General features: G+C 73.9%; 108 protein-coding genes, 4 tRNA genes and 1 other RNA gene (2 of these 113 running past the window's edge). 74 read left to right on the top strand and 39 right to left on the bottom strand.

The genetic code is table 11. The annotated features are described in order from the left end of the window. The 3 genes in view from LN037_RS08085 to nudC are tightly spaced (at most 26 nt apart) and all read left to right on the top strand, a layout consistent with a single transcriptional unit that may run on beyond the window. Window positions 1–77 carry the 3' end of a M16 family metallopeptidase gene (locus tag LN037_RS08085; protein WP_230751423.1) on the top strand. It extends 1,228 nt beyond the left edge of the window, so the window shows 77 of its 1,305 coding nt (coding positions 1,229–1,305); its start codon lies off the left edge, out of view; it ends in the stop codon at window positions 75–77. Beyond that, window positions 74–1,462, top strand: a complete 1,389-nt coding sequence (locus tag LN037_RS08080; RefSeq protein ID WP_230751422.1) for a M16 family metallopeptidase — start codon at window positions 74–76, stop codon at window positions 1,460–1,462. The genes LN037_RS08085 and LN037_RS08080 overlap by 4 nt, the downstream gene beginning before the upstream one ends. Before the next feature lie 26 nt (window positions 1,463–1,488). After that, window positions 1,489–2,502 (top strand): NAD(+) diphosphatase, encoded by a 1,014-nt coding sequence (gene nudC, locus LN037_RS08075; protein WP_230751610.1) that lies wholly within the window; start codon window positions 1,489–1,491, stop codon window positions 2,500–2,502. A gap of 94 nt (window positions 2,503–2,596) precedes the next feature. Here the strand turns inward: nudC and LN037_RS08070 are convergent, their stop codons facing one another. Together LN037_RS08070 and LN037_RS08065 are read right to left on the bottom strand one after the other, a co-directional pair. Continuing rightward, window positions 2,597–2,848 (bottom strand): mycoredoxin, encoded by a 252-nt coding sequence (locus LN037_RS08070; protein WP_305058223.1) that lies wholly within the window; start codon window positions 2,846–2,848, stop codon window positions 2,597–2,599. A 34-nt stretch (window positions 2,849–2,882) separates the two neighbouring features. Then, window positions 2,883–6,182, bottom strand: a complete 3,300-nt coding sequence (locus tag LN037_RS08065) for a proline dehydrogenase family protein (RefSeq protein WP_230751420.1) — start codon at window positions 6,180–6,182, stop codon at window positions 2,883–2,885. A gap of 78 nt (window positions 6,183–6,260) precedes the next feature. Here LN037_RS08065 and LN037_RS08060 point away from each other — a divergent pair, with 78 nt between their 5' ends. From LN037_RS08060 to LN037_RS08045, 4 genes are all read left to right on the top strand, one after another. Further along, window positions 6,261–6,971 (top strand): helix-turn-helix domain-containing protein, encoded by a 711-nt coding sequence (locus LN037_RS08060; protein ID WP_230751419.1) that lies wholly within the window; start codon window positions 6,261–6,263, stop codon window positions 6,969–6,971. A 95-nt stretch (window positions 6,972–7,066) separates the two neighbouring features. Further along, a complete protein-coding gene (locus LN037_RS08055; protein ID WP_230751418.1) occupies window positions 7,067–9,184 on the top strand; it encodes an ATP-dependent DNA helicase UvrD2 in 2,118 nt (705 codons plus the stop codon). A 116-nt stretch (window positions 9,185–9,300) separates the two neighbouring features. After that, window positions 9,301–9,576 carry a hypothetical protein gene (locus LN037_RS08050; RefSeq protein ID WP_230751417.1) on the top strand — a complete coding sequence of 92 codons (276 nt, stop codon included), beginning with the start codon at window positions 9,301–9,303 and terminating at the stop codon, window positions 9,574–9,576. Window positions 9,577–9,693: 117 nt separating this feature from the next. Then, entirely contained in the window at window positions 9,694–10,011 is a 318-nt protein-coding gene (locus LN037_RS08045; protein WP_230751416.1) for a WhiB family transcriptional regulator, read from the top strand. 84 nt (window positions 10,012–10,095) lie between these two features. Here the strand turns inward: LN037_RS08045 and LN037_RS08040 are convergent, their stop codons facing one another. Continuing rightward, a complete protein-coding gene (locus tag LN037_RS08040; protein WP_230751415.1) occupies window positions 10,096–11,409 on the bottom strand; it encodes an ABC1 kinase family protein in 1,314 nt (437 codons plus the stop codon). After that, window positions 11,399–12,406 (bottom strand): ThiF family adenylyltransferase, encoded by a 1,008-nt coding sequence (locus tag LN037_RS08035; RefSeq protein WP_230751414.1) that lies wholly within the window; start codon window positions 12,404–12,406, stop codon window positions 11,399–11,401. Before LN037_RS08035 ends, LN037_RS08040 begins: the two co-directional genes overlap by 11 nt. Before the next feature lie 56 nt (window positions 12,407–12,462). Here LN037_RS08035 and LN037_RS08030 point away from each other — a divergent pair, with 56 nt between their 5' ends. After that, complete coding sequence (locus LN037_RS08030) at window positions 12,463–13,017, top strand: M48 family metallopeptidase (protein WP_230751413.1); 555 nt, start codon at window positions 12,463–12,465, stop codon at window positions 13,015–13,017. Window positions 13,018–13,021: 4 nt separating this feature from the next. On the opposite strand, the gene LN037_RS08025 is transcribed toward LN037_RS08030, so the two are convergent. Continuing rightward, window positions 13,022–14,533 (bottom strand): zinc-dependent metalloprotease, encoded by a 1,512-nt coding sequence (locus LN037_RS08025; protein WP_230751412.1) that lies wholly within the window; start codon window positions 14,531–14,533, stop codon window positions 13,022–13,024. A gap of 129 nt (window positions 14,534–14,662) precedes the next feature. Here LN037_RS08025 and LN037_RS08020 point away from each other — a divergent pair, with 129 nt between their 5' ends. From LN037_RS08020 to LN037_RS08005, 4 genes are all read left to right on the top strand, one after another. Continuing rightward, window positions 14,663–15,688 (top strand): YlbL family protein, encoded by a 1,026-nt coding sequence (locus LN037_RS08020; RefSeq protein ID WP_230751411.1) that lies wholly within the window; start codon window positions 14,663–14,665, stop codon window positions 15,686–15,688. A gap of 92 nt (window positions 15,689–15,780) precedes the next feature. Beyond that, window positions 15,781–18,753: a UPF0182 family protein gene (locus LN037_RS08015; RefSeq protein WP_230751410.1), complete on the top strand. Its 2,973-nt coding sequence runs from the start codon at window positions 15,781–15,783 to the stop codon at window positions 18,751–18,753. Between the two features lie 38 nt (window positions 18,754–18,791). Continuing rightward, window positions 18,792–18,865: transfer RNA gene (locus LN037_RS08010), tRNA-Met, on the top strand. Window positions 18,866–19,020: 155 nt separating this feature from the next. Next, window positions 19,021–19,097: transfer RNA gene (locus tag LN037_RS08005), tRNA-Met, on the top strand. Window positions 19,098–19,318: 221 nt separating this feature from the next. Here the strand turns inward: LN037_RS08005 and LN037_RS08000 are convergent. Beyond that, complete coding sequence (locus tag LN037_RS08000; protein ID WP_230751409.1) at window positions 19,319–19,675, bottom strand: DUF952 domain-containing protein; 357 nt, start codon at window positions 19,673–19,675, stop codon at window positions 19,319–19,321. A gap of 45 nt (window positions 19,676–19,720) precedes the next feature. Between LN037_RS08000 and LN037_RS07995 the strand changes: the two genes are divergently transcribed. After that, the gene (locus LN037_RS07995) at window positions 19,721–20,017 is read left to right on the top strand and encodes a YggT family protein (RefSeq protein ID WP_230751408.1); all 297 of its coding nucleotides are present in this window, start codon (window positions 19,721–19,723) and stop codon (window positions 20,015–20,017) included. Window positions 20,018–20,069: 52 nt separating this feature from the next. After that, a complete protein-coding gene (locus tag LN037_RS07990; RefSeq protein ID WP_230751407.1) occupies window positions 20,070–20,660 on the top strand; it encodes a class I SAM-dependent methyltransferase in 591 nt (196 codons plus the stop codon). On the opposite strand, the gene LN037_RS07985 is transcribed toward LN037_RS07990, so the two are convergent. Continuing rightward, window positions 20,657–21,580, bottom strand: a complete 924-nt coding sequence (locus LN037_RS07985) for an alpha/beta fold hydrolase (protein ID WP_230751406.1) — start codon at window positions 21,578–21,580, stop codon at window positions 20,657–20,659. The two genes, LN037_RS07990 and LN037_RS07985, sit on opposite strands and share 4 nt — an antisense overlap. Before the next feature lie 78 nt (window positions 21,581–21,658). Between LN037_RS07985 and LN037_RS07980 the strand changes: the two genes are divergently transcribed. The 20 genes from LN037_RS07980 (at window position 21,659) to LN037_RS07885 (ending at window position 42,066) form a co-directional block, all read left to right on the top strand. Then, complete coding sequence (locus LN037_RS07980) at window positions 21,659–22,825, top strand: glycoside hydrolase family 3 N-terminal domain-containing protein (RefSeq protein WP_230751405.1); 1,167 nt, start codon at window positions 21,659–21,661, stop codon at window positions 22,823–22,825. A gap of 64 nt (window positions 22,826–22,889) precedes the next feature. Continuing rightward, window positions 22,890–24,062 carry an acyl-CoA dehydrogenase family protein gene (locus LN037_RS07975; RefSeq protein WP_230751404.1) on the top strand — a complete coding sequence of 391 codons (1,173 nt, stop codon included), beginning with the start codon at window positions 22,890–22,892 and terminating at the stop codon, window positions 24,060–24,062. 11 nt (window positions 24,063–24,073) lie between these two features. Further along, window positions 24,074–25,189 (top strand): acyl-CoA dehydrogenase family protein, encoded by a 1,116-nt coding sequence (locus LN037_RS07970; protein WP_230751403.1) that lies wholly within the window; start codon window positions 24,074–24,076, stop codon window positions 25,187–25,189. Window positions 25,190–25,337: 148 nt separating this feature from the next. Next, entirely contained in the window at window positions 25,338–25,667 is a 330-nt protein-coding gene (locus tag LN037_RS07965; RefSeq protein ID WP_230751402.1) for a putative quinol monooxygenase, read from the top strand. Further along, window positions 25,664–26,794, top strand: a complete 1,131-nt coding sequence (locus LN037_RS07960) for a DUF3500 domain-containing protein (RefSeq protein WP_230751401.1) — start codon at window positions 25,664–25,666, stop codon at window positions 26,792–26,794. The genes LN037_RS07965 and LN037_RS07960 overlap by 4 nt, the downstream gene beginning before the upstream one ends. 39 nt (window positions 26,795–26,833) lie before the next feature. Further along, window positions 26,834–27,949 (top strand): peptide chain release factor 2, encoded by a 1,116-nt coding sequence (prfB, locus tag LN037_RS07955; RefSeq protein ID WP_230751400.1) that lies wholly within the window; start codon window positions 26,834–26,836, stop codon window positions 27,947–27,949. 63 nt (window positions 27,950–28,012) lie between these two features. Beyond that, window positions 28,013–28,702 carry a cell division ATP-binding protein FtsE gene (gene ftsE / locus LN037_RS07950; protein WP_230751399.1) on the top strand — a complete coding sequence of 230 codons (690 nt, stop codon included), beginning with the start codon at window positions 28,013–28,015 and terminating at the stop codon, window positions 28,700–28,702. Next, on the top strand, window positions 28,699–29,604 hold the full coding sequence (gene ftsX / locus LN037_RS07945; RefSeq protein WP_308286123.1) for a permease-like cell division protein FtsX: 906 nt from the start codon (window positions 28,699–28,701) through the stop codon (window positions 29,602–29,604). The genes ftsE and ftsX overlap by 4 nt, the downstream gene beginning before the upstream one ends. Window positions 29,605–29,764: 160 nt before the next feature. After that, entirely contained in the window at window positions 29,765–30,175 is a 411-nt protein-coding gene (smpB, locus tag LN037_RS07940) for an SsrA-binding protein SmpB (protein ID WP_230751608.1), read from the top strand. Then, on the top strand, window positions 30,172–31,107 hold the full coding sequence (locus LN037_RS07935; protein ID WP_230751398.1) for an amidohydrolase family protein: 936 nt from the start codon (window positions 30,172–30,174) through the stop codon (window positions 31,105–31,107). The genes smpB and LN037_RS07935 overlap by 4 nt, the downstream gene beginning before the upstream one ends. 55 nt (window positions 31,108–31,162) lie before the next feature. Continuing rightward, window positions 31,163–31,541, top strand: a transfer-messenger RNA (tmRNA) gene (gene ssrA / locus LN037_RS07930). A 209-nt stretch (window positions 31,542–31,750) separates the two neighbouring features. Next, on the top strand, window positions 31,751–33,403 hold the full coding sequence (locus LN037_RS07925) for a protein kinase family protein (protein WP_230751397.1): 1,653 nt from the start codon (window positions 31,751–31,753) through the stop codon (window positions 33,401–33,403). 106 nt (window positions 33,404–33,509) lie between these two features. Then, window positions 33,510–34,727, top strand: coding sequence for an MFS transporter (locus tag LN037_RS07920; protein WP_230751396.1), 1,218 nt, complete (start codon window positions 33,510–33,512; stop codon window positions 34,725–34,727). Then, window positions 34,724–36,286, top strand: a complete 1,563-nt coding sequence (locus LN037_RS07915) for a cryptochrome/photolyase family protein (RefSeq protein WP_230751395.1) — start codon at window positions 34,724–34,726, stop codon at window positions 36,284–36,286. The genes LN037_RS07920 and LN037_RS07915 overlap by 4 nt, the downstream gene beginning before the upstream one ends. Before the next feature lie 23 nt (window positions 36,287–36,309). Next, window positions 36,310–37,050: a DsbA family protein gene (locus LN037_RS07910; protein WP_230751394.1), complete on the top strand. Its 741-nt coding sequence runs from the start codon at window positions 36,310–36,312 to the stop codon at window positions 37,048–37,050. A gap of 64 nt (window positions 37,051–37,114) precedes the next feature. Beyond that, window positions 37,115–37,187 (top strand) — tRNA-Ala (locus tag LN037_RS07905). 230 nt (window positions 37,188–37,417) lie between these two features. Further along, window positions 37,418–39,175 (top strand): aa3-type cytochrome oxidase subunit I, encoded by a 1,758-nt coding sequence (ctaD, locus tag LN037_RS07900; RefSeq protein WP_230751393.1) that lies wholly within the window; start codon window positions 37,418–37,420, stop codon window positions 39,173–39,175. A gap of 65 nt (window positions 39,176–39,240) precedes the next feature. Next, window positions 39,241–40,458 carry a phosphoserine phosphatase SerB gene (gene serB, locus LN037_RS07895; RefSeq protein WP_230751607.1) on the top strand — a complete coding sequence of 406 codons (1,218 nt, stop codon included), beginning with the start codon at window positions 39,241–39,243 and terminating at the stop codon, window positions 40,456–40,458. Further along, window positions 40,445–41,212 carry a peptidyl-tRNA hydrolase gene (locus LN037_RS07890; RefSeq protein ID WP_230751392.1) on the top strand — a complete coding sequence of 256 codons (768 nt, stop codon included), beginning with the start codon at window positions 40,445–40,447 and terminating at the stop codon, window positions 41,210–41,212. The genes serB and LN037_RS07890 overlap by 14 nt, the downstream gene beginning before the upstream one ends. 5 nt (window positions 41,213–41,217) lie before the next feature. Further along, window positions 41,218–42,066 (top strand): ATP-grasp domain-containing protein, encoded by an 849-nt coding sequence (locus LN037_RS07885; protein WP_230751391.1) that lies wholly within the window; start codon window positions 41,218–41,220, stop codon window positions 42,064–42,066. A 1-nt stretch (window position 42,067) separates the two neighbouring features. On the opposite strand, the gene LN037_RS07880 is transcribed toward LN037_RS07885, so the two are convergent. Further along, the gene (locus LN037_RS07880) at window positions 42,068–44,125 is read right to left on the bottom strand and encodes an ATP-dependent DNA helicase (RefSeq protein WP_305058222.1); all 2,058 of its coding nucleotides are present in this window, start codon (window positions 44,123–44,125) and stop codon (window positions 42,068–42,070) included. Between the two features lie 82 nt (window positions 44,126–44,207). Beyond that, window positions 44,208–45,221, bottom strand: a complete 1,014-nt coding sequence (locus tag LN037_RS07875) for a fatty acid desaturase family protein (RefSeq protein ID WP_230751390.1) — start codon at window positions 45,219–45,221, stop codon at window positions 44,208–44,210. 323 nt (window positions 45,222–45,544) lie between these two features. Between LN037_RS07875 and LN037_RS07870 the strand changes: the two genes are divergently transcribed. Next, window positions 45,545–45,772: a hypothetical protein gene (locus tag LN037_RS07870; protein WP_230751389.1), complete on the top strand. Its 228-nt coding sequence runs from the start codon at window positions 45,545–45,547 to the stop codon at window positions 45,770–45,772. 34 nt (window positions 45,773–45,806) lie between these two features. On the opposite strand, the gene LN037_RS07865 is transcribed toward LN037_RS07870, so the two are convergent. After that, window positions 45,807–46,373, bottom strand: coding sequence for an isochorismatase family protein (locus LN037_RS07865; protein WP_230751388.1), 567 nt, complete (start codon window positions 46,371–46,373; stop codon window positions 45,807–45,809). An 82-nt stretch (window positions 46,374–46,455) separates the two neighbouring features. On the opposite strand from LN037_RS07865, the gene LN037_RS07860 reads away from it, so the two are divergent. After that, window positions 46,456–47,328, top strand: coding sequence for an LLM class flavin-dependent oxidoreductase (locus LN037_RS07860; protein WP_230751387.1), 873 nt, complete (start codon window positions 46,456–46,458; stop codon window positions 47,326–47,328). 5 nt (window positions 47,329–47,333) lie between these two features. Here LN037_RS07860 and LN037_RS07855 read toward each other — a convergent pair whose 3' ends face one another. Next, window positions 47,334–48,617 carry a nicotinate phosphoribosyltransferase gene (locus LN037_RS07855; protein ID WP_230751386.1) on the bottom strand — a complete coding sequence of 428 codons (1,284 nt, stop codon included), beginning with the start codon at window positions 48,615–48,617 and terminating at the stop codon, window positions 47,334–47,336. 86 nt (window positions 48,618–48,703) lie between these two features. Here LN037_RS07855 and clpS point away from each other — a divergent pair, with 86 nt between their 5' ends. From clpS to LN037_RS07820, 7 genes are all read left to right on the top strand, one after another. Then, on the top strand, window positions 48,704–49,048 hold the full coding sequence (gene clpS, locus LN037_RS07850; protein WP_230751385.1) for an ATP-dependent Clp protease adapter ClpS: 345 nt from the start codon (window positions 48,704–48,706) through the stop codon (window positions 49,046–49,048). 35 nt (window positions 49,049–49,083) lie between these two features. After that, the gene (locus LN037_RS07845; protein WP_230751384.1) at window positions 49,084–49,656 is read left to right on the top strand and encodes a DUF2017 domain-containing protein; all 573 of its coding nucleotides are present in this window, start codon (window positions 49,084–49,086) and stop codon (window positions 49,654–49,656) included. A gap of 21 nt (window positions 49,657–49,677) precedes the next feature. Further along, window positions 49,678–50,184: a M67 family metallopeptidase gene (locus LN037_RS07840; protein WP_308286121.1), complete on the top strand. Its 507-nt coding sequence runs from the start codon at window positions 49,678–49,680 to the stop codon at window positions 50,182–50,184. Window positions 50,185–50,255: 71 nt separating this feature from the next. Then, window positions 50,256–50,531 carry a MoaD/ThiS family protein gene (locus tag LN037_RS07835; protein WP_230751382.1) on the top strand — a complete coding sequence of 92 codons (276 nt, stop codon included), beginning with the start codon at window positions 50,256–50,258 and terminating at the stop codon, window positions 50,529–50,531. 55 nt (window positions 50,532–50,586) lie between these two features. Beyond that, window positions 50,587–51,537 carry a PLP-dependent cysteine synthase family protein gene (locus LN037_RS07830; protein ID WP_230751381.1) on the top strand — a complete coding sequence of 317 codons (951 nt, stop codon included), beginning with the start codon at window positions 50,587–50,589 and terminating at the stop codon, window positions 51,535–51,537. A gap of 31 nt (window positions 51,538–51,568) precedes the next feature. After that, the gene (locus tag LN037_RS07825) at window positions 51,569–52,213 is read left to right on the top strand and encodes a rhomboid family intramembrane serine protease (protein ID WP_230751380.1); all 645 of its coding nucleotides are present in this window, start codon (window positions 51,569–51,571) and stop codon (window positions 52,211–52,213) included. 9 nt (window positions 52,214–52,222) lie between these two features. Next, the gene (locus LN037_RS07820) at window positions 52,223–52,981 is read left to right on the top strand and encodes an MBL fold metallo-hydrolase (protein WP_230751379.1); all 759 of its coding nucleotides are present in this window, start codon (window positions 52,223–52,225) and stop codon (window positions 52,979–52,981) included. Between the two features lie 71 nt (window positions 52,982–53,052). Here LN037_RS07820 and LN037_RS07815 read toward each other — a convergent pair whose 3' ends face one another. Continuing rightward, window positions 53,053–54,492: a DHA2 family efflux MFS transporter permease subunit gene (locus LN037_RS07815; protein WP_230751378.1), complete on the bottom strand. Its 1,440-nt coding sequence runs from the start codon at window positions 54,490–54,492 to the stop codon at window positions 53,053–53,055. Window positions 54,493–54,559: 67 nt separating this feature from the next. Between LN037_RS07815 and rph the strand changes: the two genes are divergently transcribed. The 5 genes from rph to LN037_RS07790 all read left to right on the top strand — a co-directional run bounded on the left by rph (window position 54,560) and on the right by LN037_RS07790 (window position 57,576). After that, window positions 54,560–55,303: a ribonuclease PH gene (gene rph / locus LN037_RS07810; protein ID WP_230751377.1), complete on the top strand. Its 744-nt coding sequence runs from the start codon at window positions 54,560–54,562 to the stop codon at window positions 55,301–55,303. Continuing rightward, the gene (gene rdgB / locus LN037_RS07805) at window positions 55,300–55,920 is read left to right on the top strand and encodes an RdgB/HAM1 family non-canonical purine NTP pyrophosphatase (RefSeq protein WP_230751376.1); all 621 of its coding nucleotides are present in this window, start codon (window positions 55,300–55,302) and stop codon (window positions 55,918–55,920) included. Before rph ends, rdgB begins: the two co-directional genes overlap by 4 nt. Continuing rightward, the gene (locus LN037_RS07800) at window positions 55,917–56,528 is read left to right on the top strand and encodes a class I SAM-dependent methyltransferase (protein WP_230751375.1); all 612 of its coding nucleotides are present in this window, start codon (window positions 55,917–55,919) and stop codon (window positions 56,526–56,528) included. The genes rdgB and LN037_RS07800 overlap by 4 nt, the downstream gene beginning before the upstream one ends. Continuing rightward, window positions 56,512–57,324 (top strand): alpha/beta fold hydrolase, encoded by an 813-nt coding sequence (locus tag LN037_RS07795; RefSeq protein ID WP_230751374.1) that lies wholly within the window; start codon window positions 56,512–56,514, stop codon window positions 57,322–57,324. Before LN037_RS07800 ends, LN037_RS07795 begins: the two co-directional genes overlap by 17 nt. Window positions 57,325–57,502: 178 nt before the next feature. Then, window positions 57,503–57,576 (top strand) — tRNA-Leu (locus LN037_RS07790). Window positions 57,577–57,578: 2 nt separating this feature from the next. Here the strand turns inward: LN037_RS07790 and bcp are convergent. Next, window positions 57,579–58,052 (bottom strand): thioredoxin-dependent thiol peroxidase, encoded by a 474-nt coding sequence (gene bcp / locus LN037_RS07785; RefSeq protein ID WP_230751373.1) that lies wholly within the window; start codon window positions 58,050–58,052, stop codon window positions 57,579–57,581. Between the two features lie 177 nt (window positions 58,053–58,229). Here bcp and LN037_RS07780 point away from each other — a divergent pair, with 177 nt between their 5' ends. The 3 genes from LN037_RS07780 to LN037_RS07770 all read left to right on the top strand — a co-directional run bounded on the left by LN037_RS07780 (window position 58,230) and on the right by LN037_RS07770 (window position 60,676). Beyond that, a complete protein-coding gene (locus LN037_RS07780) occupies window positions 58,230–58,451 on the top strand; it encodes a DUF3618 domain-containing protein (protein WP_179796856.1) in 222 nt (73 codons plus the stop codon). 84 nt (window positions 58,452–58,535) lie between these two features. Beyond that, the gene (locus LN037_RS07775) at window positions 58,536–60,266 is read left to right on the top strand and encodes an AMP-binding protein (RefSeq protein WP_308286120.1); all 1,731 of its coding nucleotides are present in this window, start codon (window positions 58,536–58,538) and stop codon (window positions 60,264–60,266) included. After that, window positions 60,263–60,676 (top strand): acyl-CoA thioesterase, encoded by a 414-nt coding sequence (locus LN037_RS07770; protein ID WP_230751372.1) that lies wholly within the window; start codon window positions 60,263–60,265, stop codon window positions 60,674–60,676. Before LN037_RS07775 ends, LN037_RS07770 begins: the two co-directional genes overlap by 4 nt. An 85-nt stretch (window positions 60,677–60,761) precedes the next feature. Here LN037_RS07770 and speD read toward each other — a convergent pair whose 3' ends face one another. After that, window positions 60,762–62,018 (bottom strand): adenosylmethionine decarboxylase, encoded by a 1,257-nt coding sequence (gene speD / locus LN037_RS07765; RefSeq protein ID WP_308286119.1) that lies wholly within the window; start codon window positions 62,016–62,018, stop codon window positions 60,762–60,764. Beyond that, window positions 62,019–63,197, bottom strand: coding sequence for a type III PLP-dependent enzyme (locus LN037_RS07755; RefSeq protein ID WP_255693476.1), 1,179 nt, complete (start codon window positions 63,195–63,197; stop codon window positions 62,019–62,021). A 229-nt stretch (window positions 63,198–63,426) separates the two neighbouring features. On the opposite strand from LN037_RS07755, the gene LN037_RS07750 reads away from it, so the two are divergent. From LN037_RS07750 to LN037_RS07740, 3 genes are read left to right on the top strand one after another with little or no spacing between them, the layout of a single operon-like run. Continuing rightward, window positions 63,427–65,199 carry a hypothetical protein gene (locus LN037_RS07750; RefSeq protein WP_230751370.1) on the top strand — a complete coding sequence of 591 codons (1,773 nt, stop codon included), beginning with the start codon at window positions 63,427–63,429 and terminating at the stop codon, window positions 65,197–65,199. 24 nt (window positions 65,200–65,223) lie between these two features. Further along, window positions 65,224–66,048 carry an SDR family NAD(P)-dependent oxidoreductase gene (locus LN037_RS07745; protein ID WP_230751369.1) on the top strand — a complete coding sequence of 275 codons (825 nt, stop codon included), beginning with the start codon at window positions 65,224–65,226 and terminating at the stop codon, window positions 66,046–66,048. Window positions 66,049–66,055: 7 nt separating this feature from the next. Continuing rightward, entirely contained in the window at window positions 66,056–66,466 is a 411-nt protein-coding gene (locus LN037_RS07740; protein WP_230751368.1) for a pyridoxamine 5'-phosphate oxidase family protein, read from the top strand. A 14-nt stretch (window positions 66,467–66,480) separates the two neighbouring features. Here the strand turns inward: LN037_RS07740 and LN037_RS33465 are convergent, their stop codons facing one another. The 4 genes from LN037_RS33465 to LN037_RS07710 form a co-directional block, all read right to left on the bottom strand. After that, window positions 66,481–67,263 (bottom strand): mannosyltransferase YkcB-related protein, encoded by a 783-nt coding sequence (locus LN037_RS33465; protein ID WP_230751367.1) that lies wholly within the window; start codon window positions 67,261–67,263, stop codon window positions 66,481–66,483. Between the two features lie 39 nt (window positions 67,264–67,302). Then, a complete protein-coding gene (locus tag LN037_RS33460; protein WP_308286118.1) occupies window positions 67,303–68,526 on the bottom strand; it encodes a glycosyltransferase family 39 protein in 1,224 nt (407 codons plus the stop codon). Between the two features lie 65 nt (window positions 68,527–68,591). Next, window positions 68,592–69,494: a TIGR03854 family LLM class F420-dependent oxidoreductase gene (locus LN037_RS07715; protein WP_230751365.1), complete on the bottom strand. Its 903-nt coding sequence runs from the start codon at window positions 69,492–69,494 to the stop codon at window positions 68,592–68,594. Then, entirely contained in the window at window positions 69,491–70,222 is a 732-nt protein-coding gene (locus LN037_RS07710; protein WP_230751364.1) for a type 1 glutamine amidotransferase, read from the bottom strand. Before LN037_RS07710 ends, LN037_RS07715 begins: the two co-directional genes overlap by 4 nt. A gap of 42 nt (window positions 70,223–70,264) precedes the next feature. Between LN037_RS07710 and LN037_RS07705 the strand changes: the two genes are divergently transcribed. Both LN037_RS07705 and LN037_RS07700 read left to right on the top strand, forming a co-directional pair. Further along, window positions 70,265–70,705 (top strand): HIT family protein, encoded by a 441-nt coding sequence (locus tag LN037_RS07705; protein ID WP_230751363.1) that lies wholly within the window; start codon window positions 70,265–70,267, stop codon window positions 70,703–70,705. Between the two features lie 240 nt (window positions 70,706–70,945). Continuing rightward, window positions 70,946–71,227, top strand: coding sequence for a hypothetical protein (locus LN037_RS07700; protein ID WP_230751362.1), 282 nt, complete (start codon window positions 70,946–70,948; stop codon window positions 71,225–71,227). Window positions 71,228–71,375: 148 nt separating this feature from the next. Here the strand turns inward: LN037_RS07700 and LN037_RS07695 are convergent, their stop codons facing one another. Next, complete coding sequence (locus LN037_RS07695) at window positions 71,376–72,398, bottom strand: tryptophan--tRNA ligase (protein ID WP_230751361.1); 1,023 nt, start codon at window positions 72,396–72,398, stop codon at window positions 71,376–71,378. 37 nt (window positions 72,399–72,435) lie between these two features. Between LN037_RS07695 and LN037_RS07690 the strand changes: the two genes are divergently transcribed. Next, complete coding sequence (locus LN037_RS07690) at window positions 72,436–73,083, top strand: Crp/Fnr family transcriptional regulator (protein WP_230751360.1); 648 nt, start codon at window positions 72,436–72,438, stop codon at window positions 73,081–73,083. Window positions 73,084–73,266: 183 nt separating this feature from the next. Then, window positions 73,267–74,094 (top strand): hypothetical protein, encoded by an 828-nt coding sequence (locus tag LN037_RS07685; RefSeq protein ID WP_230751359.1) that lies wholly within the window; start codon window positions 73,267–73,269, stop codon window positions 74,092–74,094. Between the two features lie 15 nt (window positions 74,095–74,109). On the opposite strand, the gene LN037_RS07680 is transcribed toward LN037_RS07685, so the two are convergent. From LN037_RS07680 to LN037_RS07665, 4 genes are all read right to left on the bottom strand, one after another. Further along, a complete protein-coding gene (locus LN037_RS07680) occupies window positions 74,110–74,829 on the bottom strand; it encodes a maleylpyruvate isomerase family mycothiol-dependent enzyme (protein WP_230751358.1) in 720 nt (239 codons plus the stop codon). After that, complete coding sequence (locus tag LN037_RS07675) at window positions 74,823–77,918, bottom strand: adenylate/guanylate cyclase domain-containing protein (RefSeq protein ID WP_230751357.1); 3,096 nt, start codon at window positions 77,916–77,918, stop codon at window positions 74,823–74,825. Before LN037_RS07675 ends, LN037_RS07680 begins: the two co-directional genes overlap by 7 nt. Window positions 77,919–77,973: 55 nt before the next feature. Then, window positions 77,974–78,300, bottom strand: a complete 327-nt coding sequence (locus LN037_RS07670; protein ID WP_230751356.1) for a DUF3817 domain-containing protein — start codon at window positions 78,298–78,300, stop codon at window positions 77,974–77,976. A gap of 106 nt (window positions 78,301–78,406) precedes the next feature. Further along, window positions 78,407–78,622: a hypothetical protein gene (locus LN037_RS07665; protein ID WP_230751355.1), complete on the bottom strand. Its 216-nt coding sequence runs from the start codon at window positions 78,620–78,622 to the stop codon at window positions 78,407–78,409. A gap of 71 nt (window positions 78,623–78,693) precedes the next feature. Here LN037_RS07665 and LN037_RS07660 point away from each other — a divergent pair, with 71 nt between their 5' ends. Further along, window positions 78,694–78,936 (top strand): hypothetical protein, encoded by a 243-nt coding sequence (locus LN037_RS07660; RefSeq protein WP_230751354.1) that lies wholly within the window; start codon window positions 78,694–78,696, stop codon window positions 78,934–78,936. On the opposite strand, the gene LN037_RS07655 is transcribed toward LN037_RS07660, so the two are convergent. Next, complete coding sequence (locus tag LN037_RS07655; RefSeq protein WP_230751353.1) at window positions 78,937–79,506, bottom strand: TetR/AcrR family transcriptional regulator; 570 nt, start codon at window positions 79,504–79,506, stop codon at window positions 78,937–78,939. It lies immediately after the preceding gene. Between the two features lie 81 nt (window positions 79,507–79,587). Here LN037_RS07655 and LN037_RS07650 point away from each other — a divergent pair, with 81 nt between their 5' ends. Beyond that, window positions 79,588–80,475, top strand: a complete 888-nt coding sequence (locus LN037_RS07650; protein WP_230751603.1) for an SDR family oxidoreductase — start codon at window positions 79,588–79,590, stop codon at window positions 80,473–80,475. A 13-nt stretch (window positions 80,476–80,488) separates the two neighbouring features. On the opposite strand, the gene LN037_RS07645 is transcribed toward LN037_RS07650, so the two are convergent. Continuing rightward, on the bottom strand, window positions 80,489–81,364 hold the full coding sequence (locus LN037_RS07645; protein WP_230751352.1) for a LysR family transcriptional regulator: 876 nt from the start codon (window positions 81,362–81,364) through the stop codon (window positions 80,489–80,491). A gap of 71 nt (window positions 81,365–81,435) precedes the next feature. Between LN037_RS07645 and LN037_RS07640 the strand changes: the two genes are divergently transcribed. The 4 genes from LN037_RS07640 to LN037_RS07625 all read left to right on the top strand — a co-directional run bounded on the left by LN037_RS07640 (window position 81,436) and on the right by LN037_RS07625 (window position 89,429). Beyond that, window positions 81,436–82,113, top strand: a complete 678-nt coding sequence (locus LN037_RS07640) for an alpha/beta fold hydrolase (RefSeq protein ID WP_230751351.1) — start codon at window positions 81,436–81,438, stop codon at window positions 82,111–82,113. 6 nt (window positions 82,114–82,119) lie between these two features. After that, window positions 82,120–84,273 carry a prolyl oligopeptidase family serine peptidase gene (locus LN037_RS07635; RefSeq protein ID WP_230751350.1) on the top strand — a complete coding sequence of 718 codons (2,154 nt, stop codon included), beginning with the start codon at window positions 82,120–82,122 and terminating at the stop codon, window positions 84,271–84,273. 181 nt (window positions 84,274–84,454) lie between these two features. Beyond that, window positions 84,455–87,712, top strand: coding sequence for a GH12 family glycosyl hydrolase domain-containing protein (locus tag LN037_RS07630; protein ID WP_230751349.1), 3,258 nt, complete (start codon window positions 84,455–84,457; stop codon window positions 87,710–87,712). A 55-nt stretch (window positions 87,713–87,767) separates the two neighbouring features. Then, complete coding sequence (locus LN037_RS07625) at window positions 87,768–89,429, top strand: acetolactate synthase large subunit (RefSeq protein ID WP_230751348.1); 1,662 nt, start codon at window positions 87,768–87,770, stop codon at window positions 89,427–89,429. A 10-nt stretch (window positions 89,430–89,439) separates the two neighbouring features. On the opposite strand, the gene LN037_RS07620 is transcribed toward LN037_RS07625, so the two are convergent. Both LN037_RS07620 and LN037_RS07615 read right to left on the bottom strand, forming a co-directional pair. Then, window positions 89,440–89,883, bottom strand: coding sequence for a pyridoxamine 5'-phosphate oxidase family protein (locus LN037_RS07620; protein ID WP_230751347.1), 444 nt, complete (start codon window positions 89,881–89,883; stop codon window positions 89,440–89,442). Between the two features lie 152 nt (window positions 89,884–90,035). Beyond that, a complete protein-coding gene (locus LN037_RS07615) occupies window positions 90,036–90,251 on the bottom strand; it encodes a DUF2795 domain-containing protein (RefSeq protein ID WP_230751346.1) in 216 nt (71 codons plus the stop codon). Window positions 90,252–90,327: 76 nt separating this feature from the next. Here LN037_RS07615 and LN037_RS07610 point away from each other — a divergent pair, with 76 nt between their 5' ends. Beyond that, window positions 90,328–91,530: an MFS transporter gene (locus LN037_RS07610; protein WP_230751345.1), complete on the top strand. Its 1,203-nt coding sequence runs from the start codon at window positions 90,328–90,330 to the stop codon at window positions 91,528–91,530. Here LN037_RS07610 and LN037_RS07605 read toward each other — a convergent pair. The 5 genes from LN037_RS07605 to LN037_RS07585 all read right to left on the bottom strand — a co-directional run bounded on the left by LN037_RS07605 (window position 91,524) and on the right by LN037_RS07585 (window position 95,874). Then, the gene (locus LN037_RS07605) at window positions 91,524–92,717 is read right to left on the bottom strand and encodes an acyl-CoA dehydrogenase family protein (RefSeq protein ID WP_230751344.1); all 1,194 of its coding nucleotides are present in this window, start codon (window positions 92,715–92,717) and stop codon (window positions 91,524–91,526) included. The genes LN037_RS07610 and LN037_RS07605 overlap by 7 nt on opposite strands. Window positions 92,718–92,905: 188 nt before the next feature. After that, window positions 92,906–93,541 carry a class F sortase gene (locus LN037_RS07600; RefSeq protein ID WP_230751343.1) on the bottom strand — a complete coding sequence of 212 codons (636 nt, stop codon included), beginning with the start codon at window positions 93,539–93,541 and terminating at the stop codon, window positions 92,906–92,908. Between the two features lie 13 nt (window positions 93,542–93,554). Beyond that, window positions 93,555–94,028, bottom strand: coding sequence for a hypothetical protein (locus LN037_RS07595; RefSeq protein ID WP_230751342.1), 474 nt, complete (start codon window positions 94,026–94,028; stop codon window positions 93,555–93,557). 47 nt (window positions 94,029–94,075) lie between these two features. Then, window positions 94,076–95,107: an HTTM domain-containing protein gene (locus LN037_RS07590; RefSeq protein ID WP_230751341.1), complete on the bottom strand. Its 1,032-nt coding sequence runs from the start codon at window positions 95,105–95,107 to the stop codon at window positions 94,076–94,078. Continuing rightward, window positions 95,104–95,874 (bottom strand): hypothetical protein, encoded by a 771-nt coding sequence (locus LN037_RS07585; RefSeq protein ID WP_230751340.1) that lies wholly within the window; start codon window positions 95,872–95,874, stop codon window positions 95,104–95,106. Before LN037_RS07585 ends, LN037_RS07590 begins: the two co-directional genes overlap by 4 nt. A 51-nt stretch (window positions 95,875–95,925) precedes the next feature. Here LN037_RS07585 and LN037_RS07580 point away from each other — a divergent pair, with 51 nt between their 5' ends. Continuing rightward, on the top strand, window positions 95,926–96,693 hold the full coding sequence (locus tag LN037_RS07580) for a phosphotransferase (protein WP_230751339.1): 768 nt from the start codon (window positions 95,926–95,928) through the stop codon (window positions 96,691–96,693). 45 nt (window positions 96,694–96,738) lie between these two features. After that, entirely contained in the window at window positions 96,739–97,506 is a 768-nt protein-coding gene (locus tag LN037_RS07575; protein WP_230751338.1) for an esterase/lipase family protein, read from the top strand. Window positions 97,507–97,509: 3 nt separating this feature from the next. Here the strand turns inward: LN037_RS07575 and LN037_RS07570 are convergent, their stop codons facing one another. The 3 genes from LN037_RS07570 to LN037_RS07560 all read right to left on the bottom strand — a co-directional run bounded on the left by LN037_RS07570 (window position 97,510) and on the right by LN037_RS07560 (window position 101,742). Next, the gene (locus LN037_RS07570; protein ID WP_230751337.1) at window positions 97,510–99,522 is read right to left on the bottom strand and encodes a S9 family peptidase; all 2,013 of its coding nucleotides are present in this window, start codon (window positions 99,520–99,522) and stop codon (window positions 97,510–97,512) included. 51 nt (window positions 99,523–99,573) lie between these two features. Further along, complete coding sequence (locus LN037_RS07565) at window positions 99,574–99,888, bottom strand: antitoxin (protein WP_230751336.1); 315 nt, start codon at window positions 99,886–99,888, stop codon at window positions 99,574–99,576. A 540-nt stretch (window positions 99,889–100,428) separates the two neighbouring features. Continuing rightward, window positions 100,429–101,742 carry an NAD(P)/FAD-dependent oxidoreductase gene (locus LN037_RS07560; protein WP_230751602.1) on the bottom strand — a complete coding sequence of 438 codons (1,314 nt, stop codon included), beginning with the start codon at window positions 101,740–101,742 and terminating at the stop codon, window positions 100,429–100,431. 199 nt (window positions 101,743–101,941) lie between these two features. On the opposite strand from LN037_RS07560, the gene LN037_RS07555 reads away from it, so the two are divergent. From LN037_RS07555 to LN037_RS33140, 5 genes are all read left to right on the top strand, one after another. Further along, window positions 101,942–102,349, top strand: a complete 408-nt coding sequence (locus tag LN037_RS07555) for a PPOX class F420-dependent oxidoreductase (protein ID WP_230751335.1) — start codon at window positions 101,942–101,944, stop codon at window positions 102,347–102,349. Window positions 102,350–102,374: 25 nt separating this feature from the next. Continuing rightward, window positions 102,375–103,043: a DUF998 domain-containing protein gene (locus LN037_RS07550; RefSeq protein WP_230751334.1), complete on the top strand. Its 669-nt coding sequence runs from the start codon at window positions 102,375–102,377 to the stop codon at window positions 103,041–103,043. 360 nt (window positions 103,044–103,403) lie between these two features. Next, a complete protein-coding gene (locus LN037_RS07545) occupies window positions 103,404–104,108 on the top strand; it encodes a DUF1326 domain-containing protein (RefSeq protein WP_230751333.1) in 705 nt (234 codons plus the stop codon). Then, window positions 104,108–104,902, top strand: a complete 795-nt coding sequence (locus LN037_RS07540; RefSeq protein ID WP_230751332.1) for a DUF2182 domain-containing protein — start codon at window positions 104,108–104,110, stop codon at window positions 104,900–104,902. Before LN037_RS07545 ends, LN037_RS07540 begins: the two co-directional genes overlap by 1 nt. Before the next feature lie 16 nt (window positions 104,903–104,918). Continuing rightward, window positions 104,919–109,472, top strand: coding sequence for a multicopper oxidase domain-containing protein (locus LN037_RS33140; RefSeq protein WP_305058220.1), 4,554 nt, complete (start codon window positions 104,919–104,921; stop codon window positions 109,470–109,472). A 4-nt stretch (window positions 109,473–109,476) separates the two neighbouring features. On the opposite strand, the gene LN037_RS07530 is transcribed toward LN037_RS33140, so the two are convergent. Genes LN037_RS07530 through LN037_RS07520 form a run of 3 tightly spaced genes read right to left on the bottom strand, consistent with a single transcriptional unit; the run spans window position 109,477 to window position 112,835 of the window. Further along, window positions 109,477–109,866 carry a DUF6194 family protein gene (locus LN037_RS07530; RefSeq protein WP_230751331.1) on the bottom strand — a complete coding sequence of 130 codons (390 nt, stop codon included), beginning with the start codon at window positions 109,864–109,866 and terminating at the stop codon, window positions 109,477–109,479. Between the two features lie 9 nt (window positions 109,867–109,875). After that, window positions 109,876–111,063 (bottom strand): cytochrome P450, encoded by a 1,188-nt coding sequence (locus LN037_RS07525; RefSeq protein ID WP_230751330.1) that lies wholly within the window; start codon window positions 111,061–111,063, stop codon window positions 109,876–109,878. A gap of 11 nt (window positions 111,064–111,074) precedes the next feature. Beyond that, window positions 111,075–112,835 carry an MFS transporter gene (locus LN037_RS07520; RefSeq protein WP_230751329.1) on the bottom strand — a complete coding sequence of 587 codons (1,761 nt, stop codon included), beginning with the start codon at window positions 112,833–112,835 and terminating at the stop codon, window positions 111,075–111,077. Between the two features lie 151 nt (window positions 112,836–112,986). On the opposite strand from LN037_RS07520, the gene LN037_RS07515 reads away from it, so the two are divergent. Both LN037_RS07515 and LN037_RS07510 read left to right on the top strand, forming a co-directional pair. After that, window positions 112,987–113,637, top strand: coding sequence for a TetR/AcrR family transcriptional regulator (locus LN037_RS07515; RefSeq protein ID WP_230751328.1), 651 nt, complete (start codon window positions 112,987–112,989; stop codon window positions 113,635–113,637). A 63-nt stretch (window positions 113,638–113,700) separates the two neighbouring features. Further along, on the top strand, window positions 113,701–114,576 hold the 5' portion of the coding sequence (locus tag LN037_RS07510; RefSeq protein ID WP_230751327.1) for an MDR family MFS transporter. It continues 573 nt past the right edge of the window; only the first 876 of its 1,449 coding nucleotides appear in the window; the start codon lies at window positions 113,701–113,703; the stop codon falls past the right edge of the window.

Raw genomic sequence — 114,576 nt, 5'->3', positions numbered from 1 at the left:
CGGTCGCCGCCGCGGCGGCGTCCCTGCGGCCCACCTCGCGAGCCCTGCTCGTCCTCACCCCCGGAGCCGGAGCATGACCGCCCCCACCGCCGCCGAGCGCCGCTCCGCCGCCGAGATCGGCCGCACCCCGGCCGGTCCCCGCGAGCTGCCCCCGCTGCGCCCGCAGCCGCAGGTCCCCGCGCCCGAGGAGGTCGACACCGTCCTGACGACGGGTCTGCGCGTCATCGCGGTGCGCCGGCCCGGCGTCCCGGTGGTGGAGCTCCGGCTGCGCATCCCGTTCTCCGGCGAGGACGCGCAGCGGCCCACGCACGCGGCCGTCGCCGAGGTGCTCGCGTCCACCCTGCTCTCGGGCACCGGCCGACGCAGCCGGATCTCCCTCGACGACGACCTCGCGGGCGTCGGCGGCGAGATCGGCTTCGCGGTCGACCCGGAGCGGCTCGCCGCCGCCGGGCACGCGCTGGCCGAGGGCCTGCCGACGCTGCTCGACGTCGTCGCCGACGTGCTGACCGGGGCCGCCTACCCCGACGAGGAGGTCGCGCGCGAGCGCGAGCGGCTCGCCGAGCGCATCCAGGTGGCGTCCGCCCAGCCCTCGGTGATCGCGCGCCGGGCGCTCCAGCGCCACCGCTACGGCGACCACCCGGTCACCCGCGAGATGCCCGACGTCGCCGACGTCGCGGCGGTGACGACCGACGACCTGACCGCCATGCACCGCCGTCAGGTGGTGCCGCGCGGTTCGGTGCTCGTGCTGGTCGGCGACCTCGACCCGACCGCCGCCGTCGCCGCGACCGAGGCCGCGCTCGCCGCGTGGGACCCGCCCGGCGAGGCGGGGCTGCTGCCGCCGCTGCCCGAGCTGCACGGGTCGGACCTGCTGCTGGTGGACCGGCCGGGCGCCGTGCAGTCCCAGTTGCGGCTCTCCGCCGCGGCCGTCCCGCGCACCGACCCGCGGTATCCGGCCCTGCAGCTGGCGAACCTGGCGTTCGGCGGCTACTTCTCGTCGCGCCTGGTGGAGAACCTGCGCGAGGACAAGGGCTACACCTACCACGCGTCGTCGTCGCTGGAGTTCGACCCGTACGGGGCCGCGCTCCTCGTCGAGACCGACTGCGCCTCGGAGGTCACCGCCCCCGCGCTGCTGGAGATGCGCTACGAGCTGGGGCGCGCCGCCGTCGTGCCGCCGAGCGCAACCGAGCTGGAGTCGGCCCGGCGCTACGCCGTCGGGTCGCTCCTGATCTCGATGAACACGCAGGCCGGGCTCGCGTCCACGCTCGCCGGGCTCGCCGGCGTCGGACTGGACCCGGGGTGGGTGCGCGAGCACCCGCAGCGCCTCGAGGCCGTGACGCTGGAGCAGGTCCACGCCGCGGCGGCGGAGTTCCTCGCGCCCGCGCGCTTCACCGGGGTGGTGGTGGCCGACGCCGCCACGTCGGCGGAGTCGTTGCGGGCGTTGGGTGGTATCAGGACCCCGTGACCACTGCACCCACCGCGGGGCCCGACATGCGGGCGGCGTTCCACCTCGACTCCCTGCCGCGGCTCTCGCGCTCCACCGTCGACCGGCGTGAGCAGGTCCGCGACGACCCGGAGCACGTGGCGTCGACGTGGCCCCTGGCCCGCGTGGTGCGCGTCGACCCGCAGGGCCGCACGCCGGTCGAGGAGCAGCCGGACGGGACGCTGCGCGTCATCGACGTGCCGTCGCGCCAGTTCGGCGCATCCATCCCCGAAGGTGCGGTGCTGCTGGGCGAGGAGGACGGCACGGCGTACTGGGGGGTGCGCGTGCCGGACGCCGACGCGTCGAACGACGCCGGCTCCGGGTTCTCCTCGACCGAGCTGTGGCGCGACCTCCGGGTCTCCGGGGGCGACCTCGACGCCCACTCCGCGGGGCTGCTGACGACGGCGGTCGCCCTGCTGTCCTGGCACGAACGGGCCCGCTTCTGCGCCCGGGACGGCTCGCCGATGCGGTCGATCAAGGCCGGGTGGGCGCAGCTCTGCGAGGCGAGCGACCACGAGGAGTACCCCCGCACCGACCCGTCGATGATCTGCCTGGTCCACGACGGCGCCGACCGCGTGCTGCTGGCGCGCCAGCCGATCTGGCCCGCGGGCCGCTACTCGGTGCTCGCGGGGTTCGTCGAGGCCGGCGAGTCGCTCGAGGCGTGCGTCGCGCGGGAGTGCGCCGAGGAGGTCGGCGTGACCGTCTCGGACATCACCTACCTCGGGTCGCAGCCCTGGCCGTTCCCGCGCTCGCTGATGATCGGGTTCTCCGCGGTCGCCGACCCGCAGCAGACGCTCGCCCTGCAGGAGGGCGAGATCGAGAACGCCCGGTGGGTCACCCGCGACGAGCTGCGGACCGCCCTGGCCGCCGGCGACTGGATGACCCGCGAGGGCGAGGGACCCCGCGGCGCCCACGGGGTGGGCGGCACCGCGTTCGAGGCCGGCGAGGACCGCGAGCTGATCCTGCCCGGCGGCGTGTCGATCGCGCGCGCGATGCTCGAGGCGTGGGCGACGGCGGGCTGACCTGCCACGAGGGGCGCCGGCCCCGGAACGAACGAAGGGCCCCTCCGGTCGAGTAGATCGACCGGAGGGGCCCTTCGTTCAGCACGGGTCGGCGTCACACGCCCGGCGCGGCCTCCGCCTTCGCCAGGGCCGTCTTCACCTCGGCGAAGCTCGGGTTGGTGGCGGACGAGCCGTCGGGGTAGACCACGGTCGGCACGGTGCGGTTGCCGCCGTTGATGCGGGTCACGATCTCCGCGGCGTCGGGCGTGCGCTCGATGTCGACCTCGGAGTAGCCGATCCCCTCGCGGTCCAGCTGGCTCTTCAGCCGCCGGCAGAAGCCGCACCAGCTGGTCGTGTACATCGTCATCTGCGCCATGTGAGGCACAACGCGCCGGGCCGCGTCAGGCTTCCACGTGGCCGAACCGGTGACGGGTCACACTCACCGCCTGCTCGCGCAGCACCGTGAGCAGCTCGCGTCGGCCGTCGGCGAGCACGGGACCCTCCACCAGCGAGGCGCCGACCTCACCCGCCCGCCGCCGCAGCGCCTCGGGCGCCGTCCCGACCACCCGCAGCCGCTCGCCGGGTTCCGGCACGACCTCCGCGGTCACGTCCGCGACCGGCACCCCGGCGCACGCGCCGGCCAGCCGCAGCCGCACCACGTCGCGGTCGGCGGCCCCGTCCGCGACGACGACCCGCAGCGCGGGCAGGGGTCGGTACCGGAACACGTTGGCCTCGGCCGCGATCCCGGTCGGGTCGTGCTCGACCCCGAACTCCTCGCGCCACCAGTACGCGTCCGACCCCGCCGCCGCGCGCAGCCACGCCAGGTCGTCCGCCGGCACCGAGGAGGCCACGGAGGCGAGCAGGTCCGCCGCGGCCCGGCCCAGCGGCGCGGTCGCGGGCGACTCCGTGTCGGCCCAGGTGCCGAACTGCGCCACGTAGTTGGGCCCGCCGGGCTTCGCACCCGGTCCCACCACCGAGCCCTTCCACCCCCCGAAGGACTGACGCTGCACGATCGCGCCGGTGATGTGCCGGTTGACGTAGGCGTTGCCGACCTCGACCCGTTCCATCCAGTGCTCGATCTCGTCCCGGTCGAGCGAGTGCAGGCCCCCGGTGAGGCCGAACGCGGTCGCGTTCTGCAGGGCGAGCGCCTCGTCCAGCGACGCCGCCGTCATCAGGCCGAGCACCGGACCGAAGCACTCGGTGAGGTGGAACCACGACCCGGGCGCCACTCCCTCACGCACCCCCGGAGTCCACTGTCCGTCGCCCGTCCGGTGGGGTTCCACCAGCCACGACTCGCCGGGCTCGAGCGTGGTCAGCGCCCGCTCCAGTTTCGGTGACAGGTCGCCGACGAGCGGGCCCATCGTCGTGGACAGGTCGGTGCCGGGCCCGACCCGCAGCGTGCGCACGGCGTCGACGAGCTGACGGCGGAACCGCCGCCCGACCGCGGTGCGCGGGTCGCCCACCGAGCCGACGAGGACGGCCAGGGAGGCGGCGGAGCACTTCTGCCCGGCGTGCCCGAACGCCGACCGGACGAGATCGGCCACCGCGAGATCCGGGTCGGCCGCGGGGGTGATCACCAGGGCGTTCTTGCCGCTGGTCTCGGCGACCACCGCGAGGTCGGGCCGCCACGACCGGAAGAGCGCCGCGGTCTCGCTCGCGCCGGTGAGCACCACCCGGTCGACCGCCGGGTGCGTCACGAGGCGGCGTCCGGCGTCCGCCTCGTCGGTGTGCACCAGCTGCAGCGCGTCGGCCGGGATCCCGGCGCGGTGCAGCGCCGCGACCCCGACCTCCGCGCACGCCCGGACCTGCGGCGCGGGCTTGATGACGACGGCCCCGCCCGCCGCCAGCGCGGCGAGACAGCCGCCCAGCGGGATCGCCACCGGGAAGTTCCACGGGGGCGTCACGACGACGACCCGGTCGGGTGTGAAGCGTGCGGTGTCGAGCTCCTCGGCGCGGTCGGCGTAGTAGGCCGCGAAGTCGACGGCCTCCGAGATCTCCGGGTCGGCCTCGGCGACCGTCTTGCCGGCCTCGTGGACCATGGTCGTCACGAGCTCCGTGCGCGCCGCGACCAGCGCGCGGGCGGCCTCCCGGAGCAGCCGCGCCCTTTCCGCCGGCGCCAGCCCACGCCACGTCGACGCCGCCGCGCGCTCCACCACCGCGTCGACCGCGGCGGGGTCGGTCAGCTCCGGCGCCCGCACGACGGCGGGTGCCGCGGCGACCGCCCGCCGGGCCCAGTCGCGGTTGGGGCCGAGCGACGGGTCGGTGTCGGGCTCGTTGCGGAAGCGCTCGGGGACGGGGCCGACCACGGGGGCGGTCCGGTCCTGCGTGCGGCGCGGCGTGTCGGCGACGGCGTCCCGGTCGCGGACGGAGGCGCGGAAGCGGTCGACGTAGGACCCCGGGCCCTGTGCCGAGAACATCGCGTACAGGTAGTTCTCCTGCCCGGCGTTCTCCTCCAGCCGCCGGACCAGGTAGCTCACGGCCGCGTCGAAGTCCTCGGCGTGGACCACGGGCGTGTAGAGCACCAGCCCGCTGTCCGGCAGGTCCGCCGCCACCGCCCGGGCCTGCGCGGGGGCCATGCCCTGCAGCATCTCGACGTCCATCTGCGCCCCGACCCCGCGCGCAGCGGCGAGCTCGACCGCCAGCGCGACGTGGTGCAGGTGGTGGCTCGCCACCCCGATCCGCAGCGCGTCGGCCAGCTCGGGGCGCAGCGCCCGGTCGAGGAGCCGGACGTAGTTGGCGTCCACCTCGGCCTTCGTGCCGTAGGGCGCCTGCGGCCAGTCGTGCAGGGCCGCGTCCACCCGTTCCATCGCCAGGCTCGCGCCCTTGACCAGCCGGACCTTGACCGGCGCCCCGCCCGCGTCGACCCGTCGTCGGGCGAAGTCCGCGAGGTGCCCGAGCGCCGCGACCGAGTCCGGCAGGTAGGCCTGCAGCACGATCCCGGCCGAGTACCCGCGCAGCGCGGGCTGCTCGAGCAGGGCGGTGAACAGGGCGACCGTGAGGTCGAGGTCCTTGTACTCCTCCATGTCCAGGTTCACGAACACGCCGTGGTCGCGTGCGGCCTCGAACAGCGGCGTGAGGCGCTCGACGAGCCGGTCCCGGCTGCCCTCGAGGTCCCACGGCACCAGCTGGCTCGCCACCGACGACGCCTTGACCGAGACGTAGTCGACGTCGTCGCGGCGGATCAGCTCGAGCGTGCGGGCGAGGCGACGGTCCGCCTCGTCCTCGCCGAGCACGGCCTCGCCGAGCAGGTTGAGGTTCAGCCGGAACCCGTCGGCCCGCGCTGCCGCCAGCCGACGGCCGAGCACGCGACCGGAGGCGTCGACGACGAGGTGCCCGACGAGCCGGCGGAGCCGCCGCCGTGCGAGCGGGACGACGAGCCGCGGCGCGCGCGGGGCGAGCGCCGCCCCGGTGCGCAGCATCAGCCGGTCCAGCGCCGAGGCGAACCCGGGCAGCGTGGCACCGCGCCCGGCCAGGCGGGCCAGTTCGCGGGCGGCCACGGCGTCGTCCTCCGGGCGCGCGACCCGGTCGACGAAGTGCATCGCGAAGTCGACCCCGGCGGGATCGTGCACGAGCGCGGCGAGCCGGCGGGTCGACGCGTCGTGCCCCGCCTCGTCGCTCGCGCCGGCCCACCGGTCGGCGCGGGCGACCGCGCGCTCGACGAGGGCCTCGTCCAGTCCGACCTGCACCACCTGCTCGCTCATGGCTCCAGCGTGCACCCGGGGTCCGACACTCTTCTTGTCCGAATCCGGCGACCCCGCCGTCGGGACCCGCCAACGAGGATGGGACGCGTGGACCTGCCCGCCGACGCCCTCGTCGCGCTCTTCGCCGAGCTCACCGGCGTGATGTTCTGCGCGAAGGACGCGCAGGGGCGCTACACCGAGGTCAACGACGCCTTCGTGCGGCGCACCAACCAGCGCGACCGGTCCGCCGTCGTGGGACGGCGTGCGGGGGAGCTGTTCGTCCCGGCGCTGGCCGAGCGCTACGAGGAGCAGGACGCGCGCGTGCTCGGCGAGGGCCGCACGCTGCGCCACGAGCTGGAACTGATCCGCCGCGAGGGCGGGGTGCCCGGCTGGTACCTCACGACGAAGGTGCCGGTGCGCGCCGACGGCCGCGTGGTCGGGGTAGTCAGCGTCTCCGAGGACCTGCGCTCGGCGGACGAGAGCGATCCGGCCATGCCCGCGCTCACCCGCGTCGTCGACCTCGTGGCGGACCGGATCGCCGACCCGCCGCGTGTCGAGGAGATGGCGACCACCGCCGGGATGTCGACCTCCGCGCTCGAGCGGCGGATGCGCGCGGTGTTCGGGCTCGCCCCGACCCAGTTCGTGCTCCGCACCCGGATCGACCGCGCCCGCTCCCTGCTCACCACCACCGACCTCCCGCTCGCCGAGGTGGCGCTGGCCTGCGGGTTCTACGACCAGCCCGCCTTCACCCGCCAGTTCGCCCGGCTCGCGGGGGAGACGCCGGGTCAGTTCCGGCGCCGGGCCCGGTGACGGAGCCGCCTTTCCTGGCACTGGGTGCAGGCAGTGACGCATTGCTGGCACCGGAGGTGCCCGTCCTCCCCACACTGTCGGGCCCGTGAGAGACCATGACGGGCGTGGCGGCGGACCGGAGTGCGACGGACGGACTCGACCCCGAGCAGCGGGCGGCGGTCGTCGCCCCGCGCGGTCCGGTCTGCGTGCTCGCGGGCGCCGGCACCGGCAAGACCCGCACGATCACGCGCCGGATCGCCCACCTGGTGCGCACCGACCAGGTCCGGTCCGGCCAGGTCCTCGCGGTCACCTTCACCGCCCGCGCGGCCGGGGAGATGCGGACCCGCCTGCGCGACCTCGGGGTCGGCGGGGTGCAGGCGCGGACCTTCCACGCCGCGGCCCTGCGCCAGCTGCGCTACTTCTGGCCGCGCGCCGTCGGTGGCGAGGCCTGGCCGCTGGTGGAGAACAAGGTCCGCTTCGTCGGGCAGGCCGCGCAGCGCGCCGGGGCGGCGACCAACCGGGAGTCCCTGCGCGACCTCGCGAGCGAGATCGAGTGGTCGAAGGCCTGCCTCGTGGCGCCGGACCGCTACGTCGAGGCGGTGGCCGCGGCGCAGCGCGACACCCCCGCGCCCGCGGACCAGGTCGCCCAGGTCTACGCGGCCTACGAGCAGCTCAAGAACCGGGCCGAGCAGCTCGACTTCGAGGACCTGCTGATCCACACCGCCGGGGCGCTGGAGGAGACCGCCGAGGTGGCGGACGAGTTCCGCGAGCGGTACCGCTGCTTCGTCGTCGACGAGTTCCAGGACGTCACACCGCTGCAGCACCGGCTGCTCGACGCGTGGCTCGGCGGCCGGGACGACCTCACGGTCGTCGGTGACGCCAACCAGACCATCTACTCCTTCGCCGGCGCGAGTCCCTCCTACCTGCTGGACTTCCCCCGTCGGTACCCCGAGGCCGAGATGGTCCGGCTGGTGCGCGACTACCGGTCGACCCCGCAGGTGGTCGCCGCCGCGAACACCGTGATCGGGGCCGCGCGCGGCCGGGCCGCGGGCAGCCGGCTGCGCCTCGAGGGCCAGCGTCCCCCCGGACCGGCCCCCGACTTCGCCGAGCACGACGACGAGCCCGCCGAGGCCGTCGCCGTCGCGGAGCAGATCCGCGGCCTGATCGACGACGGGGTGTCCCCGGCGGAGATCGCCGTGCTGTTCCGGATCAACGCGCAGTCGGAGGTCTACGAGCAGGCGCTCTCGGACCTCGGGATCGCCTACCAGGTCCGCGGCGGCGAGCGGTTCTTCCAGCGCACGGAGGTGAAGAACGCGATCGCGGCCCTCCGCACCCTCGCCGGGCGGCTCGAGGGCGGGCCGGACGCGGTCGTCGGCGCCGACGTCGTCACCACGGTGCGCGCGGCGCTGGGGGAGCAGGGCCTGACCGACACCCCGCCCGCGGGCAGCGCGTCCGACGGCGCGCAGCGTCAGCGCTGGGAGTCGCTGCGGGCGCTCGCGGAACTGGCGACCGACCTCGTCGAGGCGGTGCCGGAGGCGACCTTCGGCGCGTTCCTCGCCGAGCTGACCACCCGCATGCAGGCCCAGCACCCGCCGACCGTGCAGGGCGTGACGCTCGCGTCCCTGCACGCGGCCAAGGGCCTGGAGTGGGACGCGGTGTTCCTCGTCGGGCTCGTCGACGGCACGCTCCCGATCCAGCACGCCGACGGCGACGACGAGGCGGTGGAGGAGGAGCGCCGCCTGCTCTACGTCGGCGTCACCCGCGCCCGCGTGCACCTGCGGATCTCCTGGGCGCTCGCCCGCCAGTCCGGGGGCCGCCGCTCCCGGCGGCGCAGCCGCTTCCTCTACGGGCTCGTGCCCGAGGACCATCCCGCGTCGCGGAAGCCCGGCTCCGGCATCGACGGCGGACCGAAGGCGAAGGTCGCACGGGCGGCCTGCCGGATCTGCGGCAAGGCGCTGGCCGACGCCGGCGCGCAGAAGATCGGACGCTGCACCGAGCACCCGTCCGACGTCGACGTCGAGCTGCTGGACGCCCTGCGCAGCTGGCGCTCGACCGAGGCCAAGCAGCGCTCGGTGCCCGCCTACGTGGTGTTCACCGACGCCACGCTGGTCGCCCTCGCCGAGCAGCGCCCGCAGGACACGAAGGGCCTGGTGACGATCCCGGGGATCGGCGCGTCGAAGCTCGAGCGCTACGGCGAGGACGTGCTGACGATGGTGCGCGAACACGCCCGCTGAACTTCGTCGGCGAATCCCCGGTTAATTCCGTTGCGGCCCGCGCGGGCGGGCCCCTAGGTTCGACAGCACTCCGGCGCACGAGGTGTCCGGGGTCGAGACGAGGGGGGTGTGCACCGGTGAAGACCTTGTTCACGGGCACGCCCGTCTCCGACGCCGTCCGCAGCATCGCTGCGACGGCGGACGTCTGCGCGTGGGACCGCGTGGCCGCCGGTGCGTACCTCACGCGCATCCGCGCCTTCGCGGCCGTGCCGACCATGTCGGTCACCGGGGGAGAGGTGTCCCCGGCGACGGGCCTGGGCGGCTCCCGCCCGGCCGGCTCGTCCGTCCCGCAGCGTCACGTCGATCTCGACCCGCACCGTCCGCGCCCGAGCGGTGGTCCTCCGAAGGACTGACCACCACGCTCTCCCAGGCCGCGGACCACTCCGGTTCGCGGCCTTCGTCGTCCCACCCGACGACGACTCCGCGGCCCGGGTGCCCACCCCCGAACACCCGCCGTTGGAGGTCCGACCATGTTCCCCGTTCCCACCGCCCCCGACATAGCCGTGTCGGCCTCCCTGCCCTGCCGCACGGAGCCCGACGACCTCTGGTTCTCCGACAGCCCGTCCGAGCTCGAGCAGGCGAAGGTGCTCTGCATCGCCTGCCCGATCCGGCGCGCGTGCCTCGCCGGCGCGCTCGAGCGGCGGGAGTTCGCCGGGGTGTGGGGCGGCGAGATCCTCGACCGCGGTGCCGTGATCGCGCGGAAGCGCCCGCGCGGTCGGCCGTCCAAGGCCGACCTGGCGCGGGACGCCGAGATCGCGGCGGCCCGGGCGGCGGCCGGTGTGGCGTGACGCCCCGGCCCCGTCCCGCGTGAGGGGAGCCCTCGAGCGACGAGAGCGCTCGCGGGCTCCCCTCACGCCTGCGGGGCGTCGTCCTCAGACGTCGAAGCCCGGCTGCCACTCCCGGAAGATCGACCGCAGCCCGATCTCGGCGTCGAGCTGGCAGAGCACGGCCACCGAGGCCAGCGTGACCCGGTGGATGAGCAGGTACTGCGGCGGCAGGTTCAGCCCGCGGCCGGTCTCGAACTCGGGCCGGCGCAGGTCTCCGAGCCGCTCGGCCTGCCCGCGGATCCACTCGCGCGTGAAGTGGAACTTCTCGGTGCGCAGCGGGTCCACCAGCGGCCCGAGGTAGGCCATCGCCCGCTCCGGGGTCATGTCGGTGTCGGGGAGCACGAAGTTGAGCTCGCGCATCAGCTCGAGCAGCTCGTCGGCGCGGTCCTCGACCGAGAGCGCGAGCATGTGGCCGAGCTCGTAGGGCAGGCCCTCGGGCAGGCGCGCGACGGCACCGAAGTCGATGACGCACAGCCGCCCGTCGGGCAGGATCTGGAAGTTCCCGGGGTGCGGGTCGGCGTGGAGCATCCCGACGCGGGCCGGCGCGGAGAAGTGGAACGTCGAGAGCAGGTGCCCGACGCGGTCGCGCTCCTCGGGCTCCCCGACCCGGATGACGTGCGACAGCGGCGTGCCGCTGATCCACTCGGACACCATGGCCTTCGGGGCGGACGCGACGACCCGCGGCACCACCACGTGCTCGTCGCCCTCGAACGCGGCGGCGAACGCGCGCTGCGCGTCGGCCTCGTCGCGGTAGTCGAGCTCCTCGGCCATCCGGTCGCGCAGCTCCTGCAGCAGCGGCTTGATCTCCATGCCGGGCACCATCGGCTGGATGAGCCGGGCGAACCGCTGCAGCTGACGCAGGTCGGCCATGACGGCCTCCTCCGCGCCCGGGTACTGCACCTTGACGGCGACCTCGCGGCCGTCGCCCCACACCGCGCGGTGCACCTGGCCGATGCTGGCCGACGCCGCGGGGGTGTCGTCGAACTCGCGGAAGCGCTCGCGCCACCCGCGTCCGAACTGCTCGGCGAGCACCCGGTGGGTGCGGGCGGTCGGCATCGGGGGAGCGGCGGTCTGCAGCCGGGTGAGGGCCTCCCGGTAGGGCTCGGCCAGCTCCGGCGGGACGGCGGCCTCGAACACCGAGAGGGCCTGCCCGAACTTCATCGCGCCGCCCTTGAGCTCGCCCAGCACGGCGAAGAGCTGCTCGGCGCCCTTGCGGGCCACGTCGGCGGAGATCTCGCCGGCGTCGCCGCCCGCGAGGCGGCGACCCCAGCCGGCGGCCGTGCGCGAGGCGAACCCGAGCGGCAGGGACGCCAGGCGCGCGGAGCGTTGGACCGTGCGGCGCGGGATGTCATCGGACACGACCCCGATTCTCCCCCGCCGCGACGCCCGGGGCGCGCGGAGGTGTGCCGCCACACGGGCAGTCGGGATGCACCGGACGCGGACGACGTGCCATCCGCCCGGCGGCCGCGTCGATCTCGTCCGCGGCCCCGAGCAGGGCGGGCCGACCCTGCAGAAAGGCCAGGACGTGCCCGGCGACCAGGCCCGCCACGGTCGTCGCGCCGGGCACCGTGACGACGGCGGCCGGCGCGGGACCGGCGCGGTGGTGCGCGGCGCAGCGCAGGCAGGAGGTCCGCCCGGGCAGCACCAGGGGCCCGACGACGCCGAGCGCGTCCGCGGCCGTCGCCGCCAGGTGCGGCTGGTGCCGGGCGTGCAGCCGCCCGGTCACGGCCGGGTCGCCCGCCGCCGCACCGGTCAGCACGACGAGGTCCGGCCGGCGGCGGGTCGGCTCAGCGACGGCGACGGCGGGATCGGCGCGGGCCACGGCGGCCGCCGCCGCGAGGACGACCGGGTGACCGACGTCACCGGGCTCCAGTCCGGTGCCCAGGTCCTCGGGGACCACCAGCCCGCCCGCCCGGACCGCCACCCGACCGACCCCGGCGCCGGCGAGCACCGTCGCGATCGCCACCCCGAGGCGCCCGGCCCCGTGCACCCGGACGTAGGCGGTCCGGTGCCGCGTCGGGGAGCCCGGGCGGAGCAGTCCGGCCGCGGCGAGGTCGGCCAGCAGCGCGGCCACGTCCTCCGGGCGGGCGCCGCGCGCCACCGCCTCCGCGAGCGGGGACCGGCCCGGCTCCGGCGCGGCGAGCCGGTCGAGCAGGGCCCGCAGGGGCGGCCCGACGTCGTCGAGCTGCCGGACCGGGTCGTCGCCGAAGCGGGCGGTCGTGGCGTCGTGCCAGTGCGGGGCGACGACGAGCCGGGGCGGGTCGGGCAGCGGGTCGGGCAGCGGGTCGGGCAGCGGGTCGGGTGGCGGGTCGGGTGGCGGGTCGGGTGGCGGACCGGGCGGCAGGGAGGGCCTCACATCCGCTCGGACGCACGCCGACGCCGTCCGGATCCGTCTCGCCTACCGTGACCGGTGTGGAGGACCCGAAGGTCGTGGTGCGCCGCAGCGCCCGGCGCACGCGCACGATCAGCGCCCGACGCGAGGGTGACACCCTCGTCGTCTCGATCCCGGCCTCGGCGAGTCGGGCCCAGGAGGAGCGCTACGTGGCCGAGATGGTCGCGAAGCTGCAGCGCTCGGAGGCCCGCCGCCGCCCCGGGCGCCGGGCCGGGGACGACGAGCTCGCCCGCCGCGCCGACGCCCTCGCCTGCGAGCACCTGGACGCGGTCGGGCCCGACGGACGCTGGCCCCGTCCGGTGTGGGTGCGGTGGGTGCCGCCGATGCGGACGCGCTGGGCGTCGTGCACGCCGAGCGAGGGCACGATCCGCGTCAGCGAGCGGCTGCGCGAGGTACCGGGCTGGGTGCTCGACCACGTGCTCGTCCACGAGCTCGCACACCTGCGCGAGGCCGGGCACGGCCCGGCGTTCCGGGCCCTCGAGGCCCGCTACCCGCGCTCGGAGCGCGCGATCGGCTACCTCGAGGGCCTGTCCGACGGCGCCGGACTGGAGATCGGCGCCGAGCCGGACGAGTGACCGGTCAGGCCTTCGGGCCCGACGACCCGTCGTCGGGCCCCTCGGAGGACCCGGGCCCCTCGGAGGACCCGGGCTCCTCGGAGGACGCGGGACCCTCGGAGGACCCGGAGGACCCGGTGCCCTCCCGCTCGGCCTTCATCTCCGCCTCGAGGCGGGCGATCGGGTCGTCGAGGTCGGCGAAGGAGCCCTCCCCGCCGTCGCCGGAGAGCTCCGAGCGGCCCCGGACGAACGCGGCGGGGTCGTCGAGGTCCTCGGCGGTCGGCAGCAGGTCCGGGTGGGCCCACACCGCGTCGCGGCCGTCGACGTCGCGCGCCTCGCCCAGGCGCCGCCACAGCTCGGCGGCGTCGCGCAGCCGGCGCGGGCGCAGCTCCAGGCCGACGAGCGTCGCGAAGGTCTGCTCGGCCGGTCCGCCGGAGGCGCGGCGGCGGCGCATGCTCTCCCGCAGCGCGTCGGCGCCGGGCAGCCGGTCGCCGATCGCGGCGGCGACCACGTGGTCGACCCAGCCCTCGACGAGGGCCAGGAGGGTCTCCAGCCGGGCGAGCGCGGCCCTCTGCGCCTCGGTGGTCTGCGGCTCGAAGAGCCCCGACGACATCGCCTGCTCGATCGCGGCCGGGTTCGACGGGTCGAGGTCGCGGGCGAGCTCCTCGATGCGCGAGGTGTCGATCGAGATGCCGCGGGCGAACTCCTCGACGGTGGCGAGCAGCCGCTGGCGCAGCCACGGCACGTGGCCGAACAGCCGGTGGTGGGCCGCCTCGCGGGCGGCGAGGAAGACGAGGACCTCGCCGGCCGGCCGGTCCAGGCCCTCGGTGAAGCGGGCGATCGCGTCGGGCAGCAGCGCCGCGGTGCCCTCGGGGCCCAGCGGGAGCCCGACGTCGGAGGAGGTGAGCACCTCGCCCGCCAGCTGGCCCAGGGCCGACCCGAGCTGCGAGCCGAACGCCATGCCGCCGACCTGGGAGATCATGCCGAGCATCGGCCCGGCCATCTCGCGCGCCTCGGCGGGCAGCCCCTCGACCCAGGCGCCGGCGACGCGCTGCGCCACCGGGTCGCAGAGCCGCTGCCAGGTGGGGATGGTGGCGTCGACCCAGTCGTCGGCCGACCAGGCGGTGACCGTCGACGCGCCGGAGGGCAGCGTTGTGGCGTCGTCGAGCCAGAGCTCGGCGAGCCGGACCGACTCGACGATCGCGTTCTTCTGCTCCGCGCTCGGCGCGCCCTTGACGGTGATCTGCTGGTGCGCCATCTGGGCCGCGAGCTTGTAGTTGACCGGGCCGTTGCCGCCGCCGGGTCCCCCGGAGGCGGACAGCATCTGCCCGAGCTGGGTGAGCATCTGCCCGAGCTGGTTCATGTCGAACCCGCCGGGGCCGCCCGCACCGCCGGCGCCGCCGAGGGCGCCGAACGGGTTGCCGCCGGCGCCGAACCCGAAGCCCTGCGGGCCGCCGCCGGAGCCGGACCCGGAGTCCCCCCGGCGCCGCTCGTCGTCGGGGTCGGACGGGCCGAAACCGAAGGGCAGGTCGCTCATGGCGACCACGGTACGCGCGCCCACCTGCCCCGGGAGCGGTCGCGGAGACCGCACAGCACGCCCACAGCGAACATTCAGGATCGAGCCCGTATCCCGACCCCACGCGGTCGATCACTACCCTCGCGGCCCGTGACCCGGTTGCGCGCGACGCTGGCCCTGGGCCTCGTGCTCGCCGCGGTGCTGGGGCTGACCGGGGCGACGGTCCGGGTGCCCTTCGTCGCCCTCGGCGACGGACCGACCTTCGACGTCCTCGGCGCCCAGGACGGCCGCACGATCATCGACGTCTCCGGCGCCGTCCCCACCTTCCCGACGACGGGTCAGCTGCGGATGACCACGGTCGCGGTCACCAGCCAGGTGACGCTGTTCGGTGCCGTCGCGATGTGGATCAGCGGGTCGCACGAGGTGGTGCCGCGCGAGCAGGTCTACCCCTCCGGCCAGTCCAGCCAGCAGGTCGACGCCGAGAACACGCGCCAGTTCACACAGTCCGAGGACGACGCCCAGAACGCGGCGCTGCGCTACCTCGGCTACCCCAGTGCGGTCGAGGTCGGCGACGTGACGACCCCCGGCCCGTCGGTGGGGCTGCTGCGGGAGGGCGACCGCATCAGCGCGATCGGCGGGCGGCCGGTGACGACGCCGCAGGACGTGGTCGACGCCGTCGGCGCCGCACGGCCCGGGGCGCCGCTCGTGCTGACCGTGGTGCGGGGCGGGGCCACCAGCGACGTCACCGTCACCACCGCACCGCGACCCGGCGACGCGACGAAGGGCTACCTCGGGATCACCGCGACCGGCGTGGTCGACGCGCCCGCCACCATCCGGATCGGGCTCGCGGACGTGGGCGGGCCGTCCGCCGGGCTGATCTTCGCCACGGCGATCGTCGACAAGCTCACCCCCGGCGACCTCACCGGCGGCCGGGACATCGCCGGGACCGGCACGATCGACGCCGCCGGCCGGGTCGGCCCGATCGGGGGAATCCGCTTCAAGATGGACGCCGCGCGGCACGACGGCGCGACCGCGTTCCTCGTGCCCGCGGGCAACTGTGCGGAGGCGGTGCGCACCGCGCCGGACGGACTGACCCTGGCGCGGGTGTCCGACCTGCGCGAGGGTGTGGCCGCCGTCCAGGCCATCGCGGCCGGTCGGACCCCGCCGACCTGCTGAGAAACGGACGAAGCCGTCCACAGGGAACCCACACGGGCTCAATAGAGTTGAGGCTCTCGAGCCCCCTCGACATCTCTGGAGTGTGACCGCCCGTGGCCAACCGGCCGGCGACCGGGAACCCGCAGCTCTCCCGGCGTACGAAATCGCTGCTCGTCCTGGGCGCGATCGTGCTCGTGGTCCTCGTCGGTCTGGCCCGGCTCGTCGACGTCTACGTCGACTTCGCCTGGTTCGGCGAGGTCGGCTATCGCGACGTCTTCACCACGGTGCTCGCCACCCGCGTGATCCAGAGCGTCGTCGCCGCGGTGTTCATGGGTGGGCTCATCGCGCTCAACCTGTACATCGCCTACCGCACCCGCCCCGTGTTCGTGCCCGTCGCGGGCCCGGAGGACCCGGTCGCGCGCTATCGCACGGTGGTGCTCTCGCACCTGCGGCTCTTCGCGATCGGCATCCCGGTGCTCGTCGCGGTGATCGCCGCCCTGTCGGCGCAGGCCGACTGGCAGACCACCCAGCTCTTCCTGCACCAGACGCCGTTCAACATCGCCGACCCGGTGTTCGGACACGACATCGGCTTCTACGTGTTCGCCCTGCCGTTCTGGCGGGCGGTGCTCTCGTGGCTGTTCGTGGGCATCGGCGTGAGCTTCGTGGCCGCCCTGGTCGCGCACTACATCTTCGGCGGCATCCGCCTCGCGGGCCGCAACGGCTCGCTGGCCACCGCCGCGCGCGCCCACCTCGCGGTCCTCGCCGGCAGCTTCGTGCTGCTCAAGGCGGTCGCGTACTTCCTCGACCGGTACGAGCTGCTGTTCTCCGACCGCAAGGCCTCGATCGGCGGCGCGAACTTCTACGGCGCGAGCTACACCGACCTCAACGCCGCGATGCCGGCCAAGCTGATCCTGCTGCTCATCGCGGTGATCTGCGCGGCCGCCTTCTTCGCGGCGGTGTTCCTGCGCAACCTGCAGATCCCGGCGATCGCCCTCGCCCTGCTGGTGCTCTCCAGCGTGCTCGTCGGTGCCGCCTGGCCCGCCGTGCTCGAGCAGTTCTCGGTGCGCCCGAACGCCAACCAGCGTGAGGCGCTCTCGATCGAACGCAACATCCAGGCGACCAGACAGGCGTTCGGCATCACCGACCAGACCGTCAACCGGGAGCCGTACGCGGGCACCACCGACCAGAGCGCCACGGCGGTGCAGCAGGCGATCGCCACCGACACCGCGACGGTGCCGAACATCCGCCTGCTCGACCCGAACCGGCTCTCCCGCACGTTCACCCAGCTCGAGCAGCGACGGAACTTCTACGGCTTCCCCGCCACGCTCGACGTCGACCGCTACACGGTGGGCAACCAGACGCAGGACTTCGTGGTCGCGGCCCGCGAGATCGACCCCGACAACCTCGTCGGGAACCAGCAGGACTGGATCAACCGCCACCTCGTCTACACCCACGGCAACGGCTTCGTCGCCGCGCCGGCGAACACCGTCAACGCGCCGCTGGACTCCAACGGCGGCCAGGGCGGCTACCCGCAGTTCCAGGTGTCGGACGTCGACACCCCGGGACCGTTCGGCCTGCAGCAGCCCCGGATCTACTTCGGCGAGCTCGTCAACGGCCCGGACGACTACGCGATCGTCGGTGCCGACGCCGGCACCCCGCCGCGGGAGTACGACACGGACTCGCGGCAGTACACCTACACCGGGCCCGGCGGCGTGTCGCTGGGGAACCCGGTCACGCGGCTCGCGTTCTTCGCCTACTACGGCTTCGAGCGCAACATCCTGTTCAACTCCTCCATCGGCGACAACTCGCGGATCATGTACAACCGCGACCCGCTGACCCGGGTGCAGAAGGTCGCGCCGTGGCTGGAGCTGGACAACGACGTGTACCCGGCCGTCGTCGACGGGTCGATCAAGTACATCGTCGACGGCTACACGACGCTGCCGCGCTACCCGTACTCCCAGCAGGTGCCGCTCGGCGACGCCACGCGGGACTCGGTCAACAACGCGACGCTCTCGCCCGAGGTCGCCGGCTACATGCGGAACTCGGTGAAGGCGACCGTGGACGCCTACACCGGCCAGGTCGACCTCTACGAGAACGACCCGAACGACCCGGTGCTCCAGACGTGGGAGAAGGCGTTCCCCGGCGTCATCAAGCCGGCCTCCGAGGTGCCGCCGGCGCTCCGGGCGCACTACCGCTACCCGGAGGGCATCTTCAAGGTCCAGCGCGACCTGCTGACCCGCTACCACGTGTCCGACCCCGGCGAGTTCTACTCCACGGTGTCGTTCTGGGACGTACCGTCCGACCCGACGAGCGACGCCGCGGCCGCGGCGGGCGACCCGCAGCCGCCGTACTACCTGCTCGCCGACGACCCGCGGCGCGGCACGGCCAACGTCCCGCAGTTCCAGTTGACGACCGCGCTGGTCAGCCTGCGCCGTGAGTTCCTCTCGGCGTACCTGTCGGTGAGCTCGGACCCGGGCACGTACGGGCAGATGACGCTGCTGCAACTGCCGGCGGACACCCAGACCCGGGGCCCGCAGCAGGTGCAGACGCAGTTCCTGTCGTCGCCGCAGGTCTCCAGCGAGCTCAACCTGCTGCGCCAGCAGGGCACCCAGGTGCTCTACGGCAACCTGCTGACGCTGCCGGTGGCGGGCGGCCTGCTCTACGTGGAGCCGGTCTACATCGAGCGCTCCAACCAGGAGTCCTCGTTCCCGCAGCTCTCCCGGGTGCTGGTCAGCTTCGGCGGCCGGATCGGCTACGCGCCGACCCTGCCCGAGGCGCTGACCCAGGTGTTCGGCTCGTCGGGCACGGCGACGTCGACGCCGGGCCAGGCGCAGACGCCGAGCGCCGGCCAGGCGCCCGCGCAGGCGCAGACCCCGGCGGCGGGCCAGGCCCCGGCCGCCGGGGCCGCACCGGCCGCGGGCAGCTCGGCCGCGGTCACGTCCGCGGTGAACTCGATGAACTCGGCGCTGGACCGGCTGCGCACCGCGCAGCAGCAGGGGGACTTCGCCGGGATCGGTCAGGCCCAGCAGGACCTGGCGAACGCCATCAACGCCTACCGGGCCGCGACCGGGGGGACCCCCGGCTGATCCACTCCACCCCGCGTCGCGTATCGTTGGTGACACGACGCGGGGTGGAGCAGCTCGGTAGCTCGCTGGGCTCATAACCCAGAGGTCACAGGTTCGAATCCTGTCCCCGCTACTCGCGAAGGGCCCCTCACCGTGGTGAGGGGCCCTTCGTCGTTCCCGGGTCCTTCCCGACGGCGGGTGGGCCCGGCGGCTCGCCGCCACCCCCCTGCGAGGCCCCGGTTCACCGCCCGGTAGTGTTCTGGGCATCGCCGGAACGCACGGCGACGGCGCGGGGTGGAGCAGCTCGGTAGCTCGCTGGGCTCATAACCCAGAGGTCACAGGTTCGAATCCTGTCCCCGCTACCACCCGGAGGGCCCCTCACCACGGTGAGGGGCCCTCCGTCGTTCCTGCCCCGCCCATGTCGCGGGCTCTGCCCGTCCGCCGCTCACCCTGTCGTGGTGAGACACCGCGACGAGGCGGGCGGGGTGGCGCGGCAGCCCGCGACGAGGCGGGCGGGGTGGCGCGGCAGCCCGCGACGAGGCGGGCGGGGTGGCGCGGCAGCCCGCGATGAGGCGGGGACGACTCCTCAGCGCTCCGCGAGCGACGACGGCAGGCGGAAGGACCCGTCCGGCTCCGGCGGGAACGGGTGCACCCCCACGACGGCGGCGACCGGCAGCGGGCCGTACACGTGCGGGAACCAGGGCCCGGAGGTCTCCACCTGTCCGTCGCGCACGCCCGGCTCCCACCGCACGGGCGCCCCGCAGCGGGTGGGGTCGACCTCGAGCAGCAGCAGGTCCTCCCGGCCCTGGTACAGGCGCGTGGCGGGCAAGGCGACCGTCCCCGGGTCGGAGCAGTGCACGAAGCCCTCGCTCGCGAGCGAGGGCGGCTCGAGCGCCGTGCCGGCGGCCTCCCAGTCGGGGCGCGGACAGATGTGGAGGATCATGACCCGGGATCCTGGTCCTCACGCCGAACAGGGGACACTGGGGGCATGGCGAGCCCCACGGACACGATCCTCCTGGTCGTCTACTACGTCCTGTTCGTGTTCTACCTGTTCATCATCGGCCGCCTCGTCGTCGAGGTGGTCCGGGGCTTCGCGCGCGAGTGGCGGCCGGCCGGGGGCACCGCCGTCAGCCTCGAGCTGATGTACCGCGTGACCGACCCGCCCGTGAACCTGCTCAAGCGGCTCATCCCCGCCGTGCGGATCGGGAACATCAGCCTGGACCTCTCGATGATGATCCTGCTGCTGCTCGTCTACATCGTGATGCGCGTCGTCGACCCGCGGTGACCCCGGCGGCTTCCGGTGGTCGCCCGGCGGACGACCTGCCACGCTGCCTGGCGTGACGGCTGCTCGTGACCTGCTGACGTTCGTCTCCTCCGCCGTGCGGAGCCCGGGAGTGATCGGTGCGGTCGCCCCGAGCGGACGGGCGCTGTCCGACCTGCTCGCGTCCGTGGCGCCGGCGGACCGGGCGTCGACGGTCGTCGAGCTGGGTCCGGGCACCGGGGTCGTCTCGCAGGCCCTGCGCCGGCGGCTCCCGCCGGAGGCCCGGCACGTCGCCGTCGAGCTCGACCGCAGCATGGTGTCCCTGCTCCGGCGCAACCTGCCGTGGCTCGAGGTGCTCGAGGGCGACGCGAAGGACCTGCAGAAGCTGCTCGCCGACGTCGGCATCACCGGCGTCGACGCGATCGTCAGCGGCCTGCCGTGGACGCTGTTCAGCCGCGAGGCCCAGCGCGGGATCATGGAGCAGGTCAACCGCGTCCTGGTGCCCGGCGGGGTGTTCACCACCTTCGCCTACGCGCACGTGATGAACCTCCCCACGCAGCGGCGCTTCCGCGACCTGCTCCAGGAGAGCTTCGACGAGGTCGCCGTCACGCCGATCGTGTGGCGCAACGTCCCGCCGGCACTGGCCTACCAGTGCCGGAACCGCTAACCGACGAGCTTCGCCCCGATCGCCGCGGCGGACATCTCGCCCGGCGCGGTCGACGCGCAGAACCCGGTGAGCAGCTCGACGAAGCGGGCCGGCTCGTCGCAGTGCGGGAAGTGCCCGGAGCCGTCGAAGATCTCGAGGCGCGAGCCGGGCATCAGCGCCGCCGCCCGGTAGGCGTGGCCCACCGGGATGATCGGGTCGCGCCGGCCCCAGACGACCATCGTCGGCAGCCCCTCGGTGAGGTAGAGCCGGTCGGTGCCGCTCACGCGCTGGCCGTACGGGCCGATCACGCCGCGGATCGTGTCGACGAAGGCGTCCGCGTGCGCGCGCTCGGTGAGCGAGCCGACGTGGCGGGAGTACTCGACCAGCGACACCTTCTCCGCCGCGGGCAGCGGGAGGGCGGCCGCGGCGCGCAGCGCGTTCACCCCCAGCCCGAGCAGGCCGGTGCGGGCCAGCAGCGGCAGCACGATCCCGGCGCCGGGCAGCGCCGCGAGCCGCAGCGTCGGGCTCACCCCGCGACCGAGGCCCCCGGACGACACGAGCACCAGCCGCGTGCACATCTCCGGGAACTGGTAGGCGAACTGCATCGCGACGCCGCCACCGAGCGAGTGCCCGACCACCGTCACGCGCCGGTGCCCGAGCGCCGCGAGCAGGTCGCGCAGCCCGTTCGCGTAGGCACCCATCGAGAAGTCGCCGCTCGGGCCCGCGGACTCCCCGTGGCCCAGCAGGTCGGGGACGATCACGAGGTGGCGGCAGCCCTCGTCCTCCAGACGCTCGAGCACGGGCTCCCAGGTGGACGAGCTGCCGGCGACGCCGTGGAGCAGCACCAGCACCTCGGGATCGTCGGTGGACGCCGCCGGGCACGCCTCCAGGTACGCCATCCGGTGCCCGTGGAGCGTGACCGCCCGCCGCGTGGTGCTCATGGGTCGCATCGTGTCGCATCGCGCGTGCCGGTGCCCACCCTCGGTCGGTGACGACGGGTCCTCCTACCCTGGCCCGCGATGTCGCGTTCCGGTCTCGTCGCCTCGCTCTCCGCCCTGGCCCTGCTCACGGGCTGCAGCGCCGCGCAGGCCCCCGCGGCCCCGCCGCTGGCCACCGGCTCGAGCGCCGCGGCCGCGCCGACGAGCCCCGCCGCGCCGGTCTCCTGCGCCACGGCCACCTACGACCGGCTGACCGATCGGCAGCGCTGGGCCCAGCTCGTCGTCGTCGGCGTCCCGGCGGGCGGGGTGAGCTCGGCCGCGCGGCAGGCGCTGGCGCTCGAGCCCGGCGGGATCATCCTCACCGACGGCGAGTCCGCGAGCGCCGACACCGTGACGAAGGTCGTCACCAGCGCCCAGGCGACCGGCGGCGCCGAGGTCCCGCTGCTCGTCGCGGCCGACCAGGAGGGCGGCCAGGTCCAGGAGCTCGAGGGCCCGGGCTTCCCGACGATGCCGTCGGCGCTGGCGCAGGGCCGTGACCCGGGCGGGCTGCAGGCCGACGCGAGGGGCTGGGGCCGGGCCCTGCGCGACGTCGGCGTGACGGTGAACCTCGCGCCGGTGGCCGACGTCGTCGACCCGTCGCTGGGCACGGCGAACGCACCGGTCGGGCGCTTCGACCGGCAGTACGGCGACGATGCCGCGACCGCGTCCGCGGGCGTGCGGGCCTTCGTCGCGGGGATGCGCGACGCCGACGTCGCGTCCACCCTCAAGCACTTCCCGGGCCTCGGCGAGGTGCGGCAGAACACCGACTTCGCCGGCGGCGTCGTGGACTCGACCACCGGCCCCGACTCACCGACGCTGGAGTCGTTCGCCACGGGCATCCGCGCCGGTGCGCCGTTCGTGATGATGTCCTCGGCCCGGTACACCCGCATCGACCCCGACGAGCAGGCGCTGTTCTCCTCGCGCGTGATGAACGACCTGCTCCGCGGGCAGCTGGGGTTCCAGGGCGTGATCATGACCGACGACGTCGGCGCCGCGGCCGCGCTGGCCGACACCCCCGTCGGGGCCCGGGCCACGAGGTTCGTCGCGGCGGGCGGCGACCTGGTGCTGACCATCCGCCCGGGGGATCTCGCCCCGATGCTCGACGCGATCACCGCGGCGGCCCGGGAACCGGCGTTCGCACAGCGGGCGCAGGACGCGGTCCGGCGGGTGCTCGCCCTGAAGGAGCAGCAGGGCGTCCTGCGCTGCTGAACCGAGCGAGCGGTACTACCGGGCGGTAGTGCGGGGCCGTCCGGGACCTGCGAGAGTGCGGGCCGTGGACCTGACCTACACGGCGGAGGAGGAGCAGTTCCGGCAGGAGCTGCGCACCTGGCTCGCCGAGAACATCCCCACCGAGTGGACCGTCCCGGGCTACTGGGCGACCTTGTCGGACGAGGAGTCGTTCGAGAAGCGCCGCGAGTGGGAGGCCCGCAAGACTGCGGCGGGCTTCTCGGGCATCCAGTGGCCCGTGGAGTACGGCGGCCGCGGCGGCACCCCCGGCATGAAGGCCATCTACGACGAGGAGACGGTGCGGGCGCACGCCCCGCAGACCGTGAACGTCCTGGGCCTCACCTTCCTGGCCCCGACGATCATGGCGATCGGCACCGAGGAGCAGAAGGCCGAGATCATCGGCCCGATGCTGCGCAACGAGGTCATCTGGTGCCAGGGCTTCTCCGAGCCCGGCGCCGGCTCCGACCTCGCCGCCGTGGCCACGCGCGGCGTGCTCGACGGCGACGAGTACGTCGTCAACGGGCAGAAGATCTGGACCACCAACGCCATGCACGGCGACAAGATCTTCACCATCGTGCGGACCGAGGCGGGCTCGGAGAAGCACAAGGGCCTGTCGATGCTGCTGATCGACATGAACCAGCCCGGCGTCGAGGCCCGCCCGCTCAAGCAGATGAGCGGCGCCAGCGAGTTCGGCGAGGTGTTCCTCACCGACGCCCGCGTGCCCGCCAAGGACTGCCTGGGCGAGATCGGCCAGGGCTGGCGCACCGCGATGCTGCTGCTCTCCTTCGAGCGCGGCGCCTCGGGCGTGGGCCAGTACACCGAGTTCCGCCGCCAGTACGACGAGATCGTCGCCGAGGCCAAGCGGTTCGGCCGCGCCGACGACCCCGTGGCCCGCCAGGAGCTCGCGCGGTGCCTCGTCGAGCTGGAGTGCCTGCGCTACCACGCGATGCACATCCTCACGCAGGTCGAGCAGGGCAAGGACCTCGGTTCGGAGTCCTCGATGACCAAGCTGCAGTGGTCCGAGGCGTTCCAGGACCTCTGGGAGGCCTTCGAGCACGTCCTCGGCCCGGAGGCGACGCTGTCGGCCCCGCGGCCCGACGTCGACCTGTCGCCGTTCCACGCGCAGGACCACTGGTCCCGGTCGGTCACGATCTGGGGCGGCTCGTCGCAGGTCCAGCGCAACATCGTCGCCGAGCGCGTGCTCGGCCTGCCGCGGTAGAGGAGAGACACGTGTTCTTCGCACTGACCGACGAGCAGCAGGCCTTCGCCTCGACGGTGACCGAGTTCCTGGCCGAGCGCTTCGATCTCGAGGCCGTGCGCGGCGTCGTCGAGGACCCGGCCGGCGACGGCCACCCGCTCACGCTGTGGAAGGGCCTCGCGGACCAGGGGGCGCTCGCCGTCCTCGTGCCCGAGGAGCACGACGGGCTCGGCCTCGGGCTCGTCGACGCCCAGGTGGTCGCCCGCGCGCTCGGCGCCGGCGTGGCGCCCGGCCCGTGGCTCGCCACCGTGCTCGCCGCGGAGGCCGTCCGGATCGCCGGCTCGGCCGAGCAGCAGTCGCGGTGGCTCCCGGCCCTCGCGGCGGGGGAGACCGTCGGCACCGTCGCGCTGCGCGGCGAGGGCGGCGCCTGGGACGGCTCCGGGATCACCGTCGACGCCACCAGCGCGGAAGGAGAGAGCACGAGCCGGCTCAACGGATCGGCCTCTCCGGTCGACTACCCGGCCGTCGCGGGGCTGATCGTGGTCGCGGCCACCGACGCCTCCGGCACCCCGGGCCTGTACCTGGTCGAGGCGGGGGCCTCCGGGCTGACCGTCCGCGACCAGCACACCTACGACGGGACCGCCCGGGTCGGCGCGGTCGAGTTCGCCGACACCCCCGCCGAGGCCCTGCCGAACGGCGACGCCGCCGCGGTGCGGGCGCTGCTCGCGCGCGGTGCGGTGCTCAACGCGGCGGACCTCGTGGGCGTGGCCCGCGAGGCCCTCACCCGCACCGTGGCCTACGACCGTGACCGCAACCAGTTCGGCGTACCGGTCGGCTCCTTCCAGGCGCTCAAGCACGCCCTGGCCGACCTGCACGTCGCGGTCACGATGGCCGAGCACGCCGTGCTGTTCGCCGCGCACGCGCTGGACACCGACGACCCCGGCGTGGAGATCGCGGTCGCGGTGGCGGGCTCGAAGGCCTCCGACGCGGCCTGGAACGCCACCGGAGCGATGATCCAGTTCTTCGGCGGGATCGGGTTCACCTGGGAGCACGAGGCGCACTTCTTCTACAAGCGCGCCCGTCGTCGGGCCCCGCTGTTCGGCTCCGCCGCGGAGCACCGCGAGGCGCTGGCGGCGCTGACGATGTGACTGCGTCAGGTGAGCACTAACGGTCGCTATAGCGACCTTTAGTGCTCACCTGGGCGGAGCCCACCCCTTCGGATAGGTCGGGTCGCGGGCGGGGTACGGGGGTGATGGCATGACCGGCGTCACCCCCTCACCGACGAAGGAGAACCCCGTGGCCAGCACTCCGACCCAGGACGACCGCAGCCTGCTGACGGTCGTCGCCCGCATGACGGCGAAGCCGGGCAAGGAGGACGAGCTCCGCCAGGGGCTCGAGGCGCTGATCCCGACCACGCTCGCCGAGGACGGCTGCGTGAACTACGACCTGCACGTGGCCGAGGACGACCCGGCGACCTTCTTCTTCTACGAGAACTGGACCTCGGGCGAGAAGCTCGACGCCCACCTCGCCGCGCCGCACCTGGTCGACTTCGCCGGCAAGCTCGACGACCTGCTCGTCAACGGTTCCGAGGGCCTGATCATCCAGCGCCTCAAGCGGATCGCGTGACAGCGACCCCCGCGTCCGTCGCCTCGGCCATGGCCGAGGCGGCGGCGGCCTGGGCGGAGACCCTCGACGACGAGCAGTCGGCGCAGGGCGTCTGGGACTGGCCCGGCTCCAAGGCCGCCGAGGCCGAGCGCCTGAAGTGGTACTACACCCCCACGGACCACGGCGGGCTGACGATCCACGAGCAGCTGCCCCACCAGCAGCGGGCCGCGATGAGGCTGCTCGCCACCGGGCTCTCCGAGCCGGCCTACGTCAGCGCGTCGACGATCATGGGCCTGGAGAACGTCCTCGACCGCACCGAGGGGTTCACCACCGGGTTCGGCCGGGACCGCGGCCGCGACCCGGGGATGTACTACCTGCGGGTGTTCGGCGACCCCACCGGCGACGGGCCGTGGGGCTGGCGCTTCGGCGGGCACCACGTCTCGGTCAACCACCTGGTGGTCGACGGCGAGGCGGTCGCGGGCTCCCCGTGCTTCCTCGGGGCCGACCCGATGGTCTCGCCGCTGCTCGGCGGCCGGGAGCTGCGGCCGCTCGGCGGGATCGAGGACGCGGGGCGGGAGCTGCTGCACGCCCTCGACCCGAACCAGCGCGAGCGCGCGATCCTCACCCCCACGGCACCGGCCGACATCATCGGCGCCAACCGGGTCGAGGTGTCCCCGGGCGACCGGTTGATCCCGCTGCCCGACCTCTGGCGCGGTCACTTCGACGACCAGGCGCTCGAGGACCGGCTCTGGTCCATGCACGACGGGCTGGAGGCCCAGCTCGGCGTCACCGAGGACGACCGGGCCGCCACCGAGTTCTCGGCGCGGCCCAAGGGCATCGCGGCCACCGACCTGTCGAGCTCGCAGCGCGAGGTGCTCCGCGCGGTCGTCGCGGTCTACCTCGACCGCATGCCGGCGGGACTGGTCGAGCGCGAGTACGAGCGGCTCGACCTCGGCGCCGTGCACTTCGCGTGGGCCGGGGGGATCGAGCGCGGCGACCCGCACTACTACCGCCTCGAGGGGCCGGGCCTGCTCGCCGAGTGGGACAACACCCAGCGCGGCGTGAACCACGCGCACAGCGTGTGGCGCGTGCCCGGGCACGAGTTCGGCCGGGACGTGCTGGCCGAGCACCTGCGCGCGCACCACTGAGGTGTCGGGCGCCCACGGCCCCGGGATTACCCTGGGGTCGTGGACGACTCGACCGCGACCCAGCTCAAGGACCTCGCCGCCAGCCTCGACTCGGTGGAGGCGGCGATGGACCTCGACGGTCTGCGGCGGCAGGTCGCCGAGCTCGAGACGCAGGTCGCCGCCCCGGACCTCTGGGACGACGTCGAGACCGCGCAGAAGCTGACCAGCGAGTTCACCCACAAGCAGGCCGACCTGCGCAGGGCCGAGTCGTTGCGCTCGCGCCTCGACGACCTCTCCACGCTCTACGAGATGGCCGACGAGGAGTCCGGCGCCGACGCCGCCGAGCTCGCCGCCGAGGCCGACACCGAGCGGGCCTCCCTGCAGACCGACATCTCGGCCTTCGAGGTGCGCACGCTGCTGAGCGGCGAGTACGACGAGCGCGACGCGCTGGTCACCGTCCGCGCCGAGGCGGGCGGCGTGGACGCCGCGGACTTCGCCGAGATGCTCATGCGGATGTACCTGCGCTGGGCGGAGCGCCACGGCTACCCCACCGAGGTCTACGACACCTCCTACTCGGAGGAGGCGGGGATCAAGTCCGCCACCTTCAAGGTCACCGCGCCCTACGCCTACGGCACGCTCTCCGTGGAGCAGGGCACGCACCGCCTCGTGCGCATCTCGCCGTTCGACAACCAGGGCCGGCGCCAGACGAGCTTCGCGGGCGTCGAGGTCGCCCCGGTCGTCGAGTCCACCGACCACGTCGAGATCGACGAGAAGGACCTGCGGGTCGACGTCTACCGCTCGTCGGGTCCCGGCGGGCAGGGCGTCAACACCACCGACTCCGCGGTCCGCCTGACCCACATGCCCACCGGCATCGTCGTGAGCTGCCAGAACGAGCGCTCGCAGCTGCAGAACAAGGCGACGGCGATGACGGTGCTCGCGGCCAAGCTGCTCGAGCGTCGGCGCGCCGAGGAGCGGGCGCTGCTCGACTCGCTCAAGGACTCCGGCTCGTCGTGGGGCAACCAGATGCGCTCCTACGTGCTGCACCCGTACCAGATGGTCAAGGACCTGCGGACCAACCAGGAGACCTCGCAGACCTCGCAGGTGCTCGACGGGTTCATCGACGACTTCCTCGACGCCGGGATCCGCTGGCGCAAGCAGACCGAGGCCGCTGCGTAGCGCTCCGGCGCGGGCGTTCGCCCGTCCGGGAAGATCGACACCGCCCGCGTAGCATCGCGCCCCGTGCTCCGGCTCGAGAACGTCTCGAAGATCTACCCGACGTCCGCGCGGCCGGCGCTCGACGACGTGTCCGTGGACGTCGAGGCGGGGGAGTTCGTCTTCCTGATCGGGCCGTCGGGCTCCGGGAAGTCGACGCTGCTGCGCCTGCTGCTGCGCGAGGAGACCCCCACCCGGGGCAGCGTCTACGTCGCGAACTGGAACGTCGCGCGGCTGCCGAACCGCAAGGTGCCCAAGCTGCGCCAGCGGATGGGCTGTGTGTTCCAGGACTTCCGGCTGCTGCCCACCCGCAGCGTCGCCGACAACGTCGCGTTCGCGCTCGAGGTGACCGGCAAGTCCGAGCACACCATCCGCACCGTGGTGCCGGAGATGCTCGAGCTGGTGAACCTCACCGGCAAGGCCGACCGGATGCCCGCCGAGCTCTCCGGCGGCGAGGCGCAGCGCGTCGCGATCGCGCGGGCCCTGGCCAACCGGCCGCTCGTGCTGCTCGCCGATGAGCCCACCGGCAACCTCGACCCCGAGACCAGCGACGACATCATGCTGCTGCTCGACCGGATCAATCGCGCCGGGACGACGGTCGTGATGGCGACCCACGACCGGCAGATCGTCGACGCGATGCGCCGCCGGGTGGTGGAGCTGCACCTCGGCCGGCTGGCCCGCGACGACGCGCGCGGGGTGTACGGGGCGCGCCGGTGAACGGGCTGGGTTTCGTCTGGCGGGAGGCGGTCGCCGGGCTCCGGCGCAACGTGACGATGAGCGTCGCGATGATGCTCACGACGGCCATCTCGCTGGGCATGCTCGGCGCGGGCCTGCTCGCGGTGCGCACCATCGACCGCACCCAGGACCTCTACTACTCCCAGCTCGCCGTCCAGGTCGCGCTCGACGAGCCCACGAGCGCCGGCGACCCCGACTGCGGCAGCCCGGTCTGCCGCGGGCTGCGCGACCAGCTGCAGGCCGACCCGCTGGTCGCGGGGGTCACCTACGAGTCCCGCGACGCCGCGTTCCAGCGCTTCCTGCGCATCTACGCGGGCCAGTCGATCCTGCAGCTCGTGCGGCCGCAGTCGCTGCCGGCGACCCTGCGTGTGACGTTGAAGGACCCGACCCGCGGCGACGCGATCGTGCAGGAGTTCTCGACCCGACCCGGCGTCCGGAACGTGGTGGACCAGCGTCGCCTCGTCGAGGACCTGTTCACGTTCCTCGGAAGCGTCCGCAACGCCGCCTTCGGCCTCGCGTCGGTCCAGGCGCTCGCGGCCCTGCTGCTGATCTCCAACACCATCCAGGTCTCCGCGTTCACCCGCCGCACGGAGGTGGGGATCATGCGGCTGGTCGGCGCCACCCGGTGGTACACGCAGGTGCCGTTCCTCATCGAGGCGGTGATCACCGGCGTGGTCGGGGCGATCCTCGCGACCGGCGGGCTCGTGCTCGGCAAGCTCTTCTTCATCGACCGGCTGCTGTCCGGGCGGCTCATCTCGAACGCGATCCCCGCCGTCGGAATGAGCGACGTGCTGCTCTTCGTTGCACCCTTGCTGATCGTGATCGGCGCCGTCATCGCGGCGGCGACCGGGTATGTCACGCTGCGGCTGTACGTCCGCAGCTAGACCCTGCTCGATACTGGGAGGCACCCTCGTGGCCAAGACGGCCGTCCCCACGGACTCGGGCCGCTCCAAGGAGAAGGCGCAGAAGAAGGCCAGCTCCAACCGGCCCGAGGAGCGACGCAAGGTCGTCGCCACCAACCGCAAGGCCCGGCACGACTACTCGGTGATCGACGTCTACGAGGCCGGCATCGCCCTGCAGGGCACCGAGGTGAAGAGCCTGCGCGCCGGGCGGGTCTCGCTCGCCGACGCCTTCGCCACCGTCACCGACGGCGAGGTGTGGCTGCGCGGGCTGCACATCCAGGAGTACGACTACGGCTCCTGGACCAACCACGAGCCGCGCCGGCACCGCAAGCTGCTGCTGCACCGCGGCGAGATCGAGCGCCTGATCGGGAAGACCCGCGAGGGCGGCATGACCCTCGTGCCGCTGTCGGTCTACTTCTCCGGCGGGCTGTGCAAGGTCGAGCTCGCGCTGGTCAAGGGCAAGGCGGCGCACGACAAGCGCCAGGCGATGGCCGAGCGCGACGCCAAGCGCGAGGCGGAGCGGATCGTCGGTCGTCGGATCAAGGGGTGGTGACCCCGGCGCTCGAGGCGCCGCTGGCCTCGGACGAGGACGTCGCCGGCTGGGTCCGGTCCCTCGGGCTCGGTCCCGACGGCCGGTCGGGGCTGGTCGACGTGCACGTCCACTTCCTGCCCGACCGGATGCTGCAGAAGGTCTGGGCCTACTTCGACGACGCCGTGGCGCACTACGGCTACGACTGGCCGATCCACTACCGCCTGCCCGAGGACGAGCGCCTGGCCCGGCTGCGCTCGTTCGGCGTCGAGGCGTTCGCCCCGCTGGCCTACCCGCACAAGCCCGACATGGCGGCGTGGCTGTGCGGCTGGGCGCTCGAGTGGGCGGCCGAGGTCCCCGAGGCGGTGCCGACGGCCACCCTGTTCCCCGAGGAGTCGGTGACGACCTACCTCGGTGACGCGGTCGAGCGCGGGGCCCGGCTGGTGAAGGCACACGTGCAGGTCGGCGGCTACGACCCGCGCGACGACCTGCTCGACCCGGCCTGGGGCCTGCTCGCGGAGGCGGGCATCCCGGTGATCGCGCACTGCGGCGACGGGCCCATCCCGGGCCGGCACACCGGCATCGAGATCATCGGCGAGGTGATGGACCGGCACCCGCGCCTGCCGCTGGTGCTCGCCCACGCGGGCCTGCCCGACTACGAGGCCGCGCTCGCCCTCGTCGAGCGCCACCCGGCGGTCCGGCTGGACACCACGATGGTCGGCACGCCGTTCACCGAGGCCTTCGCGCCGCTGCCGCGGGACTGGGCCGCGCGGCTCGCCGACCTCTCCGGGGCGGGACGCGTGGTGCTCGGCACCGACTTCCCGAACATCCCGTACGGCTACTGGCGCCAGCTGGAGGCGATCCGCGGCTGGGCCGCCGCCGACGACCGGCTCGGCGAGGGCTTCCTCCGGAGCGTGCTGTACGACGCACCGGCCGCGTTGCTGCGCCACGGATGATCGCGGGCCCGGCGGGCGTTATGATGGGCAGTCCCTCCGGGAACCGGGGGGAGAAGGGGGTGACTGGTTTCGACTCCGAGCGGTTGATCAGGGGAAGCGTGCCGAGGAAGGCGACGATGATCTCGATAACCACCCGTCGCAAAGAAATAAGCGCCGAGAACAGTACTCAGCGCGAGTTCCAGCTCGCTGCCTAAGTAGCGAGGTTGGACTCTGTCGGCCCGGGTTCGTTCCCGACCCGGTCGCCGGCATCAGCTAGGGGACTCCACCTCCGGGCCCGGTCGCGGGGCCCGGTGGGACATCGAACAGCGACTGGGGTCGTCACACCGGTGTGTCTGCGCATCCGGTGGACCCGAGCAGAGACGTAGCAGACTGCGCACGGAGAAGTCCTGACAGGTGTTCGGAGGACCCGGGTTCGATTCCCGGCACCTCCACCCCCACGACGAGGCCGGAGAGCGGATCGCTCTCCGGCCTTCGTCATGCGGTGGGCGCGACGTCCCGCCGCGTCCGGTCCGACACCGAGATCCATGTCGCGTGCCGGAGTCGGTGAACGGTGTCGACCACCACCCGCCCGGGGAGATACGGTCACCCGGCCGAGGTAGCTGGTTGGCACCAGTGCTGCACGCCGTGAGGCAGGGGGAGCGTCGTGACCGCCGACGACACGGTCGAGACGACCGGTTCGACCCGAGACGGTGACCGCGACCCCCATGTCGACACGGAGGGTGTCCGTCCCGACACCGAGGGCGCCGACGGCACCGACACCCCCACCGAGGTCCTCGTCGGTGGCGCCGCCGACGCGGCGGTGCGCGGGGTCGACGAGGTCCTCGGCCGCGAGGTCCGGCTCGTCACCCTGCCGCCCGCCACGGGCGACGCCCTGTCCGACCGCATCGAGCAGGTCCGCCACCTCGCCCGCCTCCACCACCCGCACCTGCTCGAGGTCTACGACGTCGACGGCCTCGCCCCGGACACCGAGAGCACCCTGGTGCTGGAGAGCGTCGCCGGCGAGCCGCTGCCGGTGGTGCTGCGCGAGGGCCCGCTGCCGGCCGCCGACCTGGCCCGCATGGGCGCTCAGCTCGCGTCCGCCCTCGCCCACGCGCACGCCCACCACGTGGAGCACGGCGCGATCGGTCCGGCCAGCATCCTGGTGAACCGGGCGGGCGCGGAGGCCTGGCTCGTCGGGCTCACCGCCTCCCTGTCCGGACCGCTGCCGGTCGTGTCCGAGACGTCCGACGCGCCCGCGCGGCGCGCCGCGGACGTCCGGGCCCTGGCGCGGACCCTCGCCGACGTCGTGGGCCTCGCCCCGGACGGCGACGGCGACGCCGAGCGCCTGCTCGCCCTCCTGCGCGACGCCGACACCGACCTGCCGCCGTCGGCCGCGGCCCTCTCCGAACGGCTCGTCCGGCTCGGCCGGGACGACACCCCCGTCACCGACGAGACCGCCGCCGCCCGCCTCGTGCCGGTGGTCGCCTCGTGGTCGGAGAGCCCGGTGACGCCGGGTGACACCGGACCGACCGTCGGCGCCGCCGTCGCCGTGGGACCGGCCGTGCGGGCCCACGGCCTGTCGGGCGTGACCCCGTTCGCCGTCGTGCCCGGCCCCGGCCGCCGCGCCCGGCGCGCCGGTGTCCTCGCCGCCGCCACCGCGACCCTGGCGCTCGCGTCGGGTCTGGTGATCTGGGCGGGGGAGTCGCAGGTGGTGCGCCAGATCCCGCAGGCCGAGGTCGGTCCGAGCCTCGCGATCCCCGCGGCGGTGCCCGGCTTCCCGGCGTTCGGCCCCGCACTCCCGGCCTCCGACGACGGCGGGTCGGGGTCGTCGGAGGCCTCGGACGACGACGCGGGGCCGTGGACCCGCGCCGCCGAGACCTCCACGCGCACGCCCGACGAGGCGCCCGCCCCGGAGGAGACGACGACGCCCGGGACGACGACACCGGCCGAACCCGTGCCGTCGAGCGACCCGACCCGTCCGACCGACCCGACCGACCCGACCGACCCGGACGGGCCGCCGAGCACCACGCCGAGCACCACGCCGCCGACGCGGCCCACGACGACGACGCCCACGGTGCCGCCGACCTCCTCGACGACCGTGCCGGGCACGACGATGCCCGGTACGCCGAGCACGGGGCCCGGGAGCACCACCACGGCGCCCGGCTCCACCACGTCGGCGCCGGGCACGCCGACGGGCCCGGGCACCGGTCCCACGCCGCCCGTCGGCGGGACCCCGCCGGTCGCCCCGACGACCACGACGACGGTCACCCCGGTGCCCGCGCAGGCGAACGCGCTGCTGGCCTTCGGCACGTTCTGACCCGCGCCCTCGTCCCGGGACCGGCCCGACCCGCCGTCGGGAACGGCCCGGCGTAGCGTCGGCGGGCGTCGATCGGAGGGGCGGACCACCGCCGGAGAGGACGTCGATGTCCGTCGCGGCCGAGCGGCGAGCCGCGCTGCCCTGGGAGGTCTGGGCGCTGCTGGCGGGCAGCTTCCTCGTGGCGGCCGGGTACGGCATCGTGGCGCCGGCCCTGCCGGTGTTCGCGCAGAGCTTCGGGGTCGGGGTGACCGCCGCGGCGGCGGTGGTCAGTGCCCTGCCCGTCCTGCGGCTGCTGTTCGCCCCCGTCTCGGGGCGGCTCGTGGCCCGGGTCGGCGAGCGTGCGATGTACCTGACCGGCCTGCTCGTCGTCGCCGCCTCGACCGGCGCGTGCGCGCTCGCCACCAGCTACGTGCAGCTGCTCGTCTACCGCGGCCTCGGGGGCATCGGGTCGACGATGTTCACCGTCTCGGCCTTCTCGTTGATCTTCCGGCTCGCCCCCGAGGGTCGGCGAGGCCAGGTCAGCGGGCTGTTCACCGGCTCGTTCCTGCTCGGCGGCATCAGCGGGCCCGTGCTCGGCGGCGGTCTCGTCGCGGTCGACATCCGGGCCCCGTTCCTCGTCTACGCGGGAGCGCTGGTGGTGGCCACGGTCGTCGTCGGGGGTCTGCTCGCCCGGTCCAGCGGGTTGCGGCGGCGCCCGGAGGACCCGTCGGTGCCGCCGCTGACCCTGGTCGGCGCGCTGCGGTCCCCGACCTACCGGGCGGCCCTCGCCTCCGGGCTCGCCACCGGGTGGGCCGTGCAGGGCGTCCGGGTGGGGCTCGTGCCGCTGTTCGTCGCCGTCGCGCTCGTGCGGGAGCCGGTGTGGGCCGGGGTCGCGCTGACGGTCTTCGCCGTCGGGGACGGCGCCATGCTCCTGGCGACGAGCGGGCTTTCCGACCGCCGGGGACGGCGACCCGTGGTGATCGCGGGGCTCGCGCTGGTCGCGCTGGGCACGGCGGCGCTCGGGATCCTGCCCGACCTCGGGGTGCTGCTCGTCGCCTCGCTCGTGGCGGGCGCGGGTGCGGGGCTCCTCCAGCCCGCGCAGGGCGCGGCCGTGGCCGACCTGGTCGGTTCCCGGCGCTCCGGAGGACCGGCCCTGTCCGGGTTCCAGATGGCCACCGACATCGGCACGATCGTCGGGCCGATCGCCGCCGGCGCCCTCGCCGAGCGGTTCGGGTTCGGCGTCGCGTTCGGCGTCTCCGGCGCGGTGGCCGTCCTCGCCCTGGTCGTGTGGCTGCCGACCCGCACCGGTTCGTCGGTGGAGGAGGAGGGCACCCGCCCGGCGTGAGCATCGGACCGAAGAGCGTGCCGGACGGGGTCGTCGGGATCTACGGCGAGACGATCGACGCGGCCCTCGACGGCGTGCCCGACGACGCGCCGCTGTGGTGCTTCGGCGACCAGCTCGGCCCGGCGGTGTACGGGCTGCCGCAGCACGCGCAGCGCGAGGTCGTGCTCGTGGAGTCCGAGGCGGTGCTGCGTCGCCGCCGCTACCACCGCCAGAAGCTGCACCTGCTGCTCTCCGGGATGCGCCACCTCGACGACCACCTCGGCGACCGCTCCACCTACCACCGGACCCGGACCTACCGGGAGGCGCTCGAGCAGGTCGACCGACCCGTCGTCGTGCACGAGCCGACGTCCTGGGCGGCCGCGGAGTTCGTGGACGCCCTGCACGCCGAGGGCCTCGTCGCGGCGGTGCTGCCGACCACGACGTTCGCGCGCTCGAGGGCGGAGTTCGCCGCGTGGGCCGGCGAGGACCGCTCCTTCACGATGGAGAACTTTTACCGCAACCAGCGGCGACGCTTCGACGTGCTCATGGAGGGCGCGGACGCGCCGGTCGGCGGGAAGTGGAACCTCGACCACGAGAACCGGGAGGAGCCCCCGAAGGGCACGACGCTCGGCGTCAAGGAGCCGTGGTGGCCCACCGAGGACGACATCGACGAGCGCGTGCGCCACGACCTCGACGACCTCGACCTGCCGACGGTCGGCGCCGACGGCCCGCGCCTGTTCGCGGTCACCCCGACCGAGGCCCGGCACGCCCTGAAGCGCTTCGTCGACCACCGGCTCGACCCGTTCGGCCCGTACGAGGACGCCGTGATGGCCGGCGACTGGACCATGGCGCACTCGCTGCTCTCGGTCCCGCTCAACCTCGGGGTGCTGCACCCCCTCGACGCCGTCCACGCGGCCGAGGAGGCCTACCAGTCCGGCGACGCCCGGCTGAACTCCGTCGAGGGCTTCGTCCGGCAGATCCTCGGCTGGCGCGAGTACATCTGGCACCTGTTCTGGCACTTCGGCCGGGACTACCACCGCAGCAACGAGCTGGGGGCCCGGGCGGAGCTCCCGGACTGGTGGACCGGGCTGGACGGCGACGCGGTGACCGCCGCCTGCCTCGGGCACACGCTCGACGAGGTGCGCGACCGGGGCTGGACCCACCACATCCCGCGCCTGATGATCCTCGGCAACTTCGCCCTGCAGCGGGGCTACCGGCCGAGCGACCTGGCCGAGTGGTTCACCACCTCGTTCGTCGACGGCTTCGCCTGGGTGATGCCGCCCAACGTCGTGGGGATGAGCCAGCACGCCGACGGCGGGCGGCTCGCGACGAAGCCGTACGCCTCCGGCGGGGCCTACCTCAACCGGATGACCGACCACTGCGGCGGCTGCGCCTTCGACCCGAAGGTGCGGGTCGGCGAGAAGGCGTGTCCCTTCACGGCGGGCTACTGGCAGTTCGTGCACCGGCACCAGGACCTGCTGCGCGCCAACCAGCGCACCGCGCGGGCCGTCGCGACGATGGACCGGCTCAAGGACCTGGACGCGCTGCTGGAGCAGGAGAAGGGCCGTACGGCGTTCTGATCGACGCTGGCTACGGTTGACCCATGGCCAAGCAGCGCGCACGGGGGCGCGGAAGTGCCCCGACGGTCGGTCGGTCCCGGACCCCCACGATCATCGCCGTCGTCACCCTCCTGGTCCTGGTCGGGGTGATCGCCGTCGCGGTGATCTCCGCGCAGGCCAACCGGGACGCCGCCCTCCCGGTGAACCAGCCGGTGACGCCGGTGAACGCGAGCTACCGGACGACCGTGCAGGACGGGGTGATCGTCGCCGGGACCGGGCGCACGACGATCGACGTCTACGAGGACGCGCTCTGCCCGGCGTGCAAGCAGTTCGAGTCGGTGTACGGCGAGCGGATCACGGACGCGCTGAACACCGGGCGCATCACCGTGCGCTACCACATGGTCAACCTGCTCGAGCAGAGCTCGAACCCGCCCGGCTACTCCACGCTCGGCGGCAACGCGCTGATCTGCGCCGCGCAGAACGGGGCCTTCCCGACGCTGCACAAGACCCTCTACGACCGCCAGCCCTCCGAGGGCGGTGCCGGGTACACCGTGGACGACCTCGTCACCCTCGGGAGGAACTCCGGGGCCGGCGGCGACTACGAGTCCTGCGTCCGCAACGGCACCTACAGCGCGGCGGTGGCGCAGAACTACCAGCAGGCCTCGACGAACCCCGCGCTGCAGCAGACCTCCGGCGGCAGCACCGGCTTCGGCACGCCGACCGTGGTGGTCGACGGCCGGCTCGTGCAGCCGAACGACCCGCAGTTCGCCGCGGCCCTGGGCTGATCCGGCTGATCACCCACCCCCCTGACGGCGGGCGTTCACCCGCCGTGTAGCGTTCCGTCGCGTTGGGGCTGTGGCGCAGCTGGTAGCGCATCACACTGGCAGTGTGAGGGTCAGGGGTTCGAGTCCCCTCAGCTCCACCCACGGACACGAAGGCCCGTCGACCACCTGGTCGGCGGGCCTTCGTCGTGTCCCGGGGCGCCCTCGCGGTGTCCCCGGACACCGTCGCCCCGGTGTCGTACGACAGGGCGTCGGAGATACTGTCTCCCGGTGAGCCACCGGGCTCCCCGGCGGTTACGATCGCCGGGTCGAGGACGACGCACCCGAGCGCCGTCGATCAGGAGGCAGTTGCCGTGGGTAGGAGGCAGACGTGACGGCCGTCGCACCCAAGCCGATCGCGACCACGCCGTACCCGGCGCGGGAGACCAAGCGCGGTTCGTTCATCGGCCGGATGCTCAAGACGACGGATCCCAAGGACATCGGGATCCTCTACATGATCACGTCCTTCGCGTTCTTCCTCATCGGCGGGCTGATGGCCCTGCTGATGCGGGCCGAGCTCGCGCAGCCGGGTCTGCAGATCCTGTCGGTCGAGCAGTACAACCAGCTGTTCACCATGCACGGCACGATCATGCTGCTGCTGTACGCGACGCCGATCCTCTTCGGCTTCGCCAACTACATCGTGCCGCTGCAGATCGGTGCGCCCGACGTGGCGTTCCCGCGGCTCAACTCGTTCTCGTACTGGCTGTTCCTCTTCGGCGGCACGATGGTCGTCTCCGGGTTCTTCACCCCCGGCGGCGCCGCCAGCTTCGGCTGGTTCGCGTACTCGCCGCTGTCGGACTCGCTGTACACCCCGGGCTACGGCGCCGACCTGTGGATCGTCGGCCTCGCCGTCTCCGGTCTGGGCACCATCCTCGGTGGCGTCAACTTCGTGACGACGATCGTCTGCATGCGCGCCCCGGGCATGACCATGTTCCGGATGCCGATCTTCACGTGGAACATCCTCGTGACGGTCGTGCTCGTGCTGCTGGCCTTCCCGATCCTCACCGCGGCGCTGTTCGGCCTGCTGGCGGACCGGCACCTCGGCGCCCACCTCTTCGACCCGGCCAACGGCGGGGTCATCCTGTGGCAGCACCTCTTCTGGTTCTTCGGGCACCCCGAGGTCTACATCGTCGCGCTGCCCTTCTTCGGCATCGTCTCGGAGATCTTCCCGGTCTTCAGCCGCAAGCCGATCTTCGGCTACAAGACGCTGATCTACGCGACGCTGTCGATCGCGGCCCTGTCGGTCGCGGTGTGGGCGCACCACATGTACGCGACCGGTGCCGTGCTGCTGCCGTTCTTCTCCTTCACCACGTTCCTGATCGCCGTGCCGACCGGCATCAAGTTCTTCAACTGGATCGGCACGATGTGGAAGGGGCAGCTCACCTTCGAGACGCCGATGCTGTTCTCCATCGGCTTCCTGGTGACCTTCCTCTTCGGCGGTCTCACCGGCGTCCTGCTCGCGTCGCCGCCGCTGGACTTCCACGTCTCGGACTCGTACTTCGTCGTGGCGCACTTCCACTATGTGCTGTTCGGCACGATCGTGTTCGCCACCTACGCCGGCATCTACTTCTGGTTCCCGAAGATGACCGGCCGGATGATGAACGAGCGCCTGGGCAAGTTCCACTTCTGGGCCACGTTCATCGGCTTCCACACGACGTTCCTCGTGCAGCACTGGCTGGGCAACGAGGGCATGCCGCGGCGCTACGCGGACTACCTGCCCTCGGACGGCTTCACCACGCTGAACACGATCTCGACCGTGGGCGCGTTCATCCTCGGTGCCTCGACGCTGCCGTTCATCTGGAACGTCTTCGCGAGCTACCGCTACGGCCGCCCGGTCGACGTCGACGACCCCTGGGGTCACGGCAACTCGCTCGAGTGGGCCACCTCGTGCCCGCCGCCGCGGCACAACTTCACCGAGCTGCCCCGCATCCGGTCGGAGCGCCCGGCGTTCGAGCTGCACTACCCGCACCTCACGGAGCGGATCCGGCTCGAGGCGCACATCGGTGGCGGTCACGCCAGCATCGGTGAGGCGGCCACGGGCAAGGTCGGTCAGGAGAACCTCCCCGGCAGCGACCCCCGGAACAAGTGAGCCGTCCGTCGGGGGACGGTCACGCGTACGACACCGCCGGGGCGGACCACGAGTCCGCCCCGGCGGTGGCGCGTACGACGCTGCTCGTCACGGTCACCGGACCGGACTTCCCCGGTGTGTCCGCGACCCTCTTCACCGTCCTCGCCGAGCACGGCGCCGAGATGCTCGACGTCCAGCAGGCGACGATCCACGGCCACCTGACCCTGTCGGTGCTCGTCGGCGTCGCCGGTGACCCGAACCGGCTGGCCCGCAGCCTCGACCTCGCGATCCCGGCGCTCGGGCTCGCGGTGACGGTGGAGACGGGCGGGGACGCCTCCTCGGTCCACCCGTACTCGACGCACGTGGTGTCGGTGCTCGGCCGGCCCATCGCGGCGGCGGACTTCGCCGAGGTGGCCCGGACGCTCGCCTCGCTGCGGGTCAACATCGACCGGGTGCGCCGCGTCGCCGACTACCCGGTGACCGGTCTCGAGCTGCGCATCTCCGTGCCCGGGGTGTCGCCGCCCACGGACACCGCCCTGCGTCAGGCGCTCGTCGGCGCCTCCCAGCGGGCGGGCGTGGACGTCGCGGTCCAGCGGGTCGGCATCGCCCAGCGCGCGAAGCGGCTCATCGTCTTCGACGTGGACTCCACCCTGGTCCAGGGCGAGGTCATCGAGATGCTCGCCGCCCACGCCGGGCGCGAGGACGAGGTCCGGGCGGTCACCGAGGCCGCAATGCGCGGGGAGATCGACTTCGCGGAGTCGCTGCACCGGCGGGTCGCGACCCTGGCGGGCCTGCCCGCCTCGTGCCTGGACGACGTGGCCGCGCAGATCCAGCTGACTCCCGGCGCCCGCACCACGGTGCGGACGCTCAAGCGGCTCGGGTACCGCTGCGGGGTGGTCTCCGGCGGGTTCACGCACGTCATCGACTACCTCGTGGAGGACCTCGGACTCGACTACGCGGCCGCCAACGAGCTCGAGATCGTGGACGGCCTGCTGACCGGCCGGGTCGTCGGCGAGGTGGTGGACCGGGCCGGGAAGGCGCGGTCGCTGCTGGACTTCGCGGCCCGCTTCGACGTGCCGATCGAGCAGACGGTGGCCGTCGGCGACGGCGCCAACGACCTCGACATGCTCGCCGCGGCCGGCCTGGGGATCGCGTTCAACGCCAAGCCCGTGGTCGCGGCAGCGGCCGACACGGCGCTCTCGTACCCGTTCCTCGACGCCGTTCTGTTCGTGCTCGGCGTGACCCGCGACGAGATCGAGGTCGCGGACGCCGCGGAGGGTCTCCTGCGCCGTGTCCCGCTCTGACCTGACCGCCCTCGCGCCCCTGGCGGCGCGGGTGTGCCCGTGGGCGACCGACCTCCCGGCCCCCGAGGTCGACGAGGACCCGGACGGCCCGGTGCGGGCGATGCCGGTCGTCCTGCGCATCGAGCGGCAGGACCCGCCGTCGCCCACCGCGCTGCTCGAGGCCGCCGCGGCGGCCGCCCTCGCGCTGTGTCTCGACGAGCGCTCGGCGCCCGAGGGGGAGTGGTTCGACGCGGTCGCGGCCTGGTGCGGGGCGGGTCGGATCCGCAAGCTGGCCCGGCGGGCGCGGACCTCGCACTGGCGGGCGGTGCAGGACGTGCCGGGCGTGACGGAGTCGGACCTGGTCCGTGCGCTCGTCCCGGGCCCGGTGGACGACGTCCCGCACGAGGTGCGGCGCCTGCAGATCGGCGGGACGGACCTTCCTGACGACCGCCCCGGTCCCGTCGAGCCCGGGCGGCCGGTGATCTGGCTGAACCCGCGCGTCGAGCAGTCGACCGGCAAGGCGGGCGCCCAGGTCGGGCACGCGAGCATGATCCTCGCGACGGTCGTGGCGTGGACCGGCGGCGACCCGGCCACGGTGGCCACGCCCGCCGTCCGGACGGCCTCGACGGCGGACTGGGACGTCTGGTGCGCGGCGCTCGACGACCCTCGGGCCGCCTGGGAGCGCCACGGCGTCGCCCCGGTGCGCGATGCGGGCTTCACCGAGGTGGCGCCGGGCACGGTCACCTGCATCGGGCAGGTGGCTGCGGGAGGCTGATCACCATGCCGACCGGACCGACCGTGATCGTCGCCAGCACGCGCGTGCGCTCCGAACGCATCGACGCGGAGAACCAGCCGTTGGTCGCGGCCCTGGTGGAGCGCGGCGCGGACGCGCGGGTGGAGCCGTGGGACAGCCCGGACGACGTGGCCGGCTGGTCGGCGGCGGACCTGGTGGCGGTGCGGACGACGTGGGACTACACCGGGCGCCGCGACGAGTTCCTGGCGTGGGCGCGCGCGGTGGCCGCGCGGACGGCGCTGCAGAACCCGCTCGAGGTGCTCGAGTGGAACTCGCACAAGCGCTACCTGGTCGAGCTCTCCGCGGCCGGGGTGCCGGTGGTCCCGACCCGCCTCGTGCCCGCGGGGTCGACGCCGGAGCCGCTGGGGCCGGCGCGGGTCGTGGTGAAGCCGGCGGTGTCGGCGGGCGGCCGGGAGACGTTCCTGGGGACCGGACCGGAGCTCTCGGAGACCCTCGCCGGCCTCGCGGCCACCGTCGACGTCCTGGTGCAGCCGGCGGTCGAGTCGATCGGGAGCGAGGGCGAGGTGTCGCTGATCCGGCTCGGCGACCGCTGGTCCCACGCGGTGCGGAAGTTCCCGGCGGCCGACGGGTTCCTGGTGCACGAGCGGCACGGCGGGCGGCTGGAGGACCACGAGCCGACGCCGCGCGAGCTCGACGTCGCCGAGCAGGCGCTCGCGCACGCGCCGGCGCCGGTGCACGCGGCGCGCGTGGACCTCGTGCGCATCGACGGGGAGCCGGTGGTGATGGAGCTCGAGCTCATCGAGCCCGAGCTGTTCCTGCGTCGCGCCCCCGAGGCCGCCGGGCGGCTCGCGGACGCGCTGCTCGCGTCGCTGTAGGTCAGTCGCCCCGGAGGCGTTCCAGGGCGCCGCGGACGACGGCGGGGTCGTTCGTCGTCCAGAACGGCGGCAACGAGCCCCGCAGGAAACCGCCGTACTGCTTCGTCGCGACCCGGGAGTCGAGGATCGCGACGACGCCGCGGTCACCGGTGCCGCGCAGGAGGCGCCCCGCGCCCTGGGCGAGCAGCAGCGCGGCGTGCGTGGCCGAGACGGTGAGGAAGCCGTTCCCGCCGCGGGCGTCGACCGCGCGCTGCCGGGCGGCGACAAGCGGGTCGTCGGGCCGGGGGAACGGGATGCGGTCGATCATGACGAGCTGCAGCGACTCGCCGGGCACGTCGACGCCCTGCCAGAGCGAGATGGTGCCGAACAGGACGCTGCCGGTCTCCGCGGCGAACTTCTGCACGAGGGTGTTCGTCGAGTCCTCGCCCTGGCAGAGCACGGTGCCGTCCCAGCGCCCGCGCAGGTCCTCGGTGGCCTGCTTGGCGGCGCGCATCGAGGAGAACAGGCCGAGGGCGCGCCCGCCGGCGGCGCGCACGAGCCCGTCGATCTCGTCTAGCATCGCGGGGGAGAGGCCGTCGCGGCCCGGCGGCGGGAGGTGGCGGGCGACGTACAGGATGCCGGCCTTGGCGTGCGCGAAGGGCGACCCGACGTCGAGCCCGTGCCACACGAGGTTGGTGGCGGGGTCGTTGCCGTGCCCGGACCCGTCGTCGGGGAGCTCGCTGCGCTGCGCGACCGGCAGCCCCCACTGCCGGGCGAGGGCGTCGAACGAGCCGCCGAGGACGAGCGTGGCGCTGGTGAGGACGACGGTCGACTGCCCGAACAGCCGGTGGGCGAGCAGGCCCGCGACCGACAGGGGCGCGACGTGCAGGGCCCGGACGGTGCTCGACCCGAGCTCGCGCTCGGAGAGCCAGACGACGTCCGGGCGGGTCGCGGGGTCCTCCCGGTCGAACGCGGTGAGCAGGCGACCCGCGACGTCGTGGACCTCCTCGACCATCGCGGCCGCGAACCGGCGGTTGGCGGCGTCGGCCTCGTTCTCCTTGGCGCCCTTCTCCCGCTCCGGGCCGAGCGCCTGCTTGCACGCCCACGCGGCGTTGCGGACGGCGGAGAGCATCCGGCCCACCGGCTCGGGGAGGTGCTCCCAGCGGCCGACGGGCGCGTCCAGCAGGACCGCGTCGAGCCCCTCGCCGGCGTCGACGAGCTGGTCGGCGAGGGCCTGGTCGACGAGCTTGGCGCAGCGGCGGGCGGCCGCGGTGGCGGTGGCGCCGGTGAGCTCGCCGGTGGCGACGGAGGTGACGCGGTCGACGAGGTTGTGGGCCTCGTCGACGACCACCACGTCGTGCTCGGGCAGCACCGCGCGGCCCTCGATGGCGTCGATCGCGAGGAGGGCGTGGTTGGTGACGACGACGTCGGCGGCGCCGGCCTTGTGCCGCGCGAGTTCGGAGAAGCAGTCCTCGGCGACGGGGCAGCGGGACGCGCCGAGGCACTCGCGGGCGGTGACGCTGACCTGACGCCAGGCGCGGTCGGGCACCCCGGGGACGAGCTCGTCGCGGTCGCCGGTGGACGTCTGCTCCGCCCACTCGTGCAACCGGGTGACCTGGCGGCCGAGGGCGGAGACCTGGAACGGGTCGAAGAGCTGCTCGTCGCCCGGGTCCTCGGCCTGGGCCCCGGACTCGATCTTGTGACGGCACAGGTAGTTGCCGCGGCCCTTGAGGATCGCGAACGTCGGCCTCCGGCCGAGGACGGGCTCGAGGGCCTTCGTCAGGCGCGGGAGGTCACGGTCGACGAGCTGGGCCTGCAGCGCGATCGTGGCGGTGGAGACGACGACGGCCTGGTCGGCCTCCAGCGCGTGCCGGATCGACGGGACCAGGTAGGCCAGCGACTTCCCGGTGCCGGTGCCGGCCTGCACCGCGAGGTGCTCCCCGGTCCGCAGGGCACGCTCGACGGCGGCCGCCATCTCCTGCTGGCCCGTCCGCTCCGTGCCGCCCAGCGCCTCGACGGCGGCGGCGAGCAGGTCGGCCACCGGGGCGGTGTCCGTGACCGACTCCGTCAGCTGTGCCATGCCCGCACCCCCTTCGGGGGCTCAGACTACGGAGGCGGCCGTCCGGTTCCCGGCACCGCCACGATTGCTCCGGCCGGACCAGTCAGCCGCGCAGTGGCGCGGACACCTCGTGGAGGTGGCGCAGCACCTGGCGGTAGGAGTCCAGGGGGCCGGACCGGGTGTACGGCAGCCCGTGCTCGCGGCAGAACGCCTCGACGAGCACCCGCGCCCGCGGCAGGTTCGGGCGCGGCATGCGCGGGAAGAGGTGGTGCGGCACCTGGTGCTCGAGGCCACCCAGCAGGTAGCCCAGGACGCGGCCGCCGCGCACGTCGCGCGAGGTGAGGACCTGCTTGTGCAGGTGGTCGAGCCGCGTACCCGGTGCGACCACCGGCATCCCCTTGTGGTTCGGGGCGAAGGCCAGGCCCATCGACAGACCCCACACACCCTGGTGGACGAGCACGAACACGACGGCCTGCCACGGCGTAAGGACCAGGAGCAGGGCTGCGGCGTAGCCGACGACGTGCACGGCGAGCAGCGTGATCTCGAGCGTCGGGCGCGCCACCTCCCGGCGCAGCGCCGCCTGCAACGCCACGAGGTGCAGGTTCCACCCCTCCAGCAGCAGGAGCGGCAGGAACAGCACCGCCTGGTGCGCGACGGCCCAGCGCGCGAAGCCACGCCGCGTGGCCGCCTGCTCCACGCTGAACGCGAGCACCGGGATGTCGATGTCCGGGTCGGCGTCGGCGTGGTTGGGCGAGGCGTGGTGGCTGTTGTGCTTGGCCACCCACTGGCCGAAGCTCATGCCGACGAGGCAGCCGTGGAGGTGGCCGACCACGTCGTTGGCCCGGCGTCCCGCGAAGATCTGGCGGTGCCCGGCGTCGTGACCGACGAACGCGAGCTGGGTCGTCGTGAGGCCGAGGACCACGGCGGTGGCGACCTGCCACCACGACGGACCGAGCAGGACGAAGGCGGTGACCGTTCCCGCCAGCAGCAGCAGGTTGCTCGTGAACACCGTCGCGTAGACCCCGGGCCGGCGCCGCAGCAGGTCGGCCGCCTTGATGCGGGTCGTGAGCTCGGTGAACGTCGGTTCGGTGCGGGCGGTGCCGCCGTGGACGGTCATGGTTCCTCGTTCCGGTGGACCGCGCGCTCCACCGCGGCACGGTCGTTCCTGGTCGTCGAGGAGGCCGTCGACCTCGTACGCGGGACCCGACGAGGTGGCGTACACCGATGGTGCCCCGTCGGGCGCCGTCGCACCCGGCGAGACGGAGATCACCCGGAGACGGCCGAGGACGGGTACCGTGTCGGGATCGGGGTCTCCAGCCCGGCACTCCTGCCGGCCGTCCCCGACGATCTGCCAGACCGGCCGCCGGGCGGCCTGGACGGGGCGCCGACGATGTCGGGACCAGCACGTGCGACCTCCCCCGTCCCGACGGCGGGTGTCCGGTGACCGCGCGCCCGCGCTCGACCGCGCCCGAGCTCCGGCTCGCGGAGACGCAGGCGGAGCAGGCGGAGGCCTCCGAAGCGGCCCGCGTGCGCGCCGCGCGGGTCGTGGCCGCCCGCAGCAGCGGCGTCGAGGACTGCCGAGAGCTGCTCGGCATGCTCGGCCTGCACGACGCGGCCGGTCTGCCCGGCCCGGCCCCGGCCCCGTACGTCGGGCCCGGGAGCGGCTGACCGACCCGGAGCGCGGGGGACCTCGACGGAGGTGTCAGGACGCACGGGCGAGCACGACGCCCGCCTCGCGCATCGTGCTGCACGCGGATTCCGTCGTCCCCGGCGCGACGCCGGCGGTCAGGTCGAGCAGCACCGTCGTCGAGAAGCCCTCGGCCGCGGCGTCGACCGCGGTGGCGCGCACGCAGTGGTCCGTGGCGATCCCGACCACCTCGACCAGGTCGACGCCGCGGTTGCGCAGCCAGTCGACGAGGCGCTCGCCGGACTCGGACGTGCCCTCGAACGCCGAGTAGGCGGCCGTGTGTCGGCCCTTCGAGAAGACCTCCTCGATCCGCGACACGTCGAGCTCAGGGTGGAATGCCGCCCCGGGCTCGCCGACCCGACAGTGCACGGGCCAGCTGTCCACGAAGTCGGGCTGCTCGGCGAAGTGCGCGCCCGGGTCCTCGTGGTAATCGCGGCTGGCGACGACGTGGGCGTAGCGACCGTGCTCCGCCGCGAGGTGGCGGGTGATCGCCGCGGCCGTCGCCGCCCCACCGGCGACGCCCATGGAGCCGCCCTCGCAGAAGTCGAGCTGGACGTCCACCACGATCAGCGCGCGGGTCATGTCGTCAGCCTATCGAGGGCCGGGTCCGCGGTTTGCCCCTCGCGCGGCCCCGTGATCTGCTCGCCCGGTGTCGAGTCTCGCCGTGAGCGCCTGGCTGGCCCCCACCTGGTCGGCCCCGGACCTCGTCGCCGTCGCGCGGGAGGTGGAGTCCGCCGGCTACGACGGGATCTGGGCGGCCGACCACTTCATGGGCAACACCGGGACCGAGGAGCGGTCCGACGTCGCGCTCCGGGACTGCTTCTCGGTGCTGGCGGGGCTCGCCACCGCGGTCCCCCGGGTGCGGCTCGGCAGCCTGGTCGCGGGCATCACCTACCGGCACCCGGCGGTCCTCGCGAACATCGCCGCGACGACCTCGGACCTGTCCGGTGGGCGTCTCGTCCTCGGGGTGGGGGCGGGCTGGCAGCTCAACGAGCACGCCGCCTACGGGATCCCGCTGGGCCCGGTCCGGGAACGGATCGACCGGTTCGAGGAGGCCCTCGCCGTGCTCGACGGCCTCCTGCGCCGGGACCGGACCACCGTGACCGGCGACCACTACACCGTCACGGACGCCCCGCAGGTGCCCGCGGCGGACCGGATACCGCTGCTGATCGGGGCATCCGGCGAGCAGCGGATGCTCGGCGTGGTCGCCCGGTGGGCCGACGAGTGGAACACCTGGTCCACCCCCGAGGTGTTCGCCCACAAGTCGGCCGTCCTCGACGAGCACTGCGAGCGGATCGGCCGGGACCCGCGGGAGATCCGGCGGTCCACCCAGGCCGTGTTCCTGATCGACGGGACGGCGCCCGGGTCCCGCTCCCCGGTCGTCGCGGGATCGGTGGCGCAGATCGTCGACACCATCGGGCGGTGGCGTGAGGCGGGCCTCGACGAACTGATCGTCCCGGCCATCCGGGACGACGTCGGGCCGGGCCGGGAGCTGCTCGGCCGGTTCGCGACGGAGATCCGCCCGCAGCTGGACTGACCGGGTCAGGGCACGAACGTCGTCGGGATCGCCGGCTCGCCCCGCGAGAGCTTGAGACCCTCCCACGGGATCGCGACGAGGTTGCGACGCAGGTGCTCGCGGGCCTCGGTCAACGACGGCAGCCCGGCCACCTGCTCGCCGGCCTTCACCAGGTCGATCGGCACCACGCGGTCGTGCTCGCCGATCGACACGGAGTGGTCGCGCCGGTGCACGACCTCCTCCACGGCCGTGCCGGTCGGGCGGTGGCGGCGCACGGCGGACTTCGCGCCGCCCCGCGACTCCTTCGACGACGACCGCTTGGCCACCGGCCGCCCGTCGACCTCGACGAGCTTGTAGACCATCCCCGCGGTGGGGGCGCCGGAGCCGGTGACGACCGACGTACCCACCCCGTACGCGTCGACCGGCTCGGCCCGCAGGCCGGCGATCGCGTGCTCGTCGAGGTCCCCGGAGAGCACCACGCGCGTCCGCGTGGCCCCGAGCGAGTCGAGCTGCTGGCGGGCGCGCTGCGCCATGACGCCGAGGTCACCGGAGTCGATGCGGACCGCGCCGAGCTCCGGGCCGGCCACGCGGACCGCCGTGTCGATGCCCTCGGTGATGTCGTAGGTGTCGACGAGCAGCGTGGTCCCGACCCCGAGCGCGGCCACCTGCGCGCGGAACGCCTCCTCCTCCGTGTCGTGCAGCAGGGTGAAGGCGTGGGCCGAGGTCCCCGTCGTCGGGACCCCGTAGCGGGCGGCGGCCTCGAGGTTCGAGGTCGCGTCGAAGCCCGCGAGGTAGGCGGCGCGGGCGCTCGCGACCGCGGCCTCCTCGTGGGTGCGCCGTGATCCCATCTCGATGAGCCGGCGACCCGCCGCCGCCGTCGTCATCCGCGCCGCGGCGGAGGCGATCGCGCAGTCGTGGTTGAGGATCGAGAGCACGAGCGTCTCGAGCAGCACGCACTCGGCGAAGGAGCCGGAGACCGACAGCACGGGGGAGCCCGGGAAGTACAGCTCGCCCTCGGGGTAGCCGACGACGTCGCCGCGGAAGCGGAAGCCCGCGAGGTGGTCGAGCACCCGCTCGGAGAGCGCGCCCGTCGCGCGCAGCGCCGCGAGCTCGTCGTCGCCGAAGGCGAACCGCGCGAGCGAGTCGAGGACCCGCGCGGTGCCCGCGACCACGCCGTAGCGCCGGCCGTGCGGCAGCGAGCGGGCGAACACCTCGAACGTGGCCCGCCGATCGGCGGTGCCGTCGGCCAGGGCCGCGTCGAGCATCGTCAGCTCGTACTGGTCGGTCATGAGCGCGGTGCCGCCCGTCATCTGGTCAGCTTAGGACGCGCAGCGCAGCGGAGCCGGACCCGTCGGGCTGGATGCAGCACCCGCCGGTCGACTGAGACGATGGGGACATGCGCCGTGCCACCGGGTCGAGCTCCGCTGCGCTGCGTCTCCCTGCCCTCTCGGCGCCGGTGGAGCCGGCGCCCACGGTCGAGGAGTTGCCCGACGAGCTCGTCGGCGCCGACACCCCGTGGCAGACGATCGTGTGGAACGACCCGGTCAACCTGATGTCCTACGTCACCTACGTGTTCCAGAAAATCTTCGGCTACGACAAGCAGAAGGCCACCGCGCTGATGATGGACGTGCATCAGAAGGGTCGGGCGACGGTGTCGTCGGGCAGCCGGGAGAAGGTCGAGGGCGACGTCGCGAAGCTCCACGCGGCGGGCCTGTGGGCGACGATGCAGCGGTCGTCGTGATCGGGGCGAGCGCAGCGACGGGGTGTGGGTAGGTCGTGCGCGCCTGGAAACGGCACGGGCGGGGCGAGCGCGCCCGCTACGTCGCGGTCCTCGACCCCGCCGAGGCCTCGGTGCTGCGCGGGCTCGTCGGGCAGGTCGACGACATGCTCTCCGGCCGCGCCGACGAGGTGCCGCAGGACGAGCTCGCCGAGCTCACCGGCATCCGCACCGGCCCGTCGACCGCGCCGGACGACCCGGTGCTCTCCCGGCTGCTGCCGGACTTCCACCGTCCCGACGCCGAGGGCGGCGCCGGTGCGGACGGGGCGGCGCTGTCGGCGGCGATGCGGTCGGTGCACGAGCCCGAACTGATCGCCGCCAAGCGCGACGCCGTCGCGACGGTGCTCGGCTCCTGCCCGGGCGGCGGTGGCCGCGTGGAGCTGACGGTGCCGCAGGCCGAGGCGTGGCTGTCCGCGGTCAACGACGTCCGGCTGGCGCTCGGCACCGCGCTCGAGGTGACCGAGGACATGCCCGACCAGCTGCCGCCGGACGACCCCCGGACCGACCACCTGCCCGTCTACCACTGGTTGACCTGGCTGCAGGACTCGTTGCTCACGGTGCTCCTGCCGTAGCCGCCCCGTAAGGTGGACGCCGTGCTCGTCATCCGCCGTGATCTCGTCGAGGAGTTGGTCGCGCACGCCCGCGCCGACCACCCGCGCGAGGCGTGCGGCCAGCTGCTGGGCCCGGAGGAGTCCGACCGGCCCGAGCGCTACGTGCCGATGACGAACGCCGACGACCCGGACGCACAGGGCAGCGACTACCGCTTCGACTCCCGCGAGCAGTTCGCCGTGTACAAGGAGGCGACGGAGCGCGACGAGGAGACCGTGGTGGTCTTCCACTCGCACACCCGCGTGCCGCGCCGCCCGCTGACCGACTCCGGCCTGCCCGAGGCGTACCCCTCGGTCAAGGACATCGAGTACATGGGCCTGCAGCCCGGCGTCCACTTCGTGATCGTGGCCATCACCGGCCCGGACTCCGACTACGACCTGCGGTCGTTCCTGCTCGACGACGCGGGTGAGGTCGTCGAGGACGACGTGCAGGTCGTGGAGAACTACATGTTCTCCCACACCGGCGCGGGTGACGTGCCGGACCGTTCCTGACGCACCCGGAACAACCCGGCGTCGTGCGACGCTGTCGTAGAGCAATCGATCCCGTCTCCTGGAGGAAAGCCGTGTCCGCCACCGTCTCGATCCCGACGATCCTGCGCACCCACACCGGTGGGGAGAAGCAGGTCAAGGCCGAGGGGTCGACGCTGCAGGAGGTCATCGCCGACCTCGAGGCCAACCACCCCGGTATCAAGGACCGGCTGGTGACCGACGGCGCGCTGCACCGCTTCGTCAACGTCTACGTCAACGACGAGGACGTCCGCTTCGCGGGCGGCCTCGACGCGCAGGTCCCGGACAACGGCACCGTGACGATCCTGCCCGCCGTCGCCGGCGGACGCTGAGCCCCGTTCCCCGGGCCGATGCGGCCCGGGGGCCGTCTCTTCTCTGGAGCACCCGATGGCGCGGTACGACTCGCTGATCCACGCCCTGGGCGACACCCCCGTCGTGGGGCTGCCGTCGTTCTCGCCGGCCCCGCACGTCCGGCTCTGGGCCAAGCTCGAGGACCGCAACCCGACCGGCTCGATCAAGGACCGCCCGGCCCTGCGGATGATCACCAAGGCCGAGGAGGACGGGCTGCTGACGCCCGGGTGCACGATCCTCGAGCCGACCTCCGGCAACACCGGCATCTCGCTGGCGATGGCGGCGAAGCTCAAGGGCTACTCGCTCGTGTGCGTCATGCCGGAGAACACGTCGGCCGAGCGGCGCCAGCTGCTCGAGATGTACGGCGCGCGGATCATCTTCTCGCCCGCGGCGGGCGGCTCGAACCAGGCCGTGGCCACCGCGAAGGAGATCGCGGCGCAGAACCCGGACTGGGTCATGCTCTACCAGTACGGCAACCCGGCGAACCCGCTCTCGCACTACGAGGGCACGGGGCCGGAGATCCTCCGCGACGTCCCGACGATCACGCACTTCGTGGCCGGTCTGGGCACCACCGGCACCCTGGTCGGCACCGGCCGTTACCTGCGCGAGCACAAGCCGGACTGCCAGATCATCGCCGCCGAGCCCCGCTACGGCGAGCTCGTGTACGGGCTGCGGAACATGGACGAGGGCTTCGTCCCGGAGCTCTACGACCCGGACATCCTCACCGGCCGCTACTCGGTCGGCGCCCAGGACGCCCTGCGGCGCACCCGCCAGCTCGTCGAGCAGGAGGGCATCTTCGCCGGCATCTCGACCGGCGGCATCCTGCACGCCGCGCTCGCCCAGGCCGAGAAGGCCGCGGGCAGCGACGACGAGGCGGACATCGTCATGATCGTGTGCGACGGCGGGTGGAAGTACCTGTCGACCGGCGCCTACTCCGGCACCCTGGAGGAGGCCGCGGAGGGGCTCGAGGGCCAGCTCTGGGCCTGATTTCTCAGGTTCCGTCGCTACTGTCGGAGTGGTGAGCACGCCGACGGTCCCCGCGAAGCCCCGCATCATCCCGGCGCGCCCGGCCCGCGCCGCCGTCGGGATGGTGCTCTTCCTCGCCCTGCTGTGGGTCATCGAGGCGGTCGACCAGTTCGTCCTCCGGGGCGCCCTGGACTACGACGGCATCGTCCCGCGCCAGGTCGACGGCCTGTCCGGGATCCTCTGGGCGCCCCTGCTGCACGCCGGCTGGGCCCACCTGATCGCGAACTCCCTGCCGTTCCTGGTGCTCGGGTTCCTCGTGCTGGCGGGCGGGCTCGGCCAGTTCATCGCCGTCACCGCCCTGGTCTGGCTGCTCGGCGGGTTCCTCACGTGGCTGACCGGCTTCGGCATCACCGTCGGGGCGTCCGGCGTGATCTTCGGGTGGCTGGCGTTCCTGCTGTTCCGCGGCTTCTTCGCCCGGTCCGGCCGCCAGATCGTCCTCGCCGTCGTGCTCTTCCTGGTCTACGGCGGGGTGCTCTGGGGCGTGCTGCCCGGTACGCCCGGCGTCTCCTGGCAGGCCCACCTCTTCGGCGCCCTCGCCGGGATCCTGGCCGCCCGCCTGGTCGCCGGCGCCGATCGGCGGGGTTCCCGGGGAACCCGGCCGTCCGACGGAGTGTCGCCCTCTCCGATCGGCCCGTAGGGTGCCCGCGTGGAACTGATCGTCCTGGGGTGTTCCGGCAGCGGGGCCGGACCCACCTCGCCCGCGTCCGGGTACCTCGTGCGCACCCGCTCCACGACGCTCGCGCTCGACCTGGGCAACGGCACCTTCGGCACGATGCAGCGCCACATGGACCCGTTCGACCTCGACGCGGTGGTCCTCTCGCACCTGCATCCCGACCACTGCGCGGACGTCTCGGGCCTGATCGTCCACCGCCGCTACCACCCCGACGGCCCCGGCAAGGTGCTCCCGCTGCACGGGCCGAGCGAGTCCGAGGTGCGCCTCGCCGTCGCCTACGCCCCGTCCTCCGACGAGCGCGTGGCCACCGACCTCACCGACGTCTTCGACTACCACGTCTTCGCCGACGGCCCGGCCGGCGTCGGGGACATCGCGCTGTCGAGCGCCCCGGTCGACCACCCCTGCGAGGCCTACGGCGTGCGGCTCGAGCACGACGGACGGGTGCTCGTGTACTCCGGTGACACCGGGCCGTGCGACTCGCTCGTCGAGCTCGCCCGCGGCGCCGACGTGCTGCTCTGCGAGGCCACCTGGACGGACTCGCCCGACCGTCCGCCGGGCGTGCACCTCTCCGGCAAGCAGGCCGGTGCGGTCGCCCGCGAGGCCGGCGTCAAGCGGCTGCTGATCACGCACGTCCCGGCCTGGTACGACGGGGCGGAGCTGCTCGCCGAGGCGCGCACGGAGTACTCCGGCCCGGCCGAGCTGGTGCGCCCCGACGGGCACTACACGATCTGAGAGCGCGTCCCTGCTCCGACCGGCACCCCGGGCACGGCGCCGACACCGGACGCCCGCAGGCCGGCGGCGCCTCAGCGCGCGGGCGCGCCGTCCGGGGTGTCGACGAGCCCGGCGGGGGAGTCGTCCGTGGTGCGGGGCGCCCGGGGGAGCAGCAGCGCGACGAGCCCGGCGACCGCGACGACCACGGCCGCCACCGCGAACGCCCGGGTGGTGCCCGCCGTCGACGCCGCGGCCGGGGAGGCGCCCACCGCGAGGAGGCCGTCGGCGCGGGACGTGGCGAGCGTGGACAGCACGGCCAGCCCGATCGCGCCGCCGACCTGACGGGAGGTGTTCAGCAGCCCGGACGCGAGCCCCGCCTGCGTGCGGTCGACGCCGGAGGTGGCCGCCCCGGCCAACGGGGTGAGCGCGATCCCCATGCCGAGCCCCACCGCGACGCCGGGACCCAGCACACCGCCGACCCACGTCGACTCCGGCGTCAGCAGCGCGAACCACGCGAAGCCGGCCGCCGTCAGGAAGGCCCCGCCGACGAGGAGGGGACGGGTCCCGACGCGGCCCAGCAGCCGGGACGAGAGCTGGGAGCCGAGCACGATCGAGCCGGACTGGGGCAGGAACGCCAGCCCGGCCGTGAGGGCGTCGAAGCCGAGGACGCCCTGCATGTGGATCGAGACGAAGTACCACATGGCGAACATGGCCGAGGCGATCAGCGCCATCGTCGCGTTGGCCACGCTGACCGGCCGGATGCGGAAGATGCCGAGCGGCACCAGCGGCGAGGCGATCCGGGTCTCGAGGAACACGAAGCCCGTGAGCAGCACCGCGGCGACGACGAAGCTCCCCCACGTCAGCGGCGCCGCCCAGCCGGCGGTCTCGCTGGTGACCACCCCGTGCACGAACGCGACGAGGCCGCCGGTGACGAGCAGGGCGCCGCCCGTGTCGAGCCGCGGTCGGTCGTCCGCGCGGGTCTCGGACACCGCGATCCGGGCCAGGACCGCCGTCAGGATCACGACCGGCACGTTGACCAGGAAGATCCAGCGCCAGCTGAGGAAGTTCACGAGCACCCCGCCCGCGATGCCGCCCACGGCGCCGCCGACCCCGCCGACCGCGGCCCAGGCCCCGAGCGCCCGGGAGCGGGCGGCGCCCTCGGTGAACGTGGTGGTGAGGATCGTCAGGGTGGCGGGGGAGAGCACCGCGCCGCCGAGGCCCTGCGCGGCGCGGGCGGCGAGGACGAGCCCCTGCGAGTCGGCCAGCCCGCCGACCAGCGACGCGACCCCGAACAGCACGAGCCCGGCCAGGAACATCCGCCGGCGCCCGAAGAGGTCCGCCGCGCGGCCGCCGAGCAGCAGGACCCCGGCGAACGCCAGCGTGTAGGCGCTGACCACCCACTGCAGCCCGACCGCCGAGAACCCCAGCGCCTCGCGCATCGCCGGCAGCGCGACGTTCACGATCGACACGTCGAGCACGACCATGAACTGCGCGAGGCAGGCGACGAGGAGGACGAGACGATCCCGGGGCACGTCCTGCACGCTAACCGGGGGGTCCGACGACGTCGCCCCGGAACGACGCCTCCTAGGGTGGGCGACCGTGGCACGCAGTGACGGCAGGTCCGACGACGAACTCCGCCCCATCGAGATCCGCCGGGGGTTCCAGCAGCACCCCGCCGGGTCCGTGCTGGTGTCCTTCGGCAACACCCGCGTGCTCTGCGCGGCGAGCGTCACCGAGGGCGTGCCGCGCTGGCGGCGCGACTCCGGGCTCGGCTGGCTGACCGCCGAGTACGCGATGCTGCCCTCGGCGACCCACACCCGCTCCGACCGCGAGTCGGTGAAGGGCCGGGTCGGCGGGCGCACGCACGAGATCAGCCGCCTCGTCGGCCGCTCGCTGCGCGCGGCGATCGACCTCAAGGCGCTCGGCGAGAACACGATCCAGCTGGACTGCGACGTGCTCCAGGCCGACGGCGGCACCCGCACCGCGGCCATCACGGGCGCGTACGTGGCGCTCGCCGACGCCGTCACGTGGCTCGGTGCGAAGAAGAAGCTGGCCGACCCCAACCCGCTCTCGTGCTCGATCGCCGCGGTGTCGGTGGGCGTGGTGGACGGTCGGGTGCGCCTCGACCTGCCCTACGAGGAGGACAGCCGCGCCGAGGTCGACATGAACGTCGTCGCCACCGACGCCGGCACGCTCGTGGAGGTCCAGGGCACGGGCGAGGGCGCGACGTACACCCGCGCCACCCTCGACGCCATGCTCGACTCCGCCCTCGCCGGCATCGCGAAGCTCACCGAGGCCCAGGCCGCCGCGCTGGCCGAGCCGTACCCGGGGGAGCTGCCGTGAAGGTCCTCCTGGCCACTCGCAACGACGCCAAGCTCGCCGAGCTGCGCGACATCGTCTCCGGGCTCGGTGTCGAGGTGATCGGGCTGAACGAGGTCCCGGAGTTCCCGGAGGCGCCCGAGACCGGCGCGACGTTCGCCGAGAACTCGCTGGCCAAGGCCCGCGACGCGTGCGCCGCGACGGGCATGCTCGCCGTCGCCGACGACTCCGGGCTCGCCGTGGACGCGCTCAACGGGATGCCGGGCGTGCTGTCCGCGCGCTGGTCGGGCTCGACCGGCGACCGCCGGGAGAAGGACGCGAAGAACCTCGCTCTGGTGCTCGACCAGATGGCCGACGTCCCCGAGGAGCGTCGCGGCGCAGCGTTCGTCTGCGCGGCGGCGGCCGTACACCCGGACGGGCGGGAGGTCGTCGTCACCGAGCGCTGGCCCGGGCGGCTCATCCGCTCCTCGCGCGGCGTCAACGGCTTCGGCTACGACCCGGCCTTCGTTCCCGACGGCGGGTCGCTGACCTCCGCGGAGATGTCGCCGGAGGAGAAGAACGCGGTGTCCCACCGTGCGCGGGCGTTCCGGGCGCTGGCGCCGGAGCTGCGGAAGCTCGTCGGGGACGCCCCGTCGTCGTGAACCAGCAGTACTTCGCCGAGGAGCCGACCACGCCGTCGGCGCCCGAGCCCGCGCGGCTGGACGTGCGGGGCCTGTCGTTGTCGGTCACGACCGACTCCGGGGTGTTCGCCCGCGGGCGGCTCGACAAGGGGACGCGCGTCCTGCTCGAGCACGCCCCGGAGCCCGAGCGGGGCGGCGACCTGCTCGACCTCGGCTGCGGGTGGGGCCCGATCTCGCTGTGGCTGGCGACGATCCGGCGGCGCTCGACCGTGTGGGCGGTGGACGTGAACACCCGGGCGCTCTCGCTCACCGAGCAGAACGCCCGGGCCGCCGGACTGGGCAACGTGCGGGCCTGCCGTCCGGACGAGGTCCCCGACGACGTCCGCTTCGCCGGCATGTGGTCCAACCCGCCGATCCGCGGCGGCAAGACCGCGTTGCACGACCTGCTCCTGCAGTGGCTCCCGCGGGTCGACGGACCCAGCCACCTCGTCGTCGCGAAGAACCTCGGATCCGACTCGCTCGCGCGGTGGCTGGGCGATCAGGGGTACAGGGTGTCGAGACTGTCGTCGAACGCGGGGTTCCGCGTGCTGGAGGTCGTTCTCGATGCTGGCGGTGGAACGGAGCGGTAGCGGTGCCCCGGTGCTCTGCCTGCACGGATGGCCGGGCGGGGTGTCGGACTACCGGCTCCTGACGCCGTTGCTGGTGGACGTCGCGGAGGTGGTCGTCCCGCACCTGCCGGGGTTCGGGCGCTCCTTCACCCCCGGTGACGAGCTGCGGCCGCCGTCGGACTTCGACCGCGCGCACCTGGTGGCGGCGCTCGGGGAGCTGGACCTGGCCCCGGCCGTCGTCGTGGGCTACGACGTCGGGATCACGACGGCGGTCGCCTACGCGCGCGAGTACCCCGACCGCGTCCGGGCCCTCGTCCTCGGCAACACCCTGGCGCCGTCGGTGACGGTGGAGGCGGTGCTGTCCGACTCCTACCGGCCCGAGTTCTGGTACCAGGACTTCCACCAGCTCGAGCTGGCCCGTCGGCTGATCGACTCGAACCCGGCCGCCGTCCGCACGTACCTGGAGCACTTCTGGTCGCACTGGGGTGCGCGGCCGGAGGCGGTCGTCGACGAGCAGCTCGTCGAGGACTACTCGCGGCCGGGGGCGTTCACGGCGTCGATGAACTGGTACCGCTCCGGCTCGTCGTCGCTGTACACGGCGCTCGGGCTGCGGGGCGTGACGGACTTCCCGCCGCCGGTCGACGTGCCGGCCACGGTCATCTGGGGCGCGCAGGACCCGATCTTCCCGGCCGCGTTCGCCTCGGCGGTGCCGGACCTGCTGCCGCGCGCGGAGGTGCGGGTGCTCGACGACGTCGGGCACTTCACGCCGATCGAGGCGGCGCCGGAGATGGCGGAGGCGATCCGGTCGTACCTCTGAGGGGCTTCCCGACGAGGGTGCGGTGCCTTGTCGCGGTCTCCTCCCCGGCCCGCGTCGCCTTGTCGTTGTGAATCACAACGACAAGGTGGGGCGGCCGAGGTGGTAACCCGCGACAGGAGCGAGACCGCCTAGAGTGACCGCACCCGCCGTCGGGAACCACCACTAACCCGAACGGTGCACCGGCGTAGCCCAATGGCAGGAGGCAGCGGCTTTAGGTGCCGCACAGTGTGGGTTCGAATCCCATCGCCGGTACGTCAGAGCTTCAGATCGCGCAGCAACCGGCCCACGTGGCCGGTGGCCTTGACCCCGTACTGGGCGACCTCGATCTTCCCCTCCGCGTCGACCACGAAGGTCGAGCGGATGACGCCCACCGAGGTGCGGCCGTACATCGTCTTCTCGCCCCACGCGCCCCAGGCGGGCATGACCGTCTTGTCGACGTCCGAGAGCAGCGGGAACGTCAGGCCCTGGTCGGCGCGGAATTTCGCGAGCTTCTCCGGCTTGTCCGGGGAGATGCCGACGACGTCGATGCCGGCGTCGTTCAGCGTCGCCAGGTTCTCGGTGAAGTCGCAGGCCTGCTTGGTGCAGCCCGGCGTGTTCGCGGCGGGGTAGAAGTAGACGACCACCCGTCGTCCGCGGTAGTCCGCCAGGGAGACCGTCTCGCCCGTGTCGGAGGTCAGCGAGAAGTCCGGGGCGACGTCACCCGGGGTCAGGCGGTTATCGGCAGCCACGGGCGGGCACGATAGCCGGGCGAGCGGAGCGACGGGGAATCGATACCGCTCACATGTCGTCGGCCACCGTGCGGCGCGTCGTCCCCGGGGTCGACGCGCGAGGGCGACACGATGCCGCCACCATGGCGGCACCCGAGGTGCCGAAGAGCACGTACCGAGAAGGACGAGGGAGGCTCCGTGGCACGCGACCCGGACACCATCGAGCGAGAGATCGAGCAGGCTCGCGAGGCGCTCGCCGGGGCGCTGGACGAGCTCTCCGAGCGGGCCAACCCGCAGCGTCTCGCCGATCAGGGCAAGGAGATGGCCGCCGAGAAGTGGGCGGACCCGAAGATCAAGTACGCCGTGATCGCGGCGGGCACGTTGATCGGGCTGCTGGTGCTGCGGAAGCTGTTCAAGTAGCCGGTCGTACGGCTGTGGGCGGGTACCGCGAGGTGATAGGAACCTCGCAGTGCCCGCCCGCTGTCGTTTCCGGAGGTTCCCGCCGTGTCGACGTCGTCGTCGCAACTGACTCCCGCCGCGCAGGCGTTCCGCGCCGCGCGTGACCTGCTCGTCGAGCGACAGACCGACTACGACGCCGCCCGCCGCGACTTCGCGTGGCCGCAGATGGACGAGTTCAACTGGGCGCTGGAGCACTTCGACGCGATCGGGCGTGACCCGGCGTCGGCGGACCGCGCCGCGCTGTGGATCGTCGAGCAGGACGGCTCCGAGGCGAAGTACTCCTTCGCCGACATGACCGCGCGGTCCAACCGCGCCGCGAACTGGCTGCGCTCGCTCGGCGTGCGCCGCGGCGACCGGATCATCCTGATGCTCGCCAACCAGGTCGAGCTCTGGGACACGATCCTCGCGGCGATGAAGCTCGGTGCGGTGCTGATCCCGTCGACGCCGATGCTCGGCGCGGCCGACCTGCGCGACCGCATCGACCGCGGTGCGGCCGCCCACGTCGTGGTCCGCGACGCCGACGTCGACAAGTTCGCCGACGTGCCGGGCGACTACACGAGGGTGGCGGTCGGGTCCTCCGTCCCCGAGGGCTGGCAGGACTTCGCGTCGGCGTCCGCCGAGTCGGCCGAGTTCGAGCCCGACGGTCCCACGCGGGCCGACGACACGCTGCTCCTGTACTTCACCTCGGGCACCACGTCGAAGCCGAAGCTGGTGCAGCACACGCACGTCTCATACCCCGTCGGGCACCTCTCGACGATGTACTGGATCGGGCTGCAGCCCGGCGACGTGCACTGCAACGTGGCCTCCCCGGGCTGGGCGAAGCACGCCTGGTCGAACGTGTTCGCGCCGTGGTGCGCCGAGGCGACGATCTTCATCTACAACTACTCCCGCTTCGACGCGGACGCGATGCTGCGCACGCTGGTCGACCACGGCGTCACCACGTTCTGCGCGCCGCCGACGGTGTGGCGGATGCTCATCCAGGCCGACCTCAAGGCCTGGAAGGTGCCGATGCGCGAGCTCGTCGGCGCCGGCGAGCCGCTCAACGCCGAGGTCATCGAGCAGGTCCGCGAGGCCTGGGGGCTCACGATCCGCGACGGCTTCGGCCAGACCGAGTCGTCGCTGCAGATCGCGAACACCCCGGGGCAGCCGGTCAAGGACGGCTCCATGGGCCGCCCGCTGCCGGGCTTCGAGATCGCGCTGGTCGACCCCGTGTCGGGGGCGGTCGGCGAGGAGGGCGAGATCTGCGTCGACCTCTCGGAGCGGCCGGTCGGGCTGATGGTCGGGTACGCCGACGACGAGGAGCGCAACGCCGAGGTCATGCGCGGCGGCTACTACCACACCGGCGACGTGGGAGCCCGGGACGCGGACGGCTACATCACCTACGTCGGCCGCTCCGACGACGTGTTCAAGGCGTCGGACTACCGCATCTCGCCGTTCGAGCTCGAGAGCGTGCTCATCGAGCACGACGCGGTCGCCGAGGCCGCCGTCGTGCCCTCGCCCGACCCGCTCCGGCTCGCCGTCCCGAAGGCCTACGTGGTCCTCGCGCGCGGCTTCTCCCCGGACGAGTCGACGGCCCGCTCGATCCTCGAGTACTGCCGCGAGCACCTGCCCGCCTACAAGCGCGTGCGCCGCCTGGAGTTCGCGGAGCTGCCCAAGACGATCTCCGGGAAGATCCGTCGCGTCGAGCTGCGCGGGCGCGAGAACGAGCTGCGTCCGAACGGGGAGGGCACGCCCGACGGCGAGTTCTCCGACGAGTCGCTCGGCCTGCGGTCGTGAGCTTCGCGTTCCCGGTCGTCCCGCGGTACGCCGAGGTCGACCAGCAGGGTGTGGTGTTCTTCGGCCACTACCTGACCTGGTGCGACGAGGCGATGACGGGCTTCCTGGCCTCGGTCGGCTACGCGTACCCCGAGATGATCGCGGACGGCGTGGACATCCAGGTCGTGCACGCGTCGCTGGACTACGCCACGTCCGTGCGCTGGGGCGACGACGTCTCGCTGGTCGTGACCAACGAGAAGGTCGGGACGACGTCGCTGTCGTCCCGGGTGACCGTCCGGCGCCGCGGCGACGACGGCTGGGAGGACGCCGTGACGGTGTCGCTGGTGCACGTGTGCGTCGACGCGTCGGCGTTCACGAAGGTGCCGGTGCCGCCGCGGCTGGCCGAGGGGCTCGCGGGCGCACGGGACTGAGCCCGTTCCCGACGGCGGGTCGGGCGCCGGCCGTGCCGGCGGTGGGACCGTGTCCGACGGACACGGTCCCACGGGCCGGAGCGGGTCAGTGCCGGACGGCGAAGGGCAGGATCGACCCGCGCAGGAGCGCCTCGGCGTCCACCGACGTGAGCGTCGGGAAGCGGGAGAGCCGCGAGGCCGCCAGCGCCACCGGGTCCTCGACGACGTCGAGGCGGCCGGTGAGGTAGGCCCACTCGTGCTCGTCCGAGCAGTACGGCAGCACGGTCGGGAACACCGACGAGAACCGGGCCGACATCCGCTTCAGCGTGTCGTTGCGCCACACCGTCGGACACCCGGCCTGGGTGTTCACCACGCCGCCCGGGGCGAGCACCGCCGCGCACCGCTCCAGGAACGGCGTCCCGTAGAGCCGCGCGTGCTGGGCGGGGTCGTCGACCTCGACCGGCTCGTCGGGCAGGTCGACGATGACCACGTCGTACCGGTCGCCGCGCTCGGCGGCCGCGGCGAGGAACTCCCAGCCGTCGGCGTAGTGCACCCGCACCGGGCCCTCGTGCGCCTCGGCGGCGGCGAGCTCGGTCGGGGAGTAGCCGTAGGGCAGCAGCTCCGCGCAGCGGCGGACGCACTCGGTGTCGATGTCCACGTGGTCGACGACGGACGCGCCGGCGGTCACCGCCAGCTGCGACACCACGCCCTCGGACGAGCCCACGACCAGCACCCGGTCGAGGCGGTCCGCGAGCAGCAGCGGCGGGACGGCCAGGGCCTCGTGGTAGACGAGCTGCGTCTGCTCGGTGGACTGCCGCTCGCCATCGCAGAACAGCGAGATCCCCTGCGCGGTCCGCGCGACGATCATGTCCTGCCACTCGGTGCGACCCCGGAACAGGACCTCGTCGATCCGCCAGCGGCGGCGCATCCCCTCCGCGAGCGGCTCGTCGACCTCGCGCTGCCCGACGGCGTCCGGTGCCAGTCCGGCCCCGCGCGCCACGATCTGTGCCCGCACCTCGACGGCGCCGACCTCCCGGCCGAGCACCTCGACGATCCGCTCCGGATCGGCGTGCTCGCCGCACGTGAAGACGTCGACGAACGCAGCACCCGCCTCGGGATAGGCGTGGACCGAGGCATGGGACTCGGCGAGCAGCGCCAGCACCGTCGTGCCCTGCGGTTCGAAGCGGTGGGCCACGACGTCGAGGACGGTGGCCCCGCCGGCGTCGAGAGCGGTCCGCAGGGCCCGGGTGACGGCGGCGTCGTCACCGAGCAGTGCGGCGGAGACCCCGCGCAGCTCGGCGAGCACGTGGCGTCCTGCGAAGGAGGGGGCGGGGACGGCCGGGGTCACGGCGGAGGTCGTCAATCAGGGGTCCTCTCGGGGGTCGGAGGTCGGCAGGATCACGGTCGGCAGCGGGGGTAGCCCGTTGAAACCGACCGACGCGTAACTGGACGTGTAGGCGCCGGCGCCGAGGAACTCGACGACGTCGCCGGGGGCGAGATCGAGCGGCAGGCGGACGTCCGCGTGCCGGTACAGCACGTCGTCGCCGTCGCAGGTGGGTCCGGCGAGCACGACCGGACCCCGGGGCGCGGACCCGGCGTGGCCGGGGCAGCGGAGCCGGTAGACGATCATCTCGCCCTCGGTCTCGGCGAGCCCCTGGTAGCGGCCGACGTCGAGGTAGACCCAGCGGCGTCCGGCGCGCTCGGTCACGAGGACGACCTCGGCGACGAGGACGCCCGCGTCCGCCACCAGCGCCCGGCCCGGCTCGGCGACGAGGTGGGGCCGCCAGTCACCGAGCTCGGCGTCGACCGCCGCGGCGATGTCCCGCAGCGCGGGTACCGGACCCGCGGCGTGCCTCGTCGGGAAGCCCCCGCCGAGGTTGAGCTCGCCGACCGGGAGGCCGGCGAGGTCGGCGGCGCGGCGCGCGGAGGCGATCCCCCGCCGCCACGACGACGGGTCGGTCTGCTGCGAGCCGGGGTGGAAGCCCAGGCCGTGCGCGCGCAGGCCGGCCGCGTCGGCGCGGCGCAGCAGGGCCGCGGCCTCCTCCGGGGGCACGCCGAACTTGCCGGCGAAGGGCGTGGCGGAGCCGTCGTCGTCGACCGCCAGCCGCACCGTCACCGCCGCGCCGGGGGCCTCCCGGGCGAGGAGGTCGACGTCGGCGGCGGAGTCGGTGGTGAACCGCGTGACGCCCGCGGCGACGGCCGCCCGGACGTCGGAGGCCTTCTTGACGGGGTTGCCCCACGTCATCCGCCGCGGCTCGATCCCCGCGAGCAGACAGGCGTCGAGCTCGCCGACGCTCGCGAGGTCGGCGCTCACCCCGAGGCCTGCGAGCAGCGCGAGCACCTCGGGATGCGGGTTCGCCTTGACGGCGTAGGCGGGCTCGACGCTCGGGAACGCGTCACGGAAGGTGGCGAACGCGTCCCGCACGGTCGGCAGGTCCAGCTCCAACCGGGGGCTGGCCTTCACCTGGTCGGGCGAGGGGTGCGCCGGGACCGACGCACGTCCGTGCGCCGGCACCGTTCGCTGTGCACCCACACCCTCCATCGTGCCCGTAACCAGGGGCCCGCGATGCACGAAACGGCTGACGTGAGACCTATCGGACGCGTACTGTCCGGGATCTTCCGATCTGGCGGGGTCGGGAGAGGCGGGTCGGGGAGAAAGCAGGAGACGTATGCCTTCGGGCTCCCAGGGAGGATGGGAGACGGGTCGGCGGCGGCAGCGGAGGTGGCCGCGCTGGTCGGCCCGCAGTACGGCCGTCACGGGTCTGTTCGCGGTGGCGGTCGCGGCGGCGGCCCTCGGGGTCGGGCGCAGCGTGGTCGCGCCACCCGGGCCGAGTGAGCAGGCCGCGGGGACGGCGGGCACCTCGCGCACGCTCGTGCCCGAGAGCAGCGGCTCCGTGCCCGCCGACGACGGGCACGGCGGCACCGGTTCCCCGGCCCGGTCGGAGGTCGCACGCGACCCGGCACCGGGGCTCGGTGTGCCCGGGGCGTCCGAGCCCGCCGACCCCGACGACTCCCTCGCGCCGCCGCTCACGCCGATCCCGCTGCCGGGCGCGCGCCCGCAGGGCAGTGCCCCGGCGCCCGCCACGAGCACCCCGGCCGGCTGGGACCCGCCGCTCGCGCCCATCGTGCCGGGCGGTGCCTCCTCGCCCACCCCGTCCCGTTCGACGCAGGCCACCCCCGCCGCGCCCGCGGCGCCGCTCGTGCCCGCCCCGGGTCCGGCGTCGCCCGCGTCGCCGACCGCCCCCGCGTCGCCCGCCGCTCCGGCAGCCCCCGCGTCGCCCGCCGCCCCGGCAGCCCCGGCCGGTCCGCCTGCTCCGGCGGCGCCCGAGCGCACCGGGCTGCTCGACCTCCCCGGTCGCGTGCTCGGCGGGGCGCCGGAGCAGACCCGGGAGCGGGACGAGACCCGCGCCCGGGCGCCGCAGGGCGGTGGCGACCCGGGCCCCGGGAACGCCGACCGCCCGAAGGCGGACACGAGCGCGGACAAGGGTGCGGACAAGAGCGGTGACGGGCGCGCCGACCGGCGCGTGGGCACCCCCGCCGCCCCGGCCGCCGACGCCCCGCGGACCGCGGCGCTGCCCGCCGTCGCACCGGCGGGCTGGCCGATCCCGATGCTGGGGCCGAGCAGTTCGGACGCCCCGTCGTCGTCGGCGACCACGTCGGCCGACCTCCCGGGCGAGGCGACCTCCACCGGCACCGGGTCCACGCTGGCCCCCACCCGGACCTCGACGGGCGGCGCCGCGACCGGCGCGCTGCCCGAGGGCTGGCCGATCCCGTCCCTCGGCTCGGCGGCCACCGACGCCCCGCCCGGCTCGTCGGACGCGATCACCACGACGTCCGGTCCGGCCGCCCGCACGGGCACCGCCGGGACGTCGGGCGCCGACCCGACCGGCACGGCCACCACGACGGCGGCGCCGTCCGCGGCCGACGATCCCGGGTCCACGGCCACCGACCCGACCACGGGCGTGACCACCACCCGCAGCCGCAGCGTCGACCCGAGCAGCGGCGCGGTCACGACCCGCGCGACCCGGACCGACCCGGCGGATCGCTCGCGCACCGTGCAGACCACCACGCGCTCGGCCGACTCCTCCACCGTCGAGGTCACCACCACGCGCGAGTCGACCGACGAGGCGGACCCGACGACCACGCGGGCGCCCTCGTCCTCCCGGTCGGAGGGCACGGCGTCGAGCCGGACCTCATCGAGCGAGCGGCCCTCGAGCCCGGAGTCCTCGAGCGAGAAGTCGTCGAGCGAGAAGTCGTCGAGCCAGCGGTCCTCGAGCGAGAAGCCGACGTCGCGGTCGTCGAGCTCGTCGGTCCGGTCGAGCACGTCGAAGGACGCGGACGGTTCGACGGTGAAGGAGACGACCACCTCCGACGGCGAGGGCAACAGCGTCACCCGGCGCAGCGTCACCTCCTCCGACGGCGAGGAGAAGACGGTGTACTCCGCGCAGTCCTCGGACGGGCAGAGCTTCGAGTACGAGACGTCGAGCGCCGTCACCGACACCTCGGGCACCGAGAGCTGGTGGTCACGCCTCTGGTCGTGGTGAGCGACGATCGGGTACAGGGCCGGGATGCCGCTGCCGCCTCCCGGACCCGACGCCCACGTCCTCGTCACCGGTGCCTCCTCCGGGATCGGCGCCGAGACGGCCCGCGCCCTCGCGACCCGCGGCTATCCCACGCTGCTGGTCGCCCGGCGTGAGGACGCCCTGACCGAGCTCGCCGACGAGCTGCGCGACCGCAGCGGGCTGCCCAGCGAGGTCCACGCCGCCGACCTCGGCGACGACGACGCCCGCGCGGGCGTCCGCGACCTCCTCCGGCGCGACGACCGCATCGTCGGGCTCGTCAACGCCGCCGGCTTCGGGGCGACCGGCCGCGTCGTCGACCAGGACCCCGCCGAGCTCGACGGCCTGGTCCGCGTCAACGTGCTGGCCCTGCACGACCTCACCGTCGCCGCCGTGCAGGCCTTCGTCCCGCGGGCGCGGGCGACCGGCCGGTCCGCCGCGATCCTCAACGTCTCGTCGATCACCGCGTTCCAGCCCCTGCCGGGCGTCGCGAGCTACGCGGCGAGCAAGGCGTTCGTGCAGTCGTTCTCCGAGGCGGTGCACACCGAACTGGCGGGCACCGCGGTCACGCTGACTACGCTCAGCCCCGGCCTGACCCGCACCGGCTTCGCCGACGCCGCCGGCACCGAGGCGTTCGACCGCGCACCCGGCTTCACCGTCGGCGAGGCCGCGGACGTCGCCGAGGCGGGCGTGGCGGCCATGGCCGCCGGGCACCGCAGCGTCGTCCCCGGGCTGGTCAACCAGCTGAGCGCCCTGTCCGGGCGGCTGACGCCGCGCACCGTCCTCCTGCCCGTCGTGCACCAGGCGATGGACTGGTTCGGCGGCCGGGGATGATCTCCCCATGAGCGTCACCCCGGCCGACCTGCACGCCCGCGGCGAGGAGTTCGCCGAGTTCTGGCGTGAGTACCACCTCTGCACGCTGACCACGTTGCGCCGCGACGGCAGCCCGCACGTGGTCCCGGTCGGCTGCACGCTCGACCTCGACACCGCGACCGCCCGCATCATCACCTCCGGGCCCAGCCGCAAGGCCGCGCACGTCCGCCTCGGCGGCGACGGCGGCGCGCGGGTGGCGGTCAGCCAGGTCGACCGCGGCCGGTGGTCGACCCTGGAGGGCCTCGCGGTGGTCCGCGACGACCCGGCGTCGGTCGCCGACGCCGAGGCCCGCTACGCCGCGCGCTACCGCACGCCCCGCGAGAACCCACGCCGCGTGGTCCTGGAGATCACGCTGACGCGGGTCATGGGGTCGCGCTGACCCGGGGCCGGCGTTCATGACGTCGGGTGGGTCAGGTCGTACACGACGGTGCCGCCCAGGGTGGTCGGCGTGTAGTGCGCCGTCACCCACGCCGTGATCTGCACGGTGGCGTCGGAGCCGCCCGTGTCGGGGACCGACGTGAGGCCCTCGCCCAGGAAGTAGTGCACCTGCCCGGTGGCCACGAGCTGCTGGAAGGCGGCGAGCGTGGGGGAGGGGTCGGTGCCGTTGAAGCCGCCGAGCGGCATCACGGGCGACCCGCTCGCGAGCTGGTAGCCGGCGGCGGGCATCGACCCGACCGTCGCCGCCACCCACGTGTACCCCGTCGATCCGGCCTGCAGGAACGCGGTCAGCTCCGCCGACGGGTCCGAGGCCCGCAGCAGTTGCATGGCGCCGCCGGGCCCGCCGCGCCCGGGCCCGCCACCGCCCCCGCCCGGCAGCGATGACGCGGTACTGCCACCGGGAGGGGCACCCGGCGGACGCCCCGGACCGCCCTGCCCCGGACCGCCCCGACCCGGACCGCCCTGCCCCGGCCCGCCGAAGCCGGAGGAGGGACCCGCCGTCGGGATGATCTCGGTGTGCGCGGTGGCCGCCGTGACCCCGGCGTACGCGGCCGGGCCGCCGAGCCCCGCCACGAGAGCCGCGGTGAGGACACCGAGGGTCACCGAGCGCCGCCCGACCCGCCCGGCGAGCAGGATCCCGACGACCGCGAGCGCGCCCGCCACGAGCACGACGACCCGCAGCCAGGGCACGAAGGTCGGCGTGGCGCGGAGCAGGGCCCACGACCACACCGCGGTCACCGCGACGGCCGTGGCGAGCGTCCGACGGGCCCGCCGCCGTCACGCCTCGACCACCCCGACCGCCGCCAGCGCCGCGATCCACGGGGCGAGCGCCACCGCGTAGTAGGGGTGGATGATGCCTGCGGCCAGGCTGAACACCGTGCCCGTGACCAGCAGCGACCCGCCCCAGAGCAGCACCGCGGCGCGACGGCGGTCGGTGCGTGCCGCACGCCCGACCCACACCAGCAGCGCCACCCCGAGGACCAGCGCGAGCGGCAGGAGCCACGACACCTGGTCCGCCATCGACCCGGTGAACAGGGCCGACCACGAGTCGGTGGAGGTCGCGCCCCCGCCACCGCCCCCGCCCCCGCCCCCGCCACCGCCGCCGCCGCCCAGCTGCCCGGTCTCGTCCCCGGTGAGCCGGCCGAGGCCGTTGTAGCCGAAGGCCAGCGACAGCACGCTGTCGTCCTGCGACCCGCCCACGTAGGGCCGGGCGGAGGCGGGCCACAGCTCGACCACCGCGACCCACCACCCGGCCGAGACGAGCAGCGCGGCGGTCGCGGGCAGCAGGGCGAGCAGCCGACGCCGCAGCGTCCCCGGCCCCGCCACCAGGTGCACGGTGACCAGGGCGGGCAGGACGAGGAAGGCCTGCAACGACTTCGTCAGGAAGCCGGTCCCGACGCAGGCGGCCGCCAGCACCAGCCACCAGGTGGACCCCCGGAGCGTGGCCGCGTCCACCGACCGCACCGTGGCCCAGGCGGCGGCGACGAGCAGCAGGCAGAGCAGGGCGTCGGGGTTGTCGAACCGGAACATCAGCACCGCGACCGGCGTGAGCGCGAACGCCGACCCCGCGAGGAGTCCGGCGACCGGGCCCGACCAGCGGCGCACGGCCGCCGTCAGCAGGCCCACCGCGGCGACGCCCAGGAGCGCCTGCGGCACCAGCAGCGACCACGACGACAGCCCGAACAGCCGGACCGAGAGCCCCATGACCCAGAGCGAGGCCGGCGGCTTGTCCACCATGATCGACGCCGGGGCGTCCGAGGCGCCGAAGAACCAGGCCGTCCAGCTCTGCCCGCCGGCCTGCGCGGCTGCGGCGTAGAAGGCGTTGCCCCATCCGCTCGCCGACAGCCCCACCAGGTACAGCACGGCCGTGCCGACCAGCAGCGCCGTCAGGAGCAGCGGGTACCACCGTGCGCTCCGGCCCTCGTCCCGGCGACGGGTGCTCTCACTCGTCCTCCGCGCGCGGGAGTGCCGTTCGTGCGGATCGGTGGCGAGCAGGCTCATGGCGACGAGCCTGCGTCCGCGGGGTGTTCAGGACGTATGTCCGACCTGGGTCCGCGCTGTGCGGCTCAGGTCTGCAGGGGAGCGAGTTCGGCGGCGAACCCGTCGAGGAACCCGTCCCACGACCGCGGGGCCACGGCCGGGCGCACCACGAACTTGGTGATGCCGTGCTCGACGAACTCGCCGACCAGCCGCTGCGCCTCGGTCCAGTCGGCGGCGACCAGCTTGCCGGGGTCCTCCGTGTCGAGCCGACGGCGGGCGGTGACGGCACGGGCGTGGGCGAGCTCGTCCTCGGTGGCCCCGTCGGGGAGGACGAGCAGGTTCGTGCCGTAGTGGTCGTCCTCCACCGCGCGCCCGGCCGCGTCGGCGGCCTCGGCGATGACCCGGCGGGCGGCGCCGGCCTCGGCGGGCGTCACGAACGACGCGAGCCAGCCGTCGGCGAGCCGCCCGACCCGCCGCAGCGCGTCGGGGACGAGGCCGCCGAGCCACAGGTCGAGCGGCTTGACGGGGTGCGGCTCGACCACGGCCTCGTCGAGGTGGAAGAAGTCGCCGTGGTGGGTGACGACGGGCTCGGTGAGGAGCCGGCGCACCACGGTCAGCGCTTCCTCGAACACCGCGGCGCGCTTCCCGTCGACGGGGTACATCGTCCGCTCGGCTGGCGTCGCGGGCTGCAGTCCGAACACCGGCAGGATCCGCCGCGGGGCGAGGGCGGCCAGTGAGGCGAGCTGGTGGGCGACGACGGCGGGGTTGCGGCCCGGCAGCACGACGACCCCGGTGCCGAGCTTCAGGTGCTCGGTCCGCCCCGCGGCCCAGGCGAGCGCCATGAGGGGCTCGATCGCGGGGGCCGCGACGCGGTCGGGGAACCACACCGAGTCGATCCCGCGGCGCTCGCACCCGTCGACGAGGTCGCGGGTGGCGACCGCCGGCTCGTCGTCGGTGACGGCCGCTCCGATGCCGAGCCGGACGCTCATGCGTGAACCTCCTGGTCCGTGGGGACGAGTCCCGCCCGCACCCCGAAGTCGTCGAACAACCGCCACGATCGCACCCGCGAGGACTCCGCGCGGTCCGCGACCTCGGCACGCAGACCCGCCGTGGAGATGCCGAGCTCGTCGAAGCGGTCCTCGAGCGGGGTGCCGGTCCAGCGGCCGGCCCAGATCTCGAACTCCTCGGGCGTGATCTCCGGGTGGAACTGCACGCCGAGGTGGGCGCCGAGGCGGAAGGCCTGGTCGCAGCGCTCGGACCGGGCGAGGACCTCGGCGGTCGGCGGGGCGGTGAAGGAGTCGAAGTGGAACTCCATCCACGGCCCGTCGTCGATGGCGTCGCAGAACGTCGTGATGGTGCGGAACCCGTTCTCGTGGCGGCCGTCGGCCGGGTTCGCGCTGCCCCCGAGCACGCGGGCGAGGAGCTGGCCGCCGAAGCAGATGCCCAGGATCGGCACGTCCGCGGCGAGCACGCGGTGCAGGTAGTCGATCTCGGACGCGAGCCACGGGACCGCGTCGTCCCACGCGCCCTGCACCGACCCGAGCACGGCGACCGCGTCGACCTCGGACGGGTCGGGCAGCTCCGACCCCGCCACGGCCGGGATCACCGTGACGCCCCGCTCGCGCGCCCAGCTCCCGAGGGTGCCGGACTGCACCAGCACGGTCTCGGGGGACGCGTCGTGACCGATGACGAGCAGGGTCGGGGGAGTGGCAGGCATACCGGGTGCAACGCGCCCGGCGGCCGTGACCATCCTGGACGGGTGCCGAAACCGTGTGCCTTCTGCGCGATCGTGGCCGGCGACGCCCCCGCCCACGAGGTCCACCGCGACGAGGACACCGTCGCCTTCCTCGACGTGAAGCCGGTCTTCCCCGGCCACGTCCTCCTGGTGCCGCGTCGGCACGTGACGACCCTCGCCGAGCTCCCCGCCGACGAGGTCCCGGGCTTCTTCGCCCTCGCCCAGCGCCTCGAGCGGGCGGTGGAGACGACGATGGACGCGCCCGGTTCGCTCGTGCTGGTCAACAACGTGATCAGCCAGTCCGTCCCGCACCTGCACCTGCACGTCATCCCGCGCCGCCCGAAGGACGGGCTGCGGTTCTTCCTCGGCCCCCGTCACCCCTACCCGGACACGGACGAGGCCGAGGCGGTCGCGGAGCGCATCGGCGCCTCCCTGCGCGATCTCCCACCGAGTGAGACCGGATGAGGCCGATTGATCCGTTCGTCGGTCGACACCGGGCGCCGACCGGCGTCCCGTGTGGGTCTGAACGGAGCCGAGCGGTCGGTGCGACGCGCCCGACGGTCTCAGGTTGTGCGTCCGATCGAGTGGTTTGAGCCCCTCATCACCGGTTGTGCTGCGATAGTCACGGTGCGCGGACGGGAACGGTCGACCTACCGGTCGGTCACCCTCCGCGACGGACTGCCCGGCGACGCACGGAGGTGGGAGATGACGGTCCTGAGCTGGGTCGCCGTTCTCGTCGGAGTGTGGTGCGCCGTCTCGGTCCTGGCCGCCCTCGGCCTGGGGGCGTTGCTGCGCCGCGGTGCCGCCGTCGACGGCGACCTCGCCGAGCAGGGCCGCGACCGGGACCTGCGGGGACCGCTGGCGATGTGGCTCGCCGAGATCCCGCACGTGCCGGACACGCCGGCCTCCCTGATCGACGACGTGCCCGCCCCGCGCCGGCCGCGGGACGTCGACTCGGGCATGAACGAGGTCCCGTCGGTCCGCTGAGCACCTCCGGGGGCCTCGGGTCACCATCGGCGATCGAGACGCACACGGCCCGTCGCGGGCCGTCGCAGGACACGTCGGGGAACCGATACCGGCGGCACCGGTACCGCGTCCCACGCGAGTCGGGCGACGACCCGCCGTCGCGAACCCGCTAGCTGATCCCGACGGCGTGGCGCACCGAGCGCAGCACGCGAGCCGCCCGCTCGCGGGCGATCGCACCACCTTGGGCGAGGGCGTCGTCGAGCTCGCTGCCCGGCTCCATCAGCGCCTCGTAGCGCTCGCGCATGGGCGCGAGGCGCTCCTCGAGCACGTCGGCGAGCTGGTTCTTCAGCTCGCCCCAGCCGACGCCGCCGGCCTCGAGCCGGGCGCGGGTGTCGGCGACCACGTCGTCCGGCGCGAACTGCGCGAGGATCTGGAAGACGGCCGACGAGTCCGGGTCCTTGGGGTCCTCGACCGGCGTCGAGTCGGTCGGGATCCGCCGCACCAGCTTGCGCAGCTTCGGCGCCGCCAGGAACAGCGGGATGTAGTTGTCGTAGGACTTCGACATCTTGCGGCCGTCGAGCCCCGGCAGCGTGTGGCCGGTCGTCTCGGGCGGGATCACGGCCTCGGGCACCGGGAAGCGGTAGCCGCGGTCGCCGTAGAGGTGGTTGTAGCTGCCGGCGATGTCGGCGGCGATCTCCACGTGCTGCTGCTGGTCGCGCCCGACCGGCACCAGGTGCGCCTCCATGATCAGGATGTCGACGGCCATGAGGATCGGGTAGTTGTAGAGGCCCATGTTGACCCCCGCGTCGGGGTCGTCGCCCGCCGCGACGTTCGCGTCCCGCGCCGCCTTGTAGGCGTGCGCCCGGTTCATCAGTCCCTTGCCGGTGATGCAGGAGAAGACCCAGCTCAGCTCGAAGGTCTCCGGGACGTCGGACTGCCGGTAGAACACCGTGCGCTGCGGGTCGAGGCCCGCGGCGAGCCACGTGGCGGCCACCGACCGCGTCCAGTGCGCGAGCTGCTCGGGGTCCCGGGCCGTGGTGAGCGCGTGGTAGTCGGCGATGAAGTAGAGCGACTCGTAGTCGCCCGCCGCCATCTCGATGGCCGGCTCGATGGCCCCGATCAGGTTGCCCAGGTGGGGCTCGCCGGTCGGCTTGATGCCGGTCAGGGAGGTCTTCCGCGCGGTCACGATCACCGACCCTATCCCTGGGGGCCCACTAGGGTTCCGCGGCGTGGAGCTGCTCGCGGACATGTCGGCCGAGGACCGTCGTCAGGTGCTCGCCAGCGGGCGGCGACGGCGTTTCTCCCCGCGTGAGGTCGTCTTCCACGAGGGCGATCCGGCCGACACGTTCCTGCTCATCGACTCCGGTCGCGTCGCCGTGCGGGCCGCGACCCCGATGGGCGACACGGTGACGTTCGCCGTCGTCGGGCCGGGGGAGACGGTGGGGGAGCTGGCCCTGATCGACTCGGGTGCGCGCCGGTCCGCGTCGGTCCTGGCGCTGGAGGCGACCGAGGCGTGGTCGTTCGGCGCGGACACCTTCCACCGGCTGCGGAGGACGAACGCCGGCGCCGACGCCTTCGTGCTGCAGACGTTGGCCGGGCAGGTGCGCCGCCTGTCGGGCCTGCTCGTCGAGGCGCTGCACCTGCCGGTCGAGACCCGCGTGCTGCGCCGGCTCACCGACCTCGAGCGGCAGTACCGCGGGGAGTCCACGCCCACCCTCATCCCGCTCACCCAGGAGGAACTGGCGTCGCTGGCGGGCGCCAGCCGCGCGACGGTGAACAAGGTGCTGCGCACGGTCGCGGCCGAGGGGCTGCTGGAGCTGCGCCGCGGGCGTGTGGCGGTGCTGGACCCGGCGGGGCTGGAGCGGGCGGGTTCCTGACGGCGGGTGCACCTCCCGGTGCGAGCAATGCGTCACTGCTTGCACCCAGTGCCAGGAAAGGCGGCACCGTCGGCGCTGTGTCGGATCCCTGACACAACGATCGTCACCGGGTGGACGGACGGATCACCGCGCGGCGGGCAGGGTCCTCCTCAGCGCGACCGACCACCCCAGGAGGCCCCGGCGATGCCCGTCACCACGGACCCGATCTACTCGGCCACCGGCCTCATGACGACGCCCCGCCGGACGCGCACCGCCCCCCGCGCCCCGCAGGAGCAGCCGATGGACGCGCACGCCCTGGCCGAGGCGGTGTTCTCCCGGCGGCTCTCCGCGGACGAGCGGGCCGAGCTCGACCGCTTCTGGCGCACCGACTGGTCCTCCCACCGGCTCTCGCTCGGCGACACCGCCGACCGGTCGCTCGCCGCCACCGCCGTCGCCTTCGGCACGCCCGTCTTCCACGGCTCCGGGGCCGGCTACGCGCTGAGCTTCCACCCCGACGCCGAGGTGGTCGCCGCCGTGCGCCGGGGCCTCGGCCGCCCCGCGTCCTGGCGGCCGGCGCTGCTCACGACACGGGCCCGGCTGATGGAGCTCGTCGACGCCGAGGCGCTGCACCCGTCGCCGGAGGAGTTCCTCGCGTCCCTCGACGAGCGCCTCGCGCACGGACCGGTCGCGCTGACCGTCCCCGCGTCGCCGGCCGTCGCCCCGCACCTCACCACCCGGTGCGACGGGATCGCGACGATCGAGGTCGTCGTCCCCGGCGCCTCCTGCCCGTCCGCCGCCTTCCTCGAGGCCGCGCTCGTCCGCGCCGGGGTCACCCACCTCGCCACGACGCGGCCCTACGCGACCACCGCGTCCGGCCGCGGTCCGGTCCTCGACCGCATCGCCGCGATCCAGCGCGAGTTCGGCCGCATGCGTCCCGGCGCGGTCATGCTCGCCCACCGCAGCGAGTGGCGGGCCCGGAGGTGGCTGCGCCCCGTGAGCACGCTCCCGGGTCAGGACTCCGACCGGTACTGACGGCGCAACGCACCTCTAGGGCCCCGGGAACCACGCCTTGAACGCCCGCGCCCCCTCGTCGACGGTCAGCGCCGGGTCGTCCGCGCCCGTCCGGCCCAGCGTGAACCGGAGCACCGCCGTGTCCGACGAGCCCCGCACCGACGCCGTCGGTGTGCCGTCCACCGCCTGCCACACCCCGTCGACCACGCCGAACCGCAGGTCGACGGTCGGCCCGGTCAGCCCCACCACGGTCCCGGCGGCGGGCACCTCAACGGCGAGCGCCGGGAGCACGGCCGCGAGCACGACCGAGGTCGCCGTGACGACGTCCGCGCCGAGCGGCTCGTCCCGCCCGACCGCGGTGAGCGCGTCGTCCGCGTGCACGCCGGCCTCCATCGTGAACACCTGCAGTGCGAACGGCGCCGGGATCGCGCCGAAGGGAATCTCGACGGTGGCGCCGAGCTCCGCCGCGCGGTCGAGCTCCGCCACGAGCGCGGCCACCGACGACCGCAGCGCCGCCAGCACCTCCGGCCCGTCCCCGGCCGGCTCCGACCCCTCCCCGCTGCCCGCCTCGCCGAGCCGGGAGCGCCGCAGCGCGTCCGCCTCCATCGACGTGCCCCACGCGCCGTGGCGCGCCAGGTCGAGCAGCGACCACCCGGCGCACCGCGTCGGCCGGTCCCACCCGGCGTCGGGAAGGGCCTCCAGCACGGCGCCCCAGCAGCGGGCGACCGCCTCGCGGGCCTGCACGTCGGTCAGCATGCGGTGCGTCCTTCCTGACGGAGCTCGGCGCGGGTCGCGTCGGCGGCGCGAGTCGCGCCGGTCGTCTCGTTGAGGGCGAGCGCGGCCCGCAGCAGCGGCCCGGGGTCCCGTCCGGCGGCGCGCGCGGCGAGGCCGCGGAAGTGGTCGACCGCGCCGAGGCACAGCGCCCCGGACCCGACGACCACGACCAGTCCGGCCCACGGCGCGAGGAGCTCACCCAGGCGGGCCCCGGCGCCGGCGTCCCCGACGAGCGCGGCGGTCTCCGCGCACTCCGCGAGGACGAAGGCCCGGGCGGCGTCGTCGCCGAGCACCGCGAAGTCGTCGGCGGAACACCACCGCAGCAGCGCCGCGGCCTCGTCGAGCCGGCCCGCGCGGGCCGCCGCCACCGCGACGTGCACCCAGGTGCGCCCGCCCACGGTCTCCGCGACCCGGCGCAGCGTCGGGAGCGCCAGCTCGGGCGTGCCGCGGGCGGTGTGCAGCGTGAGGAGCTGGACCGAGTGGACCTGGCCGGCGTCGCCGTAGTGCCAGCGCTCGCCCTCGACGCGGAAGTGCTCGACGGCCTCGGCGGCGGCGTCGAGCGGGCCGTGGTGGAGCAGCATCGTCGCCCGCCACATGGCCGGGTACCAGAGGTGCAGCGGCCGGCCGAGCCGGACCGCGAGCGCGGAGGCCTCCTCGACCAGCGCGGCCGCCTCCGTCGTCGCGCCGAGCTCGAGCAGGTCGACCATCCGCAGGCGCAGCGCCTCGAACTCCCGCTCGCCGTCGCCGGCGGCGCGGGCGGCTGCGAGCAGTTCCGAGTCCGACGCCAGCCGGGCCTGCAGCGCGACCGGCGCCGCGAGGGTCGGACGGCGGGCCAGCAGGGCGTAGGCGAGCGCGCCCGGGTCGTCGGCCTGCCGGGCGAGCGCGACCGCCTCGTCGCCGAGCGCACCCGCCGTCGGGACGTCGCCGCCGTACCCGTGGGCGCGGGCCGCGGCCGCCAGCAGGCGGGCCCGCAGCCCGGGCTCGCCGTCCGGGGTGAGCGCGAGGGCCTCGTCGAGCAGGGCGAACGCGCGGGTGCCCCACTCCGCGCGCGGGAGCCGGCTGTCGAACAGGGCGTCCTCGTAGCCGAGCGCGGCCGCGGCCCGGGTGGCGTACCGACCGGGGGCGTCGGCGTCGGTCACGGCTGCGAACGCCGTCATGGCCGCGGGCAGGCGGCCCGCCCGACGCAGCGCCTCGGCGCGACGCAGGCATCGTCGGGCCTGGTCCTCGGGGCGTGCACCCGCGGCGACCCCGAGGTCGGACGCGCGGGCGAACAGCTCGGCCGCGTGCAACGGCTCGGTCTCCAGCGCGGCCTCGCCCGCGGCGCTCAGCGCGTCCGCGGCGCGCCCGGCCAGCGCGCCCCGGTCGAGCCGGCCGCCGAGGGCGGGGGCCTCGGCGTAGGCGTCGGCGAGGTGGCGTCCGACGAGCTCGACCCGCCCGCCGCGCCGGTCCAGCCACGCCGCGAACCGCTCGTGCAGCTCCGCGCGACGCGCGCGGGGGAGGGTCGCGTAGGCGGTGTCCCGGAGCAGCCGGTGCCGGTAGGTGTACGACGACGGGTCCATGACGCCCGCGTGCGGGCCGGTCAGCAGGCCGGTGCCGGTGAGCTCGGCGAGGGGGACGGCGGGCTCGGTGACGCCGAGGTCGGGCAGGGCGGACGCGGGCAGCGTGCGTCCGGCGACCGACCCCTGCCCGAGCAGCGTCCGCGACGGCTGCGGCAGCGCGTCGAGCTGGCCGAGGTAGATCGCCCGGACGGTGCTCGGCACCACCGGGTCGCCCGCGCGGCCCGCCTGCTCCCACGCCCGCAGCAGCTCCACGACGAACAGCGGGTTCCCGCCCGCGGCGCGGCGCACCTGCTCGACGACGGGTGCGGCGAGGTCGGGCGCGCGGTCGGTGACCAGCGCCGTGATCTCCTCGTCGGACAGGGGGTCCAGGACGAGCACCGCGCCGGCGGGTGCCGTGGCGCCGGGCCGGGCGGTGGTGACGACGAGGCGGGTCGCGCGGTGCGGCGCGGCCGTGGCGTGGTCGAGGAAGGCGAGCAGGTCGGGGCCGGCCAGGTGCACGTCGTCGAGCACCCACACCGGGGTCGGGCCGCCCGGGTCGCCCTCCGCGTCGAGCACCGCGGTCCACGACGCCCACAGCTCCTGCGGGTCACCGGAGAGCGGCTCCCCGCGCAGCAGCGCGCCCGTGTGCCGCGCGGAGACCTCGGCCCGGGTCCCGGTGTGGCCGTGGCGGGCGAGACGGGCGGCGACCCCCTCGGGCGTCACGCCCGCCGCGGTGAGCAGGGCGGCGACCGGCGCGTAGACGGGCTCCTCGCGCCGGACCCGCGCGAGCAGGACCGGGCCGGGGGTCCGGGCCCGGAACTCCTCGACGAGCCGCGTCCGGCCGACCCCGGGCGGGGCGAGCACGGTCAGGCGTTCCGCGCCGCGCGCCGCCCGGTGGGCGGACCGCAGGCGGGCGAGGTCGGCGTCGCGGCCACGGAGGCGGTCCCGGTCGGGATCGGCCGCGACCCGCCGTCCGAGGACCCGGTACGCGGCCACCCGCTCCGCCTTGCCCTTGAGCGCGACCTCGCCCAGCGCCTCCAGCGCGACGACCGTCCCGACCGCGAGGGCGGTCTCCGGCCCGACGACCACGGTGCCCGGCTCCGCGGCCGCCTGCAGCCGCGCGGCGGTGTTCACGACGTCGCCGGAGAGCCGCCAGGACCCGTCCGCGCCCCAGGTGACCACCACCTCGCCGGTGTGCACCCCGACCCGCGCGGCCAGCGTGCCGGACGGCAGGCCGAGCCCGGACTCGACGCCGGCCAGGGAGTCGATGATCGCGAGCCCCGCGCGGACCGCGCCGACGGCGTCGTCGGGACCGAGGACCGGCAGGCCGAACGTGGCCAGCACCGCGTCCCCGATGTACTTCTCGACCTGTCCGCCCGCGGCGGCCACCAGACCCGCGACCTGCGCGAAGTAGTGGTCCTGCAGCACCGCGACGTCCTCGGCGTCCAGCTCCTCCACCAGGCTCGTGAACCCGACGAGGTCGACGAAGAGGACGTGGACGAGGCGCCGTTCCGGGAGGCGCGCGGTCGTCACGCTCCACATTCAACACGGCGGGATCTCGCCGCGCATCGTCCCTCGGTCGGACCACTCACGCCGCGGCGAGCAGGCCGCGCCGGTACACGGAGCGTTCGAACCACAGCGTGGTCAGCGGCGGGATGCTCGCCGCGAGGCCGAGGACCGTCGTGCTCCACCGCCACCGGAAGGTCCGGGCCGCGAGCAGCGTGACGACCACGTAGGCGACGAACAGCGCCCCGTGGATCGGTCCGAAGATCGTCACGCCGAGGTCGTCGAACACGACGAGGTACTTGAACACCATCCCGATCAGCAGGCCCGTCCACGAGCAGGCCTCGGCGATCGCGACGGCGCGGAAGAGCGTGGCCAGGAACGGACGGGTCGACGTGGTCGTACGGGTCACGGGGCCGCATCCTTCCCGACGTCGGGTCGGTGCCGGTGTGAAGGCGACCGTGATGTCAGCGGTGGCACACGGCTGACGTCGAGCGCCCGTGGTGGGCCACCGCTGATCAGCCGCCCTGGTCGTCGGCGCTGTCGACGATCCGGCGGACGCTGTTGCGGTGGTAGCCGGTGAGCTCGGCGACCTCGGTGACGGTGACGCCGGCGTCGAGGGCCTGGCGCATCGCGTCGCGGAACTCGGCCTCCGCGGCGTCGGCGGCCTTGCGGGCGGCGTCGCGTTCCCGGAGGGCGGCGTCGAGACGCGCGCGCACTTCCCTCGGGTCCACCACACGACGGTGACGTGCACTGCAGATGGTGCATGACGCCGGAGGGCTCGTGCACCAGGTATGGTGCACTCATGAGCCCGCGCTGGCACCTGCACGCCCGACTGTTCCGGGGCACGCTCGACGCGCCGGTGCGCAACGAGCTCCGGACGGCCGAGGGCGACGACCGGGAGGCGCTCGAGCTGCTGGCCGACGACCTGCGGGAGCGCGGCTGGCGCGTGTGGCTCTACGAGCGGCACCCGGCCCGGCCCGGGAGCCTCGACGTGGCGGGCCGGCAGGAACGGTCGTGCGTCGTGCGGGAGTGGCGCCCGGTCTGATCAGCGCAGGGCCGTGGCGGCCGCGTGCAGGGTGCGCAGCTCCTCCCGGGCGAGGTCGCCGTAGGACGGTCCCTCGCCGTCGGACCAGCGGTCGAAGCCGCGGTGGAAGGCCTCGACGCCGAGGTCGGCGGCGATCGCCGCGGTCGCCTCGCCGGCCCCGCGGTCGCGCAGCACCGCCGCGAGGGTCCCGGTGAGGTGGGCGCGCTTGAAGGCGGCGCGTTCCCGGAGCTCGTCGTGGGTGCCGACCACGGCACGCAGGCGCGGACCCCAGTCCCGCTGCTCCGCCGTGAAGGCTGCCGTCGCGTGGTCGAGGGCGGCGGTCACGACCTCGAGCGGCGACGCGTCGTCGGGGGCCAGCGCGGCGCCGTCGGCGAGCAGGGCGGCGTGCTCCTCCTGGCCCGCGAACAGCGGCTCCCGCTTGTCGGGGAAGTGCCGGAAGAACGTCGCCTTCGTGAGTCCGGCGCGCTCGGCGACCTGGGCGACCGTCGTCGACTCGTAGCCCTGCTCGGCGTACAGGTCGATGGCCGCCCGCACGAGGCGCAGGCGGGCGTCCGGTTCCCAGCGGGCCACGGGCCGAGCGTAGCGATGAGACGAAGTCTCGTCACGGTGCTACGGTGATGAGACACGGTCTCATCGATGGAGGAGTTCGACATGCAGGTGTTCGTCACCGGCGGTACCGGGACCATCGGGTCGGCGGTCGTCGCCGAGCTGCTCGACGCCGGGCACGGCGTCCTCGGGCTCGCCCGCACCGAGCGGTCGGTGCAGGCCCTCACGGCGGCGGGCGCTGCGGTGGTCCGTGGCGGGATCGCCGACCTGGACGTGCTCCGGACGGCCGCGGCGGAGGCCGACGGCGTCGTCGACCTGGCCTTCGACCACGGCGGCGAGACCACCGACGCGGCGGCGCTGGACCGGTCGATCGCCGAGGAGGCGGCCGCGATGGACGCGCTCGGCCGGGCCCTCGTGGGCAGTGGTCGCCCCATCGTCACGGTGTCCGGCACGCCCTGGGTCCCGGGCCGCGCGTCGACCGAGGACGACCCGCTGCCGACCGGGGGGCCGGTGGCCGGGCGGGCCCGGTCGGTCACCGCCCTGCTCGCGCTCGCCGCGCGGGACGTGCGCTCGTCCGCGGTCCGCATCCCGCGCACCGCCCACGCCGACGGGAAGGGCGGCTTCGCCGGCCTGCTGACCGACCACGCCCGCCGCACCGGCGTGGCCGGCTACCCCGGCGACGGCGCCCAGCGCTGGCCCGCGGTGCACGCGCGGGACGCCGCGGTGCTGTTCCGGCTGGCCCTCGAGAAGGCCCCGGCGGGCACGGCCTGGCACGCGGTGGGCGACGAGGGCGACGCCGTCCGCGACATCGCCGCGGTGATCGGCCGGCGGCTCGGTCTGCCGGTCGCACCCGTGCCGGAGAGCGACTTCGGCCCGTTCGGTCCGATCTTCGCCATGGACCAGCCGTCCTCGAGCGCCCGGACGCGGGCGGAGCTGGGCTGGGAGCCGACGCACCCGTCGCTGCTCGAGGACCTGGAGCTGCTCGAGCCCTGAGCTCCTCCCCGGTTCAGCGCGCGGCCAGCAGCGCGCGGGTCACCGCGGCCGCCGCGGGGCTCACCGCCCCGCGGGGTCGCGCGAGCACCAGGCGCGCGCGGACGTCGGGGGCGTCGAGCGGCACCGCCACGAGCTCCTCGGAGCGCAGGGCGCCGAGGGACGCGGGCAGGACCGCCACCCCGAGGCCGCGGGCCGCGAGGCGGGCGAGGACCGTCGGGTCGCTCGCCTCGCAGGTCACCCGGACCGCGACGGACGCGCACGCCAGGTCGAACGCCTCGCGCAGCGCGTTGCCCTCCGCCGGGGCGACCACGTCCCGTCCGGCGAGATCGCCCGGCGTGACGGCGGACGCGGTCGCCAGCGGGTCGCTCGGGGGCACCGCGACGACGAGCGTCTCCTCGGTCACGACGTCGGTGACGAGGTCGTCGGCGACCCCGCCCGCCGCGCCGACCAGCGCCACGTCGAGCCGACCCTCGCGCAGCAGGGACCGCAGCCGTCCCGACCCGGCCTCGACCAGCGAGCAGGCGACCTGCGGGTGTGCGGCCGCGAAGTCGGCCAGCGCGCCGGGGACGTCGAGGAACGGTCCGCTCGTCACCATCCCGACCCGCGCCTCGCCGCGCAGCAACCCGTCGAGGTCCTCGACCACGCGCCGGACCCCGGCGACGGCGGCCAGGGCGGTGCGCGCGGCGGCCACCACCTCCACGCCGACCGCGGTCGGGCGGACCCGGTGTCCGGACCGGTCCAGCAGCTCGTGGCCGAGCTCCCGCTCCAGCTTCCGCACCTGCGCGCTCACGCCGGGCTGGGCGATCCGCAGCCGGTCGGCGGCACGGGTGAAGCCGCCGTCGTCGACGACCGCGACCAGGTACTCGAGCTGGTGGAGCTGCACGGTCATCACTGTTGCTTCTGGCGAGGGGCAGTAGCAAGTCTTGGACTTCTGATCGCGACCGGACCAGCCTCGTCGTCATGCACACCGTCCTGGTCCCCGGCGCCTGCCACGGCGCCTGGTGGTACGCCCCCGTCGTCGACGCCCTGGCCGCCCGCGGACGCACCGCCACCGCCCTGACCCTGCCCGGGCTCTGCGAGCGCGCGGACGAGCCGGGCGCCACGCTCGCCTCCCACGTCGCGGACGTGACGGCGACGGTCGCCGCGCTCGAGGGACCCGTCGTCCTCGTCGGCCACAGCTACGGCGGCATGGTGGTCGCGGGCGTGGCCGACGCGCTGCCGGAGAAGGTCGTCGGCCTGCTCTCGGTGGACGGGTTCGCGCCGGTCGACGGGGACTCGTGCTGGTCGAGCGTCGACGACGCGATGCGCGGCTGGTACATCGAGGCCTCCGGACGGACCGGCACGGGCGTCGACCCCATGCCGTGGTTCGACCCGCGGACCACGCCGCACCCGCTGGCGTCGCTGGTGCAGCGGATCGAGCTGACCGGCGCCTACCGCGGCATCCGGCACTACGCCCTCGCCGCCGACCCGACCTGGACGCCGCACTCGCCGTTCCCGGCGCTCGCCGCGCGCCTGCGCACCGACCCCGCCTGGACCGTCACCGACCTCCCGACCACGCACAACGTGCTGCGGGAGGGCCCGGACGTGCTCGTCGCCGCGATCGAGGCGCTCCTCGCGGAGGTCGACCGGGCAGGATGACCGGCCGTGGCAGCACCCGACTCCTCTCGACGCGACCAGGACCCGACCCGGCTCTCCGACCGCGAGGGCGGCGCCGAGGGCTCGTTCCCCCGCCGTCAGGCCGCGACCCGGCGCTTCACCCTCGGCGCGCCGCGGGGGGTGACGGTCGCCCCGGACGGGTCGCGCGTGGTCTTCCTGCGCAGCCGCGCCGGCGACGACCCCGTCACCTGCCTGTGGGTGCTCGACGTCGCGACCGCCGAGGAGCACCTCCTCGTCGACCCGCTGACCCTCGACGTGCCTGGCGAGGAGGACCTGCCGCCGGAGGAGAAGGCCCGCCGCGAGCGGGTCCGCGAGCAGTCCGGCGGGGTCGTGGACTACGCGACCGACCGCGCCGTCGACACCGCCGCGTTCGTGCTCTCGGGCCGGGCCTTCACCGTGTCCCTGCACCTGGGTGCGGCGCCGCAGCCGCTGCCCGTGGAGGGCCCGGTCGTCGACCCGCGGCTCTCGCCGGCCGGCGACGCCGTCGCCTTCGTGCGCGGCGGGGCGCTGCACGTGCTGGTCGACGGGCAGGAACGGGTCCTCGCGACGCCCGAGGCCGAGCACGTCACCTACGGCCTGGCCGACTTCGTCGCCGCCGAGGAGATGAACCGCTACCGCGGGTTCTGGTGGGCGCCCGACGGCGGGTCGCTCGCGGCGGCGCGCGTGGACGACGCCGCCGTCACCCGCTGGCACATCGCCGACCCGGCCAACCCCGACCGCGAGCCGACCGTCGTCGCCTACCCCGCCTCGGGCACCACGAACGCGACCGTGACGCTGCACCTGCTCGGCCTCGACGGGTCGCGCGTCGACGTCGAGCAGCCCGACGAGTACCTCGCCGACGTCCACTGGGACGCCCACGACCTGCTGCTCACCACCTCCACCCGCGACCAGGAGGCGATCAGCCTCCGCCGCGTGGACCCGTCGTCGGGAAGGGCGTCGGTGGTGCGCACCGACACCGACGACGCCTGGGTCGACCTGGTGCCCGGCGTCCCGGCGCATCTCGACGACGGGTCGCTCGTCTGGTGCGCCGACGCGGACGACGCGCGGCGGCTGGTCGTGGACGGCGAGGTCGTGACGGGGCCGGAGTGGCAGGTCCGCGGGGTCGCGGCGGTCGACGGCGCAACGGTGCTGCTGACGGCGTCGCGGACCGGGACGCCGACGTCGACGGTCCTCGCGGTGTGGTCGCGCGAGGCGGGCGTGTCGGTGGTGAGCGCCGAGCGTGGCATCGCCTCGGGCCGGCTCGCCGGCGGGACGCTCGTGGTCTCCCAGGCCTCGCTGGAGCACGACGGGTCGGTGACGACGGTGCGGGGACCCGGCGGGTCGACGGTGATCCGGTCGTTCGCGGAGTCGCCGGGCCTCGAGCCGCGGGTGCACCTGTTCCCGGCGGGGGAGCGGGGGCTCGCGACCGCGGTGCTGCTGCCCCGCCACCACATCCCGGGCTCCGAGCGGCTCCCGGTGCTGCTCGACCCCTACGGCGGCCCGCACTCCCAGCGCGTCCTCGACGCCCGCGGCGCCTTCCTGACGAGCCAGTGGTTCGCCGACCAGGGCTTCGCGGTGGTGGTGGTCGACGGTCGCGGGACGCCGGGACGGGGGCCGGCCTTCGAGCGGGCCGTCGACGGCGACGTGGCGGGCCCGGTGCTCGACGACCAGCTCGCGGCGCTCGAGGCGGCGGCGCACGAGGTGGAGGACCTCGACCTCTCGCGGGTCGCGATCCGCGGCTGGTCGTTCGGGGGCTATCTCGCGGCGCTGGCGGTGCTGCGGCGTCCGGACGCGGTCCACGCGGCGATCGCGGGCGCCCCGGTGACCGACTGGGCGCTCTACGACACCCACTACACCGAGCGCTATCTCGGCACCCCGCAGGACCGCCCGGACGCCTACGAGCGCTCCTCGATCATCGCCGACGCGGGCCGTCCCGCGACCGACGCGGCGCCGAATCGTCCGCTGCTGCTCATTCACGGGCTCGCGGACGACAACGTCGTGGCCGCCCACACGCTGCGCATCTCCTCGGCGCTGCTGGCCGCGGGGCGCCCGCACCAGGTGCTGCCGCTGTCGGGGGTCACGCACATGACACCGCAGGAGGTCGTGGCGGAGAACCTGCTGCGCCTGCAGGTCGCGTTCCTGAAGGAGTCGCTGGGGATGTAGGTCGGGCCCTCCCCGGGTGGCAGGAAAGCGTCGTTGCTGTCATCCAGTGGCAGGGAAACCACATCGTCGATCGGCCCCGGGAAATCCGGGCCCCGAGTTTCTCCAAACCGCACCCACGCGGAGTCCCGACCGCCGACCCTGAGTCCCGGATCGGGGGCACGGCGGACGGTGGAGGAGTCGGGTGGGCGCGGCGGACGTGCGGCTGGAGGTGGTGCGCGGCCCCGGCGGGGTCGTGGTGCTCGCCGACGGGCGGCCCCTGCCCGTGCCACCGGGCGGCGACCCCCGCGCGGTGGCCCTCGCGGCCGCCCGGCGGCACGCCGCGCGGCGCGGCGGGGTCCTGCGGGTCGAACTCGTCGACGGCGGGGTCACCCGGCTCGCGGTCGGCCCCGCCGGTCCGGTCGAGGCCTTCCCGACGACGGGCCCGGTCGCGCCGGCGCCGGTCCCTCCGGCCGCCGTGGAGGAGTCGCCGCCGGGGTCGCCCTCGCCGTGGCGACGCCCGACACCCGTCGTGTCCCGGGACCGACGCCCGGTCGGTTCCCTCGTCGCCGCGGCCCTGGTGGCGGTCGCGGTCCTGGTCGGTGCGGTCGGCACCGGCGTCGCGACGCTGGCGTCCTCACAGGCGCTGCCCGACTCCTGCCGCCCGGTCACGCTCTATGCCGTCGGCGGGGCGGGCGGCGCGTCGGACGTGCTCACCGCCGTCACCGACCCCCTGGCCCAGCAGTTCGGGGAGAAGGTCTCCGTGGTCACCGTGCCGCCACCCGCGGCCGGGGGTTCCTACGCGGCGAGCGAGTCGGCCGCCGTGGGCGCGCTCTCCGACGCGGTGGGCGACCACGTCGAGGGCTGCCCCACCGGCTCGATCATGCTCTTCGGCTACTCCGCCGGCGCGCAGGTCGCCGGGGATCTGGCCTCGCGCATCGGCACCGGTCTCGAGCCCCGCATCCCCGCCGACCTGGTCCGGGCGGTCGGTCTGTTCGGCGACCCGGCCCGCAGCCCGGCCACCCGGGCGGTCCCGGAAGGCACCACCGGCCAGGGCGTGCTCCCGCCGCGCGCGGTCGGCTTCGGCACCCTCGACGCCCGCACCATCGAGATCTGCGCCCCCGGCGACCCGGTCTGCGACAGCCCGCCGACCGCCGGCGACGCCTCCCTCGAGACGGCCCTGACCTCGCCCGTGCACGGCACCTACTCCGAGCTCCCGATCGCCCAGGGCACCACCGCGCCGCAGTGGGCGGTCGCCTCGCTCGGCAAGGTCGTCGCGGCGGTGCCCACCGACGCCGGTCCGGCGCCGAGCACCACCACCGCCCCGCCGACCACGACCGCCGGCTCGTCCGCGACCCCGCCTTCCTCCGGAGAGTCCGGGTACGAGGAGGAACCGGGCGCCGCGACCACGCAGGTACCGGGATCGACCGCCGGGACGACGACGGGTGCCCCCGGCTCGGGTGGGGCGACGGTCACCCGTGCGCCCGGTTCCGCGGACGACGGTTCGGACGGCGTCACGGTCACTCCGGAACCCGGCGCGGAGGGCGCCGGGTCGCCCAGGGCCACGCGCGCGCCGGGCGCAGCGGAGAGCGGCTCCGGAGGGGTCACGGCGACCCGCACGCCCGAGGGCGGGGCCACGGCGACACGCGTCCCTGAGTCCGGGGCGGAGGACGAACCGACCTCGACCCGCGCACCGTCCGGGAGCCGGGGCGACAGCGGCGACATCGACGACATCGACGACATCGACGACATCGACGACACCGGCGACACCGGCGACACCGGCGACACCGACGTCACGGGGACGCGGGCACCGCGGTCGTCCGGCTCCGCCACGGTCACCCGTGCCCCGGGCGGGGACGCCGACGAGACCACCACGACGGACCCGCCGAGTACGGGAGAACGGCAGGACCCGTCGTCGGGAACGGAGGACGACGGCGGGCAGGGACGCGAGACGAAGGCGACCTTCGCGCTGACCGACGGCCTCGAGGGCTTCAAGTCCACGCCGTGGAACAACCAGAACGCCACCGATCCCTCGGGCGCCGAATCGCCGAACGTGCCCGGCCGGGAGGCGGTCAAGTTCGAGATGCCGGGCGGCGGCAAGCGCACCGAGGCCGAACCCGACATCCCGGAGTTCCAGGACGGCGAGACGACGTTCGTCGGCTACTCCGGGTTCTTCGAGCAGGGCTTCCCCACCGACACCGGCACGTGGCAGCTGATCATGCAGTTCAAGCAGCCGGGGACGGGGAGCCCGCCGCTGGCGGTGGAGGTCGGGAACGGGCAGCTGCGGCTGGCGAACAACGGCGGGAACCAGAAGGACTTCTGCCCCGTCGGCCCGGGCGCGTTCTCCTTCCAGCTCGGCATCACGTTCGGCGGGGCGATCGACGCCTACTGCAACGGCGAGCAGACGCTCTCGGGCTACCGCACCCCGGAGTCGAACGTGAAGGGCAGCGCCTACCTCAAGACCGGCATCTACCGCGACGAGTCCATCGGCCAGGACAGCACGCTCTTCCTCAACGACCTCAAGATCGGCGACGACCTGGAGTCGGTCTCGGGCCTGGCGGGAGCGGGGTCCGGCGCCGGCGCGGGCTCCGACGTCGGCACGGGTTCCGACGCCGGCACGGGCTCCGGCGCCGCCGTGGACGACGACGGTGAGCGTGCCGCCACGCCGACGAGGAGCCGTGCGTCTGCTGCGGCCGCGCCGCCGACGACGCGCAGCACCGCGAGCGCCCGACCCGCGGCGGCTCCGGCCGCGTCGTCGGAACGGTCGGCGGAGACGGCGGACGTGCGCGGCCGGCAGGTGTGCGACAAGTTCGGGTCGACCGAGATCGCGGGCGGCGCGTTCCTGGTCCAGAACAACGAGTGGGGTGCGGCCGACGGGCAGTGCATCACCGCCACCACGCAGGGCTTCACGGTCGACTCCGGGGAGCACAGCAAGGACGACGCGCCGGCCTCCTACCCGTCGATCATGTCCGGCTGCTGGATGGGCACCTGTACCGAGGGCACCACCCTGCCGCGTCGCATCAGCGAGCTCGGCCCGATCAGCTCGAGCATCGCGGGCGAGATTCCGGCCGGTACGACGTCCAACCTCGCCTACGACCTCTGGGCCGACAGCACGCCGAGGAAGGACGGCCACAACGACGCCGTGGAGTTGATGATCTGGTTGACGGAGACCGGGGGGATCAAGCCGATCGGGCAGCCGGCGGGGACGGCGACCATCGGCGGCGCCGGCTGGGACGTCTGGAAGGGCGAGAACGGCGGGGTCGCCGTCATCTCCTACGTGCGCCAGGGCTACGTCGACGAGGCCGACGACCTGCCGCTCACGGACTTCGTGAACGACGCCGTCGCGCAGGGCTCGGTGCAGGCCTCCGCCTTCCTGACGAACATCCAGGCGGGCTTCGAGCCGTGGACCGGTGGACCCGGGATGGCCCTGACGCGGTTCGACGTGATCTACGGGGGTGGGTGAGCCGACCCCGACACCGGGTACTGCTCCGGGCGTCGACGACCGAGGGAGTGTGGCCGTGAGGGCGAGCGATCTGTTCGTGCGGTGTCTGGAGGCCGAGGGCGTGGAGTACGTCTTCGGGGTACCCGGCGAGGAGAACGCCGACGTGCTCATGTCCATGCGCGACTCGGCGATCCGCTTCGTCCCGACCCATCACGAGTCCGGGGCCGCCTTCATGGCCGACGTCTACGGTCGGCTCTCCGGTCGCCCCGGGGTGTGTCTGTCGACCCTCGGGCCGGGCGCGTCGAACCTGGTCACGGGCGTCGCGAACGCCAACATGGACAACTCGCCGGTCGTCGCGCTGACCGGGCAGGGCGCCACGACGCGCCTGCACAAGGAGTCCCACCAGGCGATGAACGTCGTGGAGATGTTCACGCCGATCACGAAGTGGACCACCTCCCTGCGGGACGAGACGACGATCCCCGAGGTGATCCGCAAGGCGTTCAAGCTCGCCGTCGCGGAGAAGCCGGGCGCCACCCACGTGGAGCTGCCCGAGGACATCGCGAAGCACGAGGTGGAGAGCGCGCCGATCGTGCCGCCGGAGAAGGTGCGGCGCCCGGTGCCCGACGAGAAGTCGGTGCAGGCCGCGCTCGACCTGATCGCCCGGGCCGAGCGGCCGGTGCTGCTGGTCGGGCAGGGCTGCGTCCGGACCCGGGTGAGCCGCCAGCTGCAGCGGTTCGTCGAGGAGACCGGCATCTACGCCGGCATGACGTTCATGGGCAAGGGTGCGCTGTCCGACCGCCACGAGCGCAGCCTCTACGCCGTCGGCCTCGGGTCGCGTGACTACGTGACCGAGGTGTTCGAGGCCGCCGACCTCGTGATCGCGGTCGGCTACGACATGGTCGAGTGGCCGCCCTCGCGGTGGAACATCGGGCGCACGAAGCGGCTCCTGCACATCGACTTCGACCCCGCCGAGGTCGACGGCGCCTACCGCCCCACCGTGGAGATCGTCGGCGACATCGCCGCCGCCCTGTGGGCGATCAACGAGGGGCTCGGCGAGCGGCACCGGTTCCCGGACATCGACGCCCACGCCCGGGCCCGGGCGAACCTGACCGAGGAGATCACCGAGGGCGGGGCGTCGTCGGAGGCCGAGACCGGCGACTTCCCGATGAAGCCGCAGCGCATCCTGGCCGACCTGCGCGCCGAGATGGACGACGACGACATCCTGATCTCGGACGTCGGCGCCCACAAGATGTGGGTCGCGCGGCACTACCCGACCTACACCCCGAACAGCTGCATCATCTCCAACGGCTTCTGCTCGATGGGGATCGCCGTCCCGGGTGGGGTCTCCGCGTCGCTCGTGCACCCGGACCTGCGGGTCGTGGCGATCTCCGGGGACGGCGGGTTCCTCATGAACGGCGCGGAGCTCGCGACGGCGGTCCGCCTCGGGGTCGCCCCGGTCAACCTCGTCTGGGAGGACAACGGCTACGGCCTGATCTCCTGGAAGCAGGAGGTCGAGTTCGGCCGCCACTTCGGTACCGACTTCCCCTCACCGGACCTCGTCAAGGTCTCCGAGGGCCTCGGCTGCCACGCCCGTCGGCTCGAGAGCGCCGACGAGCTGCGCCCGGCCCTCAAGGAGGCGTTCGACCGCCGCGACCGGCCGTCGGTCATCGTGATCCCGGTCGACTACCGGGAGAACGTGAAGCTGACGAAGCGGCTCGGGCAGCTCATCGCGCGCTGAGGACGCCCGGTCAGGTCCGCTCCACCCGGCGGACCTGACCACCCGGGCGCCACGACTCGATGACCAGCCGGTCGCCCGTAGCGTTGATGCGGGTCAGCACCACCTCGGTGACGTCGAGCGCGAACGCCGCACCCTCCTCCGCCGGCGGCCCCGGGACGGCCCGCCCGGACACCTTGGCCTCGCCCGGCCACGCTGAGGGGTCCTCCGGCGGGTCGACCGACGGCGAGTGCAGCGCCACCCGGGGGTCGCGCCGCACGTCGGCCAGTTTCAGCGATCCCGGCATCATGCCGAAGGTCAGCTCCCCGTCGGCGAACTCGTTCTCGATCCCGCTGATGCGCGGCGACCCGTCGGCCCGCAGCGTCGCCATCGTCTTGTGCTTGCCGCGCTCGAAACACGCCCGCACCGCGGCGGCCAGCTCGGGCGCCGCCGTCTCGACCTCGCTCCACGTCGTCACGCGGCAGGTCTAGCAGCGACCCCCGACAGCGTCACCGACGACGCGGATTCCCTGCCACTGGATGACAGCAACGACGCTTTCCTGCCACCGGGGGAGCCTGCCACCGGGGGAGCTTGCCACCGGGGAGCCCGCCACGGGGGAGGGAACCGGGCTCAGCGGTCCGCCACGGACCCCGGCCGGTGCGGCACCGCGTCGACGACCTCGTCGACCGAGCCGTACGTGCCCGCGGGCAGGGCGGCGAGTGCCGTCAGCGTCTTCTCGTCGACCTCACCCCGGTCGGTCGCGTAGGCGACGAGGTCGTTGCGCTCCGACGGGAAGTTCGCGCCCTGGAGCGCCTTGCGGACGCGGGTGTCGTCTCGATCGGTCATCCCTGCAGCTGCCCGACCCGCGTCCTTCTTCACACCCGATGTCCTTTCGCGAGCGAAGCATCCAGACTGGCTCCACGTGACCACCGCCGAGCAGCGCCGCGCCGCCACCAGCACCCTCGGCACCCCGCTCCTCGTCGCCGCGATCGTGCTCGTGGCGCTCAACCTGCGCGGGCCGATCGTCGCCGTGAGCCCGGTGGTCGACGCGATCCGTGCCGACCTCGGGGTCTCCGCCGCGGTCGCCGGGCTGCTGACGAGCCTGCCGGTCCTCGCCTTCGCGCTCGCGTCGCCGCCGACGTCGTGGATGATCGGCCGCATCGGGCCGGAGCGTGCGATGCTCGTCGGGCTCGGGGTGCTGTCGGTGGGCACCGTCCTGCGCTCGACCGACGGGGTCGTCGGGGCACTCGCGGGAACTGCGCTGATCGGGGCCGGCATCACCGTGGGCAACATCGTCGTGCCCGTGGTGGTCGGCCGGGACTTCCCGCACCGCTCCGGCACGGTGTTCGGCGTCTACACCGCGACGATGAACATCGGTTCGATGCTCACGCTGTCGCTCACGGTGCCGATCGCCGACGGCGTGGGCTGGCGGCTCGCGCTCTGCACGTACCTGCTGCTCGCGCTCGCCGCCGCGGTGGTGTGGACCCTCGCGACCCGTCGTCGGGACGGAGCACCGCGGGTCCGGGCGGAGGAGGAGGGCGAGCCCGCCCGCGCGCCGTCGTCACAGCCGGTCGGCTGGCTGCTGCTGCTCGCCTTCGGGGCGCAGTCGTTCTCGTACTACGGCCTCACCGCATGGCTCCCGGAGGTCCTGCGCGACCTGCGCGGGCTGGACGCGGCGACTGCCGGCGTCGCGTCGTCCCTCTTCCAGATCCTCGCGGTCGTCGGGGCGCTGGTGACGCCGCTGGTCGCGCGACGGGCGAGCCTGCGGGTGGCGTTCATCCCGGTCGCGGCCGCCTTCCTGGCGCTGCCCGGCGGGCTGCTGCTCGCACCCGCGCTCTGGCCGCTGTGGTGCTCACTCGCGGGCGCCGCCCAGGGCGGCGGTTTCACCGTCATCTTCTCCGCGGTGCTGGCCGCCAGCCGCACGTCGACCGAGAACCGGCGACTCGCCGCGTTCGTCCAGGGCGGCGGCTACCTGCTGGGTGCGCTGGGGCCGTGGCTCGTCGGGGCGGTGCACGAGGCCGGGGATCCGCCGTCGTGGGACGTGGCGCTCGCCGTCGTGCTCGGGGCGCTCGCGGTCCTCGCGACGGCGGGCTGGTCGGCGCTGACCCGGCTGCGGGCTCAGTAGCTGCGCGGCATGCCCAGCACGTGCTGGCCGACGTAGGCGAGCACGAGGTTGTTGTTCACCGGTGCCACCTGGTAGAGCCGGGTCTCGCGGAACTTGCGCTCGACGTCCCAGGTGTCGACGAAGCCGTAGCCGCCGTGGGTGTCCAGGCACGCGTTGCCGGCCTGCCAGCTCGCCTCGCTGGCCAGGAACTTCGCGAGGTTGGCCTGCTCGCCGCACTTCTCCCCGGCGTCGAACAGGGCCGCGGCGCGGTAGCGCATGAGGTCGGCCGCCCCGACCTGCGCGTAGGCCCGGGCGAGCGGGAACTGCACGCCCTGGTTGGCGCCGATCGGACGCCCGAAGACCTCCCGCTGGTTGGCGTAGGCGGTCGCGCGGTCGATGAACCAGTAGCCGTCGCCGACCGCCTCGGCGGCGAGCAGGATGCGCTCGGCGTTCCAGCCGTCGATGACGTAGCGGAACCCCTGCCCCTCCTCGCCGATCAGGGCGCTCGCGGGCACACGCATGTCGTCGTAGTGCACCTCGTTGGTGGCGTAGTTGAACATCGTGCGCACCGGGGTGACCTTCAGCGTGTCCGGCGCGTCGGACCGCACGGCGCGCAGGTCGACGAGGAAGAGGCTGATCCCCTTCGTGCGGTCCTTCGGGTCCTCGGCGCGCGGCGAGGTGCGGGCCAGGACGAGCGCGAGGTCGGACTGCTCCAGTCGGCTCGTCCAGTTCTTGTGCCCGGAGATGACGTAGTCGTCGCCGTCGCGGACCGCCGTCGTGCGGATGTCGGTGGTGTTCGACCCGGCCTCGGGCTCGGTGATCGAGAAGGCCTGGAGTCGGATCGACCCGTCCGCGATCCCGGGGAGGTAGGTCTTCTTCTGCTGCTCCGACCCGTGCTTGAGCAGCGCGCCCATCGTGTACATCTGCGCGTGGCAGCCGGCCGAGTGCCCGCCTGAGCGGTTGATCTCCTCGAGCACGATCGAGCCCTCGGTGATCCCGAGCCCGCTGCCGCCGTACTCGGTCGGGATCAGCACCGCGAGGTAGCCGGACTCGGTCAGCGCGTCGACGAAGGCGTCGGGGTACTCGCGGTTGCGGTCGCGCTCGCGCCAGTACTCGTCGGGGAACCGTGCGCACAGCTCCCGCACCCGCCCGCGCAGCTGCTCCTGCGCCTCGGTCGTGACGCCGACGGGAGTCGGGGTGCTGGGCATCGGTGCGCTCCTCGGGGTGGTCTCTCCGGCTCGAAGACCATCTTCCCTTCCCGACGGCGGGTGCGCTCAGCTCCGTGCGGCGGCCGCCGGTGCGCGTGGTCACGGGAACAGGTCGTCGACACACGCGACGCCGGAACGACGAACGGCCGCCACCCGGAGCGGGTGACGGCCGTTCGGTGGGACCGGGATCAGGCGGGGCGAACGTCCGTGAGGTTCGCGTAGACGATCACGTTGGCCTCATAGCTGCGGGCGGCCGGATCGAAGATGCCGCCGCAGGTGACGAGGCGGAGCTGGGCGTCCGGGGTGTCCCCGTAGACCATCTCCGACGGGAACGCGGCCTTCGGCACGGTGTCCACGTTCGACACGGTGAAGACCGCCGTCTGACCGTCCTCGCGCTTCACGAGAATCTGGTCGCCCGCCTTGGTGTCGGCGAGCTTGTAGAAGATGCCGGGCTTACCGCTGCCGTTGACGTGGCCGAGGATCACCGACGGGCCGAGCGAGCCCGGGGTGGGGCTCTGGTCGTACCAGCTCGCCTGCATCGGCGTCTGCAGCGACGGCACCTCGAGCGATCCGTCGGCCTTCAGACCGGTCTCGATCAGCGAGGACTCGGCGCCGATCGAGGGGACCGACACCGAGGTGGGCTTGGACGCTGACAGCGTCTCCACACCGGAGCCGCCGCTGCCGCCGCGAGATCCGCCGGAGGTCCCCACGGCGACGAGCGCGATGAGCGCGAGCAGGACGACGATGCCGATACCGATCTTGCCGGTGATCGAGTCGGTCTTCGACGGCCCCCGGGTCGGAGGAGTCTCGGTCGTCTCACTCACGCGTCAACCTCGATCACTGGAAGGAGCCGTCCCCGGTGTCGACGCCGCCCTTGGGCACGCTGGAGACCTGGGTCGCGTTGACGACCTGGGGCACGTAGGTCGGCGCGGCGTAGCGGTCGCAGCCGCAGCCGTGGTCCCAGTACTTGCCGTAGTAGCGCTTTCCGTAGTCACCGAAGACCGGGACGGGGTAGGGGCTGTACTGGATGACCGTGTTGTTGCCACTCGGCCCGGTCGGCGTGGTCGGCGAGTCCGTCCCGCCGTCGGGGATGAGGTCCGTGACGGCGTCGACCACCGTGTCGATGAGACCACCGTCAGCGGTGGCGTCCTCCAGCGGCGTGTCAGTGGTGGCGTCCTCGAGGGGCGTGTCGGTCGTAATCCCGTCGAGAAGGTCGTCAACGACGGGGATGCCGCCATCGTCGCCGGCGGTGCCGTCCTGCGCGAAGGCCGGCGCGGTCGCCATGAGACTGGCGAGGAGCACCCCCAGCATCAGCACGAGGAGCCGCCCAAGGGTTCCAGCCCTCGTCTTCCGTGTCTTCACGTGAGTCCCTTCTGCATGCCCATCGCGCCCTCTGACGTCACCGGCGGCTGCTGGTCTGTCGCCGGACGTGAGCCACCTGTTACGTCGACAACGCTCGGCGGCCGCCGACGTTTCGTCACGATCTCGTAACGACGCCGCAGCTTGGCCACGAACCGGTCGGCCCAGGCAGGAGAAAGGAAGCTGAGGTACGTCGTGACCATGAGCGTCGAGAAGAAGCCGACCACCATGGAGATCTCGATGGACAGGTGGAGGAGTACGCCCAGACCGAGCACCCAGGGTCGAGCCCACCGGTTCCAGACCAGCACCCCGATGGCGAACTCGGTTCCGAGTGCGCCGAAAGTCATGATGTTGCTCGCGACTGCGGAGTCCGTCAGGAAGGCCGGGGTGGCAATCCGCTGGACGTCGCCGATCCGGAGAGCGAAGCTCGTCGCCAGCCCGTCGCCCCAGAGGCGCCCCTGCAGCTTCGCCCAGACCGTTGACAGGTAGATGACGCTGACGTGGATCTGGATGAGACGCATCGCCCAGGGCGCGTGCAGTGGGCTTTGCCAGAACCTGTCCGGCGAGCTGCGCCACCTGTCCCAGGAGAGCGCCGCACCGGCGGGTGCCAGGACGAGCAGGAAGGCGAGCACCCGTAGCAGACCGTCACCGCCATTGAAGATCATGTTGTTGCGTCGTTCGAAGGAGACGACAGCGACGAACACGAGAAGCGTCGCCAGGCGGGTCTGGAAGCCGAGCACCGTTGCGACGGACGCGACGACGGCGATCGCCCACAGCGCGAGAATGGCGGCGCTGGAGTCCAGCAGGAAGAGCAGCGTCCACGCTCCCGGTCCCAGGGGTGGGGGGGACGGCATGAGCCCGCTCGGCCCGAAGAAGGTGAGGAGGTCTGGAGCGAGAGACAGCAACCAGACGAAGACGACCAGGCCGAACACGATCCGCAGCAGAGCGAGAGGTGTGGTCGACGTGGGTGCGAACCAGAAGCTGTTCCAGGCCTGTACCGGGTGAAGCCGGGCTCCATCGTTGGGACTCATGAGTCGCCGCTCATCACACGGCCGAGGAACTCGTCCTTCCAGGGGCCGTAGTCGGGTCCGGGGCCGGGAGGAAGTGACGTCCGTGTGCGTTTGATGATCTGGACCTCGCGCACCGGGCGGCCCTCCGCACGGTCGGACGCCGTCAGCCACCTGGCATACGGGAGCCAGGCCGCGCGGGCCTGGCGACCGGCCCAGAGCTGCTCCTCGTACTTGCGCCATCGATAGTCACGAAGGGCCTCGGCCCCGCGGTCGACGTCGAACCCGCGGTCACGGATGGTCCCGTCCAGGTACACGACTCGGGCGATGACGAAGGACGTGTCGGCGCGCGGATCCGGTGAGAAGACGCCCCACGTCTGGTTGAGCCCCAACGTGGCGAGCGCCGGATAGGTCCACGGCGCAACGAGGGACTTCAGCGCTGACGTCGGCATGTTGATGGACAGCACGGCTGCCAGCAAGACGATGAGGAACGCGCTGATCGCCCACCGTCCGCGCCTCGTCGAGACCCATCCCGACACGACCTCGCGGCCACTGTCCCCATGACTGGTGACGGAAGAGTCCTGATCCGGTTGGACGTGGCCGGCTTCTCGCGAGCCGGTGACCACCCCGACTCCCTGATGCTGTGTCCCGTCGGTCGTGTCTACGGCGCCGTTGCCGGCGCCGGCGCTGGGCGGGCCTTCGTTCTCGCGGCTTGAATTCACGGAGCTCACTGCGTCGGCCGGGGTCTGGGCGCTCGAGGTCTCGGACCCGTCGCCGACGGACGTGCTCACGAGCAGCACGGAGGTGGTGGGCGCCACAGCACGGCAGGCACGCTAGCCCACGTGACTACCCGCCAGTACCTCGGCTCCGGTTGGGACAGCGACGCGTGGCTCGTCGACGGCACGTGGGTGGAGCGCACCGCCAAGCGGCCCGACGTCGAGCCGTGGCTGCGCACCGAGACGACGTTGCTGCCCTGGCTCGCGCCGCAGCTGCCGCTCGAGGTGCCCCGACCCGTCGTCGGGAAGGAGGACCCGCTGACGGTGCGTCACCGGCTCGTCCCCGGCCGGCCGGTTGATCCGGACGACGCTCCACACCTCGGGACCGCTGTCGGGGAGTTCTTGGTGGCGCTGCACGGCGTCGACCTCGGGGAGGCGGTCGCCCGGGGGCTCCCGCTGCCGGAGCGCACGGCGGCGCTGCGGGACGCGCACTTCGACCGGTTCGCGGCCGAGGTCGTGCCGCGCCTGCCGGCGGGGACGGGCGCGTGGCTGCGTGAGCGCCTCGCCCTGCTGCGGGACGCGCCGGCCTCCGTCGTCGTCCACGGCGACCTGTCGGCGGACCACGTGCTCGTGCACGACGGCCGGGTCTCCGGGGTGATCGACTGGGGCGACGCGCGGGCGGGTGATCCGGCCAAGGACCTGGTCTGGCCGCTGCACCAGGCGGGGCCGGACGTCGCCCGGGAGGCCGCGGCGGCCTACGGCGTCACCGACGAGCTCGCCGCCCGGGCGCGGGCCTGGCTCGACGTCGGGCCCTGCTATGCGGTCACCCACGGTGACGACGTCGGCGATCGGGGACTGGTCGCCGAGGCGTTGACCTGGTTTCCTGCGCTCTGACGCACGGGTAACTCAGCACTGATCGTCGGGGATCGGAGGAGTGCCATGCGGTGGAGTCCGCCCGGATGGGACGTGATGGTGGGCTTCGGGCTCACCACCGTGGGACGTGCGGCCATCGGCGTCACCGGCCTGCGGCACCGGTCCGTCAGCCCGACCGAGCAGGTCACGCACCCCGGTCGGGGCCCCGTGGTGCTGCTCGGTGGCCTCTGCGAGACCGGGCCGTGCCTCGATCCGATGGCCCGGTGGCTGACCCGGCTGGGTTACGACGTGCATCCCTTCACCCTCGGCTCGGGCATGGGCTGCGCCCAGCGCACGGTCGACTCGCTGGCTCGCCGGGTCCGGGCGATCGCCGACGAGGCCGGCGAGCCGGTCCGGATCGTCGGGCACAGCCGCGGAGGGCAGTTCGCGCGGGCGGTCGGTGCCGCGACGCCCGAGTCGGTGTCGCAGCTGATCACCATCGGTACGCCCTTCGACCGCTGGGGCGGCCTGACCCCGCAGATGGCCGCCGTCGCCTGGGGCATGGCCGCGATCGGCAGCGCCGGGATGCCGGGTCTGTTCGGCCTGGGCTGCATGATCGGGCGCTGCTGCGCGGACTTCCGCGACACGCTGCGCGCCCCGTGGCCCGCCGAGGTGCCGTTCACCAGCATCTACAGCCGCACGGACGGAGCGGTGCCGTGGCGCTCCAGCCACGACCCGTACGCCCGCAACGTCGTCGTCCCAGGCGGCCACATCGCCCAGCTGACCTCGGCGGCCATCCAACGTGCCGTCGCCGTCGAGCTGGCCTCCGTGGGTCAGGTGGCTGCCGCCGCGTGAGTACTAATCCGTGCCAGGGGACGGATGAGTGCTCACAGGGCGGAGCCACCTCGCGAAGAAGTCGAGGATGATCTCGGCCCGCTGCACCCGGCGTCGGGGTGATCCGCTGCGCGACAGCTCATGGCCCTCGTCGGGGAAGCGCCAGTACTCGACCTCGCGCCCGAGCAGCCGCAGCGACACGTAGAGCTGGTCGGCCTGCTCGGGTGGGCAACGCAGGTCGTGGTCGGCGTGCAGGATCAGCAGCGGCGTGCGGATGTGCTCGACGTACGACGTCGGGGACATGCGGCGGTACACGTCCGGGCGGGCCAGGTGGTCGACGCCCATCTCGAACCGGAAGTAGCCCGCCGCGTCCGACCCGCCCCACTCCAGCGACAACAGGTTGTTCGCGGCGCGCTCCGAGCAGGCCGCGGCGAAGCGGTCGGTGTGCCCGACCAGCCACGTCGTCATGAACCCGCCGTAGGAGCCGCCGATGAGCCCGACCCGCGCCGGGTCGAGCGTGCCCTCGTGCGCGAGCGCGGCGTCGAGGACGGCGAGGACGTCGTCGGCGTCGACCCCGCCCCATCCGGTGCCCGGGACCTCGGCGGACTCGGGCGACCGGATCGAGCGCAGCGCGGCCTCGGTGTCGCCGGTCGAGCCGTGCGGGTTGCACCAGAGCACCGCGTACCCGGCGCCCGACCACATCGCGAACTCGTCGAACCACGCCGCCGGGTACTGCGTCATCGGCCCGCCGTGCACCGACACCAGCAGCGGGAGCCGTCCGTCGGTGCCGGCCAGCGCCGCGGTGCGGGGCCGGAGCAGCCACGCGTCGATCTCCCCGCCGCCCGACGACGGCACGCGCAGGTGCTCGGGGGCGTCGAGCGGCAGGTCACGGTGGAACGCGGTGGAGAACGACGACAGCGTCATCTCCCGGCCGTCGCGCACGACGGCGAGCTCGGGACGCGAGGTCGGACCCGTCGTCAGGACGGCGAGCGTGTCTCCGGCGGCGTCGTACCCGACGATCGCGCGGGTCCCGCCGAGCAGCTCCGTCGGCGTCCCCGACCCGTCCGCCGGCACGGCGTACAGCGGCTGCGTGCCGTGGTCCTCGACGGCGAACACCAGGCTCCCGTCGCGCCACAGCGGCGCGCGGCCGCCCACGAACGGGGCCGCCTGCCGATCCAGCCCGGCGGTGAGCACCGTCGGCTCCCCACCCGCCGTCGGGACGAGGGCGACCCGGCCGAACGACGGGACCAGGACGACGTCCTCGACGAGCACGGCGATCGAGGCGCCGTCGGGCGACCAGGACGGGCGGGACACCGAGATCGACGGCGAGGAGGTGAGCGGGCGGATCTCGCCGGTGTCGACGGCGACGAGGTGGAGCGCCTCGACCATCGTCAGGTCGGCGTCCGGCTCGTCGCGGACCGTCGTGACGGCGAGCTCGCGACCGTCCGGGGACCAGGCCGGGCCGCTGATGTCGTAGCGGTGGTGGGCGAGGACGCGCGGCGCGGCGGGGGTGTCGGCGGGGACGACGAACACCGCCCGCGGGCGGTCGACGATCCATCCCTCGCCGTCGAGCTTGGGGAACAACCGGTCGATGCGGCGGGGCAGCGCTGCGCGGTCGGGGGTGCCGACGACGGTGAACGGGGGCGCGTCGGGTCGGGTCTCCCGGGAGGTGAAGGCGAGGGCGGTGCCGTCCGGGGACCACGTGGGCTCGGAGATCGACGTGTCGCGCTCGACGAGCGTCACCGGCTCCCCGGGGCCGTCGACCGGCAGCACGACGAGACGGTGCTTCCCGTCGACGGTGCGGGTGAGGGCGAGCCGGGTGCCGTCGGGGGACCAGCGCGGGTTCGCGTCGCCGTCACCGGAGGTCAGCGGCCTCGGTGGACCGTCGGCGGGGTCGGCCGGCGCGAGCCAGATCGCGGAGCGGTAGCGGTCGGCCTCGAGGTCGACCCGCGTCACGACGAGCGCCACGCGGCGCCCGTCGGGGGAGACCCGCGGGTCCCCGGGGCTGACGAGTCGGGCGATGTCGGCCGGCTGCATGGTCGCCGACGCTAACCGGCGCCCGGCCGACCCGCCCGGACCTCCCGCCGATCAGCGGTCGGTGCGCTCGCTCGGGTACCGCTGCGTGCTGCCCTGGTCGCGGTAGGGGTCGTGGCGGGTCTGCTGCGGCCCGTACTGCCCGGCCTGACTCGGCCCGGGGACGGTGCGGCCGGGGACGCTGGTCTCCTTGCGCACCTGGCGCAGCGCGCCGTCGATCTGGCGGCGGAACTTGCCGTTCGTGCGCTGGTCGATGAACGCGGCCGCCTGGTCGGCGTAGCGGTTCACCTTCTCGGGGTTCTGGCGGGCGTACTGGCGGGCTGCGGCCACGGCGGCACCGAGGGCGGCCACGCGACGCATCAGGGGCATGTGCTGCACCTCGTCGGATCGGGGAGTCGGGGCGACTGGCTCCGGAGGGGCCGGCGGCGATCGCGCCGGGCCTCCATCCTCGCTGATACCCCGCCCGGCGGCTGCTCGACCCTGTTCCGGACCGCCGGCGGACGGAGCTCGCGCCCCGGGACGTGTGGTAGCCGGGCAGCACACCTCCGGGTCTGGGGGGGTGACCCGGATTTCGTCGGGGGGAGACGTTGCTGCCCGGCTACGAACGCCACCGTAATCCCCTCTAAGGTCGACAACAAGGAGCGAATTCCTCGGACTTCCGGCTGCCCGGAGGAAACCGGGCGGTCGGACCCGTTGTCCGGGCCGGGCGGATCTCGCCGCGCCCCACACACAGCGAACACCCAGCTCACCCGCAGGTCACGTCGCCGACGCGCGGACCACGGGAAAGGGCCGGAATTGCGCATCCACGGCGCACAATCGAACTGTCCCGCCGTCAACAATGCGGCACCCATGGTCCCTGGTGCATGAATTCCCTGCGGTGCGCCGAGCGGGTTCCGGAGAGCGGACCGCTCATGATCGCGTGGTCGCGTGCGGGAAGCCGAGGTGGTGCTGCGGCACCTCCGGGGAGGCCGTGTCGAGCGGAACGGCGGGGGAGCGGACGAGCCCGAGCTGGGCGCTCTGCCGCGGCTGCACCGCCTCGATCAGCCAGTCCGTCGCGGTGCGGAGGCGGTTCCCGGGCATCGCGGCGAGGTGGTAGCCGCGGGCGACCACCTTCGCCGCCAGACCGGTCAGCGGGATGTTCAGCGGTGCGGCGGCGGCCTCGAGCCCGCCGAGGTCGACGACGAAGCCGAGGTCGCGGTGGCGGTAGCCGCGCACCGTCCCGTAGCCGAGGGACGCGGCGATGTTGCGGCCCGCCAAGGTCCCCTGGCGCACGGCGTGCTGCGCCGTCATGGGGGTGGCCTCGCCGGGGCGGCTCGGGTCCGGCACGGCGGCCGCGTCTCCGCACGCGTACAGCTCCGGGCGGCCCGGGACCTGCAGGGTCGGCTCCACCACGACCCGGCCGCCGTCGATCTCGATGTCGAGGTCCTCGATGAGCGGGTCGACCCGGACGCCGACGCACCAGAGCAGCGTGCGGGTCGGGATGCGCTCGCCCGACGAGAGCAGGACGCCGTCCGCGGCGGCCTCGTCCATCGTCGTGTCGGTGTGCACCTCCACCCCCCGCCGGCGCAGGACCGCGTCGGCGGTCCGGGAGAGGTGCTCGTCGAGCCCGGCGAGCACCCGGCCGCGGCTGACCAGGACCCAGCGCATCGCCTCCGGGTCCAGTCCGCGGCTGCGCGCGAGCGCCCGGGTGAACAGCTGGCCCTGCGCGGCCACCTCGGTCCCGGTGTAGCCCGCGCCGACGACGACGAAGGTGCACCGCGCGGCGACCTCCTCCGGGTCGTCGCTCATCGCCGCGAGATCGATCTGCCGCACGATGTGGTCGCGGAGGTAGAACGCCTCGGGGACCCCGCGGAACCCGACGGCGTACTCGTTGACGCCCGGCACGGGCATGACCTTGTGGACGCTCCCCGCGGCGAGGACCAGCCGGTCGTACGAGGTGCGGTGCGCGACGCCCTCCGGGTCGAGCCACCCGATCTCGCGCGCCTCGAGGTCGATGGCGTCGACCTCGCCGGGAGCGTGGCGCACGCAGGGCGGCAACGTGTCGGACAGGGCCACCGCGATCCGGCGGGGCTCGAGGATCCCGCCCGCGACCTCGGGCAGCAGCGGGAGGTAGAGGAAGTAGTTGGTGGGGCTGACGACGACGATCTCGATCTCGCCCCGCGTGCGGCGGGCCAGGGACTTCGCGGTGTGGTAGCCGGCGAAGCCGCTCCCGACGATCACCACGCGGGGCCGGCCGTCGGTGCGTGCGGGGTCGTTCGTCCCTGCCCGGAGCGTCGTGTCCGCCGAGGGTGCCGCACCGGTCAAGCCGCCCTCGTCACCACGGCGTGTCGTTCGTGTGACGGCGTGCCTGTGATCGCCGTTGCAGTGTGACGCGGCGCGCGGCTGGATCGATTCCGCGGCTGCCGTGGGTAAGCCTGGACCCGTGACTGCATCGCTCGTGACGCTCGGCGACGAGCGCTTCGTGTCCCTGACGACCTTCCGGCGCTCCGGCGACCCCGTGTCGACCCCGGTCTGGGTCGTGCGCGACGGCGACGGCCTCGTCGTCTACACCGCCGCGGAGAGCGGCAAGGCCAAGCGCCTGCGCAACGACCCGCACGTCGAGCTGCGCGCCTGCGACCGCCGTGGACGCGTCGCCGCCGGCACGCCCACCGTCGAGGCGACGGCCGTCGTCGACGACGCGGAGGGGGCCGTCGAGGACGCCGAGAGCCTCCTGAAGGCCAAGTACGGCTGGGAGTTCGGCGGCATCCGCCTGCTCCAGGCGGCCGAGCGCGCCGTCCGTCGTGGTGGCCCGCCCCGCGAGCGCGTGGTGCTCCGTCTGACGGTGGACTGACGGGGGTCCGGGTCATCCTGGTGGGGTGACGATCCCGACGACCCGCGTCCGGCCCTCCCTGCTCGGTACCGGGGGAGCGGTCGTCGCACTCGTGGTGGTCGCCGTGGTCGGCCTGATGCACCTGGTGGCGCCGTGGTCGCGCCACGACCCGGTGCGCCGGACGATCAGCGAGTACGCCGTCGGGCCGGGCGGGTGGCTGTTCGACGTCGCCGTCCTCGGTCTCGTCGCTGCGACGGTGGCGGTGGTGGCGGCACTCGTCACGCGGGGCCTCGTCCCGACGGCGGGGGTGGTCCTCTTCGGGGTCTGGTGCGTCGGCCTCGTGCTCGTCGTGGTGTTCGAGAAGACGAACTGGTCGGTCGGTCCCAGCCTGTCGGGCTCGATCCACCGTTACGCGAGCCTCGCGGCGTTCCTCGCGCTCCCCACGGCGGCGCTGATCACGGCCCGCCAGCGCCGCGGCGAGGCGTGGGCGCGCTGGGTCACGGTGTTCGCCCTGGTCGCCCTCGCCTCGTTCCTGCCGATCATCGGTGCGATCGCACTGAACCCCGTGTTGGCCACCCCCTGGTACCGGGCCGTGCCGCTGGGGCTGATCGAGCGCGTGCTCTCCCTGGCCGAGGTGCTCGTGGTCGTGGTGCTGGGGTTCCGGGCGGCGCGGACGCCGGTCCCGGCCGAGCGAACGGCACTGTCGCGCACGTAGATGCTGCGAACGGGCCGCTCGCCCGGACGCGGGGCGGGCCCGAAGCGCAACCGGTCTCCCGTTTCGCGACACTCTGAGCAGTCGATCGGGCACCGGGTGTCGAGCAAGCAAGTTCCGATTTGCGCTCTTCGGGTGGAACACCTGCCGATGTTGAATTGCCGTTGGTAGACCTTTCTTGCGCGTCCTGCACGCCGGGCGGTCGATTCGGATCGCCGACCGGTGGCGGCGCGGAGGGGGGTTCGTTCGTGGGTCGACCCATGCCCTGAGCAGGGCGTTTGCCGTCATCGACCGCGAGAAGACCTTGTCGTCCGCGACCGGCGTCGCCATTCCCGAATGTCGTCGGACGAAAGGTGATGAGTCGTGCCCGCTTATGACCTCGGTGGCTCCTTCATCGAAGCATGTGATTGCTATACGGTCTGTCCCTGCTGGGTCGACGACGATCCGGACGAGGGACACTGCACAGGCCTGACCGCGTGGCTGCTCGACAACGGCTCTGTGATCGGCGAGGTCGGCGTCGGCGGTCGATCCGTCGTCAGCGTCACCACCCACGCCGGCAATCGCCGGACGTCGGGAGCAGCCACCGTGCTCTTCGTCGACGACGAAGCGTCCGACGACGAGTTCGAGGCCCTCCGGGAGGCCTTCGCAGGGCGACTCGGGGGCTCCCTTGCCGGGTTGGCCGCGGTGACCGGCAATGTCATCTGCGAAGAGCGAGCCCGCATCATCGTCTCGCCCAACGAGAAGCGGTGGTCGGTCGAGGTCGTGCGAACGCTCCCGCCGCGAGAGGGCGAAGTCCGGGCCGTGGAGTCCCGCGCGATCAGCGCGAGTGGGTCGCCGCGGTACTTCGACCCGCCGTCGCGCCCAATGGTTCTCCGAGAGACCGCGTTGTCGAAGGAGTTCGGCGTCGGGCCCCGCAACGCCGACATCACCGCCCAGGCGGGCGAGGGCCTCGATGTCACGGTCGGCGAGCTCCCCGGAGGGTTCGTCCAGGTCACCGGCCGGTCAGGGATGCGCGGAATGTTCGCGTACGTGAATGCGGCGGCCGACGTCGCGGTCGAGCAGGCCTGATGACGACGGCTCTCAAGCGGAACCGCAACACCGAGCACCGCCGACCACTGGCCGCCGCGGTCCTCGCCCTGGCGGCCTTGGCCTGGGTCGGGCTGGCCTGGCCAGACCTCCTCGCGCACCACGGCGGCGCAGCCACCCCGGACCCGATGGCGCACATGGGCCATCTGCCGGTCGGCCCCGCCGTCGGTCCGGTGCTGCTGGCCTGGGTGGTGATGGTCGTCGCGATGATGCTGCCGCCAGCGCTGCCCCTGCTCACGACGGTGGCGGGGCTGGCCGTGGGGCGGGGATGCCCGATGCTGCTGGCGGCTCTCGCCGGAGCGACCTTCGTCGCCGTCTGGACGGTGGCCGGCGCAGCACTCCTCGGTCTCGATACGGCGCTGCGGCAGGTTCTGGTCCTCGCCGCCGACCCGGGTACAGCGGCCGCCGTGGTTCTGGTGGCGGCAGGGCTCTACCAGCTGTCCCCCCTCGCCCAGCGATGCCTCACCGCCTGCCGGTCACCCCGCAGCACCGCCCTTCGCTACTGGACCGGCCGCCGACCGGCCTGGGCGGAGACGGTCGGGCTGTCGGCCTCGTACGGCCTGACCTGCGTCGGCTGCTGCTGGGCGCTCATGGTCATCTCGCTGACCGTCGCGGTGGCTGCCCTGCCCGTGATGGTCGTCCTCGCGGTCGTCATGGCCGCTCAGCGGCTGCTGCCGCACGGGCGGCGCCTCGTCCGCCCGACCGGATTCCTCGTCCTCGCCCTCGGGATCGCCGCTCTCGCCGGGTTCCTGCCCGCCGGCGTCCTCGTCGCCTGAACCCCGGAGACCCGCCATGCCCGAGGTCGACCTCGTCGCCCTGCAGATGCCGATCGTCTACACCGACGACGGCGACCACGACCGCGACGGGATGCTCTACGCCCCTTCAGCCCACGTGCCCCTGCTGCGCTGGGTCCGTGCGCGCTGGAAGGAGAACGACGAGCAGCTGCCGCGCCTGCACCGGCGCCGCCAGCTCGCCCAGATCGTCGTCGACGGTCTGTGGCGCTACGAGGAGATGGTCGAGATCCTCGGCCGGAAGACGGGGCAGGAGCGCGCGCTCCTGAACGAGCGGACCCTCGAGGACGTCCGTGCCGTGATCGACGAGGACGCGGAACCCGAGCCGCATGCTGATCCCCGCTGGCTCGCAGTGCGCCAGAACTACCGGGTGACCGTCGCCGAGGTGCTCCTCGCGTTGCGGGAGCTGACGGCGGGCGAGGTCGACGACATGCCGACGACGGAGGAGGAACGAGGCCACCTCGCCGGGGTGTGGCGTTCGGCCCTTCCTGGACTCGATGCCGCGATCCGGCGGGACCTCGCGGCGGTGAACAAGCGCTTCAAGGCCGAGAGAGCGCAGCTCGCCCAGACCTCCGGTCTCGATCTTCTCGAGGTGGACCGGCTGCTGCTCAACGACCACAGCGCGCGGGTCTCGCTGTTCCCCCGGTCGTCAGGCCCATACAACTGGATCAACCCGCTCCGACCTGTTCCCGTCGTCCGCCCACTCGTGCTGCGGGTCCACGAGGGCGACGAGCTCAGGATCCGGCTGCGGAACGAACTGCGGGGACGCCACGTCGGGCTGCACGTACAGGGCGACGGGATCGCTGTGCGAATCGACGACGGTGCCCACGTGGGAGAGAACCCGTCGACCCTGGCGCCGCCAGACGGAGGGGCGACGGTGAGCTGGCGATGCCGGCGCCAGGGCGTCTGGGTGATCAACGATCTCGGGGACGTGCGGGGCAGCGAACAGGGTACGAACATCCATGGCCTGTTCGGCGCGCTGATCGTCGAGCCGAAGGACGCGACGTGGCACGACCCCGAGACGGGGAAGGACCTCACGGCGAGTCCGTGGCGTGCGGGCGCCGACGTCGACATCCACCTCGGCGGCGCCCCGACGAAGCCCTTCGTCGAGTTCCCGCCGAACGGCCCGACGGAGTCCCACCGCGAGTTCGCGGTGTTCATCCATGACGAGCCGGAGGTGCACAGCGCCCTCCACCTCGTCATGAAGCACTCGACAATGCCGCTCAACTACCGGGCCGAGCCGATGACCAATCGGCTCCCGCACCGCATGCGTCGTCTCGCGGAGGAGACGCCTGAGCGCCCAAACCCAGCGATCCCGGTCGACTTCGCCGCTGTCTACATCGAGATCGACCAGGACCTCGGGGAGGTCTTCCACACCGCTCGCACGAAGGACGGCCGCTGGCTGGAGATCGTGTCGGGGGAGGAACAGCACCACAGCTCGTGGTTGTTCGGCGACCCCGTCACGCCGATCCAACGGGCCTACGCCGGCGACCCGGTACGGGTGCGCGTCGTCCACGCCGGCGTGAAGGAGACGCACGTCTACCACCTGCACGTGCACCAGTGGCGCGCCGTCGCGGAGGACCCGAAGTCCCAGCTCCTGGACGCCATCACGATCGGACCGCAGACGGCCGTCACGGTCGACCCGCTCTACGGCTCGGGCAGCCGCCAGCACGCTCCCGGCGACATCATCTGGCACTGCCACCTCTATCCCCATTTCCACCACGGCATGTGGGGGCTGTGGCGCAGCTTCGACCGCCTCGTCACGGGCGATCGCGCCTATCCCGACGGCTCTCCCTGCCCCGAGCTCAAGCCTCTTCCAGGTCGGGAGCCGCCCCGGCCCGACGACGTGCATCCCGGCTTCCCGTGGTTCGTCGATGCCGCGGTGCCGCGTAAGGCACCGCCTCCGCCGGCTATCAGCGACGACGTCATAACCGGTCGTCGGGCCCTGCTCGGGATGTCCGCCCATTCGGACCAGGAAGCGGCGGCCTTCGTCGACAACCCGCGGCCCGGGGCGCTGTTCGTCGATCTCGACGGGGACGCCGCGGCGTGGGCCGGCGGGTCTCCGCGCGTGCTGTCGATGGACGTCGTCGTGCGGGAAGGGCCGGTCGAGTACAACTCTCACGGCTGGCACGACCCGCACGGCCACCGGTACGAGTTGCTCGGCCTCGAGGTGCACGAACCGGGCGACCAACCACTTCGCGTCGACGTGCCGAAGACGGACGCCGATGGAGTGGAGCCGTTCTACGTGCGGGCCAACCACGGCGACGTCGTCGAACTCCGACTGCACAACGAACTCGGGACCGTGCCTCACGACCATTTCGACCTCGAGGCGCCGCCGGTGGAGTGCGGGCTGCACGTCCACCTCGTGAAGTTCGACGTCCTCGCGGCGGACGGCTCCTCGACCGGCTGGAACTATCTCTCCGGGGCGAGCAGCCCGGAGGCGGTCGGGCCGAACAAGACGGGCCAGCCGGCGCGCAACGTGTCGCTCCATCGCTGGGTGGTGGACGAGGAGTTCGGGCCCTGCTTCTTCCACGACCACCTGCTCGCGAACTTCCGTCAGAAGCGCGGGCTCTTCGCCGCGCTGATCGCCGAGCCCCACGGGTCGTCCTACTGGGCGCCCGAAGACCTCACCCGTCCCGCGTGGGTGGGCGCGCAGGCCGTTGTCAGGAAGAAGGGGATGGAGAGCTACCGCGAGGCGTGCCTCTCGATCGGCGACTTCGTCCCGCTGTACGACCGTGACCGCGTACCGCTCAACCCGCCGGCGCTGCTCGGGTCCTCCGACGACCCCGGCGTGATGGGTGTCAACTATCGTAACGCGCCGCTGCGGGAGCGGGGCGACGATCCGTCGGCCTGGTTCGCCAGTCGGGTCCCGCGCGCCGACGAGGAGCCCGAGGACGTCGGCGGTGAGCCGGACACGCCGATCGTGCACGCCTATCCCGGTGACCGACTGCGGATCCGGCTGCTCCAGGGCTCTCACGAGGAGCAGCACAGCTTCGTCACGCACGGTCTGCGCTGGCGGCACGAGTGGCAGAACTCCGCGTCCCGCCTCGTCGACCAGCAGACCCTCGGCATCTCCGAGGCGTTCACGCTCGAGGTGAACCAGGACGACAGCCCGTACGGGCCTGGGGACCATCTGTGGCGGTTCGCGGCGCTCGACGACACCTGGCTCGGGTGTTGGGGCCTCGTGCGGGTCCACGCGCCGGGAACTCGGCCTCGGAACGACCTGCCGGCGCTGCCGGGCCGGCCGTGGACCGACGTGCAGGCCGCCCGTGCCGTTCCACCCCGTCCGGAGCCCGTCCGACGAGCGCTCCCGGCCATCGGGCCGCGTCCACCGTCCGCGTGGTCGCTCCCGGCGGCACGGACGTACGTCGTGGTCGCACGTCGCGAGGAGATCGATTACTCGGAGACGGTGAGCGACCCGTGGGGCCTCACGTACACCCTCGTGCGCGGATGGGAGCCGGAGGTGGTCGGCGGCCACGCGACCGGGCGTATCCGAGCGACGAGCCGGCTCAGAGACGATGTGGAGCCCCTCGTCCTGCGCGCCCGGGCGGGCGAGTGGGTGCGCGTCGTCTTGATCAACGAGCTCGTGACCACGCCGTTCTCGCTCGCGCCCGACGACGTCGATCCGGCCCTGCCTCGATTCGGCCCGGAACCGCATCCGCCGGAGCTGCCCCTCGAGAAGGACCGCCTCGTCTCGCCGCGAGTGTCACTACATGCCGGACTCGTGCGCTACGACGTCGTGTCCTCCGACGGATCGTGGGTGGGCCTCAATCACGACGGCACCATCCGACCGCTCGGCGAGTCACCGGGGGCGCACGGTGGCCACGCCGCCGAGGGTGAGGACGGTGTCGCGCGTCGCGAGGGGCACGGCGCCGCGCACGACCGGGCCAACTGGGTCGAGTACTGGTGGTACGCCGACGAGAAGCTGGGCGGGGGCGGCGAGGGGCAGGTCTGCCACCTCCAGGACATGGCGGACGTTCGCAATCACCGTCATCACGGTCTCGTCGGGGCGCTCGTCGTCGAACCGGCGGACGCGAAGCCGACGTCGTGGACCGGATCCCACGCCCGGGTCACGGTCGGCGACCGGACGACGAACGAGCAGGTCCTCGTCGTGCAGGACGGACTCCGGCTCTACCGCGGGGGAAACCCGGAGGAACCCCTGCGGGACCTCGTCGAGGGCGACCCGGAGGACGCCGGGCAGAAAGGCATCAATTACCGATCTGCCATGGTCCACGCGCGACGCATGCTCGCCGTGACCGAGCCGCCCACACCGATCTGGTCCGCCGCGGTGGACGAGGAACTGTGGCTCCGGCTCGTCGGCGGCTGCGACAAGCCCCGCAACCACACCTGGACGATGCACGGGCTGGCCTGGGAGTTCGCGCCCTGGGTCCCCAACGGTCCGTGGGTCGGGTCGCTGTCCGGTCTCACCGCTGGGTTCGTCCGCGACATCGTCCTGCACCCGAAGCATCCCGGAGACCACGCCTACCGCAGCGGCGCCTTCCGCTACGCCGTGCAGGAAGGGCTGTGGGGCATCCTGCGGATCGAAGACCTGTGAACGCTCAAGTCCCGGCCGCCTTCGCGTACGCCGCGTCGATCAGCTCCTGCACCCGCGGCCAGGACGACGACGGGTTGAGCACGCAGACGAAGCCGAGCCGCCCGTAGTCCGGGTGCGGCATCACCACGTCGAGCGTGGTCAGCTCTGCGTCCGGATCGGCCACCTCGCCGGCGAGGTCCTTCGGCAGCCCGAGGTTGAGCCGGTAGACGCCGGGCCGGTCGAGGTCGGACCCGTCGTCGTAGGCGTTCGAGGTGACGATCGTGGCCCAGGGGCGCTGCTTCTCGGGCGGGGTCGTGCCGTCGGGGTCGTACACGGCGAAGTGGTCGCCGTTCGCCTCGAGCATGCGGGTGCCGGGGTAGGCGGCGAGCAGGTCCCGGAGTTCGTCGACGTCCACCTCGTCACGTCACCACGCCACGGGCAGCTCCACCAGACCGTGGATCGCGCGGTGCGAGGCGAAGCGGACCTCCTCGTCGGGAACGGCGAGCCGCAGCCCCGGGAAGCGCCGCAGCAGCGCGGGGAGGGCGACCCGCATCTCCAGCCGGGCCAGGGGTGCGCCCAGGCAGTGGTGGATGCCGTGGCCGAAGGCGAGGTGGCTCGTCGTCGGGCGGGTGACGTCGAGGGTGTCCGGGGCGTCGACCAGAGCCGGGTCGCGGTTGGCGGCGGGCAGGTTGAACGAGACGAGGTCGCCGGCGCGGATCGTCGCGCCGCCGATCTCCACGTCGTGGCGGGCCAGGCGCGGCGAGCCGGAGTTGACGATCGCGAGCCAACGCAGGAGCTCCTCGACCGCCGCCGGCACCGCCTCGTCGTCGTCGCGCACCCGGACGAGCTGCTGCGGGTGCCGGAGGAGCGCGAGGGTGCCGAGCGCGAGCATGTTCGAGGTGGTCTCGTGCCCGGCGACGAGGAGCAGGTTCGCGACCCCGACCAGTTCGTCGTCGGCGATGGCGTCCGCGTGCTCCCGGATCAGCATGCCGAGGAGGTCCTCACCCGGGTCGCGTCGCGCGATGGCGACGCGGTTCTGCATGTAGGCCAGTGCCTCCGCCGCGAGCGCGACCTTCTCGGCCTCGGGCAGGGTCGTGTCGAGCTGGCGGGCGGTGCGCTCCTGGAACTCGTCCTGGTCGGCGGACGGCACCCCGAGCAGCTCACAGATCACCAGCGACGGGATCGGCAGTGCGAAGGTCGACACCAGGTCGACCGGGGCGCCCGTCGCGGCCATCTCGTCGAGATGGGAGTCCACGATCTCGACGATGCGCGGTTCGAGCCTGCGCATCCGTCGAACCGTGAACTCGGGGGTGAGCAGTCGGCGCAGGCGGGTGTGGTCCGGCGGGTCGAGCGCGAGCAGGTTGCCGGCGCGGTCCCCGGAGAGCTGGCGCGGGTCGCGGCCGGACTCGCCGAGGTCGGCGGGGGTCCACCCGTTGGCGAACCCGTCGGCGTCGCCCAGCATGCGGCGGACGTCCTCGTGGCGGGTCAGGAGCCAGGCCGCGGGTCCGAACGGGGTCGGCACGCGCACGACGCCCTCGGCCTCGCGGACCGCGGCGACGTCGGGTGCGGGGCCGGACCCCTCCCGGCGGGTGGTGATCCCGGTGGTGCTCACGGTGTTCCTCCTCAGGCCACGGGCGTGGGGGTGGGCACGGTGGGCGCCGGCAGGTCGACGTCCCGCGCCACGGACCCGTCACCGAGGTGCTCGGCGTGCGACGTGCCACCGGCCCGGACGACGAGCAGGTGCGGCTGCCCGGGCCCGTCGGCGGCGACGGTGTAGCTCCCGTCGGCCTCCGACACCGCCCGACCCAGCTGCCGCCCCGCGTTGCTGACGACGGTGACCGTCGCCCCGCCCACCGGGACGCCTCCCCGGCGCACCACCCCGGACACGAGCGGGCGCGCCATCGGCGCGGTCAGCGGCTCCTTCTCGACGGCGGGTGCGGTCGACTCGGGCTCGGCCTCGGCAGCCGGAGTTGCCGGGGCCGCCGCCGCGTCCGGCGCCGGCCGCTTCGGCACGAACACCATGATCACCAGCGCCACCACCGCGCCCCCGGCGCCGAGCAGCATCACGAGCACGAACGCGCCCTCGGTCGGCGCCCCGGAGGACGTCACCAGCGTCGCCAGCAGCACCCCGGCGATCGCGCTCGCGAACGACGTCCCGAGCGCGCGCATGAGGTTGTTCAGGCTGTTCGCCGCCGCGGTCTGGGTGACCGGCACGGCCGCCATGATCAGCGCCGGCATCGCCCCGTAGGCTAGGCCGATCCCGCAGGCGATCACCACCGAGCTGAGCACGAGGTGCCACACCGCGGAGTGGAACGCCGCCCCGATCCCGTAGCCGACGGCGACCACGACGGCGCCGATCATCAGCGTCGTCCGCGGCCCGGAGGCCGCACTGATCCGCGCCGACACCGGCGACATCGCCATCATGCAGAGCCCGCCCGGCGCGAGGACGAGGCCCGCGACGAGGATCGACTGCCCGAGCCCGTAGCCGGTCGAGGCGGGGAGCTGCAGCAGCTGCGGGTAGACCAGCGACATCGCGAACATCGAGAAGCCGAAGACGATCGACGCGGCGTTCGTCAGCAGCACCTGACGCCGGGCGCTGACCCGCAGGTCGACCAGCGGCTGCGGGGTGCGCAGCTCCCAGAACGCCCACGCGAGCAGCACCACGCCGGCCACGACGAACAGCGTCACGGTCGTCGTGCTGCCCCAGCCCCACGACGAGCCCTTCGACACCGCGAGCAGCAGGCTCACCAGCGCGACGGCGAGCCCGATCGCGCCGACGAGGTCGAAGCGTCCGCCCGCTCGTTGCGCCGACTCCGGCACGAGCGCGAGGACCAGCACCAGGACGAGCACGCCGAGCCCGGCCGCCGCCCAGAACAGCACGTGCCAGTCGGCGGTCTGCGCGATCAGGGCCGCCAGCGGCAGTCCCAGCGACCCGCCCACGCCGAGCGAGGCGCTCATCAGCGCCACCGCGGAGCCGAGGCGTTCCGCCGGCAGCTCGTCGCGCATCAGGCTGATCCCGAGCGGGATCAGGCCCGTCGAGAGCCCCTGCAGCGCCCGGCCGACGATCAGCGGCACGAGCGACGTCGACAGCGCCGCGACCACGGACCCGGCGATCAGCATGACCAGGCAGAACAGCAGCATGCGCCGCTTGCCGATCATGTCGGCGAGCCGCCCCACGATCGGCACGGCGACCGCGGCGGTGAGCAGCGTCGAGGTGACGATCCACGCGGTGTCCGCCGGGGCGGCGCCGAGCAGGCGCGGGAACTGCGGGACCAGCGGGACGACGAGGGTCTGCTGCAGCGACACCGTGATGCCCGCGAGGGCGAGGACGGCGACGAAGGCGGGCGACTTGGCCCGCGCCTCGGTGGGGGCGGCGGTGGTCACGGCACTCCTCGACCAAACGGGAACCCGCCAATAGTGGCACGGAGCGCCAGAAAGTCGCGCGGAGACGCAGCTCTCGTTGCCGCCGGGCACGGCCGGGGGTATTTCTGTCACTGAGCGCCAGGTTGGCGTCGAGCGACACGAAGGAGCAGCGATGTCCGCACCGGCTGCCACCCGGGGCCGACGTCCGATGTCCGACCGGCGCCGGTGGCTGCAGCGCCTCGAGATCTCCCGCGCGGCGATCCGGCTGTTCACCGACCAGGGCGTCCACGACACCACCGGCGAGCAGATCGCCGAGGCGGTCGGCCTGTCCTCGCGCACGCTCTGGCGCTACTTCCGCAGCAAGGAGAGCTGCGTGGAGCCGGTGCTGTCGCTGACCACCGACGCGTTCGTCGACACCCTGCGCCGCTGGCCGGCGGACACCCCGCTCGAGGACCACCTGGTCGCCGACCACCACCTGCCCGACCCGGCCACCGCCGAGGACGGCGCGGCCACGCTCGCGGTCGTCGCCATGTCGCGGCACGAGCCGGCGCTGCGCGCGATCTGGCTCGTGGTCTACGAGCGGGCGGAGGCCGTGCTCGCGGAGGTCGTCGCCGAGCGGCTGGGCCGCGCGCCCGACGAGCTCGCCGTCCGCGTCCAGGCCGCGACCCTCACCGCGGCGCTGCGCATCGCCACCGAGGAACTCGCCGACGACTGCGCCGCCGGGCGCGAGCGCCCCCGCGAGGAGGGCCTCGCCCGCCTCTCCGCCGCGGTCCGCGCCGCGACCCACGGCGTCCTCGGCGATGACCGCGACCCGTCCGCCTGACGTCACGCGTCGGTCGAGCTCCGCTCCGTCTCCCGCCCCACCCGCCGTCCGGAAAGGGATGTCATGACCGCGCACGCCGAGCTGCGCCCCGAACCCAGCGACCCCACGGCACCCCCACGCGCGGGTCTGCTGATCGCCGTCCTCGTCGGATCGGCGTTCGTGATGATCCTCAACGAGACGATCCTGTCGGTCGCGCTGCGCGACCTCACCGTCGACCTCGGCGTGCCCGCCACCACCGTGCAGTGGCTGACCAGCGGGTTCCTCCTGACGATGGCCGTGGTCATCCCGATCACCGGCTTCCTGCTCGAGCGCTTCACGCCCCGCGCGGTCTTCCTGACCTCGCTGTCGCTGTTCAGCGCCGGCACCCTGCTCGCCGCGCTCGCCCCCGGCTTCGGGGTGCTGCTCGCCGGCCGGGTGGTGCAGGCCGCGGGCACGGCGGTGATGGTCCCGCTGCTGATGACGACGATCATGCGGCTCGTCCCCGCGGAGCGTCGCGGCGCGACGATGGGCACCATCACGATCGTCATCGCGGTCGCGCCCGCCCTGGGCCCGACGATCGGCGGCGCGGTGCTCGCCGGCCTCGGCTGGCGCTGGACGTTCGGGCTGGTGTTCCCGCTCGCGGTGATCGCGCTCGTCGTCGGGGCCCGGTACCTGCGGCTGTCCTCGACCACCCGCCGGGTCCCGCTCGACGTCGGGTCGGTGCTGCTCTCCGCCGTCGGCTTCGGCGGGCTGCTCTACGGGCTGTCGGCGATCGGTGAGTCCGGTGGGGGGCACCCGGTGCCGCCGTGGGTGCCCGTGGTGGTCGGCCTCGCCGCCCTCGGCGTGTTCGTCGCCCGCCAGCTGCACCTGCAGCGGGGCGACGCGGCGCTGCTCGACCTGCGGGTGTTCACCCGGCGGCCCTTCACGGTCGCGGTCGCCACCAGCGTGCCGCTGTTCATG

Source organism: Actinomycetospora soli, assembly GCF_021026295.1.
In the GTDB taxonomy this organism is placed as follows: Bacteria; Actinomycetota; Actinomycetes; order Mycobacteriales; family Pseudonocardiaceae; genus Actinomycetospora; species Actinomycetospora soli.
The sequence above is the reverse complement of the archived record's forward strand: the minus strand, read 5'-3'. Positions and strand labels throughout refer to the sequence as shown.

What these genes read in the sequence shown, in the direction of transcription:
- LN037_RS08080 (WP_230751422.1), top strand. Translation starts at nt 74, where the DNA reads ATGACCGCCCCCACCGCCGCCGAGCGCCGCTCCGCCGCCGAGATCGGC.
- nudC (WP_230751610.1), top strand. Translation starts at nt 1,489, where the DNA reads ATGCGGGCGGCGTTCCACCTCGACTCCCTGCCGCGGCTCTCGCGCTCC.
- LN037_RS08070 (WP_305058223.1), bottom strand. Translation starts at nt 2,848, where the DNA reads ATGACGATGTACACGACCAGCTGGTGCGGCTTCTGCCGGCGGCTGAAG.
- LN037_RS08065 (WP_230751420.1), bottom strand. Translation starts at nt 6,182, where the DNA reads ATGAGCGAGCAGGTGGTGCAGGTCGGACTGGACGAGGCCCTCGTCGAG.
- LN037_RS08060 (WP_230751419.1), top strand. Translation starts at nt 6,261, where the DNA reads ATGGGACGCGTGGACCTGCCCGCCGACGCCCTCGTCGCGCTCTTCGCC.
- LN037_RS08055 (WP_230751418.1), top strand. Translation starts at nt 7,067, where the DNA reads ATGACGGGCGTGGCGGCGGACCGGAGTGCGACGGACGGACTCGACCCC.
- LN037_RS08045 (WP_230751416.1), top strand. Translation starts at nt 9,694, where the DNA reads ATGTTCCCCGTTCCCACCGCCCCCGACATAGCCGTGTCGGCCTCCCTG.
- LN037_RS08025 (WP_230751412.1), bottom strand. Translation starts at nt 14,533, where the DNA reads ATGAGCGACCTGCCCTTCGGTTTCGGCCCGTCCGACCCCGACGACGAG.
- LN037_RS08000 (WP_230751409.1), bottom strand. Translation starts at nt 19,675, where the DNA reads ATGATCCTCCACATCTGTCCGCGCCCCGACTGGGAGGCCGCCGGCACG.
- LN037_RS07995 (WP_230751408.1), top strand. Translation starts at nt 19,721, where the DNA reads ATGGCGAGCCCCACGGACACGATCCTCCTGGTCGTCTACTACGTCCTG.
- LN037_RS07985 (WP_230751406.1), bottom strand. Translation starts at nt 21,580, where the DNA reads ATGAGCACCACGCGGCGGGCGGTCACGCTCCACGGGCACCGGATGGCG.
- LN037_RS07980 (WP_230751405.1), top strand. Translation starts at nt 21,659, where the DNA reads ATGTCGCGTTCCGGTCTCGTCGCCTCGCTCTCCGCCCTGGCCCTGCTC.
- LN037_RS07920 (WP_230751396.1), top strand. Translation starts at nt 33,510, where the DNA reads ATGTCCGTCGCGGCCGAGCGGCGAGCCGCGCTGCCCTGGGAGGTCTGG.
- LN037_RS07910 (WP_230751394.1), top strand. Translation starts at nt 36,310, where the DNA reads ATGGCCAAGCAGCGCGCACGGGGGCGCGGAAGTGCCCCGACGGTCGGT.
- LN037_RS07885 (WP_230751391.1), top strand. Translation starts at nt 41,218, where the DNA reads ATGCCGACCGGACCGACCGTGATCGTCGCCAGCACGCGCGTGCGCTCC.
- LN037_RS07880 (WP_305058222.1), bottom strand. Translation starts at nt 44,125, where the DNA reads ATGGCACAGCTGACGGAGTCGGTCACGGACACCGCCCCGGTGGCCGAC.
- LN037_RS07875 (WP_230751390.1), bottom strand. Translation starts at nt 45,221, where the DNA reads ATGACCGTCCACGGCGGCACCGCCCGCACCGAACCGACGTTCACCGAG.
- LN037_RS07865 (WP_230751388.1), bottom strand. Translation starts at nt 46,373, where the DNA reads ATGACCCGCGCGCTGATCGTGGTGGACGTCCAGCTCGACTTCTGCGAG.
- LN037_RS07855 (WP_230751386.1), bottom strand. Translation starts at nt 48,617, where the DNA reads ATGACGGGCGGCACCGCGCTCATGACCGACCAGTACGAGCTGACGATG.
- clpS (WP_230751385.1), top strand. Translation starts at nt 48,704, where the DNA reads ATGCGCCGTGCCACCGGGTCGAGCTCCGCTGCGCTGCGTCTCCCTGCC.
- LN037_RS07830 (WP_230751381.1), top strand. Translation starts at nt 50,587, where the DNA reads ATGGCGCGGTACGACTCGCTGATCCACGCCCTGGGCGACACCCCCGTC.
- LN037_RS07755 (WP_255693476.1), bottom strand. Translation starts at nt 63,197, where the DNA reads ATGGAGGGTGTGGGTGCACAGCGAACGGTGCCGGCGCACGGACGTGCG.
- LN037_RS07745 (WP_230751369.1), top strand. Translation starts at nt 65,224, where the DNA reads ATGCCGCTGCCGCCTCCCGGACCCGACGCCCACGTCCTCGTCACCGGT.
- LN037_RS07740 (WP_230751368.1), top strand. Translation starts at nt 66,056, where the DNA reads ATGAGCGTCACCCCGGCCGACCTGCACGCCCGCGGCGAGGAGTTCGCC.
- LN037_RS33460 (WP_308286118.1), bottom strand. Translation starts at nt 68,526, where the DNA reads ATGAGCCTGCTCGCCACCGATCCGCACGAACGGCACTCCCGCGCGCGG.
- LN037_RS07715 (WP_230751365.1), bottom strand. Translation starts at nt 69,494, where the DNA reads ATGAGCGTCCGGCTCGGCATCGGAGCGGCCGTCACCGACGACGAGCCG.
- LN037_RS07710 (WP_230751364.1), bottom strand. Translation starts at nt 70,222, where the DNA reads ATGCCTGCCACTCCCCCGACCCTGCTCGTCATCGGTCACGACGCGTCC.
- LN037_RS07700 (WP_230751362.1), top strand. Translation starts at nt 70,946, where the DNA reads ATGACGGTCCTGAGCTGGGTCGCCGTTCTCGTCGGAGTGTGGTGCGCC.
- LN037_RS07685 (WP_230751359.1), top strand. Translation starts at nt 73,267, where the DNA reads ATGCCCGTCACCACGGACCCGATCTACTCGGCCACCGGCCTCATGACG.
- LN037_RS07680 (WP_230751358.1), bottom strand. Translation starts at nt 74,829, where the DNA reads ATGCTGACCGACGTGCAGGCCCGCGAGGCGGTCGCCCGCTGCTGGGGC.
- LN037_RS07660 (WP_230751354.1), top strand. Translation starts at nt 78,694, where the DNA reads ATGAGCCCGCGCTGGCACCTGCACGCCCGACTGTTCCGGGGCACGCTC.
- LN037_RS07650 (WP_230751603.1), top strand. Translation starts at nt 79,588, where the DNA reads ATGCAGGTGTTCGTCACCGGCGGTACCGGGACCATCGGGTCGGCGGTC.
- LN037_RS07645 (WP_230751352.1), bottom strand. Translation starts at nt 81,364, where the DNA reads ATGACCGTGCAGCTCCACCAGCTCGAGTACCTGGTCGCGGTCGTCGAC.
- LN037_RS07640 (WP_230751351.1), top strand. Translation starts at nt 81,436, where the DNA reads ATGCACACCGTCCTGGTCCCCGGCGCCTGCCACGGCGCCTGGTGGTAC.
- LN037_RS07615 (WP_230751346.1), bottom strand. Translation starts at nt 90,251, where the DNA reads ATGACCGATCGAGACGACACCCGCGTCCGCAAGGCGCTCCAGGGCGCG.
- LN037_RS07605 (WP_230751344.1), bottom strand. Translation starts at nt 92,717, where the DNA reads ATGCCCAGCACCCCGACTCCCGTCGGCGTCACGACCGAGGCGCAGGAG.
- LN037_RS07595 (WP_230751342.1), bottom strand. Translation starts at nt 94,028, where the DNA reads ATGCTGGGGGTGCTCCTCGCCAGTCTCATGGCGACCGCGCCGGCCTTC.
- LN037_RS07590 (WP_230751341.1), bottom strand. Translation starts at nt 95,107, where the DNA reads ATGAGTCCCAACGATGGAGCCCGGCTTCACCCGGTACAGGCCTGGAAC.
- LN037_RS07575 (WP_230751338.1), top strand. Translation starts at nt 96,739, where the DNA reads ATGCGGTGGAGTCCGCCCGGATGGGACGTGATGGTGGGCTTCGGGCTC.
- LN037_RS07570 (WP_230751337.1), bottom strand. Translation starts at nt 99,522, where the DNA reads ATGCAGCCGGCCGACATCGCCCGACTCGTCAGCCCCGGGGACCCGCGG.
- LN037_RS07565 (WP_230751336.1), bottom strand. Translation starts at nt 99,888, where the DNA reads ATGCCCCTGATGCGTCGCGTGGCCGCCCTCGGTGCCGCCGTGGCCGCA.
- LN037_RS07540 (WP_230751332.1), top strand. Translation starts at nt 104,108, where the DNA reads ATGACGACGGCTCTCAAGCGGAACCGCAACACCGAGCACCGCCGACCA.
- LN037_RS33140 (WP_305058220.1), top strand. Translation starts at nt 104,919, where the DNA reads ATGCCCGAGGTCGACCTCGTCGCCCTGCAGATGCCGATCGTCTACACC.
- LN037_RS07515 (WP_230751328.1), top strand. Translation starts at nt 112,987, where the DNA reads ATGTCCGCACCGGCTGCCACCCGGGGCCGACGTCCGATGTCCGACCGG.